The following is a 111,837-nucleotide window of genomic DNA, read 5'->3' on the forward strand; positions in this document are numbered from 1 at the left end:
AAGGAGTTGAGGCAGTTGAGGAGTTGAGGCAGTTGAGGCAGTTGAGGCAGTTGAGGCAGTTGAGGCAGTTGAGGCAGTTGAGGCAGTTGAGGCAGTTGAGGCAGGATCAGAATGGATTAAAAGAAAAGCCGGGACAAGCCCGGCTTTTTCTTTATCACTCAGCAGCTGCTTCAGCAGCGGCCGGGCGGTCTACCAGCTCAATATAAGCCATAGGGGCGTTGTCGCCTGCACGGAAACCGCATTTCAGAATGCGAGTATAACCGCCGGCGCGCTCCAGGTAGCGCGGGCCCAGTTCATTGAACAGCTTAGCCACGATCGCGTTATCGCGAGTACGGGCAAATGCCAGGCGACGATTAGCAACGCTATCAGTCTTGGCAAGGGTGATCAGCGGTTCAACTACACGACGCAGCTCTTTTGCCTTAGGCAGAGTCGTCTTGATGATCTCATGACGAACCAGGGAGCTGGCCATGTTGCGGAACATTGCCTGACGATGGCTGCTGTTCCGGTTCAGTTGACGACCACTCAAACGATGGCGCATGACCTTATCCTTCTAACTAAATCTGTGAAACCCGTAATCTGGATTACTCGTCAGCGATGCTGGCGGGCGGCCAGTTCTCAAGGCGCATGCCAAGAGACAGACCACGGGAGGCCAACACGTCCTTGATCTCAGTCAGGGACTTCTTACCGAGGTTAGGAGTCTTAAGCAACTCAACTTCGGTACGCTGTACCAGATCACCAATATAGTGGATAGCTTCTGCCTTCAGACAGTTCGCAGAACGAACTGTCAGCTCCAAATCATCGACAGGACGTAGCAGAATCGGATCAAACTCGGGTTTCTCTTCTTTCTTCTCGGGCACGCTGACATCGCGCAGATCCACGAATGCTTCCAGTTGCTCGGCCAAAATAGTGGCAGAACGACGGATGGCTTCTTCAGGATCCAGGGTACCATTGGTCTCCATGTCGATGACCAGCTTGTCCAAGTCGGTACGCTGTTCCACACGTGCTGCCTCAACATTGTAGGCAATACGAACGATGGGGCTGAACGCGGAGTCCAGCAGCAGGCGACCAATAGGACGCTCTTCGTCATCGTTGTGAACACGAGCAGAAGCAGGCACATAACCACGACCGCGCTGAACTTTCAAGCGCATGCTGATTTCAGCATTGGCACCAGTCAGGTGGCAGATTACGTGCTCCGGGTTTACGATCTCGACTTCATCACCGTGAGTGATATCACCAGCGGTAACGGGGCCTGTTCCAGACTTGGTCAGGGACAGAGTTACCTCGTCCTTGCCTTCCAGCTTCACAGCGATACCTTTCAGGTTGAGCAGGATTTCAAGAATGTCTTCCTGTACACCTTCTTTGCTGCTGTACTCATGCAGTACCCCGTCAATTTCGACTTCAGTAACTGCACAACCGGGCATAGATGACAGCAAAATACGACGCAGGGCGTTGCCCAGCGTGTGACCAAAGCCACGCTCGAGTGGCTCAAGAGTCACTTTCGCATGAGTCGGGCTAACTTGCTCGATGTCAACTAGCCGCGGTTTAAGAAAATCTGTTACAGAACCCAGCATTGTGTCCTCTCTTTAGAAGCTAGCTTTACTTGGAGTAAAGCTCGACGATCAGCTGTTCGTTAATGTCGGCAGACAGGTCGGAACGCTCTGGCAGACGCTTGAAAGCACCTTCCATTTTAGCGGCGTCAACCTCTACCCAAGTCGGCTTCTCGCGCTGACCAGCAACTTCCAGGGAAGCTTTGATACGCGCTTGCTTCTTAGCCTTCTCACGAACGCAGATCACGTCCTCAGGGGAAACCTGGAAAGAAGGAATGTTCACAACGCGACCGTTTACCATGATGGCCTTGTGGCTCACCAGCTGACGAGATTCAGCACGGGTAGCGCCGAAGCCCATACGGTAAACAACGTTGTCCAAACGACCTTCCAGCAGCTGCAACAGGTTTTCACCGGTATTACCCTTTTGACGGGCAGCGTCGCGGTAGTAGTTGCGGAACTGTTTTTCCAATACGCCGTAGATACGACGAACTTTTTGTTTCTCGCGCAGCTGAACACCGTAGTCGGACAGACGCGCTTTACGCGCACCGTGCTGACCAGGGGCGGTGTCAATCTTGCACTTAGAATCAATCGCACGAACACCTGACTTCAGGAAGAGGTCGGTGCCCTCACGACGGCTAAGCTTAAGCTTAGGACCGATATATCTTGCCATCTTCTTTCTCCAACAATCCTAGACCAAGTAGCTACAGCGTTATACGCGGCGCTTCTTGGGAGGACGACAACCGTTGTGCGGGATCGGAGTCACATCAGTAATGTTAGTGATGCGGAAACCAGCCGCGTTCAGGGCGCGGATGGAAGACTCACGACCGGGACCCGGACCTTTGACCATGACTTCCAGGTTCTTGACGCCATATTCTTTGGCCATCTCACCAGCGCGCTCGGCAGCTACCTGAGCAGCGAACGGGGTGGACTTACGAGAACCACGGAAACCGGAACCACCAGAAGTAGCCCAAGACAGAGCATTGCCCTGACGGTCAGTAATGGTCACGATTGTGTTGTTGAAAGATGCATGAACGTGCGCAATACCGTCGCTCACTTGCTTTTTAACGCGCTTGCGAGCACGAGTCGGAGTTTTAGCCATTTTCTACCTTCCCGTTACTTCTTGATAGCCTTGCGCGGACCCTTACGGGTACGAGCGTTGGTCTTGGTACGTTGACCACGAACAGGCAGGCTACGACGGTGACGCAAACCACGGTAGCAACCCAGATCCATCAATCGCTTGATGTTCATGGAAATCTGACGACGCAGGTCACCTTCAACGGTGAATTTACCTACTTGTTCACGCAGACTCTCGATCTGAGCTTCGTCCAGGTCTTTAATTTTCACATTCTCAGCGATACCGGCTGCGGCACAGATGGCCTTGGAGCGGGTACGACCGACGCCATAAATCGCAGTCAAAGCGATGACTGCATGCTTATGGTCAGGAATGTTAATGCCAGCGATACGGGCCACTATTCACTCCTACATATAGTAGATTACGACCACCACAAAGCCCGTGAGCGGATACGTGGCGGTCAACCAATACACAACAAAAGTTGGCTGGCTATATTAGCCAGCACAACTATTTGTTGCAAGTACTAACCGTAAAAAATTAGCCTTGGCGCTGTTTATGCTTTGGCTCGCTGCAAATCACACGCACCACACCGTGACGCTTGATGATTTTGCAGTTACGGCAGATTGCCTTAACGGAAGCACGAACTTTCATTGCTTAACTCCGTAACTACGCCGACCTTTAGCGGCCGTAGCCCTTCAGGTTGGCCTTCCTCAGGACGTCGCCATATTGATGAGACATCATATGGGTTTGTACCTGAGCCATGAAGTCCATGATAACTACCACGATAATCAGCAGCGAAGTGCCACCGAAGTAGAACTGTACGTTCCAGGCAGTCATCAAGAACTGGGGTACCAGACAGATAAAGGTTATATAGAGCGCACCTGCCAATGTCAGGCGAGTCATAACCTTATCGATGTAACGTGCTGTCTGCTCGCCCGGGCGAATCCCCGGGATAAAGGCTCCACTCTTCTTCAGATTATCTGCTGTCTCGCGGGGGTTGAACACCAGCGCGGTATAGAAGAAGCAGAAGAAGATAATGGCTGCTGCATACAGCATCTCGTAAAGCGGTTGACCTGGCTGCAGGATCATTGAGACCTGTTGCAGGATATCAGCTACTTTACCCTCGCCCTGACCAAACCAAGAGGTAATGGTCCCCGGGAAGAGGATGATACTGGATGCGAAAATCGCAGGAATCACACCAGCCATATTCACTTTCAACGGCAGGTGTGTGCTTTGCGCGGCAAATACCTGGCGGCCTTGTTGACGCTTGGCATAGTTAACGACGATACGACGCTGACCACGCTCCACGAACACCACAAAGTAAGTCACTGCGAAAACAATCAAGCCCAGCAACAACAACAGCAGGATGTGCAATTCCCCTTGACGTGCCTGTTCGGCCGTAGCGCCAATGGCATGCGGCAGACCAGCAACGATACCTGTGAAAATAATCAACGAGATACCATTACCAATCCCACGCTCGGTAATCTGTTCACCCAACCACATCAAAAACATGGTACCGGTGACCAGACTCACAACCGCTGTGAAATAGAAGCCCAAACCCGGATTAGTCACGAGTCCATGCATCATATTCGGCAGACCGGTTGCAATACCAATGGCCTGGAAAGTTCCCAAAACCAGCGTGCCCCAACGGGTATATTGGCTAATCTTGCGACGGCCGGATTCACCTTCTTTCTTGAGTTCAGCAAGAGCGGGGTGAACCACTGTCAGCAGCTGGATAATGATCGACGCCGAAATGTACGGCATGATCCCCAACGCAAGAATAGAAGCACGCGAGAGTGCACCACCACTGAACATGTTGAACATCTCAATGATGGTGCCCTTCTGTTGCTGGAACAACTCGGCCAGTACGGCGGCGTCAATACCAGGAATCGGCACATAAGAGCCTGCACGGAAAACGATAATCGCCCCGAGAACGAAGAGCAGACGGCTCTTCAGTTCACTCAGACCACCCTGTGCTTTAACATCCAATCCTGGTTTCTTAGCCATTGTACTGATTATTCCTCGATTTTACCGCCAGCGGCCTCGATGGCTGCACGTGCACCTTTGGTGACGGACAGACCACGAACGGTCACAGCACGGTCAATGTTGCCAGACAGAACAACTTTAGCGAATACGATGTTCTTAGTAACAACACCGGCTTGCTTCAGAGTGCTCAGATCGACCACATCACCTTCCACCATGGCGATTTCGTTCAGACGCACTTCGGCAGAAACCAAAGATTTGCGAGAGAAGAAACCGAACTTCGGCAGACGGATTTTCAAAGGCATCTGGCCGCCTTCGAAACCGTTGCGGACTTTGCCGCCACCGGAACGAGAGGTTTGGCCTTTAACACCACGACCACCAGTCTTGCCCAGGCCGGAGCCGATACCACGACCACGACGTTGTTTTTCAGGCTTGGAACCAGCGGCCGGAGACAGAGTGTTCAGACGCATGCTTAGCCCTCCACCTTAACCATGTAATAAACCTGGTTGATCATGCCGCGTACGCAAGGAGTATCTTCCAGCTCAACGGTGTGACCAATGCGACGCAGACCCAGACCACGCAGAGTCGCCTTGTGCTTTGGCAGACGGCCGATAGAGCTGCGAGTTTGAGTTACTTTTACAGTGTTAGCCATGTCGCATTACCCCAGAATTTCTTCAACGCGCAGACCACGCTTGGCAGCGATCTGTTCCGGTGATTGACCGTGAACCAGAGCGTCTACAGTAGCGCGAACAACGTTGATTGGGTTGGTGGAACCGTAGGTCTTGGCCAGCACGTTGTGGATACCGGCAACTTCCAGAACAGCACGCATAGCGCCGCCTGCAATGATACCAGTACCTTGGGAGGCCGGCTTCATGAACACGGTGGAGCCAGAGTGAACACCACGCACCGGGTGGTGCAGAGTGCCGTTGTTCAGCTCAACCTTGTTCAGGTTACGCTTAGCCTGTTCCATTGCTTTTTGAATAGCAGCCGGAACTTCACGGGCTTTACCGTAACCGTAACCTACACGGCCGTTACCATCACCCACCACGGTCAACGCGGTGAAGGACATGATACGACCACCTTTAACAGTTTTCGAAACACGGTTTACTGCAATGAGCTTTTCTTGCAGTTCGCCGGCTTGAGATTCGACTTTAGCCATCTTCGACTCCTAGCTTAGAACTGAAGACCAGCGTCACGTGCGGCAGCTGCCAGGGCAGCGATGCGACCGTGATACTTGAAACCGGAACGATCGAAAGATACGTTCTGAACGCCTTTGGCAATAGCACGCTCAGCGATAGCCTTACCTACAGCGGTAGCAGCATCTGCGTTACCGGTGTATTTCAGAGCTTCACTGATGGCTTTCTCTACTGTGGAAGCAGAGGCCAGAACTTCGGAACCGTTGGCTGCAATAACCTGCGCATAGATATGACGCGGGGTACGGTGAACAACCAGACGGGTAGCTCCCAGTTCCTGCATCTTTTTCCGAGCACGAGTAGCACGACGGAGACGAGCTGCTTTCTTGTCCATAGTGTTACCTTACTTCTTCTTAGCTTCTTTAGTACGCACTTGCTCGTTGGCATAGCGTACACCCTTGCCCTTGTAGGGCTCCGGAGCGCGGTAAGCACGGATATCGGCGGCGACTTGGCCAACCAGCTGCTTGTCGACGCCACGCAGAACGATTTCTGTAGCAGTCGGGCACTCAGCGGTCACACCAGCCGGCAGCGCATGCTCTACCGGGTGAGAGAAGCCCAGAGCCAGCGCAACAGCATTGCCCTTGATGGAGGCTTTATAACCTACACCAACCAGCTGCAGCTTGCGCTCGAAGCCTTGGGTAACACCGATTACCATGTTGTTGACCAATGCACGGGCAGTACCGGCCTGAGCGTCAGCACCAGCGATGCTGCCGCGCGGGGCGAACTTCAGTACATTGTCTTCTTTGGTCACTTCTACACCGGCGTGAATAGAGCGAACCAGAGAACCTTTACCACCTTTGATGGTCAGTTCCTGGCCGTTCAGAGTCACCTCTACGCCAGCAGGAATAGTGACGGGTGCCTTAGCAACACGAGACATTTCCTACCTCCTATTAAGCGACGTAGCAGATGATCTCACCGCCCATGCTTGCTTTGCGAGCAGCACGGTCAGTCATCACACCTTTAGACGTGGACACGATAGCAACACCGAGACCGCCCATAACTTTCGGCAGATCAGTAGTGCGCTTGTAAATACGCAGGCCTGGACGGCTTACGCGTTGGATCAGTTCTACAACTGGCTTGCCCTGGAAATATTTCAGTTCAATTTCCAGTTCCGGCTTCACGTCACCAGCTACGGAGTAGCCAGCGATGTAACCTTCTTCTTTCAGCACTTTGGCGATAGCCACTTTCAGCTTGGAAGAAGGCATGGAAACCGCAACTTTGCTCGCCGCCTGACCGTTACGGATGCGGGTCAGCATATCCGCGATCGGATCTTGCATGCTCATAAGTCTAACTCCCGAGATTCGTTACCAAGAAGCCTTCTTCAGGCCCGGAATTTCGCCCTTCATGGCATGCTCACGCACCTTGATGCGAGACAGGCCAAACTTGCGCAGGAAACCGTGCGGACGACCAGTAATATTGCAACGGTTACGCTGGCGGGACGGACTGGAATCACGGGGCAGCTGTTGCAGTTGCAGTACAGCATCCCAACGCGCTTCTTCAGAAGCGTTCATGTCAACGATGATAGCTTTCAGCTCGGCACGCTTGGTCGCGTACTTGGCTACCAGCTTGGCACGCTTTGCTTCGCGCGCTTTCATGGATGTTTTAGCCATAACCCTAACCTTACTTGCGGAATGGGAAGTTAAAGGCAGCCAGCAGAGCACGGCCTTCTTCATCGGTATTCGCGGAAGTGGTGATGGTGATATCCAGACCACGGACGCGATCGACTTTGTCATAGTCGATTTCCGGGAAGATGATCTGCTCACGCACGCCCATGGAGTAGTTACCACGACCATCGAACGCTTTAGCGTTCAGGCCACGGAAGTCACGGATACGCGGTACGGAGATGCAGATCAGCCGTTCCAGGAACTCCCACATACGCTCGCCACGCAGGGTTACTTTACAACCTATCGGGTAGCCTTCACGAATCTTGAAGCCCGCAACAGATTTGCGAGCTTTGGTGATCAGCGGCTTCTGACCGGAAATGGCAGCCATATCGGCAGCAGCATTTTCCAGCAATTTCTTGTCAGAGATCGCTTCACCAACACCCATGTTCAGGGTGATTTTCTCGATCCGAGGGACTTGCATGATAGTCTTGTAACCGAACTGCTTGGACAGTTCATTTACTACATCGGATTTGTAGTAATCATGCAGTTTCGCCATCGTTAAACTCCAATTACTTCACAAGTTCGCCGGTGGATTTGAAGAAACGGACTTTTTTGCCGTCTTCAATCCGGAAACCAACGCGGTCAGCTTTGCCAGTGGCAGAGTTGAACAGCGCTACGTTTGATACATCGATGGGGGCTTCTTTGGTGACGATACCGCCAGCCTGACCCAGTGCGGGTACCGGCTTCTGGTGTTTCTTCACCTGGTTGATGCCTTCCACGATTACCTTACCTTTTGCAATCAGGACTTGAGTGACTTTGCCACGCTTGCCCTTGTCTTTGCCGGTAAGAACAATCACTTCGTCTTCGCGACGGATTTTAGCTGCCATCGTTCGACTCCTTACAGTACTTCGGGTGCCAGGGACACAATCTTCATGAACTTCTCATTACGCAGTTCACGGGTCACCGGGCCAAAAATACGAGTACCGATTGGCTGTTGGTTGTTGTTAAGCAACACAGCCGCATTGTTGTCGAAACGGATGACAGAGCCGTCCGGACGACGAACGCCTTTACGGGTGCGTACGACCACCGCGTTATACACATCACCTTTCTTCACTTTACCGCGAGGAATGGCTTCCTTGATGGAAACCTTGATGATGTCGCCGATGCCGGCGTAACGGCGGTGCGAGCCACCCAGAACCTTAATACACATTACACTGCGAGCGCCGGAGTTGTCGGCAACACCCAGCATACTTTGCATCTGGATCATCTTAGTGCTCCGCTTTGTTTACTTCTTATCCCTAATGGGATCTGGCTGCCTTCAAAAGGCGCGAAACTATAACACAGGATTTTCAGAAAAGGTAGCCTAAAAAACAAACGGCCCCTGAAAGGGGCCGCTTGGACTACAAAGTACCGATTAGGCCTTTTCTACAACGGCAACCAGGGTCCAGGACTTGGTCTTGGACAGCGGGCGGCATTCGCGGATTTCCACGAGGTCGCCAGCTTTGCACTCGTTGTTTTCGTCATGTACGTGCAGCTTGGTAGTGCGCTTGATGATCTTACCGTAGATCGGGTGCTTTACCTTGCGCTCGATAGCAACAGTGATGGACTTGTCCATCTTGTCGCTGATTACACGACCTTGCAGAGTACGGATCTTGTCAGTCATTACGCACCTGCCTTCTCAGTCAGTACAGTCTTGATACGTGCGACGTCACGACGCACTTGTTTCAGAGTGTGAGTCTGAGCCAGCTGGCCGGTGGACGCTTGCATGCGCATGTTGAATTGCTCACGCAGCAGGCCCAGCAGCTCCTGGTTCAGTTCTTCGACGCTCTTTTGACGCAGATCTTGGGCTTTCATCACATCACCGTCTTAATTACGAAAGTGGTCTGAACAGACAGCTTAGCTGCGGCCAGGGCAAACGCTTCACGCGCCAGAGCCTCAGGTACACCGTCCATCTCGTACAGAACCTTGCCAGGCTGGATCGGGCAAACCCAGTATTCCACGTTACCCTTACCTTTACCCATACGAACTTCGAGGGGCTTTTCGGTGATGGGCTTGTCCGGGAACACACGGATCCAGATCTTACCTTGACGCTTAACGTGACGGGTCATGGCACGACGGGCTGCTTCGATTTGACGAGCAGTCAGTTGACCACGGGATGTCGCCTTCAGGCCAAAGGTACCGAAGGATACTTCGTTACCAGAGGTGGCCAGACCGCGGTTACGACCCTTGTGGGTCTTGCGGAATTTAGTACGCTTAGGTTGCAACATTTACCGAATCTCCTTACTTAGCAGCGCGGCGCTTGTTGTCACGCTTGGGCTTTGCAGGAGCTTGCTCTTGAGCAGCGGCAGCGTTAACAGCAGCCAGACCGCCCAGAACTTCGCCCTTGAAGATCCAAACTTTAACGCCGATCACACCGTAAGTGGTGTGGGCTTCAGAAGTTGCGTAGTCGATGTCGGCACGCAGGGTGTGCAACGGCACACGACCTTCACGGTACCATTCGGTACGCGCGATTTCAGCGCCGCCCAGACGACCGGAAACTTCCACTTTGATGCCCTTGGCACCCAGGCGCATTGCGTTCTGTACGGCGCGCTTCATAGCACGACGGAACATTACACGACGCTCCAGCTGGGAAGTGATGCTGTCGGCAACGAGTTTGCCATCCAGCTCCGGCTTGCGGACTTCGGAAATGTTGATCTGAGCAGGCACGCCAGCAATAGTGGCTACAGCTTTGCGCAGCTTCTCAACGTCTTCGCCTTTCTTACCGATTACAACACCCGGACGAGCAGTGTGAATGGTCACACGGATGCTCTTAGCCGGACGCTCAATGGTGATCTTGGACAAGGACGCGTTTTTCAGTTCCTTGGTCAGGAACTGGCGTACTTGAAAATCGCTGTACAGGTTGTCAGCGAAGTCTTTGGTGTTCGCGAACCAGGTAGAATTCCAAGGCTTGGTAATACCCAGGCGAATGCCATTAGGATGTACTTTCTGACCCATTGCTTATCTCCCAGCCTTAGCGTCGGATACCACTACAGTGATGTGAGCGGTACGCTTGAGGATACGATCCGCACGACCTTTGGCACGCGGACGGATGCGCTTCATGGAGGGACCTTCGTCGACCATGATAGTAGCAACACGCAGCGCGTCGATATCGGCGCCTTCGTTGTGCTCAGCGTTTGCAATGGCAGATTCCAGCACTTTCTTAACCAGCACTGCAGCCTTTTTCGGGCTGAAGGTCAGGATATTCAGAGCCTTGTCTACGGACAGACCACGTACTTGATCGGCTACCAGACGAGCTTTCTGGGCAGAAGTACGGGCATAACGGTGTTTAGCGATAGCTTCCATCATTTATCCCTTAGCGCTTCTTAGCCTTCTTATCAGCAGCATGGCCGCGATAAGTACGAGTCGGTGCGAATTCACCCAGTTTGTGACCGATCATTTCTTCGGTAACGAAAACCGGAACGTGCTGACGACCATTATGGACAGCGATGGTCAAACCGATCATGTTCGGGATGATCATTGAACGACGGGACCAGGTTTTAACCGGCTTTTTATCCCCGCTTTCCACCGCTTTCTCTACCTTCTTCAGCAAGTGCAGGTCAATAAATGGACCCTTCTTGAGAGAACGTGGCATGGTGATTCCTCTATGTTAACAATTACTTGTTACGACGACGTACGATGTACTTGTCGGTACGCTTGTTCTTACGGGTCTTGAAGCCTTTAGCCTTCTGGCCCCATGGGGACACAGGCTGCATGCCCTTGTTACGACCCTCACCACCACCGTGCGGGTGGTCAACCGGGTTCATCGCCATACCGCGAACGGTCGGACGAATACCACGCCAGCGGTTTGCACCGGCTTTACCCAGTTGACGCAACATGTGCTCGGAGTTACCGACTTCACCGATGGTAGCGCGGCACTCGGCCAGAACTTTACGTACTTCGCCGGAACGCAGACGCAGAGTTACATAGTTACCTTCACGAGCCAGGATCTGGATGAAAGTACCAGCGGAACGAGCCAGCTGTGCACCTTTACCAGGCTTCATCTCTACAGCGTGAACGGTAGAACCAACCGGGATGTTGCGCATCGGCAGGGCGTTACCTACCTTGATGGCTGCATCAGCACCAGAAGCGATCGCGTCACCAGCTTTCAGGCCTTTCGGAGCCAGGATGTAACGACGCTCACCGTCTGCATACAACACCAGAGCGATGTTAGCGGTACGGTTCGGATCGTATTCCAGGCGCTCTACTTTAGCCGGGATACCGTCTTTGTCGCGCTTGAAGTCGACGATACGGTAGTGCTGCTTGTGACCACCACCGATATGACGGGTAGTGATACGGCCGTTGTTGTTACGACCACCGGACTTGCTTTTGCTGTCCAGCAGAGCGGCGAAGGGCTTGCCCTTGTACAGCTCTTGATTGACGATCTTGACGACGTGGCGGCGGCCCGGAGAAGTAGGCTTGCACTTAACGATTGCCATTTTTGAGAACTCCTCTTACTCGGCTGCGCCCATGAAGTCGATGTCCTGACCAGCTTTCAGGGTCACATAAGCCTTTTTCCAATCGGAACGACGGCCTACGCGTGCACCTGCGCGCTTGGTCTTACCCTTCATGTTCAGGGTACGGACGGTCTCAACTTCGACCTCGAACAGTTTCGCAACTGCAGCTTTGACTTCCGCCTTAGTAGCATCAACAGCAACTTTGAACACGATAGTGTTCTGCTTTTCTGCAACCATGGTGCTCTTTTCAGAGATGTGCGGAGCCTTCAGAACTTTCAGCAGACGCTCTTCACGGATCATGCCAGCATCTCCTCGATTTGCTTAACTGCGTCAGCAGTCATCAGAACCTTGTCGAAAGCGATCAGGCTGACCGGGTCGATACCGGCAACGTCACGCACGTCAACTTTGTACAGGTTGCGAGCAGCCAGGAACAGGTTCTCATCGACTTCAGCAGTCACGATCAGAACGTCAGTCAGTTCCATTTCTTTCAGCTTGGCGATCAGTTCTTTGGTCTTCGGAGCTTCGATGCCGAACTTCTCAACAACGATCAGGCGCTCTTGACGTACCAGCTCGGACAGAATGCTACGGATAGCGCCGCGGTACATCTTCTTGTTTACTTTCTGGCTGTGATCTTGCGGCTTAGCAGCAAAAGTCACACCACCGGAACGCCAGATGGGCGAACGGATGGAGCCAGCACGGGCACGACCAGTACCCTTCTGACGCCACGGCTTTTTGCCGCCACCAGACACTTCAGAGCGAGTCAGCTGCGCACGAGTACCCTGACGGGCACCAGCGGCATATGCAACGACGACCTGGTGAACCAGAGCTTCGTTGAATTCGCGCCCGAAGGTAGTCTCGGAAACTTCAAGAGCGCTCTTGGCGTCTTTCATTACCAATTCCATTACTATCTCCTCAGACGTTACGCTTTGACGGCAGGTTTGACGATCACGTTGCCGTTGGTTGCACCCGGTACTGCACCTTTGATGAGCAGCAGGTTGCGTTCAGCGTCAACACGAACCAGTTCCAGGTTCTGAGTCGTTACACGCTCAGCACCCATGTGACCAGCCATCTTTTTGCCCTTGAATACACGACCCGGAGTCTGGTTCTGACCGATAGAACCCGGAACGCGGTGAGACAAGGAGTTACCGTGGGTCATATCCTGGGTGCGGAAGTTGTGGCGCTTAACAGTACCAGCAAAGCCCTTACCTTTGGATGTGCCGGTAACGTCTACCAGCTTAACGTCAGCGAGAAGATCTACTTTCAGCTCGCTACCAACAGTGAAAGTTTCACCGTTGTTCAGGCGGAATTCCCACAGACCGCGACCGGCTTCTACACCAGCTTTGGCGAAGTGGCCAGCTTCCGGCTTGGTCACACGGCTGGCTTTTTTGGCGCCAGTGGTAACCTGAATAGCGTTGTAGCCGTCGGTTTCTACAGATTTGACCTGAGTTACACGGTTAGCTTCAACTTCGATAACAGTCACCGGGATAGAAACGCCATCTTCAGTGAAGATGCGAGTCATACCCACTTTGCGACCTACAAGACCGATTGTCATTGTTATCAACCTCTTTCCGTAATTAACCCAGGCTGATCTGGACGTCTACACCAGCTGCCAGATCCAGACGCATCAGGGCGTCTACGGTCTTGTCAGTCGGCTCAACGATGTCTACCAGACGCTTGTGAGTGCGGATCTCGTACTGATCACGCGCATCTTTGTTGACGTGCGGGGAGATCAGGACGGTGAAGCGCTCTTTGCGAGTCGGCAGCGGAATAGGACCGCGAACCTGCGCGCCAGTGCGCTTAGCAGTTTCAACGATTTCCGCAGTGGATTGATCAATCAGGCGATGATCAAAAGCCTTCAGGCGGATACGGATTCTTTGGTTCTGCATTGACAGAGCTCCAATAGATAAAAGAACATAAATCAACACCGCCCGACCGAGATTTCTCCCGCCAGAGGTGTGATTTTTCACGTTTCCCCCCATATCGGGAGGACTGTATGGCTGGCTCCTGTAAACAGGAAACTCAGCAGCAGACATATCGTCTGGCTTACCTCATGGGTAAGCGGAGGGGATTATACGGATTTTTCAAATTTGCGCAAGGGAGAGCGAACAGATTATGCGCAGTTTTATGTGACAGATGGATCTGGCCTGGGGCAATGCACTCTGCTACCAACACCCAGGTAACGACAATGTTACAAGCCGACTGGTAGACTGTGCGCTTGCCTCTGTCAGTGGAACGACATCCCATGCTCAAAGATCAAAAGAAAGCCTATCAGTATGGCCTTTGCGCCGTTGCCCTCTGGTCGACGGTCGCCACAGCCTTCAAGATCTCCCTCGCCTATTTCGAACCTGTGCAACTGTTGCTTGTGGCCGCCTTCACCTCGACTCTCACGCTGACAGCCGTCGTCGCCAAACAGGGCAAACTGCCGCTGCTGGGAAGCTACATCAAGGCCCGCCCTTTCTACTACCTGACTCTGGGCGTGCTGAATCCCTTTCTCTATTACCTGTTGCTGTTCAAAGCCTATGATCTGCTGCCTGCCCAGCAGGCACAGACCCTCAACTACACCTGGGCCATTACCCTCAGTCTGCTGGCCGTCCCCTTCCTCGGCCAGAAGCTGCGTCGGCGTGATGGCGTCGCTATCGTGCTGGGGTATTTTGGCGCGCTGGTGATCGCCACCAGAGGGGATGTATTCGGCCTGCAGTTCGACAGCCCCCTCGGCGTGACGCTGGCGCTGGTCTCGACCCTCATCTGGGCCAGCTACTGGATCCTCAACACCCGCAATCAGGGAGATCCCATTGTCAGCCTGTTGCTCGGCTTTATGATCAGCCTGCCTTTTATCGTCGTGGCGACCTGGTTGCTCTCCGATTTTGCCATGACCGCCTGGCAGGGATGGGCTGGAGCCATCTATGTGGGACTGTTCGAAATGGGTTTCGGTTTCGTGCTCTGGCTGATGGCGCTGCGCCATGCCACCAACACGGCCCCCATCAGCAACCTCATCTTTATCTCGCCGTTTGCCTCACTGGTGCAGCTCAATCTGCTGATCGGCGAAACCATCCATCCGGCCACCCCCATCGGGTTGGCGCTCATCGTTGCCGCCCTGCTGATCCAGCAGCTCAAGTACGGCAAACGCTATCGAGCATCAGTCGAAACCAAGAGCTGACCATGCAGAAGGGCGTATCCACAGATACGCCCTTCTCTCAATCCATCCACTCCTGTGGCTGATGTTTCGGCAGCCGCATCTCGACCAACAAGCCGCCGAGATCCGAGCTTCCCAACCGGATAGTGCCGTGGTGCTGGGCGACTATCTTGGCCACGATGGCCAACCCCAAGCCACTACCGCCGACGGTCCGCGCCACATTCCCCTGAGTAAACGGTTTGAGCACCCGGGAATAGTCCTGCTCCGGAATGCCGGGGCCATCATCGGAGAGGCGCAAGCGCACCCAGTGCCCATCGTCCTTCAGCTCGGCATGCAAACGGCTCGCCCCATAACGCTGCGAGTTGCTTGAGAGGTTGTTCAACACCCGCCGGATGCTGACCGGATTGCAGGCCACCCGCACCGCCTCTTGCGGCAGCGCCAGATCAACTTCCAGTCCCTGCTCCGAGTAGATCAGCAAGGTATCATGCACCAGCTGGGTCAGGTCGATAGGCTCCAAATCCTGCCCCTCGTCCGGACGGATGTAATCGATGAACTGATCGATGATGGCATTGGACTCATCGATATCGGCATTGATGCTCTCCTTGAGGTACTCGTCACCGGAGGACATCATCTCGGTGGCCAGCCGGATGCGGGTCAGCGGGGTACGCAGATCGTGGGAAACCCCCGCCATCATCAGGTTACGCTCTTCGATTAGGCTCTTGATGGAGTGCGACATATGGTTGAAGGTGCGGGTCAGTCGCCTTACTTCCCGTGAACCCAGCTCCCCCAGCGCCTCGGGGAAATGCCCTCTGGCCACCGCAACAGCGCCAGCTTCGAGATCCTCGAGCGGGCGCACCAGCTGCCGGGCAAAGCGCCAGGCCGCAAACAGAGTGATCACCAGCAGCACGCTCAGATAGATGATGAGGGGTTCGATATCGTCATCTTCAATCTCGGTCAGCGGAATCCGCACCCAGATTTTGCTGGCCTGCGGCGGCTGGATCCAGATGATGTAGTGATCCTGGATCTCGACCCGCACCTTGGCTGGGCCACCCAGTTCGCGGCTGATGTTCTCCTCCAGATAGGGGTACGGCTTGGCCTCGTTGAAGCCATGCTGCACCGCCTCGCTCTGGGTATAGATATCGGTACCGGTCGTCACATAGACCAGCGCCTCGGCATCTTCGCTCAGCGCCAGTTGTTCAGTGTTGACCGGAAAGATCAGCTTGACCTGATTGGCCAGCAAGTGACTGATCTGCTTGACGGTTGGCGCCAGCAGATAGTTGTAGAAGGTGACGTAGGAGACCGCTTGATAGACCACCAGGACGGCGGCCAGAAACCAGAGCATGCGCGAGAACATGCTGCCGACCTTTTTCATGCACCGTCACCATCTGGCACGAACACATACCCCAGACCCCAGACGGTCTGCAGGTAGCGGGGCTGGGCCGGATCCTGCTCCAGCAGGCGGCGCAGGCGAGAGACCTGCACGTCGATGCTGCGCTCGGTGGCGGTGTATTCACGGCCACGGGCCAGATTCATCAGCTTGTCGCGGGAGAGCGGCTCGCGCGGATGGCTGACCAGCACCTTGAGCACCGCAAATTCACCGCTGGTGAGCGCCATCGGCTCGCCATCCCGACTCAGCTCGCGGGTCGCGAGATTGAGTTGAAAAGCGCCGAAGTTGACCACCTTTTCTGCAGCAGAGGGAGCCCCCGGCAGCTCGACGGTATGGCGGCGCAGCACGGCACGGATCCGCGCCAGCAGTTCGCGGGGGTTAAACGGCTTGGGCAGATAGTCATCGGCCCCCATCTCGAGCCCGACTATGCGATCCACTTCATCCCCCTTGGCGGTGAGCATCAGCACCGGGATCTGGTTGCCCGCTTCCCGCAGACGGCGGCAGATGGAGAGCCCATCCTCCCCCGGCAACATCAGATCGAGCACCATCAGGCTGAAGTTTTCACGAGTCAGCAGGCGATCGGCCTGTTCGCCATTAGCCACGCCGCGCACCACGAATCCCTGCTCGGTGAGATAGCGTTCCAACAGGGAACGTAATTTCAGGTCATCGTCCACGACCAGGACCTTGTATTGCTGCTGACTCATTGCTTTGCCTCTTCATTCTTTAGCTGCCCCCAATACTAGGGGGGGATATAGCGGGAGCAAAGCACAAATATGTTACCGGTTATTACCCGTCCCGAGAGCGTGACGGCCATCAAGTCACTGCGCTGGCCATCCACATCCTGAATTGCTCCCGCCAAGCTGGCGCAATTTCTCTCGACAGCCAGAGGACAAAAGCTAATATTCCCGAGCAGTTAGCGATGAATACCCCTCTTTGACCAGGTCCGCATCACCATGAAGACAAAGCTGATCACCCGCGAAGGCTACAACAAGCTGAAAGAAGAGCTCGATTTCCTCTGGCGTCAGGAGCGCCCCGAGGTCACCAGGAAGGTGGCATGGGCCGCCAGCCTGGGGGATCGCAGCGAAAATGCCGACTACCAGTACAACAAGAAGCGGCTGCGGGAGATCGACCGACGGGTGCGTTACCTGCGCAAATGTCTCGAAGAGCTGGGGATCGTCGACTATGCCCCCGCGCAGGAGGGCAAGGTCTTCTTCGGCGCCTGGGTCGAGGTGGAAAACGAAGAGGGCGAGACCAAGCGCTTTCGCATCGTCGGCTATGACGAGATCTTCGAGCGCAAGGATTACATCTCCATCGACTCCCCCATGGCCCGCGCCCTGCTCAAGAAAGAGGTCGGCGATGAGGCCATCGTCCGTACGCCAGTTGGTGACGTCTGCTGGTATATCAACGAGATCTGCTACCCCAAATAGCCGGACTGCTTGCCACAGGCACATCCTGAGTCACAGGTGCAATGGCAAGATAAACGCCCTCCCCTGCGACTTTATCAGTCTGACTGGTGCAGACCCCGGCGCAGGGTGGCATCCCGCAACACGACCCCATATAGTGCTCACACTTGGCGCCTGATGGCGCGGACTCGACCACAGAGGCCCTCAACAACATCATGATGCAAACCATAGAGAGACAGATTGCCGGTGAGCTCAATGCTCGCCCGGAGCAGGTGCAGGCCGCAGTGCGCCTGCTGGATGAAGGCTCGACCGTGCCCTTTATTGCCCGTTACCGTAAAGAGGTGACCGGCGGTCTGGACGACAGCCAGCTGCGCACCCTGGAGAGCCGCCTCGGCTACCTGCGCGAACTGGCAGATCGCCGCCAGGTGATCCTGCGCTCCATCGAGGAGCAGGGCAAACTGACCCCAGAGCTGGCCCGCGAGCTGAACGAAGCCGACAGCAAGACCCGGCTGGAAGACCTCTATCTCCCCTACAAACCCAAGCGTCGTACCAAGGGGCAGATGGCCATCGAGGCGGGGCTGGAACCGCTGGCCGACCTGCTGCTGAGCGACCCGATGAAAGAGCCCGAACAGGAGGCGGTTCGCTTCCTCAACGCCGAGCAGGGGATCACCGACAGCAAAACGGCTCTCGATGGCGCCCGCTACATCCTGATGGAGCGCTTTGCCGAGCAGGCCGACCTGCTGGAGAAGCTGCGCGACTACCTTTGGCAAAACGCTACCCTGCGCGCTCGCATGGTGGCTGGCAAGGAGCAGGAAGGGGCCAAGTTCAAGGACTACTTCGAGCACGACGAACCGCTGCACAAGGCCCCCTCCCACCGGGTGCTGGCCATGCTGCGCGGCCGCAATGAAGGGATCCTCAATCTGGCGCTGGTCACCAGTGACGACGAGAGTGCCAGCCCCTGCGAAGGGATCATTGCCCACCACCTCAAGCTCAATCTGCAGAACCGCCCGGCCGACAAATGGCTGCAGGGGGTGGTGAGCTGGACCTGGAAGATCAAGTTGTCGCTTCAGATGGAGACCGAGCTGATCGGCCGTATCCGCGAATCGGCAGAGGAGGAGGCGATCAAGGTGTTCGCCATGAACCTCAAGGATCTGCTGATGGCGGCCCCGGCCGGCATGCGCTGCACCATGGGGCTGGATCCGGGCATCCGCACCGGGGTCAAGGTTGCCGTGGTGGATGCCACCGGCAAGCTGGTCGATCACGCCACCATCTATCCGTTCGAACCAAAACGCCAGATTGATCAGAGCCTCAAGACCCTGAGCGAGCTGTGCCAGAAACACAAGGTCGAGCTCATCAGCATCGGCAACGGCACCGCCTCGCGGGAAACCGACCGCCTGGTCAGCGATCTGTTCGAGCGCTACCCCGCCGCCAAGGCGCAGAAGATAGTAGTCAGCGAAGCGGGGGCCTCGGTCTACTCCGCCTCCGAGCTCGCCTCCCAGGAATTCCCGGATCTCGATGTCTCGATCCGTGGCGCCGTCTCCATCGCCCGCCGCCTGCAAGACCCGCTGGCCGAGTTGGTCAAGATCGACCCCAAGAGTATCGGGGTGGGCCAGTATCAGCACGATGTTGGCCAGAGCCAGCTGGCCCGCCGGCTGGATGCCGTGGTCGAGGATTGCGTGAACGCAGTTGGTGTGGATGTGAATACTGCCTCGGTCGCCCTGCTCAACCGGGTTTCCGGCCTCTCCCAGACGCTGGCCCAGAACATCGTCGCCTACCGGGATGAGCACGGCGCCTTCAAGAGCCGTCAGCAGTTGCTGAAAGTGAGCCGACTCGGCCCCAAAGCCTTCGAACAGTGTGCCGGCTTCCTGCGCATTCGCGGCGGCAGCAATCCCCTCGACAGCTCAGCGGTACACCCGGAGTCCTATCCGGTGGTGGAGCGGATCCTCGCCAAGCTGGAGCAGACCGTGGAGAGCCTGCTTGGCAACAGCAGCCTGCTGCGCAGCCTGAAACCGGCCGACTATACCGATGAGCAATTCGGCGTACCTACCGTCACCGACATCATCGGCGAGCTGGACAAGCCGGGCCGCGACCCGCGCCCCGAGTTCAAAACCGCGACCTTCAAGGAAGGTGTGGAGCAGATCAGCGACCTGGTGCCAGAGATGGTACTGGAAGGGGTGGTCACCAACGTCACCAACTTCGGCGCCTTCGTCGATATCGGTGTTCATCAGGACGGTCTGGTGCACATCTCCTCCCTGACCGACCGTTTCGTCAAGGATCCCCGTGAGGTGGTCAAGGCGGGCGACATTGTGCGGGTCAAGGTGCTGGAAGTGGACGCCCCGCGCAAGCGAATCAGTCTGACCATGCGTCTCGACGAAAAGGCAGGGCAACCCGCCCGCAAGCCGGCTGAAGCGCGCAACAGCAGTGCTGGCAACGCTAAGCCAAGAAATGAGCCGCACCAAAGCCCCCCTATGGGTGGTGTCATGGGCAACGCCTTCGCGGCGGCGCTCTCCAAAGCGAAAAAGTAACGACACCTTCCAGAACACCTCTGAATGCAAAAAGCCCCGCAAGGGGCTTTTTTACACGCGAAGCTCAGGATCACTGCGTCAGGGCAGCAAGAATACTCTCGGGCTCTCCATGCTGGGCCAGCACCTCCCGCAGTCGGTTGAATGCCTTGCAGGCCTCTTGTGGATACTTGCCGTAAGAGACGACGCCGGTGTGGCTCCAGCCAGCCGCCAGCATCACTTTCTTCTTGAAACTGGTTCCTTCAGTTCCCCCTCCCCCGAGCTGCATCAGAAACTGCTCCATCTGCAGGTGGGGAGGCGGTACACGGGAGAAGGTGGTGAAATCTTCCGCTTTGACTTCATCGAAATGCATGACAGCTCCTGTGAAATTGGAATGGGCCTGATCTTCAGGTTAGTTGCAAAACAGGCAAAGCAGCTGAAAGTTTGGCGAGGGTGACTCAGATATGCAGACTGAGGGACTGGGTCGAGGCCGGGCTGACAGCCTGTCGATAGTGGCCCGCGATGACGCTGTTGCGCTTGTCCATATAGGCGCTCAGCACACCGCCCGATTTCGCGCTCTGCTCGGCCATCAGCTCTTTGCGCGCCTTGGCTTCACTCGCGGCGGCGCTGCGCGCGACGGCCAGATCCTGCGCGGAAGGCTCGGCAGGCGCCAGCGCTGCAGCGCGGATCTGCTGCATCTTGGCGATGGTAGCCGCAGGGTCACCGGGTACGACACTGGTATCGATCTGGACTTCGCCACCCGTAGCATAACGCTTGCCATCCGGCCCTTGCGTAAACTGATAGGTGGGCGAGCTGGCGTACTCTCCACCCGCAGACTGGTGCGCCTGCTCGTGAGTCCGCACCTCCTTGTCACGCTCGACAAGATCCTGAACCTGCTGCTCTTGCCGCTGTTGCTGCTCCTGCTGTTTGGGATCTTGCTGCTTGCGCTGCCCATCCTCACCGGTGGCCTCGACAAAGCGATTATCTGGCAGTGTCGTCGGGGCTAATTGCCCGGTTTCACGGCTGTTCTGGGAGGTCTGATTGCTGGAGGCCTGAGCGGCTTTGGATTTCTCTTTCTGGGAGCCGACTTCAGATTCGGCAACGGAAGCTTGGCCCGCTCGGGCCTGAGGGATCAGTTCTGCCCGGCGATTATCCGTCCTCGCCGCTTCCACCTGAGGTTGCAGCTGTGTCGGGATAAGGGGAGGCAGACTGACATTGATGTTCATCTCACACCCGGATGTCGATCAGGGTTCCCATCATATCGCTGGCAGTCTGCACTACCTTGGCGGAAGCGCCAGCCTGTTGCTCGGCCACCTTGAGATTGACAAGCTCATCGGTCACTTGCACCTGATCCCCGCTGGGGGTGTTGAGGCGGGCGATCTGATTGGATGCCTTGTCGGCAATCTGCTCGGCTCGCTGAAATCCCTGTACCCCGCTGTTGAAAGCAGAATCAATACGCATGGTGTTACTCCTCTGGTCACAGCTTAATTATCCGCCAGACCAGAGGATTAATGAAGCTTGCAGGCTGTTTTTTAGCCAACAAAATCTCGAACGATTTCAATGAATTCGTCAGGGTGGGAGATAAAAGGCGCGTGTGAGGCCTTATTGAGGGTCACGCTGCGGCTGGCAGGGTAGAGATCATCCAACAGGGGAATAGCCGCCTTGGGTACCAATGAATCCAGTCGGCCATAGATCCGCAACCAGGGCAGATCCAGCTCCTGCAGCGGTTCGCGCAGGTCAATCTCGGCCAACAACGTCAGTCCGGCCTCGAGTGCGGCAAACTGGGGTGTCGGGCGCTCGGCCAGCCAGTGGCGCAACTGGCGGATATCGTCCCGGGCATGTTCGCTGCCCATGGCCTGGATCGCCAGAAAGCGCTCTATGGTCTGGCGAAAATCCCCCGCCAGCATCTTGTTGAAGCCGGTCAGAACCTTGGGGGCGATCCCCGGCCACTCGTCACGGGCCATAAAACAGGGGGAGCTGGCTACCGTGATCAGGGAGTGCAACCGATCGGGATGCGTCAGCGCCAACTGGCTTGCCACCAGACCGCCGAGCGACCAGCCAAGCAGATGGCACTTCTGCGGCAAGATGGCGGCCACCTGCTCGGCAAGCCAGGGCAGGCTGTAATCCACCTCGTCTGCCAGCAGGCTGTTGCCAAAACCGGGCAAATCCACCAGATGAACCCGATAGTGGGGCGCCAACTGTTGGGCAATACCATGCCAGACCGCACCGTTCATCCCCCACCCGTGCAACAGCACCAGATCGGGCCCCTGGCCAAACTGCTCTACCGATATGCTCATCTAGACTCAAGATCCCTGTTCATGCTCTTGGGGTCAGCATGTTAAAGCGACTGCTCGCTAAAGCAAGCCCGCTGCTCGGCAGCCACGGTGACTGGCAAGGGAGTTGCCTGCTCTGCCATCAGCCTTGCGACAACGAGCCCCTGCTCTGCAGCTGGTGTCGGCAGGCGCTGCACCAGTCACAACCGAGATGCCGCCTCTGCGCCGCACCGCTGGCTGACTATATAGAAGAGAGCATACCGGTCTGTGGTCGCTGCCAGCGCAGACCTCCCCCCTGGGAGCGGTTGCAGGTGATCGGCGACTACCGGGCCCCCTACCCCATGCTGATCCCCCGGCTCAAATATTCCGGCCAGATCCTGCTGGCGCCGCTACTGGCACGCCTCTTGGCCGATCATCTGGATAGCAGCAATCCGCCAGAAGCGATCATTCCGGTTCCCCTGCACTGGTGGCGGCAGTGGCGGCGAGGGTTCAATCAGGCGGAGGAGATCGCGCAAGCCCTTGGCGAGTTCACCGACATTCCCTGCGACAACACTTTGTTGCAGCGCATCAAGGCGACCCCGCAACAAACAACCCTGAGCGCCGGGCAACGGCGGCGCAATCTGCGCGGGGCATTCCGGATCAGCCCCCACCACTATCGCCATGTCGCCCTGCTCGATGACGTCGTGACCACAGGCGCCACCGCTGGGCAGCTCAGCCGTTTGCTCCATGAGAGCGGCATCACAAACGTAGAAGTGTGGGCGATCTGTCGTACCCTGCGGCACAGCAAGTAGCCATCGGCATGCTACCCAAGCATTAATAACCGCGTTATCATGAATACCCTAGTCGTACACTCAGGTTTATGAGGATAGTGATGATCAGCATTTCCGACGCCGCCCAGGCCCATTTCCGTAAACTGCTGGAAAAACAGCCTGATGGCACCAATATCCGGGTGTTTGTGGTCAATCCGGGAACCCAGAATGCCGAGTGTGGCGTATCGTATTGCCCGCCCGATGCCGTGGACCCGGAAGATCAACACCTGCCCTTCAGCGGCTTCGACTGCATGGTCGATCCCCTGAGCGCCCCCTTCCTGGTGGATGCCACCATCGACTTCGTGACCGATCAGATGGGCTCCCAGCTCACCCTGAAAGCACCGAACGCCAAGATGCGTAAAGTGGCCGACGACGCGCCGCTAATCGAGCGCATCGAGTACGTGTTGATGTCCGAAGTGAACCCCATGCTGGCCGGTCACGGTGGCAAGGTCACCTTGGTCGAGCTGACTGAAGACAAACTGGCTATTCTGCAGTTTGGCGGCGGTTGCAACGGTTGCTCCATGGTCGATTACACCCTGAAAGAGGGGATCGAAAAGCAGCTGCTGGAGAAGTTCCCGGGCGAGCTCAACGGCGTAAAAGACGCCACCGAGCACCAGCGCGGCGACCACTCCTACTACTGATTTGAGGCCCTTGCGGCTGCAAAGAAAAGGCCCCGCCATCTGGCAGGGCCTTTTGCATGGGCAATCGGCAGATTACTCGTCCTTCTTGTCTCGCGACAGCAGGGCGATGGCCGCCTCTTTCGGGTTCTTACCCTCGTAGAGCACCTTGAAGATCTGCTCGCAGATGGGCATCTCGACGCCGCAGCGGGCCGCCAGCAGATGCACCTCTTTGGTGTTGCGATACCCCTCCACCACCTGACCGATCTCGGTCATGGCGGTGTTCACATCCTTGCCAGCCCCGAGGGCCAGCCCGAAGCGACGGTTGCGCGACTGGTTGTCGGTACAGGTGAGCACCAGATCCCCGAGCCCCGCCATCCCCATAAAGGTTTTGGCATCGGCACCCAGCGCAGCCCCCAGACGCTGCATCTCCACCAGACCCCGGGTGATGAGCGCGGTTCTGGCATTGGCGCCAAACCCGAGCCCATCGGAGAGGCCGGCACCGATGGCGATGACGTTCTTCACCGCCCCACCCAGCTGCAGACCGACGAAATCCGGATTGGTATAGACCCGGAACGAGCGGCCACAGTGCAGCAGGTGGGAGAGATCGTCGGCGAACTCGTCGTGAGTCGAGGCGACCGAGATGGCGGTCGGCAGACCGGCAGCCAGCTCCTTGGCGAAGGTGGGGCCGGAGATCACCGCCAGCGGTATCTCGTCACCCAGCACTTCACGGGCCACATCCTGCAGCAGACGGCCACTGTCCGGCTCCAGACCCTTGGTGGCCCAGGCGATACGGGTATCGGGGCGCAGGAAGGGTTTGATCCGGGTCAGTACATCACCAAATACATGGCTCGGCACGACCAGCAGCAGCACGGGGGCAGCCTGTACCGCACGTTGCAGATCCGCAGTCAGCTGCAGATCGGCGGGAAAAGGGACATCAGGCAAAAATGCCTTGTTGCAGCGGTCTTGTTCCAGCTCGGCGACATGAACGGGGTCGTGACCCCACAGCAGGGTCGGATGACCATTGCGCGCCAGAGAAATGGCAAGGGCGGAGCCATAAGACCCCGCCCCCAAGACCGAGATAGCGATCTGGTCAGCCATTATCAGGCTTCCGCAGTCGCCTGCTGGGCCTGTGCTTGCGCCATGTGCTGGGCAAACAGGGCATCGAAGTTGACCGGTGCCAGGTTCAGCTGCGGGAAGGAACCCTTGCTCACCATGTTGGCCACGGCTTCGCGGGCATACGGGAACAGGATGTTCGGGCAGAAGGCAGCCAGGCAGTGAGCCAGTTGCGGCTCCGGCAGGTTACCGATGGTGAAGATACCGGCTTGCTGTACTTCGCACAGGAAGGCGGTTTCGGTTTCCAGTTTGCAAGTCACGGTCAGGGTCAGGACAACCTCATACACGTTCTCAGCCAGGATGTTGGTCTTTGTATCCATATCCAGCTTGACGTCCGGCTGCCACTCTTTCTGGAAGATGTGCGGGGTGTTCGGCGCTTCGAAAGAGACATCCTTGGTGTAAACACGCTGGATGTGGAATTCCGGTTGTACTTCCTGGTTGTTGATCTCGTCAGCCATTTCGTTTGATTCCTTGTTATATGGATAAGTGGGCTCAGGCCCTGCTTAAATCAGCGTTTCTTGGTTACCGGCAGATTCTCTGCACGCCATTGGGCCATGCCACCGCCGAGCACATAAACCTGCTTGAAGCCAGCTTTGCTCAGCTGACGGCCCGCGCGGCCCGCAGTCATTCCCGACTCGCACACCACTATGATGGGGGCATCTTTATGCTTTTCAACCGGGCCCAGATTATTGCTCTGGATCTGGGTCAGCGGCAGGTGCTGGGCACCGGCCAGATGGCCCTTGGCATACTCTTCCTGACTGCGAATATCCACCACGGTGGCATTCTCGCGGTTGATCAGCAGGGTCGCGGTGTGGTTGTTGACGGTTTTTACCGGGGACAAACGGGCACGCACAGTGGTGTAAACCAGGGTGCCAGCCAGACCCAACCAGGCTGCGGTCAGCAGCGGGTTACGGGCCGCAAAATCCAAATACTCTTGCATCTTCTACTATCCAGGGACCAAGACAAGGGCCCGAGTATACATGGGGGTATTGATAAGATCAGCCATCTTGGCGGCAAAGCGCGAGCAGGCTCCCATCATCATTGGGCTGCGAGCATGGCAGGAAGAGCGTGGCTTGCGGGGCCACGGGAGCGCCCCTTGGCTATCAGGTGACTATTTCGGCAGATGTAGTAATATTACGCTAGTTTCATTTCCCGCATTTTTTCCAATCCGAGAGGACATAGTCTTATGTCAACAGCTAAGAAACCTTTGGTTCTGGTCATCATGGACGGTTGGGGCTACAGCACCAAGCAAGAGCACAACGCCGTCGCTGCCGCCAAGACTCCCAACCTCGATCGTCTGGCCCGTGACTACACCAGCACCCTGATCTCCGGCTCCGGTCTGGATGTCGGTCTGCCGGATGGCCAGATGGGCAACTCCGAAGTGGGCCACGTCAACATCGGTGCCGGTCGCATCGTCTATCAGGAGCTGACCCGCATCTCCAAAGACATCCAGGACGGCGAATTCTTCCAGAACGTCGAGCTGGCCAAGGCTGTTGACGCTGCCGTGACCAACGGCAAAGCCGTTCACATCATGGGCCTGATGTCCCCAGGTGGCGTACACAGCCACGAAGAGCACATCATGGGCATGATCGAAATGGCTGCCAAGCGTGGCGCCGAGAAGATCTATCTGCACGCCTTCCTGGATGGCCGCGACGTTCCGCCGCGCTCCGCCCAGTCCTCCATCGAGCTGTTCGATGCCCTCTTCGCCAAGCTGGGCAAGGGTCGTTTCGCCTCCATGATCGGTCGTTACTTCGCCATGGACCGTGACAACCGCTGGGATCGCGTACAGCAAGCCTATGACCTGATGACCCAGGGCAAGGGCGAGTTCACCGCCGAGAGCGCCACCGAAGCGCTGGCTGCCGCCTATGCCCGCGACGAGAACGACGAGTTCGTCAAAGCCACCCGCATCGGTGAAGCTGCACCGATGGAAGATGGTGATGCGCTGATTTTCATGAACTTCCGTGCCGACCGTGCCCGTGAAATCACCCGCGCCTTCGTTGACACCGACTTCACCGGCTTCGCCCGTGCAGTCGAGCCGAAACTGAACTTCGTGATGCTGACCGAATACGCGGCCGACATCAAAACTGCCTGTGCCTACCCGCCGACCGCTCTGGTCAACACCCTGGGTGAGTGGCTGGCCAAGCAGGGCAAGACCCAGCTGCGCATCTCCGAAACCGAGAAGTATGCTCACGTCACCTTCTTCTTCAACGGTGGTGAAGAGTCCTGCTTCACCGGCGAAGATCGCGAGATCGTGGCCAGCCCGAAAGTGGCGACCTATGACCTGCAGCCGGAGATGAGCTCCGAAGAGCTGACCGACAAGCTGGTTGCGGCCATCAAGAGCGGCAAGTACGACGTCATCATCTGTAACTACCCGAATGGCGACATGGTTGGTCACACCGGTGTGTTCGATGCCGCCGTCAAAGCGTGTGAAGCCGTTGACCACTGCATCGGTCGCGTCACCGACGCCCTGGCCGAAGTGGGTGGCGAGTGCCTGATCACTGCCGACCACGGTAACGCCGAGAAGATGCTGGACGAAGAGACTGGTCAGGCCCACACCGCCCACACCAATCTGCCGGTTCCGCTCATCTATTTCGGTCGCAAAGCCGAGGTGGTTGAAGGTGGCAAACTGTCCGATCTGGCCCCCACCATGCTGACCCTGATGGGTCTGCCTGTGCCGCCGGAAATGACTGGCAAGCCCCTGATGATTCTGAAATAATCCTTCCCCATGCGGGGATGCGAAGTTATTTCACAGAAAACCAGTCGCGTCGGCCTGTTGGCCGGCGCGCTGTTTTTTTGCCTGTCGTTTGGTGCCAGCAAACCGGCTTTGGCCGCCAATCAGCAACTGGGCACCATGCAGTCCCAGATCAAAGAGCAACAGAAGACCATCAAGCTCAGCAAGCAGGAGCTTGCCAAGCTCAATACCCAGCTCAAGGCCGACGAGCAAGCCATCTCGGCCGCCGCCGCCAAACTCAACCAGACCAGGCAGCAGTTGAAGCAGAACCAGCAGACGCTGGCGACCCTGCAAAAAGACAAGCTGGCGCTGGAAGTTCAAGCCAAACATCAGAAGCAGTTGCTGGCCAAGCAGGCGGAAAGCGCCTTTCAAGCGGGCAACCACGACTACCTCAAACTGCTGCTCAATCAGCAGGATCCGGCCAAACTGAGCCGCTCCCTCGACTACTACGACTACCTAAACAAGGCCCGTATCGAGGCCATCGACGCCCTGCGCGCCACCCGCGACAAGCTGGCGAAAAACCAGCAGGCCACCAAAGAGACCGAGACCAGACTGCAGACCCTGCTTGCCGAACAGCAGGAGCATCACCAGACCCTGCTGGCCAGCCAGCAGAGCCGGGCCAAGGTGCGCAACCAGTTGCAGCAGTCGGTACAAGATGACGAGCAGAAGCTCACCAAGCTGGTCAAGGCGGAGAAAGCGCTGAAAGCTCGGCTGGAAGAGTTGCGTCGCAAGCGTGAAGAGCAGGAGCGCCGTGAACGGGCCGAACGGGAGCGGCTGGCCAAGCTGAAAGCGGAGCAGGAGCGTCAGCGCAAGCTGGCCGAACAGCGCCGCGCCGAGCAGCAACGACTCGCCGCTCAGCAGAACAAAACCGTCAAACCGGCAGAACCGGCCAAAGAGGTAGCCAGCAGCAAACCGGAGCGCGGCTCGGGCATCAGCAGTGCCGGTCACTACAGCGGTCTCAAGACCAATGGCAGCCTGCGCTGGCCGGTACAGGGGCCGATCCTCATCTCCTACGGTTCACCGCGCACCGCCCAGCTCAAGTGGAAAGGCACCCTGATCGGCGCCAGCGAAGGAACCCAGGTCAAGGCGGTCGCACCGGGACAGGTGGTTTACGCCGACTGGCTCGATGGCTTCGGTATGCTGCTGGTGATCGACCACGGCAAAGGCTATATGAGCCTCTACGGTCACAATCAGTCGCTGCTGCGTCAGGTTGGCCAGAATGTGGAACAGGGTGAACCGGTGGCACTGGTCGGTGACAGTGGCGGTCAGGACAGACCGGGCCTCTACTTCGAAATTCGCTATCAGGGCGAGGCGATCAACCCAACCAAATGGCTGGCCAAGGGTTGAGTTAACCCGGCCGACAAACGCGTCACACGCTCACTAGCAAAAGCCTGCCTCACGCAGGCTTTTGTCATTTCAGGAGCATAGCCCCCCACAGTCGGTCCCATTTGATGAAAAATTACCTATTTTTTCGCTCGGCTCAGGGGAAGACAACCAGACCGATCTGCTCCAGCAATGTCTGCTGCTGATCCTCGTTGATCTGTACTCCCTGCAGATCGACCCGGCGCAGATCCAGCCCCGGCAGATCGCACTGGCGCAGATCGCAGCCCTGCAGCTTGAAGCTGGTCCAGTCAATCTGGCCAAACTCGGAGCCGCTAAGATCGGAACCCGCCAACGAGGCACCAAACAGGTTGGCCCCCTGCCAACGGTTGCCGGTCAGCTCGCACTTCTCCAGCAGGCAGCCCTCGAAGCTGGCGTAGCTGAAGTTGTTGCCGGTCAGATGGGCCTCGCAGAAGTAGCTTTTCGCGGTGATCTGGTTGGCAAAGCTGGCATCGCTGAAGTTGATACCGACCGCCTGACAGTCGCGCATCTCCAGCCCCAGACACTGGCTGCGGCTGCAATCGGCCATGGTGAGATCGCTGCGCAGGAAGCTGGCCTCGCGCAGATCGCAACCCTGCAACAGGCAGCCCCGTTCGCTCTCCCGATCGTAGAAGCTGCAGTCGATGAAGCGGCTATCGCTCAAATCCAGCCAGGAGAAATTGCAGCCGATAAAGCGGCACTCCGAGAACTGCTCCCCCTCCACATCCTGTTGTTCGAACTGGACATCCACGAACTGCTTGCCTCTGATCATCGGAAAACCCCTGCAAAAACGGCTTCATATGCTGACTTTATCCACCAAAAACGGTAATGTTACATGTAACATCCACGTTGGACACCCCTATGAGCCCCACCCGCAAGCGCCGCCCCACCCTGCAAGATATCGCCGACCAGACCGGCGTGACCAAGATGACTGTCAGCCGCTATCTGCGCGACCCGCAGACCGTGGCGGAGGGGACCCGCGAGCGGATCGCGGCTGTGGTGGAAGAGCTGGGTTATATCCCCAACCGGGCGCCGGACATTCTCTCCAACGCGACCAGCAAGGCGATCGGCATCCTGATCCCCTCCCTCTCCAACCAGGTTTTCTCGGCGGTGATTCACGGCATCGAGTCGGTGACCCGACCGGCCGGTTACCAGACCCTGCTGGCCCACTACGGCTACAGTCCGGAGCGGGAGGAGGAGCAGGTCGCGTCCCTGCTCTCCTATCACGTGGATGGGCTGATCCTCTCCGATAGCCAGCACACTGAACGCACCCGCAAGATGATCGCCACCGCTGGCATTCCGGTGGTGGAGACCATGGATCTGCCGCAAACCCCCATCGACATGGTGGTCGGTATGGACCATAGAACCGCGGCCCGGGCCATGGTAACAGAGATGCTGCACCGGGGCCGACGCAAGGTGGTCTATCTGGGAGCGCGGCTCGACGTGCGCACCCAGCTGCGGATGGAGGGGTACTATCAGGCGATGACTGATTTCGGCCTCACCGGCCAGCATCTGCTGACCGAACAATCCTCCAGCTTCACTCTGGGGGGCGAGCTGCTGGATCAGGCGCTGGTGCGCTATCCCGACCTCGACGGCCTGTTCTGCACCAACGATGACCTGGCGGTGGGCGCCCTGCTGCAGTGTCAGGCCAAGTGGATCCCGGTGCCCCAGCAGATCGCCATCGCCGGTTGCAACGCCCTCGACATCGGCCACGCCATGACCCCCAAGCTGGCCAGTATCGCCACCCCGCGGGAAGCGATCGGTCGGGAGGCGGCCACCATGCTGCTGGCGCGTCTCAGCGGCCAATCCCAACCCGACACCCGCAAGGATATCGGCTTCTCCCTCTATGTCGGGGAGAGTCTGGGGTAATCCCTTCCCTCACCCACTTAAGTCACGCCGATAACAAACAGGCCACCCGAGGGTGGCCTGTTCGATTTATCTACACGACTTGCGCTTAGCGTTTAACCAATTCAACCGCTTCGCGGGAGAGGCGGGTCACCTCTTCCCAGTTGCCGCTCTTGACCGCATCGGCCGGCAGCATCCAGGAGCCGCCGACGGTGGCCACGCATTTGAGTGCCAGATAGTCGGCCACGTTTTTCGGGCCGATACCGCCGGTCGGGCAGAACTTCACCTGGGGCAACGGCGCGGCAATGGCGGAGAGCGCCTTGGTTCCGCCGTTCGCTTCGGCCGGGAAGAACTTCAGGTGGTCGTAGCCTGCTTCCAGCGCCTGCATCACTTCAGACGGAGTCGCCACGCCCGGGATCAGCGGCGCGGTGCTCTTGGCCGCGTGGGCCAGCAGGGCCGGGGTCATCCCCGGGGAGATGACGAAGCGGGCACCGGCAGCAACGGCTGCGTCAAACTGCTCGCAGTTGAGCACGGTACCGGCACCGACCATGGCATCCGGCATCGCCTTGGCAATGAGGGCGATAGCATCGAGCGCCACCGGGGTGCGCAGGGTGATTTCGAAGACAGAGATGCCGCCGTCGAGCAGCGCCTTGGCCATCGGCAGGGCCTGCTCCAGCTCGTTGATAACCATCACGGGTACAAGCGGGGAGGCGGCAAACACCTCGGCCGGGGTCACTTTCCAGTTCTGCATAGCTCTTCCTTAGTCAAAGATGGTAGCGCCACACTCGGCGCTCGATACCGCGCGACGCATCACGCTGAACAGTTCACGGCCCCACCCCTCTTGTTCCAGAGTGAGGTCAATCTCGGCCTGGGTACGGCCACTCAAATCGGTCAGGCAATCGAGGCTGCCGTTTACCGCATCAACCCGCAGCAGGTCGCCGTCGGCCAGCAGGCCAATGGCCCCGCCGTGCAGCGCTTCCGGGGTGACGTGGATGGCGGCCGGGATCTTGCCGGAGGCACCGGAGAGACGACCATCGGTGACCAGCGCCACCTTGAAACCCGCCTTCTGCAGGTTGCCGAGCACCGGCATCAGCTTGTGCAGCTCCGGCATGCCGTTGGCGGCCGGGCCATTGTGGCGCACCACGATCACAGCGTCCTGATTGAGATCGCCCGCCTTGTAGGCTGCTTCCACCGCATGCTGGGAGGAGAAGACCCGCGCCGGTGCTTCAATCACCCGATACTCGGGAGCCACGGCGGAGACCTTGACCACGGCGCGGCCCAGATTACCCGCCAGCAGCTTGGTGCCGCCGGTGGCCTGGAACACGCTGCCGGAAGGCGACAACACGCTGGCATCGCCGCTCTCGCCGACCGGCTGCCACACCAGCTGGCCATCGATCAGTGCCGGACGGCTGAGGTAATCCTGCATCTCGCCAAAGACCGGAGTGGCATCCATGTGGATCAGTCCCTCTTGCGCCAGACGGCGCATCAGGCCGGGCACGCCGCCTGCTTGTTCGAAGGCGTTGACGTCGGCCGGGCCGTTCGGATACATGCGAACCAGCAGCGGCACCACGTCGGAGAGATCGCTGATGTCATCCCAGGTCAGCACCAGACCGGCGGCGCGGGCCAGCGCCACCATGTGGATGCTGTGGTTGGTACTGCCGCCGGAGGCGAGCAGGGCCACCAGACCGTTGACCAGCGAGCGCTCATCCAGCACCTCGCTCAACGGGCGATAGGCCGGGGAACCCGGGATCATGGCGCTGATACGGCGGGCCGCTTCGGCGGTCAGGGCGCGGCGCAGCTCGCTATGCGGGTGCACAAAGGCGGAGCCCGGCAGCATCAGGCCCATGGCCTCGAACACCAGCTGGTTGGTGTTAGCGGTGCCGTAGAAGGTGCAGGTGCCTGCCGCGTGGTAGGCGCCGCACTCCATCTCCAGCAGGGCATCGCGACCCACTTCACCGGCGGCGTACTTCTGACGCACCTTCACCTTCTCGTCATTGCTGATGCCGCTCGCCATCGGGCCAGCAGGAACAAATGCCGTCGGCAGGTGAGCGTGGGAGAGGGCCCCCATGATCTGACCCGGAGCGATCTTGTCGCAGATACCGAGCAGCAGGGTGGCATCAAAGGTGTTGTGAGAGAGCGACAGCGCGGTCGCCTGGGCGATCAGGTCGCGGGAGAAGAGGGACATGTCCATCCCCGGCTGACCCTGAGTCACGCCGTCGCACATGGCGGGCACGCCGCCAGCAACCTGGGCGCTGTGGCCCAGCTCGGCCAGCACTGCCTTGATCTGATCCGGATAGCCCTGATAGGGCTGATGGGCGCTCAGCATGTCGTTGTAGGCGGTGACGATGCCGACGTTGGCGCGGGTCATATCGAGAATGCGACCCTTCTCGTCACTGCTGCAGGCGGCCACGGCGTGGGCCAGGTTGCCGCAGGCCAGCGCGGCGCGGGTCTTGCCCTGCTCTGCCTGACGCAGGATGCGAGCCAGAAATGCCTGACGACGGGCGACACTGCGCTCGCGGATGCGGGCGGTGACGTCGGAAATTACCTGATGAATCATTGGGCTTGCTCCAATGCTGTGACGGCGCGGTCAACCACCTGTTCGAAGGTGCCGTCTATATCAATGTGGAATACACCGGCTTCGCCATCCGGGCGTTCCAGAGTATCGAACTGACTTTGTACCATGCTTTCGCGCATGAAATGGCCCTTGCGGGCACGCATCCGCTCGAGGATCAGCGGCTGGCTGCCATCGAGGAAGATGAAGCTGACCGACTCGTTGCCTTCGCGGATCTGGTCGCGGTACTTCTTTTTGAGGGCGGAACAGACAATGATGCCGGTCTCGTTCTTCTGCTCGAGACTGTAGGCGGCGTCGCGGATCCGCTCCAGCCAAGGGGCACGATCCTCATCGTTGAGGGGGTTGCCGCCAGCCATCTTCTGGATGTTGGCCTTGGGGTGCAGGTCATCACCATCGATGAACTTGGCGCCCAGCGCTTCGGCCACTTTCAGACCCACACTGGATTTGCCGCTACCACACACACCCATCACGATAATGCACTTACCCGCCATAATTTGACCTCTGTCCCACTTTTCAAAAAACCAGCTGTTGATGGGTTCTAATCTAACACGTTACCGGTAACATGTTACCGGTAACGATTGAAAATGTGAAGTCTGCCACAGACTGAGCAAACCCATAGTCACCTGGGCATATGATGTTGAGCCCTTGCCATAAATCTAAATAAATCATAAAGATATGGTTTGCCGACGGATCGGCAAGGTGTCACGACTGAACTTGGAAAAAGGAACGCATAACAATGTCTGACCTCTCCCTGATCATGACAGCCGCCGGCTCGATTGTGCTGCTGCTCTTCCTGGTGATGAAGGCCCGGCTCCACGCCGTGGTAGCCCTGATCCTGGTCTCCATGGTGGCGGGTCTCGCCGCTGGCATGAACCCGGCCGACATCGCCAACACCATCCAGAAAGGGATGGGTGGCACCCTCGATTTCGTCGCGGTAGTGGTGGCGCTGGGCGCCATGTTCGGCAAGGTGATGGAAGTGACCGGCGCCCTCGACCGGGTAGCCCACACCCTGCTCGGCAAGTTCGGCGTCAAGCGCGCCAACTGGGCCATGGCCCTGACCGGCTTTGTCTGCGCCCTGCCGCTCTTCTTTGACGTGGCCGTGGTGCTGCTGATCGGCGTCGCCTTCGCCATCGTCCGTCGTGGCGGCGGCAGTGTGGTGAAGATCGGTATCGCCCTGCTGGCGGGTATCGCCACCTGTCAGGCCTTCCTTATTCCGGCGCCGGGCCCGATTCTGGTGGCTTCCCAGCTGGGTGCCGACTTCGGCTACATGATCCTGTTCGGCCTGATCGCCGCCGTGCCGGCGCTGATCCTGGCGGGCCCGCTGTTCGGTGACTTCATCAGCAAGATCGTCGATGTGCCGCTGCCTGCCGATGCCCAGAACAGCGTTCACGATGACAGCAAATCCCTGCCCTCTTTCGGGCTGGCCATGGGCCTCATCGGTCTGCCGCTGCTGCTGATCGGCCTCAAGACCATCGTCGGTCGCTTCGTCGAGGCGGGCTCCACCCTGCACAACTGGCTGGAGTTCATCGGTCACCCCTTCACTGCCATCATGGTCGCCTGTCTGGCCGCCTTCTATCTGCTGGGTATTCGCCGTGGCATGTCCCGTGACGAGGTGATGAGCGTCTGCAACAGCGCCATCCAGCCGGCCGGTGTCATCATTCTGGTTACCGGTGCCGGTGGCGTGTTCAAGCAGGTGCTGGTTGATTCCGGTGTGGGTGCCGCCCTTGGCAACATGCTGGCCGACTCCGGTCTGCCCATCGTCGCGCTGGCCTTCATTCTGGCCGCTGCGGTACGGGTGATTCAGGGCTCTGCCACCGTCGCCATGCTGACTGCCTGCGGTCTGGTGCTGCCGATGCTGGAGCCGCTCGGCCTGAACGGTGCCCAGCTGGCTGCCGTCACCATCGCCATCGGCGGCGGTGCCATCGTGCTCTCCCACGTCAACGACTCCGGTTTCTGGCTGGCCAACCGCTACCTCGGCCTGACCGAGAAGCAGACCCTGCAGACCTGGACCGTGATGGAAACCATCATCGGCACCACTGGCGGCGTGATGGCGATGATCATCTACAGCTTCCTCTGACAGGGGCGAAATGCTGACAAAAAGGCCTCACTCGTGAGGCCTTTTTCATCTTTCTGATGATTCTTTCTTTGGCTGAGAGGGCGAGATTGCTAGAATCGCCTATTCATCGCTCCGAGTGGAACGCTTAACCCCGTGATTTCAGGTTTATCTATGCATTCATCGGCCCATTATCGACAACTGCTGGCGCGCCTGCCCCAGATCGCCGTCGCAGCGGATCAGTTTGAAGTGCTCTACAGCGCCCAGGATTTCAAACGCCGCATTCTTGCGCTTATCGCCAGTGCCACCCGGCGCATCTATCTGGTCGCGCTCTATCTGCAGGATGACGAAGCAGGTCGGGAGATCCTCGCCGCCCTCTACGCCGCCAAGCAGCGCAATCCGGCCCTCGACATCAAGCTGTTCGTCGACTTCCACCGTGCCCAGCGCGGCCTGATCGGCAAAGGCAAGCAGGGCGGCAACCACCTGATGTATCAGGCCATGGCTGCCGAACACGAGCACCAGATCGAAATCTACGGCGTGCCGGTCAAAGGGCGCGAGCTGCTCGGCGTGCTCCACCTCAAGGGCTTCATCTTCGATGATGTGGTGCTCTACTCCGGCGCCAGCCTCAACGACATCTACCTGCACCAGCAGGATCGCTACCGCTTCGATCGCTATCACCAGATCACCAGCCCGGAGCTGGCCCGCAGCATGGTCAACTACGTGGATGATCTGTTCGTGAAGAGCGACGCGGTGCAGCGGCTGGATCACAGCGATATCCCCAGCGCCAAGCAGCTGAAGGGGCCGATCCGCCGCTTCAAGCAGAGCCTGCGCCAGAGCCAGTACCGTTTCAGCACCATGCCGGTCAACACCCAGGAGGTGGCCGTCACCCCCATGGTGGGTCTGGGCAAGCGCAACAATCAGCTCAACCTGATGATCCGCAATCTGGTGCGTGCCACCGAGCGGGAGATCTTCATCTGCACCCCTTACTTCAACCCGCCCAAGGAGTTGAGCAAGGATATCGAGGATCTGCTGCAGCGCGGTTGCAAAGTCACCATCGTAGTGGGCGACAAGACCGCCAACGACTTCTTCATTCCGCCGGAAGAGAAGTTCTCCACTATCGGTGGCCTGCCCTATCTCTACGAAACCAACCTGCGCAAGTTTGCCGAGCGCAACCAGCGCCACATCGACGACGGTCGCCTCAACCTGATGCTCTGGTGTTGCGAGCGCAACTCCTACCATCTCAAGGGGATCTTCGTGGATGACGAGTGGGCCCTGCTCACCGGCAACAACCTCAACCCCCGCGCCTGGGCGCTGGATCTGGAGAATGGCCTGCTGGTACACGATCGTCGCCACCTGCTGCGTCCCCAGTTCAACGCGGAGCGGGAGAACATCCTGACCAACACCAAGCGGATCAGTCACTTCGATCAGGTGGAGCAAATCCAGGACTACCCGGAACAGGTGCGCAAGCTGCTGGGACGGATCCACAGGGTCAAGGCCCATTTGCTGCTTAAACGCATCATCTGACCTTGGGCGCCATGCGCCCGCACCTTGCCTGTTGGCAGCCGCACAAAGGCCTCCCGTTTTCGGCAGGCCTTTGTTATATCCGCCGTTTCCCCCGCCTTGGCGGCCCTGCCAGCAGCAACTCGGCTTGCATCGGCCCCTCAACAACCCCTATCATCTGGACATATTTACAGTGTTTTCGGGCATCTAATTGATGAAATTGGATAAAATTCCTCTCGATAGCCTCAAGGGTGTCGGCAGCAAGATGCTGGAGAAGCTCGAGCGGCTGGGGCTGGCCACGGTACAGGATCTGCTGTTCCACCTTCCCCTGCGCTACGAGGACCGCACCCAGGTGTGGCCCATCGGCGATCTGCCGCCCGGCCTGCACGGCGCCGTCGAGGGCGAAATCCAGGACACTCAGCTGGTGATGGGACGCCGCCGTATGATGGTCTGTCGCATCAGCGATGGCACCGGCACCCTCACCCTGCGCTTCTTCAACTTCACCGCCGCCCAGAAAAACAGTCTGGCGGCGGGCCGCCTGATCCGCTGTTTTGGCGAGGTTCGCCCCGGCAAATACGGGCTGGAGATGGCCCACCCCGAGTACAAACTGCTCGGCGAGGAGCAGGCAGGCCAGACCGAAGAGGCGCTCACCCCCGTCTACCCGACTACCGAAGGGCTGCGCCAACTCACCCTGCGCAACCTCACCGATCAGGCGCTGGCCCAGCTCGACCTCTATGGCGTGGAGGAGCTGCTGCCCGCCGGCCTCTATCCCCACCAGATTGAGCTGGCCGCAGCTCTGAAATTGCTGCACCGCCCGCCCCCCTCGGTGGCGCTGCCGCTGCTGGAAAGCGGCCAACATCCGGCCCAGCAGCGACTGGTACTGGAGGAGCTGCTGGCGCACAACCTCTCGGTACTCAAGGTGCGCGCTCAGGCGCAAACCCAGCTGGCCCGCGCCCTCAAACCGGCGCCCGCGCTGGTTGAACAACTGCTCGGCGCCCTGCCGTTCAAGCCCACCGGCGCCCAGAGCCGGGTAGTGGCCGAGATAAGTAAGGATCTGCAACAGAGCCACCCCATGATGCGGCTGGTGCAGGGCGACGTGGGCTCCGGCAAGACCCTGGTCGCAGCGCTGGCCGCCCTGCAAGCCATCGGCAACGGCTGTCAGGTGGGCTTGATGGCGCCGACTGAACTGCTGGCGGAACAGCACGCCATCAACTTCGCCAAGTGGCTGGAGCCGCTCGGCATCGGAGTCGGCTGGCTGGCGGGCAAGCAAAAGGGCAAGGCACGGGAGGAGGCGCTGGCTGCCATCGCCGATGGCAGCGTCAAGATGGTAGTGGGCACCCACGCCATCTTTCAGGAGCAGGTGGTGTTCCAGCGCCTGGCGCTGGTCATCATCGATGAACAGCACAGATTCGGGGTGCATCAGCGCCTCGCCCTGCGCGAGAAAGGGGAGCGGGAAGGGGTGCATCCCCATCAGCTCATCATGACCGCCACCCCGATCCCCCGTACTCTGGCAATGACCGCCTATGCCGACCTCGATACCTCGGTCATCGACGAACTGCCGCCGGGCCGTACCCCCATCACCACGGTGGCGCTGCCCGACAGCCGGCGTGGCGATGTGATCGAGCGAGTCAAACTCGCCTGCACCGAGGGCAAGCAGGCCTACTGGGTCTGCACCCTGATCGAGGAGTCGGAGGTGCTGGAGTGTCAGGCCGCCGAGGATACCGCCGCCGAGCTGCAGAACCTGCTGCCCGGCCTGCACATCGGGCTGGTGCACGGTCGGATGCGGCCGGTGGAGAAACAGCGGGTGATGGAGGAGTTCAAGGCGGGCATACTGCAACTGCTGGTCGCCACCACCGTCATCGAGGTGGGGGTGGATGTGCCCAACGCCAGCCTGATGATCATCGAGAACCCGGAACGGCTCGGGCTGGCGCAGCTGCACCAGCTGCGCGGGCGGGTTGGCCGGGGTGCGGTAGCCTCACACTGCGTGCTGCTCTATCATGCCCCCTTGTCCAAGACGGCCCAGAGCCGGCTCGGGGTACTGCGAGAAACCAACGACGGCTTCCTCATCGCCCAGCGCGATCTGGAACTGCGCGGCCCGGGGGAACTGCTCGGCACCCGCCAGACAGGTCTGGCCGATCTCAAGATCGCCGATCTGGTGCGGGATCAGCCGCTTATTCCGCAGGTGCAAAAGATGGCACGCTTCCTCATGGATAGGCACCCAAGCCATGTCGAACCCTTGATTCGCCGTTGGCTCGGCTTACGGGATCACTATTCCAATGCCTGATCGAGGTAGATGCAGAAGATGGGCACATGTCCTTATGGATAGGCATCCGAGTCATGTCGAACCCTTGATTCGCCGTTGGCTCGGTCTGCGAGACCACTACTCAAACGCCTGACAACCAATCCCGAAACAGGAGGAAAGCAACCATGAATTCCTGGCTACGCGGCCTGCTCTACACCTTCGCCTTCCTGCTGCTGTTTGTCTGGGTTGCCCTCGGCCTGTTCGACGCCGAGCGCGCCAAAGGCCCCATCGCCAGCTGGATCAGCCAGCAGACCGGCGTGCCGGTCACCATAGGGCGACTGGTGTTCAACCCGCTGCACCCCTACACCCTGCTGGCTGAGCAGGTGCGTTACGGCGATGCAGTCTCCCTCGACAAGATCTATCTGGAGATCGAGAGCATCGACTGGCTGAGCCGCGACGTGCGGATCGCCCACCTCGATCTGATCCGTCCCGCCATCAAGCTGCCGCTGCCCAACCAGCTACCGAGCCTGCCGGTGCACTCCCTCACCATCAGTGACAGCACCATCGACAGGCTCAGTCTGGAAAGCCCCGAGCTGACCCTGCGCGGCCTCAATGCCACCCTGAGCGACTGGGAGCTGATCGATCCGAAACGCCAGCCACAGGCCAACCTGAGCCTCAATATCGGCCAGCTGGAGACTCCGCAGTTCACCTTCGCCCGTCTCAACCTGCAAGGGCGGCTGGAAGGAGAAGTGCTGCGCACCGACAAGTTGGTGACCAACCTGTTCGACGGTCTGCTGGAGACCGGCATGGTGCTGGACTGGCCCGCTCGAACCCTGCAACTGCACGATCTCAAGGCACGCGGCATGCGGATAGAGCTGGGTGATCTGACACAGCAAGGCTTCCCGCTGCGCTTCCCGTTGCAAAGCGTGTCGCTGGATCGCGGCCAGCTGGACGGCGTCAGCCTCAACGACATCAATCAGGAGCTCTCCTTCAACAACTTCAGCGGCCAGCTCACCGCCTTCAACTGGCAGGCGGGCAACCAGCCCACCGGCTATCTGAGCGGCACCCTGGGGGACATGGGGCGTGGCCTGTTCCAGCTGGAGGAGATCAAGGGCAAGCTCGCCTTCTCGCCCCAACAGATCGACGGCGAACTGCAGGGCAAGGCCTATGAAGGGGAGTTCAATGTCGAGCTCTCCCTCGATACCCAGCAGCAGAAGCTGACCCTGAAAGACGTGGCGCTGAGCGGCATGGATATCAGCCTGCCGCAAGGGTGGTGGCAGGATTGGCAGAGCTGGCGCCCGCAGCAGGTCGATATCCGCAAGCTGGCGTTCGACAAGCTCAAGGTGCTCTCCTTCGACGATACCCTGCCCCTGTCGCTGACCGGCTGGCAGCTCTATCTGAGTGATCTCGCCCTGCGCGATAACCAACCCGGCCCGCTGCTCGGCCGCGCCCGTATCGAGAGCAAGTGGTTCGAGCTGGTGTGGGATGGCCTCAGCGCCCGCAACGGCGAGCTGGATGGGGAACTGACCCCCAGCTCCTGGCAACTGGGAAAACTCACCAGCTCGCTGCCGGATGAGGGTACCTTCAACCTGAGTGGCCAGTGGGGCCGCGAACCGGGCCAGAGCAGTCGCCTCCAACTGCAGGCGACCAAGCTGGATCTGCAGCAGTGGGGCAAGATATTCCACTCCCCTGTCTCGTTCGCTGGCAAGGCGGACGTGAGCGCCGATCTGCAAGCCGAACATGGCAAAACGGCAGGCGAGTGGCGCCAGACCCTGCTGGGCAGCTTTGCCCTCGATGCCGACGAGCCGTTCTGGGACAAGGTGAAGATAGATCCGCTGCTGGATGAGTGGTTCAAGGGAGCGACCCCGCCCACCCTGACGCCGGATCAGCTGTGGCAGGCGATGCAGGAGGGTGACACCCCCTTCTACCGCATCAAGCTGCAGGGCAAGATCGACAAGGGGCAACTACAAGTCGAGCAGGCTGGCGCCTCCACCATCACCCATCTGCTGGCGCTGCAAGGGGGGATCGATCTGGTCAACGAGCAGTGGCAGCTGGATCTGGGGATCCTCAACGGCAACCGCTGCGCCGAGCTGCTCGCCCAGTGGCGCGGGCCGTTGACGGAACCCACGCTGGCTTGGAGCTTCCCTCAGAAGCAGGACGCCTGCGGCTGGGAAGTGGGAGTACGCTATCCGCCGCAAGGCAACAGCGCCCCACTCTGGCGACCGGCTCCCGCACCGAAAGCCCAAAACCAGGCCCAAGTGCAGACCCAAGCCGGGCAGACAAGCGACAGCCAGCAAGGGTAAAAACAGACAAGGCCTCATGATGAGGCCTTGTTGTTTGATGGGGAAACGGCGCGGTTACTGGCCCGGACGGCGGGGCGGCTGCACCACGTAGTGACCGCAGAACTCCGCCGCCAGCTTGCTGCCGCTGAACAGCTGGATCTTGAGGCTGAAGGTGGCAGGCTCCCCCCGCTTGAGCGGCTGCAGCACGGCGGGCATCCCCTCGCGGGCCACTCGCGCCTCGGGCTCCTCATCGACCGGGCCATGATATTTGATGGAGCTCTCGGCCAGCACCGGCTCGCCCACCAGCCCCTCCTCTTTAAGCTGCAGCCAGATCAGCCCCCAGCCCGCCAGCACGCACTGGCTGTAGACACTGCCGGCAAACATGCTGCCATGCACGTTGAAATTGGCCGCCAGATTGGCCTTGAGATGGAAGGTCTGGCCGTCGTAGTGGCTGATGTGCATCCCCATCTTCTCGCTGATGGGCACCCCGCGTGACCAGCGGGTGGTGAGATCCTGACACCACTCCGGCCGGTACTGGATAGTCTGCAACGGGCTCAGGGATTTGATCATCTGGCGATGGGGAATGCGACCAAAGGAGACAGGGCCGCCCCCCACTTCGAGAAAGCCGCACTTGCGATAGAACTCCACCGCCTCCTGACGGGCGTTCATCACCAGCCGTTTCACCTTCTCGCTGCGGGCCAGCTGCTCGAGATCCTCCACCATTCGGGCGCCCAGCCCCTGGCCGCGGTATTCGGGACGCAGCGCCATAAAGCGGATCTGCGCCTCGTCACCGCCGATAAAGAGGCGGCCCACCGCGATGGGGGTACCATCGGGGGCCAACATCAGCCGGTGAATGGCGACCGTGTCGTATTCGTCCCGCTCGGAACCGACGGGCAGATTGAAGGGTTTACGCAGAAGTTCCCAGCGCAACTGGTAGTAGGCATCCAGCTCGGCGACTGTCTGAGGGGTGACTACCCGGTACATAGTTTCATCCTTGAGTTACACTGGTCGGAAACCATCTTGCCGTGCAAATTCATGGACTTCAATCTGCAAGCGTACCAAGCCGATCACTTGTTGCACCTCAGCGTCAAACCCCAGCGCCGCCTCACGGTACAGGAAAATGACCAGCACCGCTGGCTGGAGATAGACGGCGTGGTGCAATCCGCCATGTCGCTCGCCGACCCCGCGACCCTCTGTCTGCCCCATCAACGGGTCATCGCCTGCCTGCTGCCCGAGCAGGCCACACAGATACTCGAACTGGGGCTGGGGGGCGGCGATCTCACTCGCCATCTCTGCCAACGCTGGCCCGATGCCCGCCATGAGTGCGTCGACCTCGACGAAGAGGTGCTGACCGTTTATCAGCAGTTTTTCCAGCATCAGGAGAGCGATGAACGCGCTGCTCCGGCACTCCATCAGGCCGATGCCCTCGCCTTTTTGGAGCAGAGCGAACTGCAGTACGATCTCATCCTGCTCGATCTATTCAGTCAGGATGGCAACCCGCTGCTGCTGTTTCAGGAGCGGCTCTACCGGGCGCTGGCTCCCCGCCTCTGCGGCACCCTGGTGATCAACCTGCTGCCGCGCACCGCACTGGAGCTAACCCACGCCCTGACACTGATAGAACAGTGGATTGGCCCCGCTACCCCCTATCCGGTTGCGGGGCTTATCAACGTGATCGTCCACGTCATACCGCGGGATCAAGCATCCTCAGACCTGTAGCCAGAAGGTCGTCGGCCCCTCGTTGACCAGCGCCACCTTCATGTCGGCGGCAAAACGGCCGGTTTCGGTCGGAATGCCGCTGGCTGAAGCCTTGGCCACGAAGTAGTCATAGAGCCGCTCGGCCTCGCTCGGGTGAGCACCGCAGGAGAAGCTGGGACGCATCCCTCGCTTGGTATCCGCCGCCAGCGTGAATTGGGAGACAACCAGCAGACTGCCGCCGATCTGGCTGACATTCAGGTTCATCTTGCCCTCCTTATCCGGAAAGATGCGATAACCACTGACCCGATGCAGCAACTTGTCGGCCTTGGCCTCGTCATCCCCCTGCTCAACCCCGAGCAGTACCAGTAATCCCTGACCGATGGCGCCGGTCACCTCCCCCTCGACAGTCACGCTGGCCTCGCTGACCCGCTGAATCAATGCAATCACATCCCTCTCCTTTGAAAACAGAACGACCGCCCCCTCGCAGGGGCGGTCGTCGATGCTACCAATAAACCGGTGGGCAAGGCGATGGCTTAGCCGAGCTCCTCACTCGCCGGTTTCTCATATTCACCGAGGCAGGCCGTGGTTTCAGCCCCCAGCAGCACCACCAGCCAGCTGAGATAGACCCAGACAAACAGGATCGGGATGGTAGCCAGCGCGCCGTAGATGGCCTGATAGGAGGGGAAGTTGGTGATGTAGATGGCAAAGCCGCGCTTGGCCAGCTCGAACAGGGTCGCCGCTACCAGCGCACCGATAAAGGCGTGGATCAGCCGCACCTTGCAGTTCGGCACCACGGTATAGACCAGCAGGAAGGTGAGCACCGAGAAGAGGAATGGCAAACCCCGCAGCAGCAGATAACCGATACCGAACAGGCTCTCGGCGCCAAACAGCCGCAGCGAGAAGATGTAGGAGGAGATGGCGATACTGGCCCCGATAAGCACGGGTCCCAAGGTGAGGATCATCCAGTACATGGCAAACGCCTGCGCCAGCGGGCGGCCCTGGGTCGAGCGCCAGATGTAGTTGAGGTTCTTGTCGATGGCGGAGATCAGCATCAGCGCCACCACCACCAGCGCCCCAATCCCCACAGCCGTGGTGTTGGTGGCATTGGCGACGAAGCCGTCGATGTACTCCTTGAGCATATCGCCCGCAGTCGGCACAAAGTTGTGGTAGACGAACTGCTCCATCGCCTGCTTGAGGCTCTGGAACACCGGGAAGGCGGACATCATGCCAAAGACCACGGCGATCATCGGCACCAGCGAAAGCAGGGTGACATAGGCCAGATAACCGGCGGTAACCGTCAATCTGTCCTGCTGGAAACGGCCCCAGACAAACTGGGCAAAGTGGCGACCATCATGGCGCAAGAAGGAGAGGGCGTGGGCCAAACGGCCGCTGACAGGCTGCTGCATCTTGATTCTCGTTAGCGTCATAGTGGCAATATTGTGTCAGAGGAGAGCGCTGTTTGACCACCTTTGCACCCGATTTGCCTCCATCTGCCCCAACCTATCACCCAGTAGGCGTCTCTGGCTGTCGTCAGAAGCAGAAATCAAAACGGCCCCGCAATGGGGCCGTTTGCAACGCCGGATTACAGCATGTAGTCCGCGGGCAGCTCGATGCGGGCAACGCCGGAGGCCACCGCTGCCAGCGCCACGGCGCGGGCTACGCGCGGCAGCAGACGGGCATCCATCGGCTTGGGAATGACGTAATCCTTGCCGAAGGCGAGCTCGCTGACCCCGGCGGCGGTCAGCACCTCGGCTGGCACCGGCTCCTTGGCCAGAGCACGGATCGCCTCGACCGCAGCAATCTTCATGGCATCGTTGATGCGGCTGGCGCGGGCGTCTAGGGCACCGCGGAAGATGAAGGGGAAACAGAGCACGTTGTTGATCTGGTTCGGGTAGTCGGAGCGGCCGGTACCCATGATAAGGTCACTGCGTACCGCGTGGGCCAGCGCCGGTTTGATCTCCGGATCCGGGTTGGAGCAGGCGAAGATCACCGGATTGGGCGCCATCAGGGCGACCGCTTCGGCGGGCAACACATCGGGGCCGGAGACACCAACAAACACATCCGCTCCTTCGATGACATCCATCAGGGTGCGCAGCGGGGTCTCGTTGGCGAAACGCTGCTTGTACTTGTTGAGATCGCTGCGGCCGGTGTGAATCACCCCCTGACGATCCAGCATGAAGATGTTGTACGCCCTGGCGCCACACTTGATCAGCAGATCCATACAGGCGGTGGCGGCAGCCCCCGCCCCCATGCAAACGATGCGGCTGTCGCTGATCTGCTTGCCCTGCACTTCCAGCGCATTGAGCAGCCCGGCGGCGGTGACGATGGCGGTACCGTGCTGGTCATCATGGAACACCGGAATATCGCAGCGCGCGATCAGCGCCTCTTCAATCTCGAAGCACTCAGGTGCCTTGATATCTTCCAGATTGATGCCACCGAAGGTATCGGCGATAGCCGCCACCGTGTCGATAAACTGCTGGCTGGTCTCGTGCTTCACCTCGATGTCGATGGCGTCGATACCGGCGAAGCGCTTGAACAACAGGGCCTTGCCCTCCATCACCGGCTTGGAGGCCAGCGGCCCCAGATTACCCAGCCCCAGAATGGCGGTGCCGTTGGAGATGACGGCCACCAGATTGCCCTTGCCGGTATAGCGGTAGGCGTCGGCCGGGTTGGCAGCGATCTCGCGCACTGGCTCGGCAACACCCGGGCTGTAGGCCAACGCCAGATCGCGGGCGGTTTCGGCAGGCTTGGTCAGGGCGATGGCAATTTTGCCCGGTACGGGCTGGGCGTGGTAATCGAGTGCTTCTTGACGCAGATCGGACATGGGGGACCCCGATGTGGTTGGTGCAAATGAGGTGCCGACAGGGGGCACGCAGAAGGGCGGGGATCATAAAAGAAAGCAGGGGTCATTCCCAGCAGATCATGCTACCGCCAGCCAGATCAGACCAGTTATTTCAGCACCTTACCCCACCCATGCCTACCACTTTAGTTATAGATCCTGCTGCATGGGGTAAAAATGGCGCAAAAAGGGCGGCAAGTTGGCCTTGCCGCCCTTTCTGTCAGTGCTGTAGACCTGACTCAGTTGCCCAGATAGACCGGCAACAGATTTGCCATCGACAGGAAGTGGAACAGCGCGGTCGCCAATCCGAACAGGATCAGCAGCCAGGCCATCAGCTTGCCGCCAGGGGTGACGAAGCGGGACGTCACTTCGCCCCGCTCGGCCCGCGCCCGGGTGCGCAGCACCAGCAGTGCCGGGATGATGCAGGTCCAGATGGTGGCGGCGGCACCGGCATAGCCGATGGCCAGCAGGAAGCCGAACGGGAAGAGCAGGGAGAGCACCAGCGGCGGCAGGAAGGTGACCGCCCAGGTCTTGCAGCGACCGGCGCGGCTGTTGTCGAACTTGAACAGATCAGCCAGATAGTCGAACACCCCGAGCCCCACTCCGATAAAGGAGGAGAGGATCGCCGCCATGGAGAAGCCGTTGATTGCGCTGGCCACCTTCTCCGATTCGATCACCCCTGAAAGCGCGGAGAGCAGCACACTCACATCCCCTCCCTTGGCAATCACGGGAGCAAAATCCTGACGGGGCAGGTTGCCGAAGATCCCCAGCAGCCAGAGCACGTAGAGCGCCAGCGCGATCAGGGTTCCCCCCAGAATGGCCCATCTGGCCTGCTGCTCGTTCTGGTAGTAGGCACGCAGGGAGGCCACCGAGTGGTGATAGCCGAACGAGGTGAGCGCCACTGGCAGCATCGCCATGGCATAGGGGGCGTAGCGACTCTCGCTGCCCGCCAGATCGAGCAGGGTCGGCAGCTTGATACTGCCGAGCAGCCCGGCCACACCGAGGGCGAAGCTGAGGATCATAAAGGCGATCAGTACCACCGAAATACGGTCAACGGCGCGAGTCGAGTGCCACACCACCGCAGAGAAGAGCGCCACGAACAGCACGGACGCGAGCTTGCTGTCGATCCCCAGGATGCCCTGCAGGATGGCACCGGAGGAGGTGATATAGGCGTAAAGCAGAATGCCGCCAACAAAGTAGACCGAGAGGTTGTTGAGGAGATTGAGCTTCTCCCCCAGCAGCTCGCGAGTCACAGTATTGAAGGAGACCCGCATATCGTGGTGCTGGAAGGATTCCAGCAACATCCAGCCGGAGAGGGTCATCATCACCATGGTGACGGTCAGCGCCAGCACCGACCAGAGGGTCCAGGCCCCCGCCCCCGAACTCGGCAGACCGAGCATGCCAGCCCCCACGCAGACGCTGGCAATGATGCAGGCGCCCCCCAAAATTGATGGTTTTTTCTTCATAATCCCTTCTTTTTCTGACTGGTTATCTATCCGCGGTAAACAAGACCGCGGCATGATGCCAGCCTTTGCCCGGGGAAGCACCTCAATATGGGCCAAAGGGGGGCTGACGGCGCCTGACTGGCCACAGCCAGCGCCATCAGCGCGAAGCCAAGAGGCTCAATCCATTACGGGGATCCCGGCTTTTGCCTCCGCCTCTCTGGCGATAGCCTCGGTCATCCCCTGAAAGATGAATAGGTGGAACGGCAGCATGGCGAGCCAGTAAGCCAGCCCCCAGGCGCCCTGCGGATGCCAGTGGGCGGTGACCCGGATGCGGGTCAACCCGGACTCCTCCGGCAGGATGTTGAACTCCAGCCGGCCGACGCCCGGGGCCTTCATGTTGAACAGCAGATCGAGCCTGCGCCCCTCATCCACCCCGAGGATCTGCCAGGAGTCGAGCATGTCACCCTTCACGAAGCGATCGGGATTGCTGCGACCACGGGTGCGGGCCGGACCGCCGATCAGGTGATCCATCCATTCGCGCACCACCCACAGCTGGTTCATGTAGAAGTAGCGCTTCTCGCCACCCAACTGTTGCAACACCTGCCACACCACCTCGGGGGAGGCGAGACAGATGGCATCGCCGCTGGCGGTACGGTCATAGAAGCCATATTCGGGATGACGCCAGCGCAGGCCGAGCGGCGTCTCCTGTCCCTGCTGCTCGGCCCCCAGCTTCTGCTCCAGCGCCAGACTCTCCGCCAGCGCTTCGTCAAAACTGAGCAGGGTCTGCGGCAGCAGTGCACGCAGCGGGCCATCGTCGGCCGGAATATCATGCTTGAGGCCACCCACCAATGCCTTGGCCACCGGCTGCGGCACCGAAGTGACAAACTGCAGCCACCAGGCGGAGAGACGCGGACTCAAAAACGGGATGGGAATGATGGGACAGCGCTTGCCGATATGGGCGGCGAACTTCTGCAACTGCTGTTGATAGCTAAGCAGTTCTGGGCCGACTGCATTGAAGATGCGGCCATCCACCTCGTCGGCTTCCACCAGCCCACCCAGATAGTGCAGCAGGTTGGACAGCGCAATCGGCGGCGTGCGCGAGCGCACCCACTTCGGCGTCACCATCATCGGCAGGTTGAACACCAGATCCCGCATCACCTCGAACGCCGCCGAGCCCGGGCCGATGATAATGCCTGCGCGCAGCTCCACCGTCGGTACGCCGGATTCACGAAACAGCTCGCCACAGTGGCGGCGGGAGTTGAGATGGCGACTGTTGCACTGCTCGGGCTGGATTGCCCCGAGATATATGATACGGCGCACCCCGGCGGCGCGGGCGGCGGCAGCAAAGTTCTTCACCCCCTGCTGCTCCAGCCGGTGAAAATCGGCCCCCGCCCCCATGGCATGCACCAGATAAAAAACGGTATCGATGCCCGCCAGCGCAGGCAGCAGGGTGATGGGCTTGAGGCTGTCGGCGAGGCGAAACTCGACCCCCTCAGGCAATCGGCAGGGACGGCGCGCCCCGGCAATCACCCTGTAGCCCAGGGTTTGCAGGTGAGGCACCAGATAGGAACCTATATACCCCGCCGCCCCCATCACCAAACAATTTCTCATGTAATTCTCCCTATCCTCACCGATGCCGCTTGTCAGCCAGAGTGCGCAGCGCTACCTGAAAATGTTCAACTAGAGCGCCACTATCCAGTCTCTTGCCATCCTGCCACGCCACCACCTTGCAACCTAGTACTAACCACCTCCCTGATTAGTCCGATTTGGTGTTAAGCCCTGCTTATTCGCTGGTCGATAAATAACCAGATGTATAGCGCCGAGGACGAACGTATGCGCATCGATCACTACGACCTCCAGGGGGAGGTGCAATACCGGCAACAACAGGCCCAGAGCCGCAAGGTGCGCAATCTTGGGCCAGTGCCACCCGCCGTCAATCCACCGGAAGGCAACAACACGGCAGTGGCCGGCGAACGCAGTAGCACCCTGACTCTCACCAGCGCCCTGATGCTGCAAACCTCGAGGCAATCCGCCGCCAGCCAGCAAGCGACAACACCTCCCGCCCCGCCCGCAGCGGACGTCGGCAAAGAGCAAGATGGTATTCCCGATGATGGGCTGGATAACCGCCAGCGACTGATCAAGCTGATGATTGAGGCGATGCTGGGCCACGAAATCGAGCTGCCCAAGCCGGTCAAACCCTCCGAAGAGGGAGGCGATGGAGTGACCCAAGGAGACGCCGCGGCTCAAGCCGCCGAGCCGGATCAACTGGTGGAGGTGACTGACACCCTGCTGCAACAGGAGCAGCTCAACGTGGTAGCATCGGCCAGCGTAGCGACTCGGGATGGTCAGACTATTCAGCTCGATCTCGGCTTTGTGCTCGACTGGCGCCAGCTGGAGGTGAGCCAGCGGCGCACCACCCTCAATGCCCTCAAGGATCCTCTGGTGCTCAGTCTGGATGGCAAGATTGCCGATCTGACCGAGACTAGAGTCACTTTCGATATTGATCAGGATGGCAAAGAGGATAGCCTGCCGGGCTTGAGTGAAGGGAGCGGCTTTGTAGCGCTGGATCGCAACGGCAACGGCACCATTGACGATGGCGGCGAGCTGTTCGGGGCCCGCTCCGGCAATGGCTTCGGCGAGTTGGCCACCATGGATGAGGATGGCAACGGGGTGCTGGATGAGGGGGATAGCCAGTTTTCAGCCCTGCAGTTCTGGCATCCCGAGCACGCACCTATAGCTCTGGTCGAACTGGGGATCGGCGCCATCCTGCTCCATCCCCTCGACACCCCCTTCAACCATCTTGGGGAGAGCGGCAATCAGGGGGTGCTGCGCCAATCCGGCCTCTATCTCACCGAACAGGGTAAAGGAGGCTGGGTGCAGCAGATCGATCTGCGGGTCTGAGCCTTGAAATAAAATCACCCATCGGTCGCTGACGATAACTGTCAGCGACCGGCTCCGGTGCCACCATCAACTCAGCTCGGTGGGGTCGATATCCAGACTCCAGCGCACCTTTTTGGTCTCGGGCCACCCCTCCAGCTCCTTCACCGCCCAATCCAGCAACTGGGCCAGTGGCGCCCGGTTCGGCCCCTGCACCAGCAACTGCATGCGGAACTTGCCCGCCTTGCGCTCCATAAAGCCGCTGATGGGCCCCAGCACCTGAACGTGGGGATAACGGGCGCTGCGCAGGGTATCGGCGAGTCGGGCGAGGAACAGCTGCACCTCGTCACGACCGTTGGCCTCGGCGCGGAACAGCCCCTGATAGCTGAAGGGCGGCAACCCCAGCAGGCGGCGCTCTTTCAACGCCGTATCGGCGAAGTGGCCGTAACCGTTCTGGGTCAGATCCTGCAGCAGGGCATGTTCCGGATGGTGGCTCTGCAGCACTACCAACCCGGGTTTGCTGGCGCGCCCGGCACGACCCGCCACCTGGGTGTAGAGCTGGGCCAGTTTCTCGGCGGCGCGAAAATCGGCGCTGAACAGAGCGCCATCCACATCCAGCAGACCCACTAGCGTCACATCCGGGAAGTGGTGGCCCTTGGCCAGCATCTGGGTGCCGATCAGGATCTTGTACTTGCCCGCCTTGATGTCGCCGAGATGGGTCTCCAGCTCCCCCTTGCGGCGGGTGTTGTCCCGATCGATGCGCACCACCGGATATTGCGGGAAAACCGTGGTGAGCAGCTGTTCCAGCTGCTCGGTGCCCACTCCCGATCCGATCAGTTCGTTGCTGCCACACTCGGGGCAGTGGTGGGGCAAGGGGCGCACGCTGTCGCAATGATGGCAGTGCAGCCGTCGCCCGGCCTGATGCCAGGTGTACCAGGCATCGCAACGCTCACAAGCGGCGCTCCAGCCACACTGGTGACAGATCAGAGCCGGGGCATAGCCACGGCGGTTGAGAAACAGCATCACCTGATTGCCCGCCGCCAGATGTTCTGCCATCAGCTGCTCCAGCTGGGGAGAGAGCCCGGCCTGCAGCCGCACGTTCTTGATATCCAGGATCACCTGACGGGCGGTCTGGGCGTTACCGGCACGACGAGTCAGGGTGAGATGGTGATACTTGCCGGTGCGGGCGTTGTACAGCGTCTCCAACGACGGGGTGGCCGAGCCAAGCAGGATGGGGATACCGGCACGATGAGCCCGCATCACCGCCAGATCCCGCGCTTGGTAGCGAAAACCGTCCTGCTGCTTGAAGGAGCCGTCGTGCTCTTCGTCGATGATGATAATGCCGAGGTTGTGAAACGGGGTGAACACCGCAGAGCGGGTGCCGATCAGGATGGCAGCGCCGCCGTCGCGGCAGGCGAGCCAGGCGTCGAGCCGCTCCCGATCGTTCATGGCCGAGTTCATCGCCACCACCGGCACGTTGAAGCGGCGCCGGAAGCGGTTGATGGTCTGTGGAGTGAGGCCGATCTCCGGTACCATCACCAGCGCCTGCTTGCCCGCCTTGAGCAACGGCTCGAGGATGCTTAAATACACCTCGGTCTTGCCGGAACCTGTGATGCCATCCAGCAGGAAGGCTCCGAACTTGTCGCTCTGGCTGGTAACGGCAGAGACGGCCAGCGCCTGCTCGCCGTTGAGACGCAGCCCCTCCCCCGGCTCGAAACGGGCAGCCCAATCGCCGTCGTGACTCGGCTCCAGCGAGCGCTTTTCCAGCAGCCCCTTCTTCTCCAGCGCGGTGAGTGCGGCGCACTGGATCTCCTCCTGCTTGAGGGCAGAGGGGGTCTGCGGCCCCTTGCGCAGCAGGGCGAGCGCTTGCTGCTGCTTGGCCGCCCGCTTGAGCTCGTTAAGGTCGATGGCCATGCCGGCCTCGGTAGCAAACCAGAACTCCAGCTCCCGATAGGCGGCTGGCTCCCCCTTGCGCACCAGCACTGGCAGGGCGTGAGGCAACACCTCACCCAGCGGATGCTGGTAGTAGCTGGCGCTCCAGTTCATCAGCGCCAGAATATCCGGCCCCAGCACCGGTGCCGTGTCCAATGCCCGTTTGATGGGCTTGAGCTTGTTGCGGGGCACCTGGCTGTCGGCCGGATGATCCACCACCAGCCCGACCAGGGTCTGGGGACCGAAAGGGATCTCGACCCGGCAACCGGGGGCAGGTAACGGCAGGGGAGAGAGATAGTCGAAGTGACGGCGTAACGGTACCGGGACAGCGACACGAACCAGATCCAGCGTTTGGGAAGAATTCACCAGGGGTTGCCTATTTTTTCTGCGAAGCCACTTGCCTGATCTCAGGCATTTCCTATATTATTCGCAGCCTTTGAAACTGTGTTCAACAATCGTGTGGTGTCCGACAAGAGATCGGATGGCGACACGGCCTATTAATTGAGGTTGTCCATGAAAGCTGGTATCCATCCTGACTACGTAGCCATCACCGCCAAGTGCTCTTGCGGTAACGTCATCAACACTTTCTCTACCATCGGTAAAGATCTGAACCTGGACGTGTGCTCCGAGTGCCACCCGTTCTACACCGGCAAGCAGAAAGAAGTTTCTAGCGGCGGCCGCGTAGACAAGTTCAACAAGCGTTTCGGTGCGATGACCACCAAGAAGTAATTTTACTTCTGAAGAATTCTGAAAAAGGCGCCCAATGGGCGCCTTTTTTACGATCCCTGTTTTTCATCCTTCATGTTCCCGCAGCCAGACGCACTCTCCCCTACTGGCCAAATCCTTTGGAACGACGCAAATAGACATACCCCTCACCCGGGCTACCCCAGCGCGGGCTCCCTGCGTTGTCATAGGCGCGATCCAGCAATCTGACGCTATCGGGGCCAATCCAGATATGCTGCACCAGCGTAGTGGCTCCACCAAAATCGGTGGAGCAGTGGCCCACCCGGGTGTGGCCGGCATATTCGCCGGAGGGAGTGCGTGTCAGCCAGATCTCGCATCCGTGGCGCAAGGAGAGCTGCTGCGGGGTCAGACTGTCGAGCAGGGCGGGATCATGCCAGGCACCGGCAAAATCGGTGGCTCGGGGCATGGTCAGCTCTGCCATCAGGATCCGCCCGTCAGGGGCGGGTGAGAAGCGATAGATGCGCTGGCGGAAAGGACGAACGGAGCGCAGACTCAGGTACTGCTCGGCATAGACCCAGCGATAGCCCTGATAGCCGGGCCAGATCTCCATCAGGCGTAGCTCGGCACTGGTAAAGCGGCTGTCGTAACTGGCCTGCTCCCGGCTCGTAAAGGCCCCGTTGAACCAGCTGAGTAGCGGCTCCATACCGGGCTTGAGTGGGGTAGCCTGAGGCGCCGAACCTGCCAACACCAGACAGGAACAGAGCAGCCCGAATACGGCCACCAGCAACTTTGCCATCGAATCCTTCCGAATCATCATAGTGGCGGCGATTATATGAGCGAATTTCCCCAATAACAGCCATTACGATCAAATCATTGCCACTCTGGTGCAAAAACCTCACAAGGATGCCAGTCCGCTCACTAAACCCGATATTTTGCCACCGCCTTGTTGAGCAGCTGGGCCTGCTCGTTGAGACCCTCGCTGGATCTCGCATTTTCCTCCGCCATGATGCTCGACTCCTGAGCGATGTCACGGATGTTGTTGACGTTGCGGTTCACCTCGTTGGCCACCAGACTCTGCTGTTCGATGGCTGCCGCAATCTGGGTGCTCATGTCCATGATGTGGGTAACATCCTGAGTGATCTGCCCCAGCAACTCCCCTGCGGTACTGGCCTGATCCGAGCTGCGGTTGCCCTGCTCGCGGCAGGTCGCCATTACCTCGACGATGCTGCCGGTCTGTTTCTGCAGCGAGCTGATGATGCCGGCAATCTCTTGGGTCGATTTCTGGGTACGGATGGCCAGATTGCGCACCTCATCGGCCACTACCGCAAAGCCGCGCCCCTGATCCCCTGCCCTAGCTGCTTCGATGGCTGCGTTGAGGGCCAGCAGGTTGGTCTGCTCGGCAATGCCGCGGATCACATCGAGCACGGAGCCGATGGTCTCGCTCTCTTTTTGCAGCTGGCTCACCTCGCGGGATGAACTCTCCAGATTGCCCGCCAGCGAGCGGATCTGCTCGACAGTATTCTCGACCGCAGTCCGCCCCTCCATCGCCTTGTTGTTGGTCGTCTGCGCATTGTTGGCCGCCTGCTCGGTGTTGCGGGCGATCTCTTCGATGGTGGATCCCATCTCGGTGGACGCGGTCGCCACCATATCAGTCTCCTGCAGCTGGCGCGCCGCCCCTTCACTGGTGCGCTTGACGTTGGCCGAGAGGTGATCCGCCGCTTCAGTCAGGGTGTGCACGCTCTGCTTCACATCGCCGATCAGATCGCGAAACCCACCCAGCATCACGTCGAGATTGCCTGCCAGCTGGGCCATTTCATCTGCCCCGCGCAACTCTATCTTCAGGCGCAGGTCATTATCCTGACGAATGCGGTTGACGGTATCATTCACCTGAGTAATGGGACGGTCGATGCTGCGCCCCAGCAACACGCTCATGATGCCGATCAGCACCACAATCACCCCGCCACAGACCAGCATCAGGCTGTTGAGGCGAGCGCTCTGCCGCTCAAGCTCAGCGACAATGTGCTGATCGACGGCGGCAAACCCCTGTTCGGTCTGATGCACCAGATCCCGCATCTGGTTGCGCAGCCCCTCATCCTCTTTCAGCCCCAGTACCTGCATCCCCTGCACCAACGCCACAAAGTCCTGCCGGTACTGCTTGCTGGCCTGCTCCAACCTGCCGCGATCCCCCTCCGGCAAAGTGGCAAGACTATCCTGAAAACTCTTGTGCAAGGTCTCGAAACGCTCCAGATACTGGATATCAGAGCGAAGCATGAAGTCTTTCTCCGCCCGTCTCAGCTGCAACATGGTGATGAGCAGCCCCTGCTGATCCAGCTGCTTGAGCCCATTCTCCACCTCATGCACCGCCGCCCGCAGCTTGCCATAGAGCCCCTCCTCCGGCCCCAGACCAATCTTCTGCTGCTGAGCCACCAGATCGTTGAAGGCTTTGCCATAGCCGCTGATCTGCTGATCCAGCCTGGTCAGCTCCCCCTCGACGGCCGCCAGATTGTCATCGGTCACCAGCTCCCGATTGTGCTGGTGAAAATCCGAGAGCCCCTGATTGAAGCGCTCGGCGAAGGCCATATCCTTGCGGATCAGAAAATCCTTCTCGGCCCGCCGCAGGTTGAGCATGGCGATCTCCAGCTGGTCGATATTACGCTGGGCTTCGGTCAGATGGCGGTGCACCTGGCTGGAGTAGATAAACAGGCCGCTCAGTACCAGCATGGCAACGGCAACCAGCACGGTATTCAGGATCAACTTATGACGGATAAGCACGATGGACCTCTCGCAAACTGGCAGTGAACTGCATTGAGCTTATGCAGAAAAGCGGCGACAGGTGATCTGTGCAAGGAATATTCATTGAAATGCCACACCCACTCCTTATACTGGTTGCACCTGTTTCCAGCCGTGGATTTGACACTATGGAATACAATACTTCTGAACTGTGCGACATCTATCAGGACATGGTGGATGTGCTTGAACCCATGCTCTGCTCCTTCGGCGGCCGCGCCTCTTTCGGCGGCGTCATCACCACCGTCAAATGCTTCGAATCGAATGGCCTGATCCGTGAACTCGTCAAAGAGAACGGACTGGGACGCGTCTTGCTGATCGATGGCGGTGGCTCCATGCGCCGAGCTCTGATCGACAGCGATATCGCCACCACGGCGGCCGAGAACGATTGGGAAGGGATTGTCTGCTACGGCTGCGTCCGCGAAGTCGATATTCTGGAAGATCTGGATATCGGTATTCAGGCACTGGCAGCCATTCCGGTCGGTGCCGACAGCAAGGATGTAGGGGAGACCGATCTGCCGGTCAACTTCGGTGGCGTGACCTTCCTGCCCGACGACCACCTCTACGCCGATACCACAGGGGTGATCCTCTCCCCCGAGGCACTCGATATCGAGTAAGCCACAGACAGCGTGACGACGGGAGCCTTGGCTCCCGTTTTTTATGTCTGCAACTTGCTGAAAAATGACCAAAAAAGAGGGCCAGATAAACTGGCCCTTAACTGGAAGCAATGTGAGCAATGTCGTGCCTTCACAAGAAGTCCATCACGTTGGAACGAATGAAGTCTTTCCCGGAAAACAAGTTAACAATAATCATTCTCATTTAACTAGGCAAGCGCTATTTGCAGAAAGTGCAAAAAAATTGACCACCGCGAAGGGTGGTCAATCTGGTCAGGCTTGCCGGGTGGCCGTTTGCAGGCTGGATAATCCGGCCTCGCCCACCAGCTTGCGGCTGAGGTAGCGCAACAAGACACCGTAGAGCGGCACGAACAAACCAAGGCTTATCAGCAACTTGAATACGTAATCGACGGTTGCGATCTCGACCCAGTGCTCTGCCATGAAAGGATCTGTGGTGCGCCAGAAGGCCACACTGAAGAAAGCGATGGTATCAACCAGATTACCGAACAGGGTGGAGGCCGCAGGTGCAATCCACCACTGCTTGAGCAGACGCAGGCGGTTGAACACCACCACATCCATGAACTGCCCTACCAGATAGGCCATAAAGCTGGCCAGCGCGATACGCGCTACGAACAGGTTGAACTCGGCCAGATGACCAACGCCCTGGAAACTCCCTTCGAAGAAGAGCACGGAGAGCACATAGGAGACCGCCAGCGCAGGAAGCATCACGGTCTGGATAATCTTGCGTGCCAGACCGGCACCGAAGATCCGCACCGTCAGGTCAGTGGCGAGGAAGATAAACGGGAAGCTGAACGCACCCCAAGTGGTGTGGAAGCCAAACACAGTGATCGGCAGCTGCACCAGATAGTTGCTGCTGGCAATGATCAGGATGTGGAACAACGACAGGCGAACGAGCGCCGTTTGGTACTGCGCAGGGGTCAGATTCATCTTGTGACCTTTTTGGTTAATGGGGTTAGGGAACCCATATCGCCACCATTGGCGATAATCGAGGGGCGAGATTATACGCCCCCAAACCGATAGTTCAATCTTTATGCGATTACGCTTGTCCAGGTTGGCCTGCGGCAGAGCAGGCCTTGTGGGCGATAGTCACACCTTGTGCTGTCTGGCGAGCCAGAGCAGCGCCTCCCGATCCGCCGGGCGCACCGCCTCCAGCCAGCAGCCGCTGTAGTGTTCGTACTCCAGCCGAAACTGGCTCCCTTCAAACTCCAGCAACCAACTATGGCGGTCGGCCCCCATATCCTGCTCGAGCGGCTGCAGCTCCCACTCTCGCAGCAAGACCTGCGCCAACAGAGGGAACGTGTCCCAGTTGAGTGCCGGACAATCCAGCGTCACCACGCCAGCTTCGCTATCTACCTGTTTGATTTGCCAACTCATTCCCTGTCTCTCAGCTACTGCAGGAGAGCTCACCACCGCAATACCATGCCGGAGTCGGGGTGGCGAGATCCTCATATTCGGGTTGTTCATCATAGGGGTGCTGCAAGGCGGCGAACAGCCGCTCGAACGGCTGCATATCCCCTGCGTCGGCGGCGTCGATCACCTGCTGGGCCAGCGCATTGCGCAGCACATACTTGGGGTTGATGGCATCCATCTGCCCCTTACGCACGGCATCCTCGCTGCCTTCGCGCATTAGCCGTGCCCGATAGCGTTCCAGCCACTCCTGCCAAACACCAGGTTCAGACAACAGGGCCAGCAGAGACGCAGGCCACGCCCCCTCTTGCGTTACCTCACCGAGACGACGAAGGAACAGGTGGTAATCCACCTTGTGGGCCGCCAGCAACCGGAACAGCTCGCGGAACAGAGCTGGGTCACCCTCCTCCCACACTGCCAGTCCGAGCTTGGCCCGCATCAGCTCGGAGTAGTGCAGCATCAGCTGCTGCTCGTACTGGGCCAACGCTGCAGCCAGCGCATCACCGTCTACATGGCCAGCCAACGCCTGCGCCAGCTTTTGCAGATTCCAGTAACCGACCGCGGGCTGCTGATCCAGCGCGTAGCGGCCCGCAGGGTCCGAGTGGTTGCAGACAAAATCGGGCACATAGGCATCGATAAAGCCGTATGGCCCGTAATCCAGCGTCAAGCCGAGCAGCGACATGTTGTCGGTATTCATTACCCCGTGACAGAAGCCCGCCGACTGCCATTTGGCAATCAACCGCGCTGTGCGGCGCACCACTTCGGCAAACAGTTCGGCGCCACTCTCCAGCTCGGGGAAGTGGTGGCGCAGCAGATAGTCGATGAGTGGCGGGATCTTCTCCCCCTGCCCGCTCCAGGCGAAATACTCGATATGGCCGAAGCGCAGATGGCTGGGGGCGGTGCGCAGCACGGTCGCTCCGGTCTCCACCAGCTCGCGGTAAACGGGCTCCTGACTCCCCACCAATACCAGCGCCCGCGTGGTCGGGATGCCGAGGGCATGGAGCGCCTCGGAGGCGAGATACTCGCGAATGCTGGAGCGCAGCACGGCGCGGCCGTCACCAAAACGGGAAAACGGCGTCTTTCCTGCCCCCTTCAGGTGGAGATCCCAGCGCTGACCATCCGGCGCCTGCTGCTCACCCAACAGCAGCGCGCGACCATCCCCAAGCCGGGGGCTATAACCCCCGAACTGATGGCCCGCATAGACCTGAGCTACCGGCTGCATACCGGGCAGTACTTTTCCCTCGCCACAACAGGCGATCCAGTCAGCCTCGCTGACGCCTCCCAATTCCAGCTCATCCAGCAAAGTCCGGTTGAGATGAAGCAACCGGGGTTGCTGCAGCGGCTGGGGGGCCACGGGTTCACAGGCCCAGGGCAACTCGGTCGCAAAAGTGTTGATCAACTTCATGGTTGTGCCATTCGTCCCTGCGTATGCTCGTGTCACTCTTTATACTGCCGTCAGCCATGCTTGTGCTCACTGGCAACCATCATTTTTCAATTCAAGGAGAAGAAGATGCAAAAATGGGTATATGCCCTGCCCTTGCTGGCACTGGCGTGGGGTCATCAGGCCAAGGCTGCCGATATTGAAGCCGGCAAAGCCAAGGCGGCGGTCTGTGCCGCCTGTCACGGCGTGGAAGGCAAGGCGATGATCCCCAACTATCCCCATCTGGCGGGTCAGAATGCCGCCTATCTGGTGAAACAGTTGAAAGCGTTCAAGGATGGCACTCGCAAAGAGCCCTTGATGGACCCCTTCATGGCGCCGCTGACCGATGCGGATATCGACAATCTGGCGGCCTTCTACGCCAGCCTGAAATAACCTCGCGTCTAACCCTTGGTTCTTCCGAGCCGCGCTTACCGTGGTCGATTAGGCTGCCTAATCGACCCTACCGCCGGCAGTAGTCGATGATCAGATCCATAAAGGCTTCGCCGAAGCGCTCCAACTTGCGGTGACCGACGCCGTTGATGGCCAGCATCTCGTCTTCGGTCATCGGCATCAGCTGAGCCATCTCCACCAGGGTCGCATCGTTGAACACCACGTAGGGCGGCACCTCTTCGTCCTCGGCAATCTGCTTGCGCAGGCCGCGCAGCTCCTTGAACAACCGTTTGTCGTAGTTGGCGTTGTCGAGCAGGCCATTGCGCTTCTCCTTGCGGCTGGAGATGGGCTGCAAGCGGGGCACCGCCAGCTCCAGCTTCACCTCGCCACGCAGCACGGGGCGGGCCGCCTCGGTCAGCTGCAGCACCAGATTGCGGGTGATGTTCTGGGTCAGCAGCCCCTTGTGGATCAGCTGGCGGATCACGCTCATCCAGTATTCGTGGCTCTGATCCTTGCCGATGCCGTAGGTCGACAGCTTGTCGTGGCCGTGATCCTTGATGCGCTGGTTGAGGGAACCGCGCAGCACCTCCACTACATAACCCACCCCGAAATTCTGCCCCACCCGCCAGACGCAGGAGAGCGCCTTCTGGGCATCTTCGGTGCCGTCATAACTTTTGGGCGGATCGAGACAGATATCGCAGTTGCCGCACGGCTTGTCGTTGTACTCGCCGAAGTAGTTGAGCAGCACCTGACGGCGGCAGGTTTGCGCCTCGGCAAACGCCGCCATCACGTTGAGCTTGTATTGCTCCACCTGCAACTGCTGGGGATTCTCGATGTTGTCGAGCAGGCGGCGCACCCGGCCGATATCGGCGGGATCGTAGAGCAGCAGCGCCTCGGCGGGGGTGCCATCGCGCCCGGCGCGGCCGGTCTCCTGATAGTAGGATTCGATGTTCTTCGGGATGTCGTAGTGCACCACGAAGCGCACATTGGGCTTGTCGATGCCCATACCGAACGCCACCGTCGCCACCACTATCTCGATGTCATCCTTGAGGAAGGCATCCTGGGTCTGCTGGCGCTGCTCGAGCGGCAGCCCCGCATGATAGGGCGCCACCTTGCAGCCGTGGCGGGATAGCCGCTCGGCCACCTCCTCCACCCGGTTGCGGCTGGAGCAGTAGACGATGCCGCAGTTGCCCTTCTGGCTCTGCACGTAGCGCAGCAGCTGCTCAGCCGCCTTGAACTTCTCCACCAGGCTGTAGCGGATATTGGGACGATCGAAGCTGGCGGTGTGGATGAAGGGATCGTTCAGCTCTAGGCGGTGCAGCATGTCGCTGCGGGTCGCCTCGTCGGCGGTGGCGGTCAGCGCCACCACAGGCACCTGCGGGAACCACTGTTTGAGCCGCCCCAGCGCCGCATACTCAGGCCGGAAATCGTGGCCCCACTGGGAGACACAGTGCGCCTCATCGATGGCGAACAGCCCGAGCGGCAGCTCGGCCAGCCGATCCATAAACTCGTGCTGCAACAGTCGCTCGGGGGAGACATAGACCAGCTTGATCTCGCCGCGGCGCATGGCGGCAAAGTTCTGGATCATCTCCTCCCGGCTCAGGGCCGAGTTGATGTAGACCGCCGCCACACCGTTGGCGCGCAGGCTGTCGACCTGATCCTTCATCAGCGAAATAAGGGGAGAAACCACCACCCCGAGCCCGGGCCGCAGCAGTGCCGGGATCTGGTAGCAGAGCGACTTGCCACCACCGGTGGGCTTGAGCACCAGCGCATCGCGCCCCGCCACGATCTGCTCGATGATTTCGAGCTGACCCGGCCGAAACTGCTGATAGCCGAAGACCGCCTGCAGCAGGGCAAGCGGACTCTCTGGCTGAGGATCTGGCAGGGTTTCGGCAATCGCGGTCATGGGCTCTCCTTTGGGGTCGCCATTCTAAAGCAGCCGCCGCCCACAATAAACCTGCCATTGCGACTGTTAAGGAACTGTTGCAGACTGGCTGGAGTTTTTACTCGGCTTTGATGACAAGGATTGGGATCAGAGAATGAAACAGATGCTCAAGAAGATGGCGCTCAGTGGCATTGCCAACCTGTTTGCCGAGAAGATGCCCTTCAACAAGCTGATCGGCATGCAGGTGACCCACTACGACTTCGACAAGGTGGAACTGCGCATCAAGATGGACGACAAACTAATCGGCAACCCTTTCCACAACATCCTGCACGGCGGCGTCACCGCCACGCTGCTCGATGTGGCGGGTGGCATGATCGTCGCTGCTTCCTGCATCGACGAGCTGGAGGAGTTCTCCCCCAGCTATCTCAAGGAGCGCTTCGCCCGCCTAGGCACCATAGATCTGCGGGTGGATTACCTGCGCCCGGGACGCGGCAACGAGTTTATCGCCACCGCCCACATCATCCGGGCTGGCAGCAAGGTGGCCGTCGCCCGGATGGAGCTGCACAACGAAGAAGGCACCCACATCGCCTTCGGTACCGGAACCTATCTGGTGGGTTGAACCAAGTTAGTGCATAAAAACCACGCGGCTAATCCACTTTTAATCATTAGATTCCTTACCCCCTCTGGCCGAACAAGGTCCATACTGATAGTCGGGATTGTGTGCAGAGGGAGGATTGCAGGCGATGAGTGCGAAACTGGCCATCAAACCATCCAGAGCCTTGTTGACACAACTCGAGTCCATGCTCGACGAGGTGCAGACACCCGAGTGTCGCCACTGGTTGGAACAGGAGCTTGAGGGGTATTCTCTCTCCTCACCCTTGCCTTGGTATCGCATCGTTCCCTGTCGGCAACGCGGTCACTTTCTGGATCTGAAGACGGGAAAATATTTGACCTGTCATATCAACAGTCAAACGCTATGCCAACGCGATCTGGCCCAAATTCAGTTCATTTATGCCCGTGAACCCGCCGCCCACTATTTGCTGCAACGCAATTCCGGTATTGAACCCTGGCCAGAACAGCTGCTGGAAGATTATCAGGAGCAGTTGATCCCCGGCCATCTATGCCTGCAAGCTTGGCATGAGCCCGTGATTTCATTACGTGCACAACTGATGGAGGGAATAGAACATTTCATTAGTGAGTACCCCAAGCACGCGGCCTTGCTGCCTCAACACAGTTTCAAGGCTTTGCGGCATCAGCACTGGCATATCTGAGTAAGCGCCTGGCGCGCAAGGAGGGCACCATAGACAAGACCCATAGCGAGATTGCCACAATCTAGAGTGCCGGAGTCAGGATCAGACTCCACCGATGGGCCACCGAGCGGTGGCCCTTTTAATGTCTGTGGTCTTGCTTCGCCCCTGAATACAGCAGGTCAGGTCACTTGGCCAGGTAACAGGTCAGCAGCCAAAGAAAATCGGGAAAACAGGAAGGATAAATGCAAAAAGGCCGCTCTATTGAGCGGCCTTTTCAAATTTGGTCGGTGTGAGAGGATTCGAACCTCCGACCCCTTCGTCCCGAACGAAGTGCGCTACCAAGCTGCGCTACACACCGATGTCTGCGGGACGGGAATTTACCGAAAGCCCAGACCCGACACAAGCCTTTTTTGCATTTGGCAGGAAAAAAAGTGCCGTTCGCTCAACTATTCAGCACTCTTTTCATCCGTTTACCGGGCTGCAGCCAGCTGGTGACATTCCGGCAACCGGCCGTCAGGCCAGGCGCAGGGATGCCGGCCCCAACAGACGGCGCTGCCAGTCAGCCACAGTGCCATGCTCCAGCCAGTCGGCTGCATGCTGGCGCCAGTTGGGGGAGATAGCAGGATTCTCCAGCAGCATCACCAGATCCGCTTCATTGCGCACCTGATTGAACAGGATATCCGCCGTGCGCTTCACCGTCAGTTCGGGATAGGGTCTGTCTACCAGCTCCATGGCCGTGTCAGGCGCGATCATGCCCTCCTCCAGCACCCGCAGCAGCCAGCCACAACGGCCATTTAGCTGCATCACCTGGGACATCTGGCCATAGCCAAAGCGCTGGTTGAGCTTGAAACAGGGGGATCTCGGCTGGCTGATCTGGATCAGCGCCTCGCCGAGTCGATAGACATCGCCAATGCAGGCTTGCACCTCGGTCAGCCCGATACCGGAGAGGTTCTCGCCAAAGGCGGCAGGTTGCCAGGGTGTACGTGGCGCAGGCAAGCCCAGCGCGGTTTGCCAGGTCTGCCACCAGCCATAGTGCTCGGCAGGATAGTAGTGGAGCGCCCGATCCGGGCCACCGTGGTGGCGCAGGTCACACTGCTCATCCCCTTCCAGACCGGCAAAGGTACAGCGAACTGGTGCAGAGATCGGTTGCTTGTGAATGGCGCTGGTGAGGCCGGGCACCAGCTCGGTGCCACGACCGCTAAAAAGGGAGATCCGCATACTCATCCTCCAGGTTGACGAGAGTAGGCGGATCTTATCATGGCGTCAGACGACGGCCTGCATCTGGGTGGTCATGGCGATCTCGGCACGACGGCGCTTCTCCGCCCTGGCCATCAGATACCAGCTGCCGAAGGTAAAGAGCGATACCGACAGCAGGATCAGGCTGGCCACCGCGTTGATCTCGGGTTTCACCCCGAGCCGCACTGCCGAGAAGACCTCCATCGGCAAGGTGGTCGAGCCCGGGCCGGAGACGAAGCTCGCCAGCACCAGATCATCCAGCGACAGGGCGAACGACATCATGCCGCCTGCCGCCAGCGAGGGGGCGATCATCGGGATGGTGATCAGGAAGAACACCTTCCACGGCTTGGCGCCAAGATCCATCGCCGCCTCCTCGATGGAGAGATCCAGCTCCCGCAACCGCGCCGACACCACGATCGCCACATAGGCGGTACAGAAGGTGGTGTGGGCGATCCAGATGGTCAGCATGCCCCGCTCGGCGGGCCAGCCCACCAGCTGGGCCATCGCCACAAACAGCAGCAACAGCGACAAACCGGTGATCACCTCTGGCATCACCAGCGGCGCCGTCACCATGCCGCCGAACAGGGTGCGACCACGGAAGTGGGGAATTCGGGTCAGCACAAAGGCCGCTACCGTCCCCAGCGCCACTGCGGCGATCGCGGTGTAGAAGGCGATCTCCAGCGAGCGGAACACAGACCCGATCAGCTGCTTGTTGTCGAGCAGGCCGAAGTACCACTTGAGCGACCAACCACCCCACACCGTCACCAGCTTGGAGGCGTTGAAGGAGTAGATCACCATGATGATCATGGGCAGGTAGATAAACAGCAGCCCCAGCCATAGCATCAGTTTGGCAAAACCGAAACGCTTCATCATGCCTTGCCCTCCAGCTCTTTGGCCTGGTTACGGTTGAAGAGGATGATCGGAATGATCAGCACCGCCAGCATCACCACCGCCAGTGCAGAGGCTACCGGCCAGTCGCGGTTGTTGAAGAACTCCTGCCACAACACCTTGCCGATCATCAGGGTCTCTGGGCCGCCCAGCATTTCCGGGATGACGAACTCTCCCACTACCGGAATAAACACCAGCATGCAGCCGGCGATGATGCCGTTTTTGGAGAGCGGCACCGTGATCTGCCAGAAGCGGGTCAGGTTGCGCGCCCCCAGGTCGGAGGCCGCCTCCAGCAGGCTCTGGTCATGCTTGACCAGATTGGCGTAGAGCGGCAGCACCATGAAGGGCAGGTAGGAGTAAACGATGCCGATATAGACCGCCAGGTTGGTGTTGAGGATCTGCAGCGGCTCGTCGATCACCCCGATCCCCAGCAAGACGCTGTTGAGCAGGCCGTTGTTACTGAGAATCCCCATCCACGCATAGACCCGGATCAGGATGGCGGTCCAGGTCGGCATCATGATCAGCAGCAGCAGAACGGTCTGGGTCTCCTTGTTGGCCCGGGCGATGGAGTAGGCCATCGGATAGCCAATCAGCAGGCAGAGCAAAGTACTGACAAAGGCCATCTTGAGGGAGCCGAGATAGGCCGCGATATAGAGCTCATCCTCCTGCAGCAGCAGGTAGTTGCCCATGTTGAGCAGGATGGTGAGCTGATTGTCGGCCCAGCTCACCACGTCGGTGTAGGGCGGGATCGCCACATCCGCTTCCGCAAAACTGATCTTCACCACGATGACAAAGGGCAGCAGGAAGAAGAGGAACAGCCAGAAGAAGGGGATGCCGATCACCAGGCGGCGCCCCCCGACCCGCTTCAGTCGTTGCAATAACTTCATGATTGCAGCACCACGCCGCTGTCATCTTCCCAGTAGAGGAACACCTGGTCATCCCAGGTTGGCCGCTTGCCGTGGCGTTCGGCATTGGCGATGAAAGCCTGAACGATTTTGCCCGAGGGCAGCTGGATGTGATAAACCGAGTGACCGCCCAGATAAGCGATGTCATAGACCTCACCCTTGGTCCAGTTGAAGTCCGGGTGCTCGATCTCCTCCGGCTTTTGCAGACTCATCAGCAGTTTTTCCGGCCGCAGGGCGTAGGTCACCTTCTTGTTCTCGGCGCGGGAGCTGATGCCGTGGCCCACATAGATGGGCTGCTCCAGATCGGCGCAGGCGATGGTGGCGTGGTCCTGCTCATCCTCCACCAGCAGGCCGTCGAACAGGTTGACGTTGCCGATAAACTCGCACACCAGCCGACTGGCTGGGGTCTCGTAGATATCCATCGGGCTGCCGATCTGCTCGATGCAGCCGAGGTGCATGATGGCGATCCGCTCCGCCATGGTCATTGCCTCTTCCTGATCGTGGGTCACCATGACGCAGGTCACCCCGACCCGCTCGATGATCTCCACCAGCTCCAGTTGCATCTTGGAACGCAGCTTCTTGTCGAGCGCCCCCATGGGTTCATCCAGCAGCAGCAACTTGGGACGCTTGGCTAGCGAGCGAGCCAACGCCACCCGCTGGCGCTGGCCACCGGAGAGCTGATGCGGTTTGCGGCGGGCATACTGGGTCATCTGCACCAGCTTGAGCATCTCCTCCACGCGGGCATCGATCTCGGCCTTGGGCAGGCCATCCTGCTTGAGGCCAAAGGCGATGTTCTGGGCCACCGTCATATGGGGGAACAGGGCGTAGGACTGGAACATCATGTTGATGGGGCGTTCATAGGGGGGCATGTCGGTGATGTCGACCCCGTCGAGGAACAGTCGTCCCTCGGTCGGGCGTTCGAAACCGGCCAGCATCCGCAGCAGGGTCGATTTGCCGGAACCGGACCCGCCGAGCAGGGCGAAAATCTCCCCCTTGTGAATATTGAGAGATACGTTATCGACCGCCAGCGTTTCGTCGAACTGCTTGCTTACCCGATCAATTTTCACCAGCACTTCTTTGCGCTGCTGACTGCCCTCGAGGGCTTTCTTGTAGGCACTGGAGGCTATCGCCATTACCAAACTCCCCAACGTGATACCAGCCTTGCGGCCGATCCATAAAAGCGATTTGGCGCCCCCGAACGGGCACCAAGGTTAGGTACCGGACTTGATCTTGGTCCAACTCCGGGTGATTAGACGCTGTACCGAGCGGGGATGTGCTTCCTGCACATAGAGTCGCTCCAGCACGGCCTGAGGGGGATAAACCTCCTCATTGTTGCGCACCGCCTCATCCATAAACTCGCCCGCCCTTGAGTTGGGATTCGCGTAACCCACATAGTCGCTGACCTTGGCGATCACTTCGGGTTGCAGGACGTAGTTGATGAGGGCGTGCGCCTCTTTGACATTGGTGGCATCGGACGGGATCGCCATCATGTCGAACCAGAGATTGCCCCCCTCTTTCGGAATGCTGTAGGCAATTTTCACCCCCTTGCCAGCTTCATCGGCACGGGCAGCGGCTTGCAGGATGTCGCCGGAAAAACCGGCTGCCACGCAGATGTCGCCATTGGCGAGATCGCCGATGTATTTGGAGGAGTGGAAGTAGGCCACATAGGGCCGTACCTTGAGCAGCAGCGCCTCGGCCTGCTTGATATCCCCCGTCGCATGACTGTTGGGATCGAGTCCGAGGTAGTTGAGGGCAGCAGGGATCATCTCGTCGGCGGAGTCGAGGAAGGCGACGCCGCAGCGAGAGAGTTTCGCCATGTTTTCCGGTTCGAAGATGGTGGCCCAAGAGTCAATCTTGTCGACCCCCAGCACCGCCTTGATTTTGTCGACGTTGTAGCCGATGCCGTTGGTCCCCCACAGATAGGGCACCGCGTACTGATGACCCGGATCCACCTTGTCGAGCTGCTTGAGCAGCACGGGATCCAGGTTGGCCAGATTGGGCAGCAGGGATTTATCCAGTTTCTGGAAGGCTCCCGCCTTGATCTGCTTGGCCAGGAAATTATTGGAGGGCACCACCAAATCGTAACCGGTCCGCCCCGTCAGTAACTTGCCTTCCAGGGTCTCGTTGGAGTCAAACACGTCATAGACGGTCTTGATCCCGGTCGCCTGCTGGAAATCGCTGAGGGTGGTCTCGCCGATATAGTCAGACCAGTTGTAGAAGTGCAGCACAGGGGCAGCCTGGGCCACATTCGCCAATCCCATGGTCAGCGCTATGGTTAGCAATCTGGTTGTATTCACGGTGTCAGTTCTCCAGTTCAGTGGTTGACCGTCTGCGCATCCATTCGCGCGGCCCATCCGGATGGATGGCATCACTACCCTCCCGGCCGAACTGCGGACCGGGAGGGGCATTCATTACTTACTTGCCGGACTTGATCTTGGTCCAGCTGCGGGTCATCAGACGCTGCACCTTGGCCGGCAGATCCGGGAAGGTGTAGATCTTCTGCAGGGTTGCCGCATCAGGGTAGATACCCGGATCGGTGCGGATCGCCTCATCCACCAGCGGGGTCGCCGCCTTGTTGCCGTTCGGGAACTGCACCACGTTGGTGATATTGGCGATCACCTCGGGCTTCATCAGGTAGTTGATGAAGGTGTGGGCCGCCTCGACGTTCTTGGCATCCGCCGGAATGGCGATCATGTCAAAGAAGCTGCCTGCCCCCTCTTTCGGAATGGTGTAGGTGAGCGCGACGCCATTCTTGGCCTCGGCTGCCCGCGCCTTGGACTGCTGCAAGTCACCGGAGTAACCGACCGCGACGCAGAGGTTGCCGTTGGCCAGATCCGAGATGTACTTGGAGGAGTGGAAATAGGCGGTATAGGGACGGATGGAGAGGAACAGCTCCTCAGCCTTCTTCAGCTCGGCCGGTTTCTGGCTATCCGGTTTGAAGCCCAGGTATTGCAAGGCGGCCGGCAGCATTTCGGTCGGTGAATCGAGGAAGGAGACGCCACACTCTTTCAGCTTGGCCATGTTCTCCGGCTTGAACACCAGATCCCAGGAGTTGACCGGGGCATCGGCCCCCAGCACGGCTTTCACCTTCTCGGCGTTGTAGGCATAGCCGATGGTGCCCCACAGATAGGGGATGGAGTACTGGTTGCCCGGATCGCTCGGCTCGAGCGCCTTGAGCAGGTCGACATCCATGTTTTGCCAGTTGGAGAGCTTGGACTTGTCCAGTTTCTGGAACACGCCCGCCTTGATCTGCTTGGCCAGGAAGGGGTTGGATGGCACCACGATGTCGTAGCCCGAACTACCCGCCAGCAACTTGGCTTCCAGTACCTCGTTACTGTCGAACACGTCATAGACCACCTTGATCCCCGTCTCCTTCTGGAAGTTATCCAGGGTATCCGGCGCTATGTAGTCGCTCCAGTTGTAGACGTGCAGCACCTTCTCTTCAGCCATTGCTCCGGCACTTGCCATGACCAGAGCCACAGAGGCAGCGATCACTCCTGTTTTGAAAGACATCATCCTTGTCTCCTAAGCAAATTGTATGCGCATGCCAACCTGCCCGACCTGCCTCAACCCTTCAGCTTTGCGGCTGTAAGATCCAGACTGCGCCTGGCCAGATCGACCAATTCATCAACCTGTTCCTCGGTGATGACCAAGGGGGGCGATATGATCATGGTATCGCCTACCGCCCTCATCACCAAGCCATTGTTAAAACAGAACTCCCGGCAAGTCATCCCCGCATTTGCCTGAGCCGGAAAACGCCGGTTGGTCTGCTTGTCCTCAACGATTTCCAGCGCGGCGACCAATCCTTTGCCTCGGGTTTCTCCCACCAGCGGATGATCGGCCAGCTCCGCCCAGCGGCGCTGCAAATAGGGGCCGATAGTATCATGCACTCGCTTAACTATGCTCTCTTTCTGCATAAGCTGGATATTGGCCACCGCCACGGCGCAAGAGACCGGATGACCCGAGTAGGTGAAGCCGTGGTTGAACTCGCCCCCCTCCTCCACCAGCCCCTTGGCAACCCGGTCGCTCACCATTACGGCGCCGAGCGGCAGATAACCGGAGGTGATCCCTTTGGCCAGACACATCAGGTCCGGCTTGATGCCAAACCCTTCGCTGGCAAACCAGTGGCCGGTACGGCCAAAGCCGCAGATCACCTCGTCGGCGATCAGCAGGATGCCGTAGTGATCGCAGATACGCTGGATCTCCGGCCAGTAGCTGTCAGGCGGAATGATGACGCCGCCCGCCCCCTGGATCGGCTCGCCGATAAAGGCGGCAACCTTGTCCACCCCCAACTCCAGAATCTTTTGCTCCAGCTGACGGGCCCGCTCCAGCCCGAACTCGTGGGCGCTCATCCCCTGCCCCTCACCGAAGTGGTAGGGCTGATCGATGTGCACTATGCCGGGAATGGGCAGGCCGCCTTGGGCATGCATCCCTTTCATGCCGCCCAGACTCGCCCCCGCCACGGTGGAGCCGTGATAGGCGTTATGGCGACTGATGATCACCTGTTTGTCAGGCAGCCCCTTGCTGGCCCAGTAGTGGCGCACCATCCGCAGCACGGTGTCGTTGCACTCGGAGCCGGAGCCGGTGAAGAAGACGTGGTTGAGATGGGCGGGTGTCACCTCGGCCAGCAGGGTCGCCAGCTCGATCACCGGCGGGTGAGCAGTCTGGAAGAAGAGGTTGTAGTAGGGCAACTGCTGCATCTGACGGGTGGCGGCATCCACCAGCTCCTGGCGGCCATAGCCCATATTGACACACCACAGGCCCGCCATGCCGTCGAGAATGCGTTTGCCCTCGGAGTCTTCCAGATAGACGCCGCTGGCTTTGGTAATGATGCGCGAACCCTTCTTGTTCAGGGCCTGAAAGTCGGTAAAGGGGTGCAGGTGGTGGCTGGCATCCAGCTGTTGCCACTCACGGGTTGTCTGCTGCATTTGTTGCTCCTCGGTTCCTTCGATTTGGCAAGATTCAGTCGTCAAACAGTTAGATGGGTAGTCAGGCGGGCTTGCATGCTCGCAGCCACAACCACTCACAGGTGGCAGCCGCCACCTGACTCGCGTTCCGGTCTCTTCGATACAGGGACCGGGGAGGCAGACTCATGCCTCCCCGTTACAGGGGGATCAGACGTTCAGCAGCAGGAACTCCCGCTCCCAACGACTGATCACCCCGAAGTAGGTCTCGTACTCTTTGCGTTTGACCGCGACGAAGGCGCGGGTGAAGCGCTCCCCCAGCATCTCCTTGATGGGCTCGCACTGTTCGAGATGGCTGAGCGCCTCCTCCAGCGAGCGGGGCAGGCTGTAGGGCAGGTCATAGGCGCTCGACTTCATCTCCGGCAGCGGCTCCAGCTTCTCCATCATGCCGAGATAGCCACAAGCCAGAGTGGCGGCCAGCGCCAGATAGGGGTTGGCATCGGCACCGGCGAAGCGGTTCTCCACCCGCCGAGCGCTCGGGTCGGAGAAGGGCACCCGCAGGCCGCAGGTGCGGTTCTCGACACCCCACTGGACGTTGCGTGGCGCGCTCTCGCCAAAAGTGAGGCGGCGGTAGGAGTTGACGTTGGGGGCCAGCAGGGCTGTCACCGCCGGGGTGTATTTCTGCAAACCGGCGATGAAGTGCATGAACTGTTCGCTGTTGCCGCCATTCGGGGTACCGAACAGGTTGTGGCCGTTCACATCTTCCAGACTCTGGTGGATGTGCATGGCCGACCCCGGTTCGTCGCTCATCGGTTTGGCCATGAAGGTGGCATAGATGCCGTGGCGGTGAGCGGCCTCACGCATTGTGCGCTTGAACAGGAACACCTGATCCGCCAGATCGATGGCATCACCATGCAGGAAGTTGATCTCCATCTGGGCGGCGCCCGACTCGTGGATCAGGGTGTCCACCTCCAGCTCCTGCGCCTCGCAGTAGTCATACATGTCTTCAAAAATGGGGTCGAACTCGTTGACCGCATCGATACTGAACGACTGGCGGGCGGTCTCAGGGCGGCCGTTGCGACCGACCGGCGGCACCAGCGGATAGTCGGGGTCCTCGTTGCGGGTGACCAGATAGAATTCCAGCTCGGGCGCCACCACCGGCTTCCAGCCCTGCTTCTCGTAAAATGACAGAACCCGACGCAGCACGGAGCGCGGCGCGATGTCGATCAGCTTGCCGTTGACGTCGAAACAGTCGTGGATCACCTGGGCAGTCGGCTCCAGCGCCCAGGGGACAAAACGGATGGTGTTGGGGTCGGGATAGAGCTGCATGTCCCGCTCCAGCGGGTCGATCATGCTGTCGTCATCCGGATATTCGCCGGTCACCGTCTGGGTGAAAATCACCTCGGGCAGACGCATGCCCCCTTCACGCAAAAACTTGTTGGCTGGGATGATCTTGCCCCGGGCGTTGCCGGTGAAATCCGGGAACAGGCACTCCACCTCCGTGATGCGATTGCTCTCCATCCAGCCTTTGATACTGTCCATGTTAAACCCCGACTTTACGGTTGCCATTGGCAAGGGTGTCTAATATATGGAACACCCTTGTTATAAAATTGTAATCAACATCACCATAAAAGCCCGCCATCAAGGGCAATGTCAAGCGGGCGTGTTTAAAAAACTATAAATAACGGCGCATATAATGACCAAGGCGGCACCAAATACTAAACACTCAAATCCGTACGAAGCCCACCCTTCTCATCGTTGCAAAGGCGATGCCAACAGAGGGTGAAGCGGGCGCCAGATCCCGACCAATCCCCCGCAGGAACGGACCATTTTTTTGCAAGGGCGCACAATCCTTATCCTATTTGCTTTGCTTGGCTGCATTTTTTTGGTACAAGGCCCGCCCTGATTTGCACTCTCTTGCATGAAACAGGTGCAAATCGGGATACAAGGGCTTGGTCTGTAGGCAGACAGCCCCCATAAACAGGGATAATTGGGTTAGTAAACTGACTGGTAGTTAATCGTATGTGTGATTTCATGACTGAAGACCAACTGGCCTTTTACAAGGGGCAGATCGAGCGACAGATCGTCGAGCTCGAAGAGCGCCTGAACTCCCAGGCCAGCCAGGCCATCGCCACCGACACCAACGAGATGGCTGATGAAATTGACCGTGCCAGTATCGAGGAAGCCCGCCGTCTGGAGCTGAACCGCATCGAGCACGACAAGCTGCACCTGCGCAAGCTGCGGGGCGCATTGAAGCGCATCAGCGAAGGGGATTTTGGTTACTGCGAATCTTGCGGTGACGAGATCTCCCTCAAGCGGCTGCATGCCCGTCCGGAATCCCGTTTCTGCGTCGAATGCCAGAGCACCAAGGAATTTAACGATACCCACGTGTTCCGTCGCGTCGCCTGATTCTTCGAAGAACCGTCACCATTCTGGTGCAACAGACGCCAGCAAGGCAGGGCCCCGCGCTCAAACCTTGCACAACGCCTCGCAGCAAGATGGTGATAAGTTCTGTTAGACTCCGGACACCTTCCGGAATCTACAGGAGAACAGAGAGTGAAATGGCTCATCAAGCTGTGTTTGTGCCTGCCACTGCTGGCACAAGCACAGGTTCTGACGGTCAAGGTCCCCAGCCGTCCCGTCAACAATCTTGACCAGGAGTACCAGTACAAGCTGCTGGAACTGGCCCTGACTCGCTCCGGGCAACCCTTTCGCATCCAGCCTGTCGAACTCGACCTCAACCAGTTCACCCTCCAGCAGCAGCTGAGCAAGGGCAAGACCATCAACGTCTTCTGGATGGGCACCTCCAGCGAGCTCGAATCCTCCCTGATTGCCGTCCCCATTCCGCTGTTTCGCGGGCTGGAAGGATTGCGGCTGTCCTTCATCCACGCGGATGCTCAGGAGAAGTTCAACCAGATCAATACCCTGGCCGACCTCAAACAGCTGAAGGCGGCGCAAGGGGTCGGTTGGGCCGATAACAAAATTCTGGAAAATGCGGGCATCCCGACCTTCTCCGGCCGATACAGCAGCCTGTTTCGCCTTATCAACGACGGCGACAAGATCGACTTCTTCCCGCGCGCCCTGGTGGAGATCTTCGCCGAGCGCAGCGAGCTGGTGGCGCAGTATCCCAACCTCGCCATCGAGCAGCATCTGCTGATCCGCTACCCCTTCGCCCAGTTCTTCTTCGTCAGCCCCGAATACCCCAAGCTGGCCAAGGCGATTCAGACCGGGCTGGAGCGGGCCTATGCCGATGGCAGCTTTATGAAGTTCTTCAATGACAACCCCAAGATCCGCGAAGCGCTCGCCAGCGCCAACCTCGATCAGCGGGTCACCATCGCCCTGCCCAATCCGGATATGACCCCGTTGCTAAAATCCATTCCGGCCCAATATTGGGAGTATCCACCGCAGGGATAAGCATCCCGAGCGCCTGACCACGAAGGTCAGGCAGCGAGAACACTGTGCGCCAGGGAGGTGCCATGAAGGGAATCCAGGAGTGGTTTGAGGAGTACGGCCAGAGCCATCGCCATCCGGTCAACGTCGCCATCCACAAACTGGCGGTGCCGGGAATCTATCTCTGCTCGCTGGCGCTGCTCTGGTGTCTGCCACACGGGCCCTTGCCAGAGCCCCTCAACTGGGCGGCAGCGGCAGCCATTCCGGTGCTGCTGTTCTATTTGCAGCTGTCGTTTTCGCTGTTCGCGGGGATGGCGGGGCTGACCGCGCTGGGACTGTGGATCTGCCACCAGTGGCAGGGGCCGCTGTTGTGGCCAGCCGTGGCAGCGTTCGTGTTGCTCTGGATAGCCCAGTTTGTCGGCCACAAGATCGAGGGCAAACGCCCCTCCTTCCTCGCCGACCTGCAATTTCTGCTGATAGGCCCCGCCTGGGTGCTTGCCAGCCTCTATCGTCGCCTGGGCATTCCCTATTGAGGAATGCCGGGCCAACAGGAGAGACCATGACACATAACCACACGCGACATAACGCCCTTCGCCGCGCCCTGCCCCTGCTGCTGGGGGCCCTGTTTGCCGGCCCGGCACTGGCCGACAAGGCCGACCCGGTCGGTGAAGTGAGCACCGCCTTCAAGCTGTTTGGCCCCAACCACAAGATCCTGGTGGAGGCGTTCGACGACCCGCGCATCGACGGCGTCGCCTGCTATCTGGCGCGCCCCAAGACAGGTGGCGTCAAAGGCGGGCTGGGCCTGGCGGAAGATCCCTCCCACGCCTCCCTGTCGTGCCACCAGATCGGCCCCATCACCCTGCCCGAAAAGCTGAAGGCGGGGGAGGAAGTGTTCGATGTCAGCACCTCGCTGGTGTTCAAGGAGCAGAAAGTGGTGCGTTTTTACGACAAAAAACGCAATGCACTGGTTTACCTGACCTACAGCACCAAACTGGTGGATGGTTCGTACAAGAGTGCAGTCAGCGCCGTTCCCATTATGCCGTGGGGACAATAACCAGCCAGTTTGTCCGGTGATAGCTGACCCATTTTGTTGTAATTTGACGACACACACGCTGCGGAGCACATACCATGAAAGTCGCCGTATTCAGTACCAAGAGCTATGACAAAGAGCATTTCAACCAGGCCAACAGCCAGTACGGCTTCGACCTGGAGTTTTTCGATGTGCGGCTGGAGGCCAAAACGGCCCGACTGGCTCACGGCTTCCCGGTGGTGTGTCTGTTCGTCAATGACGATGCCGACCGCGAGGTATTGACCGAACTGGCTGCCAACGGCACCCAGGTGATTGCCCTGCGCTGCGCCGGTTACAACAACGTGGATCTGGCCGCCGCCAAAGAGCTGGGGCTGAAAGTGGTGCGGGTGCCCGCCTACTCCCCCGAGGCGACCGCAGAACACGCCGTTGGCATGATGATGTGCCTCAACCGCCGCATCCACAAAGCCTATCAGCGCACCCGCGACGCCAACTTCTCGCTGGAAGGGCTGGTCGGCTTCAACATGCATGGCAAGACCGTTGGCGTCATCGGTACCGGCAAGATCGGTCTGGCCGCCCTGCGCATCCTCAAGGGCTTCGGGGTTCGCCTGCTGGTGAACGATCCTTACCAGAATCCGGCAGCCATCGAGCTGGGGGCCGAGTACGTGGATCTCGATACCCTGTTCCGCCAATCCGATATCATCAGCCTGCACTGCCCGCTGTTCAAAGAGAACTACCACCTGTTGAACAAGGAGGCATTTGCCAAGATGAAGGACGGGGTGATGATCATCAACACCAGTCGTGGCGGCCTGCTCGACTCCAACGCCGCCATCGAGGCACTCAAGACCTCCCGTATCGGCGCACTGGGGCTGGATGTCTACGAAGAGGAAGAGGATCTCTTCTTCTCCGACAAGTCCAACGAGGTGATCACCGATGACGTGTTCCGCCGCCTGTCTGCCTGCCACAACGTGCTGTTCACCGGCCATCAGGCATTCCTGACCCGCGAGGCACTGCACGCCATCGCCGATACCACCCTCGGCAATATCCGCGCTATCGAGAGCCAGGGCCGCTGCGACAACGAAGTGGAATAATCCTCTCGCACCCGTAGCCATGAACGACAGAGGGAGCCATTCCCTCTGTTTTCCACACCGACATGCTCCCCCCCTGTGTATTTTCCCCTGCGCCCTCAATATCCGGGGAGCCGGGTTGTGAGACCCGACGTCATCGGGTAGGCTACCTGCCCTTTTTTATTCAGGAGTCTGGCGCCCATGTTTATCGGATTTGATTACGGCACCTCCAACTGTGCCGTGGCCGTGATGGAACAAGGTAGCCCCAGGCTGCTGAATCTTGGCGCATCCCGCTATCTCCCCTCCACCCTGCATGCCCCCCACCGGGATGCCATCGCCGGTCTGTTGGCCGAAGGGCTGGCCCCCGCCCAGCAGGCGGAGTACCTCAAGCTGCGTGGCCCCGTGGTCACCCGTGCCCAGATGGTTCGCCGCCAGATGCGCGAAGAGGGACTGATCGACGAGCTGAGCTTTGGCGGTGCCGCGCTGGAGCGCTATCTGGAAGAGCCGGACGACGGCTACTACATCAAGTCACCGAAATCCTTCCTCGGCGCCTATGGCCTCAAAGCCCCCCAGATCGCCCTGTTTGAAGACATCGTCTGCGCCATGATGCTCCATGTCCGTCAGCAGGCGGAGCAGCAGCTCGGCGCCCCGATCCGCCAGGCTGTGATCGGTCGCCCGGTCAACTTCCAGGGGCTGGCGGGGGAAGAGAGCAACCAGCAAGCTATCGCCATTCTGACCGAGGCGGCCCGTCTGGCCGGTTTCGAGCAGGTGGAGTTCCTCTATGAACCGGTGGCCGCCGGGTTTGAATTCGAGGCGCGCCTCACCGAAGACGCCGTGGTGCTGGTGGTGGATATCGGCGGCGGTACCACCGACTGCTCCATGCTGCGGATGGGCCCCAGCTACCGCGATCAGCTGGATCGCAGCGGCGATCTGCTCGGCCACAGCGGCCAGCGGATCGGCGGCAACGACTTCGATATCCGCCTGACGGTGGAGGGGATGATGCCGCTGCTCGGCATGCACGAGACCCTCAAGACCGGCAAGCCGCTGCCCCACCCGCTGTTCTGGGATGCGGCCGCCATCAACGACGTCAGCGCCCAGAGCCGCTTCTACAGCCTCGACACCGCCCGCCAGCTGCAGGATCTGCAGCTCGACAGCCAGCCCGGCAGCAAGCTGGGGCGTCTGGCCAGCCTGCGAGCCCACAAGCTGAGCCACCAGCTGGTGTGGCGTGCCGAGCAGGGCAAGATCGCCCTCTCGGAGCAGGAACTCAATCGCCAGTCGCTGGCCGAGCTGGAAAAAGGGCTGGAAGCGGAGCTGACCCGCGAACAGCTGGCCAACGCCTCGGCCCTGCTGCTGGAAAAAATTGGCGAGCTGATGGACGAAGCGATTGCCGCCGCCGGTGTGCAGCCGGATCGCATCTTCGTCACCGGCGGTAGCGCCCGCTCGCCGCTGATCGCCAGCTTTATCCGCCAGAAGCTGCCGACCATCCCGCTTGAGGGTGGCGATGACTTCGGCTCGGTAGCCGCCGGTCTCGCCCGTTATGCCGAGCGGCTGTTCGCCAACTGAGCCCTGAGATAGCGTAAATCGATGGCAACATCACCCGTGTGTTGCCATTAAGCGACAGTCGTGCGGGACAAGGGGCGACAGAAGCGGTCGGTCGTCCCCTCTCCCGCCCTGCTCCCGACTGCCCAAAAAGGGTATTCTTGACGCTCCCCCAACCGGAGCCCCCTCATGCCCAGATTGCCCTTTTTGCTGATCCCCCTGTTACTGCTCGCTGGCTGCAGCTCGACCGCCTTTGTTCAGCAAGATCTGCAACACCACCACTGGGTACTGAGCAAACTGGATGGCCAGCCGATCAAGGCCCCCCGCGACAATCCCCCCGATTTCGAGATCGGCGAACACTTCACCGTCAACGGCCTCGCCGGTTGCAACCGCTACTTCGGACAAGGCCACCTGGAAGATGACAAACTGTGGGTCACCAGTCTGGGCAGCACCGAAATGGCCTGTATGCCGCCGCTCGACACTATCGAACAGGCCGTACTGACCACCCTTACCGAGGGGGCGACCTTGAGCGGCACCTGTCAGAACCTGATCCTGCAGGGCAAACAGCACCGTTTGGAATACACCTTGCGCGACTGGGTGTTCTAGCGCTCACAAAGCCGCATCACAAACAGGAACATGTTGTCCGGCTGTGGCACAATATGAGGCAGAGTTCGCAATGGAGGCTGCCTCAGCCATGTCGATGGATCGTCTGTTTGACAAGATCAAACAACTCCCCACTATTCCCAAGCTGCTGCACGAGTTGATGCAGAGCTTCAACGACGAGAATGCCCGCATCGACGAGATTGCGGCCAAGATCGCCATGGATCAGGTGATCAGCGTCAAGGTGCTGCGGATGGCCAACTCGGCCGCCCTGCGCCGGGGCAACGAAGTGACTTCTATTGAACAGGCGGTGATCCGGCTCGGCTTCAACCGGCTGCGCTCCGTGGTGGTCGCCTCCGGCATCATCGGCACCTTCAAGGCCCCGCCCAGCTTCGACAAGAACAAGTTCTGGACCGAGACCTTCCAGGTCGCCACCATCGCCAAAACCCTGGCGCAAGAGGCCAAGGTGATGGATCCCGAGACCGCCTTCACCTGCGCTCTGATCCACAACATCGGCGAACTGCTTATCCAGAGCACCTTGCCGGAGGAGGCCGAGCTCATCAACATGGCGATCCAGAACGGCAGCAGCCGAGTCGAGGCCCAGCGGGAGATGCTGGGCTACGACTATGCCCAGCTCGGTGCCGAGCTGGCGCGGCGCTGGAACCTCTCCGAGGCCTTCGTCGATGCCATCTCCCAACAGCTTGACCCGCTCTCCCACGATCCGGTCAGCAAGGAGGCGGTGCTGATCCGCCTCGCCGTGTTTATCTCCTTCGCCTGGAACGCTGGCGTGCCTGCCCAAGCCATCATCGCCCGCTTTCCCAAACCGCTCGCCGATCAGCTGGGACTGGATCCCAAGTCGCTGGCAGGCCAGCTCGAAACACTGCATGAACAGGGTAATGCCCTCGCCGATCTTCTGACTCAATAAGCATCATGACCCATCCGTTTCTGTTTCATCCCCAGGTGGCGCCCTGGTTCAAAGAGAGCGCCGACGCACTGCAATTGACCCTTTTTAGCGAGCTGAATGCGCCGATCCGCGAGGTGTGGCTACGCCACGAGCCGGATAACGAGGAGTACCTGATCCCGATGACGGCGGTCTCCACCCGCGATCGGCTGCAGGTGTGGCAGGCGACCCTGCCGCTCATCAAGGGACAGGATATCCACCTCTACAGCTTCAAGTGCCTCACCGACGAGGAGCAGTGGTGGCTGCACGGGGCGGGCGTCAGCGCGTCCATGCCGCCACGGGAGCAACATTTTCGCTTCAACAGCCTGCACCAACCACCGGCCTGGGTGCAGGATCAGGTGTTCTACCAGATCTTCCCCGACCGCTTCTGCAACGGCGATCCGTCGCTGAGCGTCAAGCATCACGAGTATGAATACCGTGGCAAGGCGGTGATCAGCAAGGCGTGGGGCGAGCCGGTCAGTCGCCACGAAGAGGGCCACGGCGCCTGCGAATTTTACGGCGGCGATCTGGCGGGCATCGATGCCAAGCTGCACTACCTGCAATCTCTCGGGGTGACGGCGCTCTACCTCAACCCCATCTTCGATTCGCCGAGCAACCACAAGTACGACACCCAGGACTACTTCAAGGTGGATGCCCACCTCGGCAGCAACGAGCAGTTCGCCGAGCTGACCCGCAACCTGCACCAGCGCGGCATGAAGATCATTCTGGATGCAGTGGTCAACCACACCTCTACCGAGCACCCCTGGTTCTGCCCGCCACTGGGGGCCCAGAGCAACCCGGACTCCCCGTGGCGCAGCTTCTACACCTTTGACAAAGAAGGGGATTACGTCAGCTGGAAGGGCATTCGCAGCCTGCCCAAGCTCGACTTCTCCTGCGAGAAGGTGCAAGACGCCGTCTATCGCGCTGACGACGCCATCCTGCGCTACTGGATGCGCGCCCCCTACCAGATCGATGGCTGGCGCTTCGACGTCATCCACATGCTGGGTGAGCGCGGCACCGCCGAGGGCAACAGCGGCCACGTGCGCGCCATTCGCGGGGCGGTGAAGCAGGAGAACCCGGACGCCTACGTGCTGGGCGAACACTTCTTCGAGGCGAGCCAGTGGCTGCAGGGGGATCAAGAGGACGGCGCCATGAACTACTACGGCTTCGCCCATCCGATCCGCGCCTTCCTGGCTGGCAAGGATATCGCCTACCACCCCATCAAGATCAGCGCCGAAGAGCTGGATCGCTGGCTCAAGCTGGCGCGGGCCCATATCCCGTTCAAGAACCAGCTGGCCCAGTTCAACCTGCTGGACAGCCACGATACCGCCCGTTTCCTCCATCTGCTGGGCGAGGACAAACAGCGGATGCAGCTGGCCGCCACCCTGCTGCTCACCTATATCGGTGTGCCGTCTATCTACTACGGCGATGAAGTGGGACTCTCCGGCGGCAACGACCCGGACTGCCGCCGCTGCTTCCCGTGGGATACCACAGACTGGGATCACGTGCTGCACGACCACTATCGTCGGCTGATCCAGATCCGCCGCCAGCGCCCCTCGCTGCGCCGTGGCGATATCCAGACCCTCTACGCCGGGCCCCACAGCTATGTGTTCGCCCGTACCCTGCAAAGCGATCAGGTGGTGGTGGCCTGCAACCGCCATCCTAGTGAGCCGCGCACCATCAGCCTGCCCCTGTGGCAGACCGCCAGCCCCGCCAGCCGTTTCACCGACGCCTTCAACGGCGAGAAGTTTGAAGTGGTGCAGGGGGAGCTGCAGCTGACCATTCCGGCCAACTCGGCCCGGGTGCTGATCTCCAGCTGAGCGAGCAACTTACGCGCTGAAAAACAAAACCGGAGCCCAAGGCTCCGGTTTTTTATTCCGTTCAATCCACCATGACGTCTGGCCCCTAACCAGCCGCCATCAGTAGTTGATGCTGACGTAGGGCACTTCCGGCACCTGCCAGCGCTGCTTGAGGTAGACGGTGAGCACGAAGAAGAAGTTGGCCAGCAGGTTGGCGAAGCGATAGAGAATGGGATCGAAGGCCACCTCGCTCTCTTCCAGCCTGACCAGCAGCCGCACCACCTTCTTGCTGCCACAGCGGCACAGATGGAGGGTGGGGATGGGCTGTGGCCCCTGTGGCAGCACAAAACCGGTGACGCTGCCGCGACTCGCCTCGTTGTAGTGGTCGTAACGGGCCTTGAGCCACTCAAGATCTGCATCGAAGATCCCCAGCTTGCCGCGTACCGAGCCGTTGAGGTTGTAGATAAGCCGCTGCAACGCAACGAGATCCGCCAACATGGGCTCGGTATCGGCATCCGGCGCAAGGTGTGACAGCACGGCCCCGACCTGACAGCAGAGCTCGTCGGTGGCGATTTCAAAATCACATTTGAGCGAGGTTTCGAAGATAAAGGGGTAGCAGAGCTCGCGCTTGTCTCTTGGCTTCTTGGGGTTCATGGGGCAACCGGATTGGAGAAAAGGCCAGTTTGCCAGCCCCGGGAGGGGCTGGCAAACGGCAGGTTATGGCTTGGGTTGCGTGCTGGCGGCTCAGACGCTCTTGCCAGCGGGCTCGGTAGACGGCTGGAACTGGTTGATCATCCGCAGCGCCTCCAGCATCCGCTGGTTGAAGCTGGTGAAGCGATCGACCTGCAGCGGGTCCTCTTCCCCTCTCGCGGCCAGAACGGCCGGAGTCAGTGCCTGTTGCTGGGATGGTGGCAGCAGGGTATCCGCCTGTTTCTGCACCTGATCCAGCTTGGGCAGGTAGTCTGCAAACGGCTTGATCAGATCCTGCAGGGAGTGCGCCCCCTGATAGGTCTGGCTCAGCTTGACGCTCTGCTTGAGCTTGAGGGAGTAGGAAGCCAGCTGGCTGTCATCCAGTTTCAGCTCGCCCGCCTTGTCCAGCAGATCCTCGAAGTTGCCGGAGAAGAAGCTCCCCGCCAACTCGTCGATCCCCTTGACCAGCTTGCCGATGGACTCCATCTCCTCACTGCTGAGATCCCCCTCCAGCGAGAAACTGAAGCTCTGGCTCGATTTGAGGCTGAACTGACTACCGCTCTCATCCTTCTGGGACTTGGTCTGCCAGCTGTCGTTGAAACGCAGCACCACCTTGTCGCCATCCTTGGTCTGGATCTCCAGATAGCCCTGCTGGCGGCTGGCCATCTCGGCCGCCCCCATGTCGGTCGGGGAGACCTTGCCGAAGAACTCCTTCTCGAACTCCTCGAGCCCCTTCTGGATCAGCTTGTAGCTCTGATCGATACCGGTTTTGATATCCTCGTTGTCAGTCGCCCACTTACCGAGCTGCTTCTTCGCCTCGTCAAAACCCTTGTCGACCCCCTTGCGGGCCTGCTCCATCATCCCGGTCAGATCGTCATCGGATTTGCCATCGGCCCGCGCGGCACCAAGCCGCCCGGTCACAAACTGCAGCACGTTGTCCGCCACCGACTGGAAGTCGAACAGGGTCTCCGGCGTGATCTCCTCGGGCTCTTTCACCTTTGGCGCCTGATAGCCCTGGCCGTTGATCTCCAGCGAGAACTGCAGCGCCTGCTGGATCAGCACCTGCGCCCACTTGGGCGGCTTGTGCAAGGAGACCTCTTCCTCGCTCTTGACCTGTTTCGGCTCCGCCTGTTGGGGCGATTTGGGAGAAACACCCACTCCCTTGGGTTGGGCTGCGCCCACGCCTTCGATCTGCATAATGTGTCCTCCCACCATGCCTGTAGATCAGCTATCGGCCTGACTGAACACTTCTTGACCACAAAATACTGGACAATCTGCCGCTGGCTTTTAAAATCGGGCCCCTTTGGGTGGCCTGTTGCCTTCCCCCGATTTCGACCCGGCCCGGCCGGTGTGCATGTGAGGTATTTATGACCCAGTCCCAACAGCCTTCCGCGAACGCTCCGGCGCCTAGAACCGCGGCCGACTATCAGGCCCAACTCGACGAAAAGCGGGCTCGCCTCACCGAGCTGTTTGCCGGCTTCACCCTCCCGGCGCTGGAAGTGCACAGCTCGCCGGCGGAGTACTACCGGATGCGCGCCGAATTTCGCATCTGGCACGAAGGGGATGACCTCTTCCACTGCATGTATGCCCCGGCGACCAAAGAGATCATCAAGATAGACCACTTCCCTACCGCCAGCCGCCTCATCAACCAGTTGATGCCGTTGCTGCTGGAGGGGCTGCGCCCACACCCGGTGCTGCGCCGCAAGCTGTTCCAGATTGACTACCTCTCCACCCAGTCCGGCCAGATCATTGTCAGCCTGCTCTATCACCGCAAGCTGGAGGCCGAATGGCTGCAGGCCGCCGAAGCGCTGCAGGCCGATCTGCGCGCCAAGGGGTTCGAGCTGCAGCTGATTGGCCGCGCCCACAAGCAGAAGATCTGTCTGGGGGATGACTTCGTCATCGAACAGCTCAACGTGGCGGGTCGCCAGCTCACCTACAAACAGGTGGAGAACAGCTTCACCCAGCCCAATGCCGCCATCAACGAGCAGATGCTGGCCTGGGCGCTGGATGTGACCAAGGGGAGCGAAGGGGACCTGCTGGAGCTCTATTGCGGCAACGGCAACTTCTCCATCGCGCTGGCGCAGAACTTCCGCAAGGTGCTGGCCACCGAGATCGCCAAGCCGAGCGTCGACTCCGCCCAGTTCAACATCGCCGCCAACGGCGTCGACAACCTGATCATCCTGCGCATGTCAGCCGAGGAGTTCACCATGGCGATGCGTGGCGAGCGGGAGTTCAACCGCCTCAAGGGGGTCGACCTCAAGAGCTACCAGTGCAACACCATCTTCGTCGACCCGCCCCGCGCCGGTCTCGACGATGCCACCGTCAAGCTGGTGCAGGAGTACGACAACATCCTCTACATCTCCTGCAACCCAGAGACACTGCAGGCCAACATGGCCGTGCTGGGCGAAACCCACGAAATCGCCCGTTTCGCCCTGTTCGACCAGTTCCCCTGGACCCATCACATGGAAGCCGGGGTCTATCTGCGCCGCAAGGCCGGTTGATTCAGGCAGACGGGAAAACAAAAACAGGGCCGGATGGCCCTGTTTTGTTATTGACTGAACACCGGCCTCACTCCAGCCGGAAGTGGCCCACGATCTCCCGCAGCCGGTCGTAGGTCTGCTGCATCGCCGCGGAGCTGGCGACCGTCGCTTCGCCATTGTGGGTCAGCTGGCGGATCACTTCGGCGATGGCGCTCATGTTGCGGTTGATCTCTTCGGCCACCGCGCTCTGCTGCTCCGCCGCCGTGGCGATATGGCTGATGAGATCGTTGATCTCCACTACTTCTCCGGCCATCAGATCCAGCGACTCGTTGACCCTGGTGGTGTTCTCGGCCGCCCCCTGACAGCTCTGCTTGGTATTGCCCATGGCATCCACCACAGTTCGGGTGCCCCGCTGCAGACTGGCCAGCATGGTCTGGATCTCGGCTGTGCTCTGCTGGGTGCGGGCCGCGAGGGAACGCACTTCGTCTGCCACCACCGCAAAGCCACGACCCTGTTCACCGGCGCGGGCCGCCTCGATGGCGGCATTGAGGGCCAGCAGGTTGGTCTGTTCGGCAATGCTGCCGATCACCCCGAGCACTGAGCCAATCTGCTGCACATCCTGCTGCATCGCTTCGATGGAGCGGGCAGTGGCTTCCACTTCGTCCACCAGCGCCATCACGCTGGCCATCGCCTGATCCACCACCTGACGGGACTGGCTCGCCAGCTGCTGGCTCTGGCCGGTGAGCTGGGCGGTGCTGGCCGCACTCTCGGAGACGGAGACCGCGGTGCGGCTCATCTCGTTGATGGCGGTCACCACCTGCTCGGTCTCGCGCACGTGGTCCGCCAGCAGGGACTGGGCGGCGCCGGTCTGGTTGGCCAACCCCTCGATGCCGCTGTTGAGCTGGCCGCTCGCCTGCCGCACCTCCCTCATCATCTCCTGCAACCGCTCGATAAAGCGGTTGATACCGGCCGAGATCTGGCCAAGGTCATCCTTGCTGGTCACCGCCAGTCGGCGGGTGAGATCGCCGCTGCCGCGAGAGAGCTCCAGCACCAGATCCCGCAACGAGAGAATGGGGCGATAGGCCACGTTGAGCGCCAGCATCGCCAGCACCATCACCACGATCGCCACGCCGCACAGCGCCATGATGATCTGGCCGTTGAGGGCCCGGGTCATGGCCCGGATGTAATCGAGGTCGATGTAGCTGGTCAGGGTCCAGCTGCTGCCACGAATATCCAGCTGGTTGGGGCGCGCTTCACTCTCCCCTTGCGGCTTGCTGTCATAGAGGCTGCTGCCCTGACTGTCGGCCAACGAGAAGTAGCGGCCATCGCCACTCATCTTCTCCAGCAGGCTTTTGAACTCGCTCATGTCGAGGTAGTAGAGATAGGCGGAATCGGCACCGCGCGGCACCAGAATGGTGATGACCGGCTTGCCATCCACCTGTTGCAGCGGGCTGACAGTGATCTGGTTATTGGCGGCGGGGATCAGCTTGCGCAGGGCATCGACCTTGGCGTTGTCGTTGATGACCCCGCTCACGTCGAAGGCCATGTCGCCGATCACCTTGACGATGTTGTGAAAGCCGGTCTCTTGCAGGGTCTTCTTGACGTTGGTCACCCCGAAGTTGAGGTTGGCGGCCAACAGGATTTTCTGATTGATGTCGCTGGCCAGCTTCTCTTTGACCAGGGTGATCTGTTCGTTGATGTTGTGGGTGGCCTGAGTGCGAATGTAGCCACTGATGAAGTGGTTGACGCTGAGCCCGGCAGTGCCGATGGTGACCAGAATGGCCAGTAGCAGCAAGAGGTAAATCTTGACCTTGAATGGCATGGGTTCCCTCCAGAAGAGAGGGCTGACAACGCCAACCCTCTCTGCCAATCGTTATTTCTTCTTGGCGTACTTCATGGAATCCAATGCCACCGCCAGAATGATGATGCCGCCCTTGATGATGAACTGCCAGTAAGGGCTGACGCCGATATAGGTCAAGCCATAGTTGATCAGGGTGAAGATAAGTACACCGGTAATCACACCCGCGACCGTTCCCACCCCGCCGGCAAACGACACCCCGCCCACCACGCAGGCGGCGATGGCATCCAGCTCGTACATGAAGCCGAGGTTGTTGGTGGCGCTACCGATACGGCCCGCTTCCAGCATGCCGCCGAAGGCGTAGAAGACCCCTGCCAACGCGTAGATCATCACCAGATTGACCGCCACGTTGACGCCGGAGACCTTGGCCGCCTCGGGGTTGCCACCGATGGCGAAGATGTTTTTGCCAAAGCGGGTCTTGTTCCACAGCACCCAGACAAAGACGCTGGCGATGGCCGCGTAGAAGGTAAGATAGGAGAGCTTGAATCCTCCTATCCGGATAAAGCCCTGCGCGAAGCTGGAGAAGCGAGGGTCAAACCCGGCCACCGGCGAGGCCCCTACCGAGTCAAAGTAGAGGGAGTTGATACCGTAGACGATGATCATGGTGCCCAGGGTGGTAATGAACGGGGTAACGTTCAGGTAGGCCACAATGAGACCGTTGACCAGACCAATCAGCGCCCCCACCACACACACCAGCAGGATCACCGCCGGAATGGGCACCTCGCCCAGCGTCGGGAACACCTTGTTGACGTTGGTCAGCGCCTGCAACATGGTTGCTGCTATGAGTGCCGCCAGACCGACCTGACGACCGGCCGAGAGATCCGTCCCCTGGGTGATGATGATGCCCGCCACCCCCAGCGCGATGATGACCCGCACCGAGGACTGGGTCAGGATGTTGCTGAAGTTGGTGAGGCTCAGGAAGGAGGGCTCCTGGATCACGATGACCATGAGCAGCACCAGCAGCACCAGATAGATGGCGTTTTCCTTGAGCGCCTGCATCAGATTGAAATTTTTAGCCGACTCCATAAATGTCTTCCTGTCTCTAGAGGTACAGAGATGCCAGGCGCAGTATCTCGCTCTGGTCAGTTTCTTTGGTATTGACGATCCCGGCGACCCGGCCATTGCTCATCACCATGATGCGGTCGGTGATCCCCAGCAATTCCGGCATCTCTGACGAGATGATGATGATCCCCTTGTCCTTCTTCGCCAGCTCCAGGATGAGCTGGTAGATCTCGAACTTGGCCCCGACGTCGATGCCGCGGGTGGGCTCGTCGAGCATCAGGATCTCCGGCTGGGTCAGCAGCCAGCGACCGATGATCACCTTCTGCTGGTTGCCCCCGGAGAGGGAACCGATCTGGGTCTGCTGGGTCGGCGTCTTGACCCGCATGGAGTCAATCACCCACTGGGTATCGCTCTTCATCTTGTTGTCGCTAAGCAGCCCCATGGAGCCCTTGTAGCTGTCCATGTTGGCGATCAGGGAGTTGAAGGCGATATCGAGCCGGGAGTAGATACCGGTGGAGCGGCGCTCTTCCGTCACCAGCGCAAAGCCGTTGCGGATCGCTTCGTGGGCGTTGTGGTTGGCCACCTCTTTGCCGTGCAGCTTGATGCTGCCCTGGCTGCGATCGCGAATACCGAACAGGGTCTCGACGATATCGGTGCGCTTGGCCCCCACCAGTCCGGCGATGCCGAGGATCTCCCCCTTGTGCAGGTTGAAGGTCACATCCTGAATGGAGGGCTGGTTCTTCGCCGTCAGGTGTTCGATCTCGAGGATCACCTCTTTCGGCTGGTTGGTTTTTTCCGGGAAACGCTGGGTCAGTTCACGGCCGACCATCATGCCGATGATCTGATCCATGGTCATGCCCTTGAGCGGCTGGGTTGCCACCCACTGGCCATCCCGCAATATGGTGATCTCGTCACAGAGCTGGAAGATCTCCTCCATCTTGTGAGAGATGTAGACGATGCCGCACCCCTTCTCCTTCAACTTGTTGATGATCTTGAAGAGGTGGTTCACCTCTTTCTCGGTCAGGGAGGAGGTGGGTTCGTCCATGATGACGATCTTGGCGTCGTAGGAGAACGCCTTGGCGATCTCGATCATCTGCATCTGGGAGACCGACAGGGTCGCGACCTTCACCTTGGGGTCGATGTCGATATCCAGCTCATCGAAGATGCGCTTGGTGTCGTCATACATCTTGCCGTGGTCGATAAACCACCCCTTGGTGGGGTAGCGGCCGAGCCACATGTTGTCCATCACGGTACGCTGCAGCACCAGGTTGAGCTCCTGATGCACCATGGAGACGCCATTTTCCAGCGCCTCTTTGGAGGAGGTGAAGTTGATCTCCTGCCCCTTGAAGAAGATCTTGCCCTGATCCTTCTCGTAAATGCCGAACAGGCACTTGAGCAGCGTGGATTTTCCCGCTCCGTTCTCGCCCATCAACGCATGCACAGAATGAGGACGGACCCGTAAATTGACATTATCGAGTGCCTTGACGCCGGGAAAGCTCTTACTGACGTCAATCATCTCCAACAGCCATTCTGATTGTTGCTGTGTTGTCATATCAGCCATCACATCTGGTTGAAAAAAGGGCAAGGGGATCTCCCTTGCCCTGGAGGAGGGAATTACTCGAATTGGGACAGGTTGTCTTTATCCACACCGACGTAGGCAACACGTACTACCTTGTCGACGATATTCCACTTGGTGCCTTCACCGGCCGGTTTGCCTTCAGCCAGGTTCTTGGTCAGCTCGAAGGTGGCTTTGGCCTGGTTGGCCGCATCGTTCAGCACGGTACCTGCCATGGCACCGCTCTTGACCATGGCCAGCGCTTCCGGCAGCGCATCGACGCCGAATACCGGAATGGCAGTCTTGCCCTGGGCTTTCAGTGACTCGACTGCACCCATTGCCATGCCGTCGTTGTTGGCGATGACCACTTCGATCTTGTTGGCGTTGGGGCCGGAGATCCAGGCATCCATCTTGTCTTTCGCCATGGCGGTATCCCACATACCGGTATCCATGTGCAGTTGTTCAGTCTTGACGCCGCCATCGTTCAGGGTCTTGACCACGTAGGAGGTGCGCGCTTCAGCATCCGGGTGGCCCGGCTCCCCTTTCAGCAGCACGAACTGGATCACGCCATCCTTGTTCAGATCCCACTCCGGATGGGCTTTCCAGTGTTTGGCAATCAGCTGACCCTGGATGATCCCTGACTCCTTGGAGTCGGTGCCCACGTAGTAGGCCTTGTCGTAGCTGGCCAGATCGGTAGCGCTCGGCTCCTTGTTGTAGAAGACCACCGGGATATCTTCGCCACGGGCTTTCTCAATCACCACCGGGGCCGCAGCGGGGTCAACCAGGTTGATGGCCAGCGCCTTCACCCCTTTGGCCAGCAGCACGTCGATCTGGTCGTTCTGCTTGGACTGGTCGTTCTGGGAGTCGTTCATCAGCAGCTCCACCCCCGGAGTGGCTGCCGCCTCCTTCTCGATGGCCTTGCGCACGACCGCCATGAAGTTGTCGTCGTACTTGTAGACGGTTACCCCGATACGGGTGTCAGCCTGGGCATTGGCTCCAGCCATCATGCCCATCAGCAGGGCGGCAACTGTGGTCAGTTTTTTCATTATGTGTGCTCCGATGTGTCTATCTGTGTTGTAGGGTGGCGAGCAATTGAGCAAGCGCCAATCAATGTAATCAGTTTGTTGTCATTTCTTCTGTGATCATGACGACAAAATGAAAACGATTACACTCTGTTACATTGAAACTTTGTTTTTATTTTTCAAATACATATAAATTAAAATCAGACTTGAGACTCAATCTTTCCCACAGCATTGAGGCTAGTCGTTACTGGTCTGTTGTCAAAATGGCGCACTGGCTCGACAGTCGCCTCCATAGCTGGCTTAACGGAGAGTGCAGCCCCAACGGTAACGACGCTCGAGCAGTTGATACTCGGGACGCACGCTCTGGCTCCAGGAGTCATCCCCGCCCACCCCCATATGGGCGCCATCGAGGCAAACCCACAGCCCCTCTTCGGCCACCAGATCGCTCTGGTGACGAGCAGCGGCGAGCTGTTGCTGACTGAAGCGGCTGGCACTGAAATGGAAGCAGCCGTTTACTGTCGTGCTACCCAGCTGCAACTGGCGGGTATCACAGCGCAAGCCGTTGTCACTCGGGAAAATGTAAGGGGTGTGCATGGCCTCCAGCGGCAAACTCCAGCGCCCCAGATCGGCGCCCAGCAGGCGATCCGGATAGTTCTCGTGCGGGCCACGACCCAGCCATTCGGCTCGCGCCGGTACCTCGGCCAGATGGAGCAGCAGACCGATCCGTGGCAGCGAAGGCAACGCCTGCGCCAGCTCGGTCTCAATCTCCAGATTCATGGCGCCGTCGTCGGTAAAATAGTGATGCCAGTGACTCACCAGCAGCAGCTCATCGTGGTGGAAGTAACCGTGGCTGACCCGGATATCCGCTCCGGCGACAGTGATCCCCAAACAGCGGTGTTGCCACTGACCGAGACCACAGCCCTGCCAGCGGGCAATCCAGGAGCCAGGGTCGGAGTGATCCGCTTCGCTGGTGCCGATGTCGTTGTCCAGCGGCGCGCGGTAGAAGTGATCCATGATCGGTGCCAGCAGCTGCTCCTGCCCCGATTTTTGCCAACTGGTGATGCGACCGCTCTGCTTGTCGAGCCACCACTGGCTGTTGGCGGCAGTGATCCGCCAGCCATCCGGCTGCTCCCTCAGGGTGGCGGCAGCGGCAGGAGCAGGCAGGTCAAGGGGGGTCGGCAGGGTGAACTGCTGACGGGCGACCTTGTGATCCGCCTGCGACCAGGTGGTGGCCTGCGGCTGCACTATGGCCAGATCGAGCCAGGCCAGTGAGCCTGCCGCAAAGGCGGGCAGCGTCTCGCTCAGGGTCAACTCGACCACCCCTTGCGGCGCCAGCTCAAGGAAGATCTCCCCCTGCTGCTGCACATGGCCGTTCTCGCACAGCTGCCAGCACAGCCGCTCGTTATCGGTTTCCCGGAACAGGTATTCGCTCTCGATCCGCACCCGCAGCGGGATGTGCTCAAGCAGGGTGAAGCGGAACGGCTGCTGGGCACGCTTCGCCTCGCACAGGGCTGGATGGGGCGTGCGATCCGGGAACAGCAGACCGTTGCAGCAGAACTGGCGGTCATTTTGCAGATCGCCAAAATCGCCGCCATAGCCCCAGTAGTGGCGGCCATCGGCGGTGTATTTGTCGAGCCCCTGATCGACCCAATCCCAGACAAAGCCGCCTTGCAGACGTGGATGATCGCGAAACGCCTGCCAGTAGTGGGCATAGCCCCCCAGACTGTTGCCCATGGCATGGGCATATTCGCAGAGGATCAGCGGCCGGTGCTCGCCGGGCAGGCCGATCCACTTGGCCAGCGCCCACTTGGGCACCGCCGGGAAGGGTTGATCCTGATGGGTTCTGGCATACATGGGGCAGATGATGTCGGTCGCCGGGGTATCGGCCCCGCCCCCCTCGTACTGCACCGGACGGCTCGGGTCGCTGCGCTTGATCCAGCCATACATGGCATCGTGGGCCGGGCCGTAACCCGACTCGTTGCCCAGCGACCAGATGATGATGGAGGGGTGGTTGAAATCCCGCGCCACCATGCGGGTCGCCCGCTCCAGAAAGGCGTTGCTCCAGGCGGGATCCCGCGCCAGCCGCCCCATGGGGGTCATGCCGTGGGTCTCCAGATTCGCCTCGTCCACCACATAGAGGCCGAACCGATCGCACAGACGATAAAAATCGGGGTGGTTGGGATAGTGGGAGCAACGCACCGCATTGAAATTGTGCCGCTTCATCAGCAGCAGATCCCGCTCCATGGTGGCGCGATCGATGGCATAACCCTTGGCGGGATGGTGTTCATGACGGTTGGCACCGCGAATAAGCAGCGGCTGACCGTTGACCCGCAGCAGGCCGCCACGGATCTCCACCACCCGAAAGCCCACATCGCATGCTTCGCTCTCGATGGCCTGGCCCTGCTCGTCCAGCAAGGTCAGGGTCAGACGATAGAGATGGGGCGTCTCGGCACTCCACTTGCGCGGCGCAGCCACATCGAGCCACAGCTCGGCGCGATCGTCGTAAGCCCCTTTTTCGTCAATAGGTTGGGTGCCGATCGGCTGACGCAGGGTCGCAACCCGCTCAACGCCGTCATAGAGATTGGCCTCTACCGACAGACCTGCCCCATTGGCCACCTGCAGTGCAATCTTGAGACGGCCATCCCGATAGCAGGCGTCCAGCTCGGGGGTGACCCGGATATCCATCAGATGGCGGGACGGTTTGTGCAGCAGGTTGACGGAGCGGAAGATCCCCGACAGCCACCACATATCCTGATCTTCCAGATAGGAGCCGTCGGACCAGCGCAGCACCAGCACCGCCAGCCGGTTGCGACCGCTCTGCAGATATGGGGTCAGATCGAATTCGGCGGGCAGGCGGCTGTCCTGGGAGTAACCGACCCAGCGGCCGTTGCAGAACAGGTGGAAGGCACTGCTCACCCCGTCGAAGATTATCCGGCTCTGTCCGCTGGCCAGCCAGTCGGCGGGCAGCTCGAACTCGCGGGAGTAGCAGCCAGTAGGATTGTCTGCCGGCACTCGCGGTGGATCGCAAGGAAAGGGGTACTTGATATTGGTATAGATGGGGCCATCGCTGGGCGGCCGCGCGGCCGGATAGGCGGCATCCAGCTGCCAGTTGCCCGGCACTGTAATGGGGCAAGCATCCACCAGATCCTGCGCCAGCCAGCTCTCGGGCACCAATTCGGGAGCGGTAAAGAAGGAGAAGCGCCACTCGCCATCGAGCAAGAGACGGGAGGAAGAGGCCAGATCACCCCTGGCATCCGCTTCGCTGCGCCAGCTGAACATGGGGGTATGGGCTGCCAGCCGGTTTACCGACGTAATAGCCTGAGTCTGCCAATCCTGACGCGCCACTATCTCCCTGAGCATTCACTCTCTCCCTGCTGATTGGAAAACGTATTCAGTCTAGAGAAGTATGACGCAGGGAACGGCGATCTCGCTCACACAGATGTAAACGATTACACTAATTTTGTTAAGTAAAGCGAAGTAAAAATGATTAAAAATAGGTAAAACAATAACTGTGCAAGAAATGGCCCCGAACAGGGCCGAAAAAGGGGGCTATCCGGCCCGAACCGGTGCCACCGAGTGGCGATTGATCAGGGTGGGGGTATAGATCCTGCTCTGGGTCGCGTCACTCTCCCCCGCCGCCAGCTGAATGGCCAGCTTGGCCGCCTGGGCCGCCATCAACTCGATGGGATAGCGCATGGTGGAGAGCTTGGGGCGCAAATATCTGGCATAGATGATGTCATCGAAGCCCACCACCGAAACCTCCTCCGGCACTCGCAGGCCGTTGTCCGCCAGCACTGAGATGGCGCCCGCCGCCATGGCATCGTTATAGGCCACCACGGCGGTCACCTTGAGCCCCTTGGCCAGCAGGTTGAGCATGGCACGCTCCCCCCCCTCCTCGTTCGGCGTGCCGCTCTCGATAAGCTCGGGATCGGCTGCCAGACCGGCTTCCATCAGTCCATCCTGATACCCCTGCAGACGCAAGGTGGCATCCTCGATGGCGTGATCCGAGCTGATAAAGGCGATGTGGCGGTGACCCAGCTCGATCAGATGACGGGTTGCCGTGGCGGCCCCCAGCCGGTTGTTGAGGGCGATGCAGCGCCCCTTGATGGCAGGAATATCGCGATTGATAAGCACCATGCCGGGCACCCGCATGGCGTAGTCGCAGAGCTCCTCGTCGCTGAGCGCCTTGCTGTGCACCACCAGCGCCTCGCAGCGCTTGCCGATCAGCAGCTCGATCGCCTCGCGCTCCTGGCGCGCCTTGTGAAAACCGTTACCCATCAACAGGTGGAGATTCTGCTCGACGGCCACGCCGGAGACCCCCTTCACCAGAGCCCCGAAGAAGGGATCTGCCACGTCACCCACCACGACGCCCATGGTATCGCAGGTCTGGCTGACCAGCGCCCGCGCGTTGGCGTTAGGGGTATAGCCCAGCTCCGCCATCGCCTTCTGGACGGCAGCGCGGGAGGCGGCACTGGCCTTGGGCGAGTTGTTCATCACTCGTGAAACCGTTGCCACCGATACATTGGCCAAACGGGCGACATCCTTGATGGTACTCATGCTGTTTTCACTTATTTCACTCTGCGACAGATGGACCATTATACCGACCAACCCCATTGAAAACAGGGGATAACGCACGATCTGCCAGAGAAGCGATCACAAAAACAGTGTAATCGTTTACACTGTTTTGCAAGCAAGTTCACAGTTTGCAAGCCAACCCCTCGGCTAGACTGCTTGCAGCGTCATTTTCAGTGGAGAGCAAGATGAAGGTTCTGGTCACCGGCGGCTGCGGATATATCGGCAGCCACACCTCTCTGGCCCTGCAAGCCGCAGGCATGACCCCGGTCGTGGTGGACAACCTCTGCAACAGCAAGCGCAGCGTGTTGACTCGAGTCGCAGCTATCAGCGGCCAGCAACCCGTGTTCTATCAAGGGGATATTCGCGATGCCGCCCTGCTGGACCGGATCTTCGCCGAACAGCAGATCGATGCTGTGATCCACTTTGCCGCCCTCAAGGCGGTCGGCGAGTCGACCCGCATCCCACTGGATTACTACAAGAACAACCTGAGTGGCACCCTCACCTTGCTGCAGGCGATGAAACGGGCCGGGGTGCACAATCTGGTGTTCAGCTCCTCGGCGACCGTCTACGGCGATCCCGCCAGTCTGCCGATCCGCGAGGATTTCCCCCGCAGCGCCACCAACCCCTACGGGCGCTCCAAGCTGATCATCGAGGAGATCCTCGAGGACCTGCAGCTGGCCGAGCCGCACTGGAGCATGGCCCTGCTGCGCTACTTCAATCCGGTCGGCGCCCACGAGTCGGGCACCATGGGGGAAGATCCCCAAGGCATTCCAAACAATCTGATGCCCTATATCACTCAGGTCGCCATCGGCCGTCGCGACTGCCTGTCGGTCTTTGGAAACGATTACCCAACTGTTGATGGCACCGGCGTACGCGACTACATCCACGTGATGGATCTCGCCGAGGGGCACGTCAAGGCGTTGCAACACTGCGCTGGCAAGGGCGGTGTGCACACCTACAACCTGGGTACCGGTCAGGGCCAGAGCGTGTTGCAGCTGGTCGCCGCTTTCTCTGCCGCCTGTGGCAAGCCGCTGCCATTTCGCATCGAACCGCGCCGCCCGGGCGACATCGCCGCCTGCTGGGCCGATCCGGCCAAGGCGCAGCGCGAGCTGGGATGGCAGGCGACCCGCAACATCGACGCCATGTGCGCCGACAGCTGGCGCTGGCAATCCGCCAATCCGAACGGTTACGAGGAGTAGGTCTGCCTGCTCCCTGTGAATAGACGACCCTATTTTTCAATACCTTATTCAGGAGAGATGATGTTCAACCCCGTCGATCATCCCCATCGCCGCTTCAACCCGCTGACCGGCCAGTATGTGCTGGTCTCCCCCCACCGGGCCAAACGCCCCTGGCAGGGACAGGTGGAGAAGGTGAGTCAGGCCCCCAAACAGACCCACGATCCCGACTGCTTCCTCTGCGCGGGCAACACCCGGGTCACCGGTGACATCAACCCCGACTACAAGGGCACCTTCGTTTTTACCAACGACTTCGCCGCCCTGATGCAGGATACCCCGGCCGCCGATAACGCCAGCGATCCCCTGCTGAAGCTGGAGGCCGCCCGCGGCACCAGCCGGGTCATCTGCTTCTCGCCGGATCACGGCAAGACCCTGCCCGAGCTGCCGCTGCCCGCCATCGAAGGGGTGATCACCACCTGGATGGATCAGGTCGCCGAGCTGTCGGCCCAGTGGCAGTGGGTGCAGGTCTTTGAAAACAAAGGGGCAGTCATGGGCTGCTCCAACCCGCATCCCCACGGCCAGATCTGGGGCAGCGACTTCCTGCCCAACGAGATCGCCCGCGAAGAGCAGCACCAGCGCGACTGGCTGGCAGAGCATGGCCGCCCCATGCTGCTGGAGTATGTGGAGCGGGAGCTGGCGGATCGCTCTCGCATCGTGGTAGAGACCGAGCACTGGCTTGCCGTCGTCCCCTTCTGGGCCGCCTGGCCGTTCGAAACCCTGCTGCTGCCCAAGGCGCACGTCCCCTCCATGCTCAATCTGACCCAGGCCCAGCAACAGGATCTGGCGGTGGCGCTCAAGGAGCTCACCAGCCGCTACGACAACCTGTTCGAGTGCAGCTTCCCCTACTCCATGGGCTGGCACTTTGCGCCGCCCAAATCGGAGTGCCCCGAGGCGTGGCAACTGCATGCCCACTTCTATCCGCCACTGCTGCGTTCCGCCACCGTGCGCAAATTTATGGTGGGCTTCGAGATGCTGGCCGAAACCCAGCGCGACCTTACCCCCGAGCAGGCCGCCGAACGGCTGCGTGCCCTGAGCCCCGTTCACTACACCCAGACCAGCCACACCAATGAGGAGGCCCTATGACCCCCAGCCAACGCGTCAGCACCGTTTTTGCCGAGCAATTTGCCAAAGCGCCCGATCTGCTGGTGCGCGCCCCCGGCCGCGTCAACCTCATCGGTGAACATACCGACTACAACGACGGCTTCGTGCTGCCCTGCGCCATCGACTACGAGACCTGCGTTGCCATCGGCCTGCGCGATGACCGACAAGTGCAGGTGATCGCCGCCGACTACGACAACCAGCGCGACCAGTTCGACCTCGACCAGCCCATCGAGCACCACCCCAGCCAACGCTGGAGCGACTACATCCGCGGCGTGGTGAAATATCTGCAAGAGCGCGGTTATGCCCTGCGCGGCCTCGATCTGGTGGTATCCGGCAATGTGCCGCAGGGGGCGGGGCTCTCCTCCTCCGCCTCGCTGGAAGTAGCCATCGGTCAGGCATTCAAAGAAGCGCTGGGGCTCGATATCAGCCAGGCCGAGATCGCCCTCAACGGCCAGCAGGCGGAGAACAAGTTCGTCGGCTGCAACTGCGGCATCATGGATCAGATGATCTCCGCCAGCGGCAAAACTGACCACGCCCTGCTGCTCGACTGCCGCTCGCTGGAGACCCGCCTCATCCCCATGCCGGCGGATCTGGCTGTGCTGATCGTCAACTCCAATGTGCGTCGCGGTCTGGTGGACAGCGAGTACAACACCCGCCGTCAGCAGTGCGAAGCGGCCGCCCGTCACTACAGGGCCAAGGCGCTGCGCGACCTCGATCTGGCCGGACTGGAAGCGGGCAGAGCCGGGCTGGATGATGCTTGTTATCGTCGTGCCCGCCACATCGTAGGAGAAAACGCCCGCACCCTGGCGGCGGCCGATGCACTGGCCAGCCACGACCTGACCCGACTCGGCGAGCTGATGGCCGAATCACACGCCGCCATGCGCGATGATTTCGAGATCACAGTGCCCGCCATCGACGGTCTGGTGGAGATCATCAAGGCCAGGATCGGCACCGATGGCGGCGTGCGGATGACTGGCGGCGGCTTCGGCGGCTGCGTGGTCGCCCTGCTGCGCCCGGAGAAGGTGGCCGAGGTGATCGCTGCCGTCGAGGCAGAGTATCCGGCCATCTCGGGCCTCAAGGCCGACTGCTACGTCTGCCGCGCCAGCGCCGGTGCAGGCAAGCTATGAGCAGCGCCATGACCCCGTTCGAGCTGGAAAATGAAGAGGGGCTGCGCCTGCGCGGCCTCGACTTCGGCGCCACCCTCACCTCCCTCACCCTGCCGGTAGCGGGAAAACGGCGTGAAGTGCTGCTGGGCTGTGCCGACGACGTCTATCCCACCCAGCAGGTGTGGCTGGGTGCGGTGGCCGGGCGTTTTGCCAACCGCATCGGTGGTGCCGAGCTGGTGCGTGATGGCCAGCGTTGGCCGCTGAATGCCAATCAGGCACCCAACTGTCTGCACGGCGGGCAGGCTGGCTTTCATCGCCAGCAGTGGCAGATCAAGGAACTGGAAGCAGATCGGGTCAAGCTGGCGCTGCTCTCCCGGACAGGGGATCAGGGCTTTCCCGGCAATCTGCGGGTCACCCTGGAGTACCGGCTTGAGCAGAGCGATCTGGTGGTGGATTTCATCGCCAGCACGGATGCCGCTACGCCGGTCAGCCTCACCAGCCACGCCTACTTCAATCTCGATGGGCAAACCGATGGCGGAGATGTCCGTGACCACCTCATCAGCATCAATGCCGACCACTTCCTGCCGACCGACCCGATCGGTTTGCCGATCGCCATCACTCCGGTGGAGGGGCCATTCGATCTGCGCCGCGAGCACCTGATTGGCCAGGATTGGCTGAGCCATCCCCAGCAGCAACAGGCCAAGGGATACGACCACGCCTTTGTGCTCAACGGCCCGGCGCAAGAGTGGGCTGCTCGCGTGGTATCGGGTGACAAGCAGCTGGCGATGGAGGTCTACACCAACCAGCCCTCGCTGCAGTTTTACACCGGCAACTGGCTGGCCAATACCCCGAACCGCAGCGGCCTGTCGCACCGGGATCACGACGGCTTCTGTCTTGAGGCGCAACAGCTACCGGACAGCCCCAATCACCCCGAGCTGGGCAACCCCTGGCTGTTGCCGGGCGAGCGTTATCACCACCAGACCCGCTACCGCTTCATCCGCGACTAACTTAAAGAATTCATGATTTTTACATAGCCTCAGCAGTCACAATCGAGCAAGATATGCCGCCCCGAGACCCTTTCGGGGCGTTTTTACATCAACGAAGTTAAGGATTGTTTGTTCGATGACTGACACTTATAGCCTGCTGGTCGCCTTTATTCTGGGCGTCGTCGAGGGGCTGACCGAGTTCCTCCCCGTCTCCTCCACCGGCCACATGATTATCGTCGGCCATCTGCTGGGCTTTGAAGGACCCAAGGCTGCCACCTTCGAAGTGGTGATCCAGCTGGGCTCCATCCTCGCGGTAGTCGCCGTCTTCTGGCGCCGCCTGTTTGGTCTGATTGGCATCCACTTTGGCCAGAAGCCCTCTCAGGATCATGCCACCCTGTCGCTGATCCACGTCATCCTCGGCATGCTGCCCGCCATCGTGGTCGGTCTGGCCATCCACAGCTGGATCAAGGCCAACCTGTTTGGTCCACAGACCGTCATGTACGCACTGGTCGCGGGGGGCATCCTGCTGATCATCGCCGAGAAGTTCCGCCCGGCCGTCACAGCCGAGACCCTGGATGACATCAGCTACAAGCAGGCGTTCGGTATCGGCCTGTTCCAGTGTCTGGCCCTGTGGCCCGGCTTCTCCCGCTCCGGCGCCACCATCAGTGGTGGCATGCTGATGGGGATCAGCCGTCACGCCGCCGCCGAGTTCTCCTTCATCATGGCGGTGCCCATGATGGTGGCGGCCAGCGGGCTTGATCTCTACAAGAGCCGCGATTTTCTCTCGATGGCCGACTTCCCGATGTTTGCAGTGGGCTTTATCACCGCCTTCGTGGTGGCCATGTTTGCGATCAAGACCTTCCTGAAATTGATCCGCCGCATCGACTTTATCCCGTTCGCCATCTACCGCTTTATCGTGGCATTCGCCGTCTATCTGGTGTTTGTCGCCTGACCGGTAGCCTGCAATGAAATGACAAAAGGGACCAACTTGGTCCCTTTTTCTATGGCGTCATGGTGCTCAGTAGAGGTGCTGGCTGATGCCATTCAGCAGCCGCGACAACCCCTTGGTGAACTGCACCGGCGCATCCTGCACCGTGTAGCAGAGGCAACCGTCCGGCGTATGCGGACTGTGGGAGTGGCTGGCATCGCGCCAGATGAAATCTCCCGCCTTGTAAAGGGTATCGCCATCCTGAATATTGCCAGCCAGCAGCAGGGTCAGCTCATAGCCCTGATGGGTGTGCTCGGGGATGCGACCGCCTGCTTCGATATGGAGCAGGCTGGCGCGCGCCCCCATCTCGTCCAGCGGCAGACTCTGCTGACGAATGGCCCCGATATGGCGCCACTTGGGCGAACGATAGCGGGCCAGCACCCGTGGCAAACGGTAGGCGTGACCGGCTACCTCCAGCTCGCCGGGCTGGGCTCGGGGCTGGTCATGTGTTGGCTCGGAGAGGGGCTCTGCCAGCGGCTGGGCCAGAATATCCGCCAGCATGGCGTCAAACCCGGCCTCCATCGCCACGTCATCGCGGGGAGCCAGCTCGGGCTCTGCTGGCGAGGCAAGATATTGCTGCGCCAGCTCCTCTTCGAATGTCTTCAGTCGGGCAGCACAATCGGGGCAGAGTTCACAGTGAGCGGAGAGCCCCACCGCCAGCGGCAGAGGGAGCTCGTCGGCGGCGAAGGCGCGCAGCATAGGGTCGGTCGGATGGGCTTTAATCATGGCCTTGCTCCACTTGCTCTTTCAGTTTCTGTAACGCCAGTCTGAGGCGGGACTTGATGGTACCGAGCGGCACGCCGAGTCGCTCCGCCAGCTCCTGCTGGGAGAACTCCTGCAGATAGATGCCACGCACCACCTGCTGTTGCGGCTCCGGCAGGGTGCCCAGATAGTGGGCCATCTGACGGGTCAGCACCGCATCCTCACCGCCGCTCAGATGCTCCTCTTCGGCCTGAAACTCCAGCACCGGCCACAGCTCCTCGGCACAGAGATCCTCCTTGCTGGCGCGACGACGGCGCAGCATGTCGAAGCACTGGTTGCGCATCACGGTATAGATCCAGGTGGTCGGCGCCCCCTTCTCGGGGTGGTAGAGACGCGCCTTCTGCCACACCAGCAGCATGGTCTCCTGCACCAGCTCCATGGCGTTGGCTTCGCTGCCGAGGTGGCGCAGGCCGTAGCTGCGAATGCGCGGCGCAAAGTGTTGGAACAGGCGGGCAAAAGCGGCCTTGTCGGCCTGCTCTGCCACCCTGATCAGCATAGATTTGAGGTCGCCATCCGGGTTATCCATCACGGGCGAGGTCCTGCGTATGGTCGAGTGTGGTTGGCCAGTATATGCCATTGCGCCATCCCTTTGGTGTGCTGTCGAACATGCTGTGGTGATGACTTGTACGGCGCTGTGGCAGTGGCGGATCAGCGGGTCAGAAAAAATCAGTGGCTGGCCACCAGCACCCCCTTGAGCAGTGCAATGGCAGGCTGATTGTCGGCAGCGGCCAGCAGCAGCTGCTTCTGCTCGGGGGGGATCGGCAGCACCTCCAGCCAGCGCTGGGCCACCCAGTTGCCATCGTCCCAGCGGGGGGCGGGATAGAGGGCGGCATAGTCGGGATAGTCTGCAAACACCTCCCGCAGCGCATCAGCCAGTGGCAGCTGATCGGGATGGAGCCGCCGGGGTGGCCATGCCGGCAGCGAGGTTACCTCACCGATGCGCAGGCCATCCTGCTCCTGCCACAGATCCTCTATCTGCACCCGCTCCACCCCCTGCACCGTGATCCCCAGCATGCCGTCCGGCAGCCGGTCGAAGTCGATGACCTTGACCCGGGTGGCGATGGGCAGCATGTTGCGCAGGGCGTCGGGCTGGCGCGGATCCACCATGCAGAGGGCAAAGCCCGCCTCCCCCGCTTCGGCCACCATCCGCAGGTATCTGGGCTCGAAGATCCGCAACGGCATGATGCCGCCGGGCAACAGGTGGGCTAATAGGGGAAACAGTGCCAGTCGCATCACAAACTCCTTGCCGGGTTACGACTCTAGGTACGTGCAACAGCCAGCGGGAGATCAGTGTCGGGAAAAACCCTTAACAATCAGGGGAAATAGCCTGGACAAGGCGCTTCGATATGCAGTAGAAATGGATAAGCACCGTAATTTCCGTCCAATATTCTGGAATATGGCGCCAAACGCAGTGAAATATCCGCCCGACAGCGAGCGGCGGGTCATCCCTATAGTTTTCTCGAGCCGATGCGGGTAAAATTCACGCCCTTATATATCAGTCATTTTTCGACGCGCAACCTTGGTGGTCAGTTATGAAAGAGCATATTCATCATCTACTTGAACAAACGGTAGCCAATCTCAAGTCAGCAGGCGTCCTGCCGGCGGACCTGGAAGCCCGCGTGCAAGTAGACCGATGCAAGGAAAAAGCTCACGGTGACCTGGCCACCAACCTGGCCATGCTGCTGGCCAAGCCGGCCCGCAAGAATCCCCGTGAGCTGGCGGCTGCCATCATCGAGCACCTGCCTGCCTCCGACCTGATCGCCAAGGTCGAGATCGCCGGTCCCGGCTTCATCAACTTCTTCTTCGACCAGCGCTGGCTGGCCGGTCAGGTTGAGGCCATGGTGACCTCTGCCAACGCCAACGTACGGTTGCCCGCGCCACAAACCGTGGTGGTGGACTACTCCGCCCCCAACGTGGCCAAAGAGATGGCGGTGCACCACATCCGCTCCACCGTACTCGGTGACGTGGCTGCCCGTGCGCTGGAGTTCCTCGGCCACAAGGTGGTGCGTGCCAACCACATCGGTGACTGGGGTACCCAGTTCGGCATGCTGATCGCCTATCTGGAGAAGATGTCCAACGAGCATGCCAGCGACATGGCACTCAAGGATCTGGAAGCCTTCTACACCCAGGCCAAGCGTTGCTACGACGAAGACGAAGCCTTCGCCGAGCGCGCCCGTAACTACGTGGTCAAGCTGCAGGGCGGCGACGAGTACTGCCGTACCATGTGGAAGAAGCTGGTCGACATGACCATGGAACAGAACCAGATCAACTACGACCGCCTGAATGTCTCCCTGACCAACAAGGACATCATGGGCGAGTCCATGTACAACGACATGCTGCCGGAGATCGTGGCCGACCTGAAAGCCAAGGGGCTGGCGGTCGAGAGCGAAGGCGCCACCGTGGTCTTCCTGGACGAGTTCAAGAACAAGGATGGCGAGGCCATGGGCGTCATCATCCAGAAGAGCGATGGCGGTTTCCTCTACACCACCACAGATATCGCCTGTGCCAAATACCGTTATGAAACCCTGGGTGCCGATCGTGTCATGTACTTCATCGACTCCCGTCAGCACCAGCACCTGATGCAGGCCTGGACCATCACCCGCAAGGCGGGTTATGTGCCGGAATCCGTGCCGCTCGAGCACCACGCCTTCGGCATGATGCTGGGCAAGGATGGTCGTCCCTACAAGACCCGTTCCGGTGGCACCGTCAAGCTGGTTGACCTGCTGAACGAAGCGGAAGAGCGCGCCGCCGCCCTGCTGGAGAGCCGCAACAGCGACCTCTCTGCCGAAGAGAAGGCCAACGTGGTCAACGCCATCGCCATGGGTGCGGTCAAGTATGCGGATCTCTCCAAGAACCGTACTACCGACTACATCTTCGACTGGGATCTGATGCTGTCGTTTGAAGGCAACACTGCCCCTTACCTGCAGTACGCCTACACCCGTATCCAGTCCATCTTCCGCAAGGCCAACATCGATGCCGAGACGCTGACCGGCAACGTGACCCTGAACGAAGAGGCCGAAGAGGTGCTGGCCCAGAAGCTGATCCAGTTCTCCGACGCGGTCAACGGCGTGGCCGACAAAGGCATGCCGCACCTGCTCTGTACCTACCTGTACGAGTTGTCCGGCAACTTCATGACCTTCTATGAAGCCTGCCCGATCAACAAGGATGGCGTGGACGAGGCAACCCGTCAGAGCCGTCTGCTGCTGTGCGCCGCCACCGCCAAGGTGCTGAAACTGGGCCTCGGCGTACTGGGCATCCATACCCTGGAGCGCATGTAATAGATGGCAACCCGGGATTATGTCGGCAGCCGCCCGCGACGTCGGGCGGGTGGCCGCAATACCAAGAAAGCGGCCCCTCGCCGCTTTCCTGTTATTCCAGTGCTGCTGGTCGTGGCACTGCTGGCAGGCTTTGGTGGCTTCCTTTACATGATCAATGGCAAGGGCAACGACGCCCCCACCATTGAGGAGCAGGTAAAGGCCAACAAGCCAAAAGCGCAGAATAACGGGCTGCCTCAGGAGAAGTGGAGCTACATCGAACGGCTTGAGAACAAGCAGGTCGATATCATAGAGCCGCCGACCCAGCCGGGTGTGCTGCCGCCACCGCCGGCAGATACCATGACCCTGCAGCCGGAAAAACTGCCGCAGCCGGTGCCGACCGACATTCCCCAACCGGGAACGCCCATCGGCCAGCCCAAGCCCTATCAGCCCAATCCGGCGACCACCCCTTCCACCTCCGGTGCACCGGTTGCCAGCGCGCAAGAGCAGGTGATCGACCGCAAGGCCGAACGGGAGCGGATGGAGCGGGAGATCCGTGCCGAGCTGGAGCGGGAGCGGGCCGAAGCGGCCAAGGCCAAAGCGGCCACCCCGCCAGCCCAGGCCGCCGACAGCGGTCGCTATATGATGCAGTGCGCCGCCCTGCGCTCGCAGGATTCCGCAGAGTCGCTCAAGGCACGTATCGCCTTCACCGCCGGCCTCTCTTCCAGCCTGCAGGTGATCAATGGCGCCAACGGCACCGTCTACAAGGTGATGGTCGGCCCCTTCAACGGCAAGGCGGCCGCCGACGCGGCCAACAGCAAGCTGCAGAGCTCCGGCATCAGCGGCTGCATTCCCAAGAAGGGTTAGCATACTGTCACCAGCAGGAGAACCAGAGCATGACAAATTCGAAACAGCCACCAAATGGCCTTCCGGTTTACCGCTTAATTACTGGGCCTGATGACGCGACATTTTGTTTTCGTGTCAGCGAGGCACTAGCTCAAGGCTACACGCTGTATGGTTCTCCCTCGGCGACGTTCAATGGCCAAACTGTGATCGTGTGCCAAGCGGTAGTCTGGTCTGAAACAAAATAATGCGGATAGTTTGCAGCAGGGCCGGGTGGCAACACCCGGCCCTGTTCTTTTGGTGTCACTCGCACCCACGCTGTTTGCTACCCCGTTTATCCCGACCAAAGGCAGGGTTGAAAAGCCCGTTTGCCATCCCCATCTTTCTTGCCATGCACAGTCAGGCCGTTATTCGGCTCAAGCGAGGTAAGTAAAGTGACTACCATAGTTTCAGTTCGCCGCAACGGTCAGGTCGTCATCGGTGGCGATGGCCAGGTTTCTCTTGGCAACACCGTCATGAAGGGCAACGCCCGCAAGGTTCATCGCCTCTACAACGGCAAGGTGCTGGCAGGTTTTGCCGGTGGCACAGCCGACGCCTTCACCCTGCTCGAGCGTTTCGAAGCAAAACTGCAGGCCCATCAGGGTAATCTGGAGCGCGCCGCCGTGGCGCTGGCCAAAGATTGGCGCACCGATCGCGCCCTGCGCCGCCTCGAAGCACTGCTGGCCGTCGCCGACGAGCAAAAATCTTTCATCATCACCGGCAACGGTGACGTGGTGCAGCCGGAGCACGATCTCATCGCCATCGGCAGCGGCGGCAACTTCGCCCAGTCCGCGGCCATCGCCCTGCTGGAAAACACCGATCTGGATGCCAAGAGCATCGTCGAGAAGGCGCTCAAGATCGCTGGCGACATCTGCGTCTTCACCAACCAGCACCACACCGTCGAAGTGCTGGACTATTCGGCCAAATAAGCTGGCTACATAGCAACCAATTCTCCAAGGGGTGGGCACTGCCCGCCCCTGATACAGGAACTCCATCATGTCCGAGATGACCCCGAGAGAAATCGTCCACGAACTGGATCGTCACATCATTGGTCAGGCCGATGCCAAGCGCGCGGTGGCCGTCGCCCTGCGCAACCGCTGGCGCCGGATGCAGCTCAACGAAGAGATGCGCCATGAAGTGACCCCGAAGAACATCCTGATGATCGGCCCGACCGGTGTCGGCAAAACCGAGATCGCCCGTCGTCTGGCCAAACTGGCCAACGCCCCCTTCATCAAGGTGGAAGCGACCAAGTTCACCGAAGTGGGCTATGTCGGCAAGGAAGTGGACAGCATCATTCGCGATCTGACCGATGTCGCCATCAAGCTGGTGCGCGAGACCGAGATGGAGAAGATGAAATACCGCGCCGAGGAAGCCGCCGAAGAGCGCATTCTCGATGCGCTGCTGCCCAACCCGCGCAACACCTGGGGTGAGGAAGAGAAAGCCGACAACTCCAACACCCGCCAGATCTTCCGCAAGAAACTGCGGGAAGGTCAGCTGGATGACAAGGAGATCGAGCTGGAACTCTCCGCCTCCCCGATGGGCGTCGAAATCATGACCCCGCCGGGCATGGAAGAGATGGCCAACCAGCTGCAGGGGCTGTTCCAGAACCTGGGCCAGAACCAGAAGAAGAAGCGCAAGATCAAGGTCAAAGAGGCCATGAAGGCGCTGATCGAAGAGGAAGCGGCCCGTCTGGTCAATCCGGAAGAGCTGAAGCAGAAAGCGATCGCAGCTGTCGAGAACAACGGCATCGTCTTCCTCGACGAGATCGACAAGATCTGCAAGCGCGGCGAGAGCTCCGGCCCCGATGTCTCCCGTGAAGGGGTTCAGCGCGACCTGCTGCCGCTGGTCGAGGGCTGCACCGTCAACACCAAGCACGGCATGGTCAAGACCGACCACATCCTGTTTGTCGCCTCCGGCGCCTTCCAGATCGCCAAGCCGTCCGACCTCATCCCCGAGCTGCAGGGCCGTCTGCCGATCCGGGTCGAGCTGACCGCGCTGACCACCGATGACTTCGAGCGCATCCTGACCGAACCGAACGCCTCCCTGACCGATCAGTACAAGGCGCTGATGGCCACCGAAGGGGTCAATATCGAGTTCACCAAGGATGGCATCCGCCGTCTGGCCGAAGCGGCGTGGCAGGTCAACGAGCGTACCGAGAACATAGGTGCCCGCCGTCTGCACACCGTGATGGAACGCCTGATGGAAGATATCTCCTACGACGCCTCCGAGAAATCCGGCGAGACCTTCGTCATCAACACCGACTACGTCAACGCCCACCTCGGCAAGCTGATTGAAGACGAGGATCTGAGCCGCTTTATTCTGTAAGCGCGCCCCTCCCGATAAAACGCCTCCCTTCGCGGAGGCGTTTTTATTTCTCCATCACCTCCGTCATCTGCCCGGATTCTGGCCCACACCTGCGGCAACCCGTTCAATCCCAAGCCGTTTCCAAATTTCCCCTTGCCAACGCCCGCCGTTTTTTCATCCCCGCTGAAATCTGCTCAAAAAAAGATCTTTCCTATTCTCGGCGGCCTATTTATACATACGTATAAATCAGATCAAAATCTGTGCAGCAGGAACCAGAAAGATGAATCCAACCCGGCAGAAACTGCTCGATACCGGCCTCGCCATCGCAACCGAGAAGGGGCTACGCGGCCTGACGGTGCGCGAGCTGGCGGCGGCGGCCGAGGTGAACCTCGGCTCCTTCGTCTACCACTTCGGCAACCGCGATGCCTTTATCGACGAGCTGGTCGAGCTCTGGTATGCCCCCCTCTATGACGAGCTCAAGGCGGTGGCAGCCAAAGGCTCCTACCCCTCTGCCATCGCCATGTTCGAGGCCACCATGGAGGCGCTGATCGGGCTGGTGGCGCGCCAGCGCGGCTTTATCAACCACCTGTTTGGCGATGCGCTGGCAGGTGAAGGGGCGGCCCAGCGCTTTCTGCTCAGCCTGCCGCGCCGTCATCCCCTGTTGCTGATCGAGCAGGTACGGATGGCGCAGGCGGAAGGGTCGCTGGTCGCGGGTCACCCGCTCCAGCTGATGATCTTCATCATGGGCTCGGTCGGCCTGCCGCTGGTGATCGCCGGCAGCGGTCGTCAGCTCGGCTGGCTGCCCGAACAGGCAGCCCCCTTTCTCAGCCAGATAGACAACCCCGAGGCCGCCAGACAGCGGCTGGTATGGGCCCTGCGCGGCCTGCGCCCCACCGACATGAAAGAAGGAGAAGCAGCATGAAACAACGCATCGCGATGGCAGCTCTGCTGCTGACCGCTCTCAGTGGTTACCTCTGGTTGCAGAGCCATCCTCAAGGAGAAGCGCTATGAAGCAACGCATTGCAATCGTAGCCCTGCTGCTAACCGTTATCGGTGGCTACCTCTGGTGGCAGGGGCGCCCCGCCGACGGCTCCATCCTTTACGGCAATGTCGATATTCGCGACGTCAATCTGGCCTTTCGAGTCGGCGGTCGCATCGATCAGGTGCTGGTCGATGAGGGGGATAGGGTAAAAGCCGGTCAACTGCTGGCCCGCCTCGATCCGGTTCCCCTCACCCACAGCCGCGACAGCGCCCGCGCCAATCTGGCTGCGCTCACTGCCGCCAACGCCTTGATCCACAAAGGCTATCGCAGCGAAGAGACCGACCGCGCCCGGGCCGCACTGGCCGCCGCCGAGGCCGCTGCGCTGGAAGCCGACCAGCAGTGGCGCCGCCAGAGCACATTGGCAGCCACCGGCGCCATCTCCCGCGGTCAGCTCGATACCGCCCGCTCCCAGCGGGATCAGACCCGGGCGCAGGTACGCTCCGCCCGCGAACAGCTCGCCCAGCTCGAAAGCGGCTACCGCCCGGAAGAGATTGCCCAGTCCGATGCCCAACTGGAAGGGGCCAAAGCGGCGCTCGCCAGTGCCGAACTGGCGCTGGCTGATGCCAACCTGACCGCCCCCAGCGATGGCATCATCATCAGTCGCGCCATCGAGAACGGCAGCATGGTGCAGAGCGGAGCGACCGTCTTCAACCTCTCCCTGACCGCGCCAGTCTGGGTGCGCGCCTATGTGGAGGAGCCCTGGCTCGGCCACTTCCCGAGCGGCGCCAAAGTGACCCTCACCACCGACTCGCGGCCTGATCAGCCCTATCACGGGGTGGTGGGCTTTGTCTCGCCGACCGCCGAGTTCACCCCGAAATCGGTGGAGACGCCGGACCTGCGCACTCACCTCGTCTACCGGCTGCGCATCGTGGTGCAGGATCCCGACCCGGCCCTGCGCCAGGGGATGCCGGTCACCGTCAGGCTGGCGCCATGAGCTGCGCCATCTCCCTTGAGGGGCTCACCAAACGCTTTGGCGAGCGGGTCGCCCTCAACGCCATCTCGGCCACCATTCCGACCGGTGGCATCACCGGGCTGGTCGGCCCCGACGGCGCGGGCAAGAGCACTTTGCTACGCCTGCTGGCCGGTCTGCTGATCCCGGAAGCGGGCACCATCCGGGTGCTGGGGCTGGATCCGGTGAGCGAGGGGGATCTGCTGCGTCAGCGCCTCGGCTACATGCCCCAGCAGTTCGGCCTCTACGAGGATCTCAGCGTGCTGGAGAACCTCACCCTCTACGCCGACTTGCGCGGCGTACTGGAGCCCGAACGCACGCCCACCTTTGCGCGGCTGCTCGCCTTCACCGATCTTGCCCGCTTCACCGCAAGGCCGGCAGGCAAGCTCTCTGGCGGGATGAAGCAGAAGCTCGGGCTGGCCTGCGCCCTGCTCGGCACCCCGGATGTGCTGCTGCTGGACGAGCCGGGGGTCGGGGTCGATCCCATCTCCCGCCGCGCCCTCTGGCAGATGGTACGCGAGCTGGCCAAGGGGGGGATGACGGTGCTCTGGAGTACCGCCTATCTCGACGAGGCGGAGCTGTGCGACCACGTGCTGCTGATGGCGGATGGCGAGGTGCGCACCAGTGGCACCCCGGCCGATCTGATGGGAGCCATGGCCAGCCGCTGCTGGCTGCTGGAGGCGGGGCAACTGGATGGGCGCGAGCGGCGCGCCCTGCTGCGCCGGGCGCTGGCGCACCCCGCAGTGATGGATGGCGTGGTGGCGGGGGAGCGGGTTCGCCTGCTGCTGCACCCGGGCATGACGCCCCCACCGCTGGCGGAGCTGCATCTCGCCAACGGCGCCTTTCAACCGGCCCAGCCCCGGCTGGAGGATGCCTTTATTGACCTGCTCGGCGGCGGCCCCGGCGGAGAGTCGAGTCTGGCAGCCGGGATGCGGGAAGCCGAACTGCCGCAGGGGGTCTCCCCCGAGGCGGTGATCGAGGCGCGCCACCTCACCAAGCGGTTCGGCGATTTTGCCGCCACCGATGACGTCAGCTTTGCAGTGCGCCGCGGCGAGATCTTCGGCCTGCTCGGCCCCAACGGGGCGGGCAAGTCCACCACCTTCAAGATGGAGTGCGGCCTGCTGCGCCCGAGCGAGGGACAGGCGCTGGTGACCGGCATCGATCTGGCCCACAGCCCCTCGGCGGCGCGCCAGCGCCTCGGCTACATGGCGCAGAAGTTCTCCCTCTACAAGCAGCTTACCGTGGCGCAGAACCTCTCCTTTTTCGCCGGTATCTACGGCCTGTTCGGCCGCCACCAGCAGACGCGGATCGACGCCATGGTGACTGCCTTTGCCCTCGCCCCCTGGCTCGATCAGAAGGCGGAATCCCTGCCGCTCGGCCTGCGCCAGCGCTTATCGCTGGCCTGCGCCCTGCTGCACGAGCCGCCGCTGCTGTTCCTCGACGAGCCCACCTCCGGGGTCGATCCGGTGACCCGGCGCGAGTTCTGGTCGCACATCAACGCGCTGGCCGACCACGGCGTCACCGTGTTGGTCACCACCCACTTTATGGACGAGGCGGAGTATTGCGATCGCATCGCCCTCATCTATCGCGGCAAGCTGCTGGCGCTCGGTACCCCGGACGATCTCAAGGGGCTGGCCGCCAAAGAGGCGGCAACTTCTCTGCCAACCGGCTCCTTGCCGACCTGTTCTTTGCCAACAATGGAAGAGGCCTTTATCACCCTGGTCGAGCGGGCCAGCGAGGAGGACGCATGAGCATCAACCGTCGGCGACTGCTGGCCCTCTGCCGCAAGGAGACGCTGCAAATCGTCCGTGACCCGAGCAGCATCCTCATCGCCTTCATCATGCCGGTGGTGCTGCTGGTGGTGATGGGTTACGCCATCAATCTCGATGTGGACCATCTGCGCCTCGGCATCTGGCGAGCCGACAGCGGCGCCCCGGCGGTGCGGCTGGAGCAGGCCCTGCGCGGCTCAACCGCGCTGGAGATCCACAGCGGCCCGAGCAAGGAGTCCCTGCTCGCCAGTCTGGCCCGCGGCGAGATCCGCGGCCTGCTGGTGATCGATGACGGCTTCTCCCGCGCGCTGGCCGGTCAGGGCAATGGCGCGCCGCAGGCGCTGCTGCTGACCGACGGCTCCGAGCCCAACACCGCCAACTTCGTTACCAACTATGTGCAGGGGATCTGGCAGGGGTGGCTCGCGGGCGAAGGGGTCGCCATGCCGGTGTCGATAGAGAGCCGCGCCTGGTTCAATCCGGCGCTGGTGAGCCGCAACTTTCTGGTACCGGGCTCCATTGCGGTGGTGATGACCATCATAGGTGCCCTGCTCACCTCGCTGGTGGTGGCGCGGGAGTGGGAGCGCGGCACCATGGAGGCGCTGCTCGCCACCCCGGTCACCAAGGGGGAGCTGCTGCTCTCCAAGCTGCTGCCCTACTACGGCCTCGGCATCATCGCCATGCTGCTCTGCCTGCTCTTCTCGGTGGCGGTGATGGCGGTGCCGTGGCGCGGCTCCCTGCTGCTGCTCTTTCTGGTCACCAGCGTCTTTCTCGGCAGCGCCCTCGGGCTCGGGCTGTTTCTCTCCACCGTGATGCGCAGCCAGTTCAATGCCGCGCAGGCGGCGCTGATCGCCGCCTTTCTGCCCGCCGTGATGCTGTCGGGCTTCGTGTTCGAGATCGCCAGCATGCCACCGCTGCTGCGGGCCATCACCCACCTCATTCCGGCCCGTTACTTCGCGAGCTTCCTGCAGACCCTCTATCAGGCGGGCAGCGTCTTCTCGATCCTGCTGGTCAACGGTTTCTG

The 111,837-nt window shown here is 60.1% G+C and carries 116 protein-coding genes and 1 tRNA gene (1 of these 117 only partly in view); 43 read left to right on the top strand and 74 right to left on the bottom strand.

Going from position 1 to position 111,837, the window contains the following annotated elements; genetic code table 11:
* Positions 1-154: 154 nt before the first annotated feature.
* The 28 genes from rplQ to rpsJ form a co-directional block, all read right to left on the bottom strand.
* Entirely contained in the window at positions 155-538 is a 384-nt protein-coding gene (gene rplQ / locus A9G06_RS12685; RefSeq protein WP_005307999.1) for a 50S ribosomal protein L17, read from the bottom strand.
* Positions 539-581: 43 nt separating this feature from the next.
* Positions 582-1,571 carry a DNA-directed RNA polymerase subunit alpha gene (rpoA, locus tag A9G06_RS12690; protein ID WP_005307997.1) on the bottom strand — a complete coding sequence of 330 codons (990 nt, stop codon included), beginning with the start codon at positions 1,569-1,571 and terminating at the stop codon, positions 582-584.
* A gap of 25 nt (positions 1,572-1,596) precedes the next feature.
* Entirely contained in the window at positions 1,597-2,217 is a 621-nt protein-coding gene (rpsD, locus tag A9G06_RS12695; protein WP_005340600.1) for a 30S ribosomal protein S4, read from the bottom strand.
* A gap of 39 nt (positions 2,218-2,256) precedes the next feature.
* Positions 2,257-2,646, bottom strand: a complete 390-nt coding sequence (gene rpsK / locus A9G06_RS12700; protein WP_005307993.1) for a 30S ribosomal protein S11 — start codon at positions 2,644-2,646, stop codon at positions 2,257-2,259.
* 14 nt (positions 2,647-2,660) lie between these two features.
* On the bottom strand, positions 2,661-3,017 hold the full coding sequence (rpsM, locus tag A9G06_RS12705; protein ID WP_005307991.1) for a 30S ribosomal protein S13: 357 nt from the start codon (positions 3,015-3,017) through the stop codon (positions 2,661-2,663).
* A gap of 139 nt (positions 3,018-3,156) precedes the next feature.
* Positions 3,157-3,270 (bottom strand): 50S ribosomal protein L36, encoded by a 114-nt coding sequence (rpmJ, locus tag A9G06_RS21545; protein ID WP_005319705.1) that lies wholly within the window; start codon positions 3,268-3,270, stop codon positions 3,157-3,159.
* A 27-nt stretch (positions 3,271-3,297) separates the two neighbouring features.
* A complete protein-coding gene (secY, locus tag A9G06_RS12710) occupies positions 3,298-4,626 on the bottom strand; it encodes a preprotein translocase subunit SecY (protein WP_069555483.1) in 1,329 nt (442 codons plus the stop codon).
* Positions 4,627-4,634: 8 nt separating this feature from the next.
* On the bottom strand, positions 4,635-5,072 hold the full coding sequence (rplO, locus tag A9G06_RS12715) for a 50S ribosomal protein L15 (protein WP_033138839.1): 438 nt from the start codon (positions 5,070-5,072) through the stop codon (positions 4,635-4,637).
* Between the two features lie 2 nt (positions 5,073-5,074).
* Entirely contained in the window at positions 5,075-5,254 is a 180-nt protein-coding gene (rpmD, locus tag A9G06_RS12720; protein ID WP_005307985.1) for a 50S ribosomal protein L30, read from the bottom strand.
* Positions 5,255-5,260: 6 nt separating this feature from the next.
* On the bottom strand, positions 5,261-5,761 hold the full coding sequence (gene rpsE / locus A9G06_RS12725; RefSeq protein ID WP_005340605.1) for a 30S ribosomal protein S5: 501 nt from the start codon (positions 5,759-5,761) through the stop codon (positions 5,261-5,263).
* Between the two features lie 14 nt (positions 5,762-5,775).
* Entirely contained in the window at positions 5,776-6,129 is a 354-nt protein-coding gene (rplR, locus tag A9G06_RS12730) for a 50S ribosomal protein L18 (RefSeq protein WP_005340606.1), read from the bottom strand.
* A gap of 9 nt (positions 6,130-6,138) precedes the next feature.
* Positions 6,139-6,672: a 50S ribosomal protein L6 gene (gene rplF, locus A9G06_RS12735; protein WP_005340607.1), complete on the bottom strand. Its 534-nt coding sequence runs from the start codon at positions 6,670-6,672 to the stop codon at positions 6,139-6,141.
* Between the two features lie 13 nt (positions 6,673-6,685).
* Positions 6,686-7,078 (bottom strand): 30S ribosomal protein S8, encoded by a 393-nt coding sequence (gene rpsH, locus A9G06_RS12740; RefSeq protein WP_005307980.1) that lies wholly within the window; start codon positions 7,076-7,078, stop codon positions 6,686-6,688.
* A 21-nt stretch (positions 7,079-7,099) separates the two neighbouring features.
* Complete coding sequence (gene rpsN, locus A9G06_RS12745) at positions 7,100-7,405, bottom strand: 30S ribosomal protein S14 (protein ID WP_005340609.1); 306 nt, start codon at positions 7,403-7,405, stop codon at positions 7,100-7,102.
* Between the two features lie 10 nt (positions 7,406-7,415).
* Complete coding sequence (rplE, locus tag A9G06_RS12750) at positions 7,416-7,955, bottom strand: 50S ribosomal protein L5 (RefSeq protein ID WP_005331162.1); 540 nt, start codon at positions 7,953-7,955, stop codon at positions 7,416-7,418.
* Positions 7,956-7,968: 13 nt separating this feature from the next.
* Positions 7,969-8,286, bottom strand: a complete 318-nt coding sequence (gene rplX, locus A9G06_RS12755) for a 50S ribosomal protein L24 (protein WP_005307977.1) — start codon at positions 8,284-8,286, stop codon at positions 7,969-7,971.
* A gap of 11 nt (positions 8,287-8,297) precedes the next feature.
* Positions 8,298-8,666: a 50S ribosomal protein L14 gene (gene rplN, locus A9G06_RS12760; protein ID WP_005307975.1), complete on the bottom strand. Its 369-nt coding sequence runs from the start codon at positions 8,664-8,666 to the stop codon at positions 8,298-8,300.
* Between the two features lie 147 nt (positions 8,667-8,813).
* The gene (gene rpsQ, locus A9G06_RS12765) at positions 8,814-9,062 is read right to left on the bottom strand and encodes a 30S ribosomal protein S17 (protein ID WP_005307966.1); all 249 of its coding nucleotides are present in this window, start codon (positions 9,060-9,062) and stop codon (positions 8,814-8,816) included.
* Positions 9,062-9,253: a 50S ribosomal protein L29 gene (gene rpmC / locus A9G06_RS12770; protein WP_005307965.1), complete on the bottom strand. Its 192-nt coding sequence runs from the start codon at positions 9,251-9,253 to the stop codon at positions 9,062-9,064. Before rpmC ends, rpsQ begins: the two co-directional genes overlap by 1 nt.
* Positions 9,253-9,666 (bottom strand): 50S ribosomal protein L16, encoded by a 414-nt coding sequence (gene rplP, locus A9G06_RS12775; protein ID WP_005340612.1) that lies wholly within the window; start codon positions 9,664-9,666, stop codon positions 9,253-9,255. The genes rpmC and rplP overlap by 1 nt, the downstream gene beginning before the upstream one ends.
* 13 nt (positions 9,667-9,679) lie before the next feature.
* Positions 9,680-10,393, bottom strand: coding sequence for a 30S ribosomal protein S3 (gene rpsC, locus A9G06_RS12780; protein ID WP_005307962.1), 714 nt, complete (start codon positions 10,391-10,393; stop codon positions 9,680-9,682).
* A gap of 3 nt (positions 10,394-10,396) precedes the next feature.
* Positions 10,397-10,741 carry a 50S ribosomal protein L22 gene (rplV, locus tag A9G06_RS12785; protein WP_005319741.1) on the bottom strand — a complete coding sequence of 115 codons (345 nt, stop codon included), beginning with the start codon at positions 10,739-10,741 and terminating at the stop codon, positions 10,397-10,399.
* A gap of 10 nt (positions 10,742-10,751) precedes the next feature.
* Entirely contained in the window at positions 10,752-11,030 is a 279-nt protein-coding gene (gene rpsS / locus A9G06_RS12790) for a 30S ribosomal protein S19 (RefSeq protein ID WP_005307960.1), read from the bottom strand.
* 22 nt (positions 11,031-11,052) lie between these two features.
* On the bottom strand, positions 11,053-11,874 hold the full coding sequence (gene rplB / locus A9G06_RS12795) for a 50S ribosomal protein L2 (protein WP_005340614.1): 822 nt from the start codon (positions 11,872-11,874) through the stop codon (positions 11,053-11,055).
* A gap of 15 nt (positions 11,875-11,889) precedes the next feature.
* Positions 11,890-12,189, bottom strand: a complete 300-nt coding sequence (rplW, locus tag A9G06_RS12800) for a 50S ribosomal protein L23 (RefSeq protein ID WP_342690021.1) — start codon at positions 12,187-12,189, stop codon at positions 11,890-11,892.
* Positions 12,189-12,794 (bottom strand): 50S ribosomal protein L4, encoded by a 606-nt coding sequence (gene rplD, locus A9G06_RS12805; RefSeq protein ID WP_005340616.1) that lies wholly within the window; start codon positions 12,792-12,794, stop codon positions 12,189-12,191. The genes rplW and rplD overlap by 1 nt, the downstream gene beginning before the upstream one ends.
* Positions 12,795-12,811: 17 nt before the next feature.
* Complete coding sequence (rplC, locus tag A9G06_RS12810; RefSeq protein WP_005340620.1) at positions 12,812-13,444, bottom strand: 50S ribosomal protein L3; 633 nt, start codon at positions 13,442-13,444, stop codon at positions 12,812-12,814.
* Positions 13,445-13,466: 22 nt separating this feature from the next.
* On the bottom strand, positions 13,467-13,778 hold the full coding sequence (gene rpsJ / locus A9G06_RS12815; RefSeq protein WP_005307944.1) for a 30S ribosomal protein S10: 312 nt from the start codon (positions 13,776-13,778) through the stop codon (positions 13,467-13,469).
* Positions 13,779-14,134: 356 nt separating this feature from the next.
* Between rpsJ and A9G06_RS12820 the strand changes: the two genes are divergently transcribed.
* On the top strand, positions 14,135-15,049 hold the full coding sequence (locus A9G06_RS12820) for a DMT family transporter (RefSeq protein WP_069555484.1): 915 nt from the start codon (positions 14,135-14,137) through the stop codon (positions 15,047-15,049).
* A gap of 37 nt (positions 15,050-15,086) precedes the next feature.
* Here A9G06_RS12820 and envZ read toward each other — a convergent pair whose 3' ends face one another.
* Together envZ and ompR are read right to left on the bottom strand one after the other, a co-directional pair.
* Positions 15,087-16,397, bottom strand: coding sequence for a two-component system sensor histidine kinase EnvZ (gene envZ, locus A9G06_RS12825; RefSeq protein ID WP_021230784.1), 1,311 nt, complete (start codon positions 16,395-16,397; stop codon positions 15,087-15,089).
* Entirely contained in the window at positions 16,394-17,116 is a 723-nt protein-coding gene (gene ompR / locus A9G06_RS12830) for a two-component system response regulator OmpR (protein ID WP_005340625.1), read from the bottom strand. Before ompR ends, envZ begins: the two co-directional genes overlap by 4 nt.
* A 249-nt stretch (positions 17,117-17,365) precedes the next feature.
* Here ompR and greB point away from each other — a divergent pair, with 249 nt between their 5' ends.
* Positions 17,366-17,839: a transcription elongation factor GreB gene (gene greB, locus A9G06_RS12835; protein ID WP_040069641.1), complete on the top strand. Its 474-nt coding sequence runs from the start codon at positions 17,366-17,368 to the stop codon at positions 17,837-17,839.
* 191 nt (positions 17,840-18,030) lie between these two features.
* A complete protein-coding gene (locus tag A9G06_RS12840) occupies positions 18,031-20,340 on the top strand; it encodes a Tex family protein (protein ID WP_069555543.1) in 2,310 nt (769 codons plus the stop codon).
* A gap of 70 nt (positions 20,341-20,410) precedes the next feature.
* Here A9G06_RS12840 and A9G06_RS12845 read toward each other — a convergent pair whose 3' ends face one another.
* From A9G06_RS12845 to bioH, 4 genes are all read right to left on the bottom strand, one after another.
* Positions 20,411-20,689, bottom strand: coding sequence for a hypothetical protein (locus A9G06_RS12845; protein WP_005355353.1), 279 nt, complete (start codon positions 20,687-20,689; stop codon positions 20,411-20,413).
* Between the two features lie 85 nt (positions 20,690-20,774).
* A complete protein-coding gene (locus A9G06_RS12850) occupies positions 20,775-21,542 on the bottom strand; it encodes a putative metalloprotease CJM1_0395 family protein (RefSeq protein ID WP_069555485.1) in 768 nt (255 codons plus the stop codon).
* Position 21,543: 1 nt separating this feature from the next.
* Entirely contained in the window at positions 21,544-21,777 is a 234-nt protein-coding gene (locus tag A9G06_RS12855) for a flagellar basal body rod C-terminal domain-containing protein (protein WP_005340632.1), read from the bottom strand.
* A 71-nt stretch (positions 21,778-21,848) separates the two neighbouring features.
* A complete protein-coding gene (gene bioH / locus A9G06_RS12860) occupies positions 21,849-22,613 on the bottom strand; it encodes a pimeloyl-ACP methyl ester esterase BioH (protein WP_069555486.1) in 765 nt (254 codons plus the stop codon).
* A gap of 38 nt (positions 22,614-22,651) precedes the next feature.
* Here bioH and A9G06_RS12865 point away from each other — a divergent pair, with 38 nt between their 5' ends.
* Both A9G06_RS12865 and nfuA read left to right on the top strand, forming a co-directional pair.
* On the top strand, positions 22,652-23,380 hold the full coding sequence (locus A9G06_RS12865) for a ComF family protein (protein WP_069555487.1): 729 nt from the start codon (positions 22,652-22,654) through the stop codon (positions 23,378-23,380).
* Between the two features lie 80 nt (positions 23,381-23,460).
* A complete protein-coding gene (gene nfuA, locus A9G06_RS12870) occupies positions 23,461-24,039 on the top strand; it encodes a Fe-S biogenesis protein NfuA (RefSeq protein WP_005340636.1) in 579 nt (192 codons plus the stop codon).
* 72 nt (positions 24,040-24,111) lie between these two features.
* Here the strand turns inward: nfuA and gpsA are convergent, their stop codons facing one another.
* From gpsA to A9G06_RS12885, 3 genes are read right to left on the bottom strand one after another with little or no spacing between them, the layout of a single operon-like run.
* Positions 24,112-25,116, bottom strand: a complete 1,005-nt coding sequence (gene gpsA / locus A9G06_RS12875; RefSeq protein WP_005355367.1) for an NAD(P)H-dependent glycerol-3-phosphate dehydrogenase — start codon at positions 25,114-25,116, stop codon at positions 24,112-24,114.
* 2 nt (positions 25,117-25,118) lie between these two features.
* Positions 25,119-25,589 carry a protein-export chaperone SecB gene (gene secB / locus A9G06_RS12880; RefSeq protein WP_005340639.1) on the bottom strand — a complete coding sequence of 157 codons (471 nt, stop codon included), beginning with the start codon at positions 25,587-25,589 and terminating at the stop codon, positions 25,119-25,121.
* Positions 25,590-25,639: 50 nt separating this feature from the next.
* A complete protein-coding gene (locus tag A9G06_RS12885; protein ID WP_069555488.1) occupies positions 25,640-26,071 on the bottom strand; it encodes a rhodanese-like domain-containing protein in 432 nt (143 codons plus the stop codon).
* Between the two features lie 246 nt (positions 26,072-26,317).
* On the opposite strand from A9G06_RS12885, the gene gpmM reads away from it, so the two are divergent.
* Complete coding sequence (gene gpmM / locus A9G06_RS12890) at positions 26,318-27,847, top strand: 2,3-bisphosphoglycerate-independent phosphoglycerate mutase (RefSeq protein ID WP_005356867.1); 1,530 nt, start codon at positions 26,318-26,320, stop codon at positions 27,845-27,847.
* 9 nt (positions 27,848-27,856) lie between these two features.
* Positions 27,857-29,209: a murein hydrolase activator EnvC gene (gene envC, locus A9G06_RS12895; RefSeq protein WP_069555489.1), complete on the top strand. Its 1,353-nt coding sequence runs from the start codon at positions 27,857-27,859 to the stop codon at positions 29,207-29,209.
* A gap of 133 nt (positions 29,210-29,342) precedes the next feature.
* On the opposite strand, the gene A9G06_RS12900 is transcribed toward envC, so the two are convergent.
* A complete protein-coding gene (locus A9G06_RS12900) occupies positions 29,343-29,993 on the bottom strand; it encodes a Qnr family pentapeptide repeat protein (protein WP_069555490.1) in 651 nt (216 codons plus the stop codon).
* An 89-nt stretch (positions 29,994-30,082) separates the two neighbouring features.
* Here A9G06_RS12900 and A9G06_RS12905 point away from each other — a divergent pair, with 89 nt between their 5' ends.
* Positions 30,083-31,090, top strand: a complete 1,008-nt coding sequence (locus A9G06_RS12905) for a substrate-binding domain-containing protein (RefSeq protein WP_069555491.1) — start codon at positions 30,083-30,085, stop codon at positions 31,088-31,090.
* A gap of 85 nt (positions 31,091-31,175) precedes the next feature.
* On the opposite strand, the gene A9G06_RS12910 is transcribed toward A9G06_RS12905, so the two are convergent.
* Genes A9G06_RS12910 through A9G06_RS12920 form a run of 3 tightly spaced genes read right to left on the bottom strand, consistent with a single transcriptional unit; the run spans position 31,176 to position 34,129 of the window.
* Positions 31,176-31,817, bottom strand: coding sequence for a bifunctional 4-hydroxy-2-oxoglutarate aldolase/2-dehydro-3-deoxy-phosphogluconate aldolase (locus A9G06_RS12910; RefSeq protein WP_069555492.1), 642 nt, complete (start codon positions 31,815-31,817; stop codon positions 31,176-31,178).
* A 9-nt stretch (positions 31,818-31,826) separates the two neighbouring features.
* Entirely contained in the window at positions 31,827-33,623 is a 1,797-nt protein-coding gene (gene edd, locus A9G06_RS12915) for a phosphogluconate dehydratase (protein WP_069555493.1), read from the bottom strand.
* Positions 33,620-34,129, bottom strand: a complete 510-nt coding sequence (locus A9G06_RS12920; protein ID WP_005340649.1) for a gluconokinase — start codon at positions 34,127-34,129, stop codon at positions 33,620-33,622. The genes edd and A9G06_RS12920 overlap by 4 nt, the downstream gene beginning before the upstream one ends.
* A gap of 245 nt (positions 34,130-34,374) precedes the next feature.
* Between A9G06_RS12920 and gntU the strand changes: the two genes are divergently transcribed.
* The 4 genes from gntU to A9G06_RS12940 all read left to right on the top strand — a co-directional run bounded on the left by gntU (position 34,375) and on the right by A9G06_RS12940 (position 41,736).
* Positions 34,375-35,715 carry a gluconate transporter gene (gene gntU, locus A9G06_RS12925; protein ID WP_069555494.1) on the top strand — a complete coding sequence of 447 codons (1,341 nt, stop codon included), beginning with the start codon at positions 34,375-34,377 and terminating at the stop codon, positions 35,713-35,715.
* Positions 35,716-35,865: 150 nt separating this feature from the next.
* Positions 35,866-37,215 (top strand): CDP-diacylglycerol--serine O-phosphatidyltransferase, encoded by a 1,350-nt coding sequence (gene pssA / locus A9G06_RS12930; RefSeq protein ID WP_069555495.1) that lies wholly within the window; start codon positions 35,866-35,868, stop codon positions 37,213-37,215.
* Between the two features lie 190 nt (positions 37,216-37,405).
* On the top strand, positions 37,406-39,475 hold the full coding sequence (recG, locus tag A9G06_RS12935) for an ATP-dependent DNA helicase RecG (RefSeq protein WP_069555496.1): 2,070 nt from the start codon (positions 37,406-37,408) through the stop codon (positions 39,473-39,475).
* Positions 39,476-39,618: 143 nt separating this feature from the next.
* Positions 39,619-41,736: an AsmA family protein gene (locus A9G06_RS12940; RefSeq protein ID WP_069555497.1), complete on the top strand. Its 2,118-nt coding sequence runs from the start codon at positions 39,619-39,621 to the stop codon at positions 41,734-41,736.
* Positions 41,737-41,790: 54 nt separating this feature from the next.
* Here A9G06_RS12940 and A9G06_RS12945 read toward each other — a convergent pair whose 3' ends face one another.
* Positions 41,791-42,699 (bottom strand): bifunctional GNAT family N-acetyltransferase/hotdog fold thioesterase, encoded by a 909-nt coding sequence (locus A9G06_RS12945; RefSeq protein WP_069555498.1) that lies wholly within the window; start codon positions 42,697-42,699, stop codon positions 41,791-41,793.
* Between the two features lie 51 nt (positions 42,700-42,750).
* Between A9G06_RS12945 and A9G06_RS12950 the strand changes: the two genes are divergently transcribed.
* A complete protein-coding gene (locus A9G06_RS12950) occupies positions 42,751-43,431 on the top strand; it encodes a methyltransferase domain-containing protein (RefSeq protein ID WP_069555499.1) in 681 nt (226 codons plus the stop codon).
* Here A9G06_RS12950 and dtd read toward each other — a convergent pair.
* The 5 genes from dtd to A9G06_RS12975 form a co-directional block, all read right to left on the bottom strand.
* Complete coding sequence (gene dtd, locus A9G06_RS12955; RefSeq protein WP_069555500.1) at positions 43,420-43,857, bottom strand: D-aminoacyl-tRNA deacylase; 438 nt, start codon at positions 43,855-43,857, stop codon at positions 43,420-43,422. The genes A9G06_RS12950 and dtd overlap by 12 nt on opposite strands.
* An 86-nt stretch (positions 43,858-43,943) precedes the next feature.
* Entirely contained in the window at positions 43,944-44,816 is an 873-nt protein-coding gene (locus A9G06_RS12960) for a virulence factor BrkB family protein (protein WP_005340664.1), read from the bottom strand.
* 176 nt (positions 44,817-44,992) lie between these two features.
* Entirely contained in the window at positions 44,993-46,234 is a 1,242-nt protein-coding gene (locus tag A9G06_RS12965; RefSeq protein WP_069555501.1) for a malic enzyme-like NAD(P)-binding protein, read from the bottom strand.
* A gap of 254 nt (positions 46,235-46,488) precedes the next feature.
* Positions 46,489-47,715 carry an aromatic amino acid transporter gene (locus A9G06_RS12970; protein ID WP_069555502.1) on the bottom strand — a complete coding sequence of 409 codons (1,227 nt, stop codon included), beginning with the start codon at positions 47,713-47,715 and terminating at the stop codon, positions 46,489-46,491.
* A 156-nt stretch (positions 47,716-47,871) separates the two neighbouring features.
* Positions 47,872-49,305, bottom strand: a complete 1,434-nt coding sequence (locus A9G06_RS12975; RefSeq protein ID WP_069555503.1) for a DUF2867 domain-containing protein — start codon at positions 49,303-49,305, stop codon at positions 47,872-47,874.
* Between the two features lie 198 nt (positions 49,306-49,503).
* Between A9G06_RS12975 and A9G06_RS12980 the strand changes: the two genes are divergently transcribed.
* Positions 49,504-50,595, top strand: coding sequence for a hypothetical protein (locus A9G06_RS12980; protein ID WP_069555504.1), 1,092 nt, complete (start codon positions 49,504-49,506; stop codon positions 50,593-50,595).
* Positions 50,596-50,661: 66 nt separating this feature from the next.
* Here the strand turns inward: A9G06_RS12980 and priA are convergent, their stop codons facing one another.
* Positions 50,662-52,869: a primosomal protein N' gene (gene priA / locus A9G06_RS12985; RefSeq protein ID WP_069555505.1), complete on the bottom strand. Its 2,208-nt coding sequence runs from the start codon at positions 52,867-52,869 to the stop codon at positions 50,662-50,664.
* 147 nt (positions 52,870-53,016) lie between these two features.
* Between priA and rpmE the strand changes: the two genes are divergently transcribed.
* Complete coding sequence (rpmE, locus tag A9G06_RS12990; RefSeq protein ID WP_005340673.1) at positions 53,017-53,232, top strand: 50S ribosomal protein L31; 216 nt, start codon at positions 53,017-53,019, stop codon at positions 53,230-53,232.
* A gap of 100 nt (positions 53,233-53,332) precedes the next feature.
* Here the strand turns inward: rpmE and A9G06_RS12995 are convergent, their stop codons facing one another.
* Both A9G06_RS12995 and A9G06_RS13000 read right to left on the bottom strand, forming a co-directional pair.
* Positions 53,333-53,983, bottom strand: a complete 651-nt coding sequence (locus A9G06_RS12995; protein ID WP_005340675.1) for a chromophore lyase CpcT/CpeT — start codon at positions 53,981-53,983, stop codon at positions 53,333-53,335.
* A gap of 122 nt (positions 53,984-54,105) precedes the next feature.
* The gene (locus tag A9G06_RS13000) at positions 54,106-55,959 is read right to left on the bottom strand and encodes a methyl-accepting chemotaxis protein (RefSeq protein ID WP_069555506.1); all 1,854 of its coding nucleotides are present in this window, start codon (positions 55,957-55,959) and stop codon (positions 54,106-54,108) included.
* A gap of 146 nt (positions 55,960-56,105) precedes the next feature.
* Here A9G06_RS13000 and rraA point away from each other — a divergent pair, with 146 nt between their 5' ends.
* Positions 56,106-56,591 (top strand): ribonuclease E activity regulator RraA, encoded by a 486-nt coding sequence (rraA, locus tag A9G06_RS13005; RefSeq protein ID WP_005340678.1) that lies wholly within the window; start codon positions 56,106-56,108, stop codon positions 56,589-56,591.
* A gap of 270 nt (positions 56,592-56,861) precedes the next feature.
* Here rraA and A9G06_RS13010 read toward each other — a convergent pair whose 3' ends face one another.
* From A9G06_RS13010 to A9G06_RS13020, 3 genes are all read right to left on the bottom strand, one after another.
* Positions 56,862-57,536, bottom strand: a complete 675-nt coding sequence (locus tag A9G06_RS13010; RefSeq protein WP_069555507.1) for a 7-cyano-7-deazaguanine/7-aminomethyl-7-deazaguanine transporter — start codon at positions 57,534-57,536, stop codon at positions 56,862-56,864.
* A 159-nt stretch (positions 57,537-57,695) separates the two neighbouring features.
* Positions 57,696-57,983: a DUF3630 family protein gene (locus A9G06_RS13015; RefSeq protein WP_069555508.1), complete on the bottom strand. Its 288-nt coding sequence runs from the start codon at positions 57,981-57,983 to the stop codon at positions 57,696-57,698.
* A 10-nt stretch (positions 57,984-57,993) separates the two neighbouring features.
* Positions 57,994-59,421, bottom strand: a complete 1,428-nt coding sequence (locus A9G06_RS13020; RefSeq protein ID WP_069555509.1) for a YdiU family protein — start codon at positions 59,419-59,421, stop codon at positions 57,994-57,996.
* A gap of 105 nt (positions 59,422-59,526) precedes the next feature.
* Between A9G06_RS13020 and A9G06_RS13025 the strand changes: the two genes are divergently transcribed.
* Positions 59,527-59,829 (top strand): cytochrome c, encoded by a 303-nt coding sequence (locus tag A9G06_RS13025; RefSeq protein ID WP_005340687.1) that lies wholly within the window; start codon positions 59,527-59,529, stop codon positions 59,827-59,829.
* A 67-nt stretch (positions 59,830-59,896) separates the two neighbouring features.
* On the opposite strand, the gene recQ is transcribed toward A9G06_RS13025, so the two are convergent.
* Positions 59,897-61,732 (bottom strand): ATP-dependent DNA helicase RecQ, encoded by a 1,836-nt coding sequence (gene recQ, locus A9G06_RS13030; protein WP_069555510.1) that lies wholly within the window; start codon positions 61,730-61,732, stop codon positions 59,897-59,899.
* A 133-nt stretch (positions 61,733-61,865) separates the two neighbouring features.
* Here recQ and A9G06_RS13035 point away from each other — a divergent pair, with 133 nt between their 5' ends.
* Entirely contained in the window at positions 61,866-62,330 is a 465-nt protein-coding gene (locus A9G06_RS13035; RefSeq protein ID WP_042054246.1) for a thioesterase family protein, read from the top strand.
* A gap of 124 nt (positions 62,331-62,454) precedes the next feature.
* Positions 62,455-62,982: a hypothetical protein gene (locus A9G06_RS13040; RefSeq protein WP_005356927.1), complete on the top strand. Its 528-nt coding sequence runs from the start codon at positions 62,455-62,457 to the stop codon at positions 62,980-62,982.
* A gap of 260 nt (positions 62,983-63,242) precedes the next feature.
* On the opposite strand, the gene A9G06_RS13045 is transcribed toward A9G06_RS13040, so the two are convergent.
* The 9 genes from A9G06_RS13045 to A9G06_RS13085 form a co-directional block, all read right to left on the bottom strand.
* A tRNA-Pro gene (locus A9G06_RS13045) sits at positions 63,243-63,319 on the bottom strand.
* A gap of 155 nt (positions 63,320-63,474) precedes the next feature.
* Complete coding sequence (locus A9G06_RS13050) at positions 63,475-64,179, bottom strand: MOSC domain-containing protein (protein ID WP_069555511.1); 705 nt, start codon at positions 64,177-64,179, stop codon at positions 63,475-63,477.
* A 45-nt stretch (positions 64,180-64,224) separates the two neighbouring features.
* Complete coding sequence (locus A9G06_RS13055; protein ID WP_041202837.1) at positions 64,225-65,067, bottom strand: ABC transporter permease subunit; 843 nt, start codon at positions 65,065-65,067, stop codon at positions 64,225-64,227.
* Entirely contained in the window at positions 65,067-65,972 is a 906-nt protein-coding gene (locus A9G06_RS13060; protein ID WP_069555512.1) for an ABC transporter permease subunit, read from the bottom strand. The genes A9G06_RS13055 and A9G06_RS13060 overlap by 1 nt, the downstream gene beginning before the upstream one ends.
* Entirely contained in the window at positions 65,969-67,123 is a 1,155-nt protein-coding gene (gene potA / locus A9G06_RS13065; protein ID WP_005340704.1) for a polyamine ABC transporter ATP-binding protein, read from the bottom strand. The genes A9G06_RS13060 and potA overlap by 4 nt, the downstream gene beginning before the upstream one ends.
* Before the next feature lie 78 nt (positions 67,124-67,201).
* Entirely contained in the window at positions 67,202-68,287 is a 1,086-nt protein-coding gene (locus A9G06_RS13070) for a polyamine ABC transporter substrate-binding protein (protein ID WP_005355476.1), read from the bottom strand.
* Positions 68,288-68,405: 118 nt separating this feature from the next.
* Positions 68,406-69,503: an extracellular solute-binding protein gene (locus A9G06_RS13075; protein ID WP_005340709.1), complete on the bottom strand. Its 1,098-nt coding sequence runs from the start codon at positions 69,501-69,503 to the stop codon at positions 68,406-68,408.
* Positions 69,504-69,556: 53 nt separating this feature from the next.
* Positions 69,557-70,918: an aspartate aminotransferase family protein gene (locus tag A9G06_RS13080; RefSeq protein WP_005355478.1), complete on the bottom strand. Its 1,362-nt coding sequence runs from the start codon at positions 70,916-70,918 to the stop codon at positions 69,557-69,559.
* A 186-nt stretch (positions 70,919-71,104) separates the two neighbouring features.
* Positions 71,105-72,436: a glutamine synthetase family protein gene (locus tag A9G06_RS13085; protein ID WP_013723370.1), complete on the bottom strand. Its 1,332-nt coding sequence runs from the start codon at positions 72,434-72,436 to the stop codon at positions 71,105-71,107.
* Between the two features lie 480 nt (positions 72,437-72,916).
* Between A9G06_RS13085 and A9G06_RS13090 the strand changes: the two genes are divergently transcribed.
* From A9G06_RS13090 to malZ, 9 genes are all read left to right on the top strand, one after another.
* The gene (locus A9G06_RS13090; protein WP_005356952.1) at positions 72,917-73,303 is read left to right on the top strand and encodes a TraR/DksA C4-type zinc finger protein; all 387 of its coding nucleotides are present in this window, start codon (positions 72,917-72,919) and stop codon (positions 73,301-73,303) included.
* Between the two features lie 147 nt (positions 73,304-73,450).
* On the top strand, positions 73,451-74,308 hold the full coding sequence (locus tag A9G06_RS13095) for a hypothetical protein (protein WP_069555513.1): 858 nt from the start codon (positions 73,451-73,453) through the stop codon (positions 74,306-74,308).
* A gap of 62 nt (positions 74,309-74,370) precedes the next feature.
* Positions 74,371-74,817 (top strand): DUF962 domain-containing protein, encoded by a 447-nt coding sequence (locus A9G06_RS13100; protein ID WP_069555514.1) that lies wholly within the window; start codon positions 74,371-74,373, stop codon positions 74,815-74,817.
* Between the two features lie 26 nt (positions 74,818-74,843).
* On the top strand, positions 74,844-75,338 hold the full coding sequence (locus tag A9G06_RS13105) for a CreA family protein (RefSeq protein WP_005355485.1): 495 nt from the start codon (positions 74,844-74,846) through the stop codon (positions 75,336-75,338).
* Positions 75,339-75,412: 74 nt separating this feature from the next.
* Entirely contained in the window at positions 75,413-76,402 is a 990-nt protein-coding gene (locus A9G06_RS13110; protein WP_005340720.1) for a 2-hydroxyacid dehydrogenase, read from the top strand.
* 177 nt (positions 76,403-76,579) lie between these two features.
* Positions 76,580-77,941, top strand: a complete 1,362-nt coding sequence (yegD, locus tag A9G06_RS13115; RefSeq protein WP_069555515.1) for a molecular chaperone — start codon at positions 76,580-76,582, stop codon at positions 77,939-77,941.
* Positions 77,942-78,106: 165 nt separating this feature from the next.
* Complete coding sequence (locus A9G06_RS13120; protein ID WP_069555516.1) at positions 78,107-78,523, top strand: META domain-containing protein; 417 nt, start codon at positions 78,107-78,109, stop codon at positions 78,521-78,523.
* A 70-nt stretch (positions 78,524-78,593) separates the two neighbouring features.
* The gene (locus tag A9G06_RS13125) at positions 78,594-79,442 is read left to right on the top strand and encodes an HDOD domain-containing protein (RefSeq protein ID WP_064341032.1); all 849 of its coding nucleotides are present in this window, start codon (positions 78,594-78,596) and stop codon (positions 79,440-79,442) included.
* Positions 79,443-79,447: 5 nt separating this feature from the next.
* On the top strand, positions 79,448-81,277 hold the full coding sequence (malZ, locus tag A9G06_RS13130; protein ID WP_069555517.1) for a maltodextrin glucosidase: 1,830 nt from the start codon (positions 79,448-79,450) through the stop codon (positions 81,275-81,277).
* Between the two features lie 99 nt (positions 81,278-81,376).
* Here the strand turns inward: malZ and A9G06_RS13135 are convergent, their stop codons facing one another.
* Together A9G06_RS13135 and A9G06_RS13140 are read right to left on the bottom strand one after the other, a co-directional pair.
* The gene (locus tag A9G06_RS13135) at positions 81,377-81,910 is read right to left on the bottom strand and encodes an ATP--cob(I)alamin adenosyltransferase (RefSeq protein WP_069555518.1); all 534 of its coding nucleotides are present in this window, start codon (positions 81,908-81,910) and stop codon (positions 81,377-81,379) included.
* A 90-nt stretch (positions 81,911-82,000) separates the two neighbouring features.
* Positions 82,001-83,143: a DUF5610 domain-containing protein gene (locus A9G06_RS13140; protein ID WP_069555519.1), complete on the bottom strand. Its 1,143-nt coding sequence runs from the start codon at positions 83,141-83,143 to the stop codon at positions 82,001-82,003.
* A gap of 170 nt (positions 83,144-83,313) precedes the next feature.
* Between A9G06_RS13140 and trmA the strand changes: the two genes are divergently transcribed.
* Complete coding sequence (gene trmA / locus A9G06_RS13145) at positions 83,314-84,447, top strand: tRNA (uridine(54)-C5)-methyltransferase TrmA (RefSeq protein WP_069555520.1); 1,134 nt, start codon at positions 83,314-83,316, stop codon at positions 84,445-84,447.
* Between the two features lie 67 nt (positions 84,448-84,514).
* Here the strand turns inward: trmA and A9G06_RS13150 are convergent, their stop codons facing one another.
* From A9G06_RS13150 to A9G06_RS13175, 6 genes are all read right to left on the bottom strand, one after another.
* Positions 84,515-86,248: a methyl-accepting chemotaxis protein gene (locus tag A9G06_RS13150; protein WP_069555521.1), complete on the bottom strand. Its 1,734-nt coding sequence runs from the start codon at positions 86,246-86,248 to the stop codon at positions 84,515-84,517.
* A 51-nt stretch (positions 86,249-86,299) separates the two neighbouring features.
* The gene (gene mglC, locus A9G06_RS13155; protein WP_005342585.1) at positions 86,300-87,310 is read right to left on the bottom strand and encodes a galactose/methyl galactoside ABC transporter permease MglC; all 1,011 of its coding nucleotides are present in this window, start codon (positions 87,308-87,310) and stop codon (positions 86,300-86,302) included.
* 16 nt (positions 87,311-87,326) lie between these two features.
* A complete protein-coding gene (gene mglA, locus A9G06_RS13160) occupies positions 87,327-88,847 on the bottom strand; it encodes a galactose/methyl galactoside ABC transporter ATP-binding protein MglA (RefSeq protein ID WP_041234376.1) in 1,521 nt (506 codons plus the stop codon).
* Positions 88,848-88,900: 53 nt separating this feature from the next.
* Positions 88,901-89,887, bottom strand: a complete 987-nt coding sequence (mglB, locus tag A9G06_RS13165; RefSeq protein ID WP_005340747.1) for a galactose/glucose ABC transporter substrate-binding protein MglB — start codon at positions 89,885-89,887, stop codon at positions 88,901-88,903.
* A gap of 276 nt (positions 89,888-90,163) precedes the next feature.
* Complete coding sequence (locus A9G06_RS13170; protein WP_069555522.1) at positions 90,164-93,223, bottom strand: beta-galactosidase; 3,060 nt, start codon at positions 93,221-93,223, stop codon at positions 90,164-90,166.
* A gap of 189 nt (positions 93,224-93,412) precedes the next feature.
* Positions 93,413-94,420 (bottom strand): substrate-binding domain-containing protein, encoded by a 1,008-nt coding sequence (locus tag A9G06_RS13175; protein WP_069555523.1) that lies wholly within the window; start codon positions 94,418-94,420, stop codon positions 93,413-93,415.
* A gap of 203 nt (positions 94,421-94,623) precedes the next feature.
* Here A9G06_RS13175 and galE point away from each other — a divergent pair, with 203 nt between their 5' ends.
* The 5 genes from galE (at position 94,624) to bacA (ending at position 99,818) form a co-directional block, all read left to right on the top strand.
* Complete coding sequence (gene galE, locus A9G06_RS13180; protein WP_069555524.1) at positions 94,624-95,637, top strand: UDP-glucose 4-epimerase GalE; 1,014 nt, start codon at positions 94,624-94,626, stop codon at positions 95,635-95,637.
* A 60-nt stretch (positions 95,638-95,697) separates the two neighbouring features.
* Entirely contained in the window at positions 95,698-96,756 is a 1,059-nt protein-coding gene (locus A9G06_RS13185) for a UDP-glucose--hexose-1-phosphate uridylyltransferase (RefSeq protein WP_069555525.1), read from the top strand.
* Positions 96,753-97,901, top strand: a complete 1,149-nt coding sequence (gene galK / locus A9G06_RS13190; protein WP_069555526.1) for a galactokinase — start codon at positions 96,753-96,755, stop codon at positions 97,899-97,901. The genes A9G06_RS13185 and galK overlap by 4 nt, the downstream gene beginning before the upstream one ends.
* Positions 97,898-98,887 carry a galactose-1-epimerase gene (gene galM, locus A9G06_RS13195; RefSeq protein WP_069555527.1) on the top strand — a complete coding sequence of 330 codons (990 nt, stop codon included), beginning with the start codon at positions 97,898-97,900 and terminating at the stop codon, positions 98,885-98,887. The genes galK and galM overlap by 4 nt, the downstream gene beginning before the upstream one ends.
* Before the next feature lie 115 nt (positions 98,888-99,002).
* Positions 99,003-99,818, top strand: coding sequence for an undecaprenyl-diphosphate phosphatase (gene bacA / locus A9G06_RS13200; RefSeq protein WP_069555528.1), 816 nt, complete (start codon positions 99,003-99,005; stop codon positions 99,816-99,818).
* Between the two features lie 66 nt (positions 99,819-99,884).
* Here bacA and A9G06_RS13205 read toward each other — a convergent pair whose 3' ends face one another.
* The 3 genes from A9G06_RS13205 to A9G06_RS13215 all read right to left on the bottom strand — a co-directional run bounded on the left by A9G06_RS13205 (position 99,885) and on the right by A9G06_RS13215 (position 101,849).
* On the bottom strand, positions 99,885-100,580 hold the full coding sequence (locus tag A9G06_RS13205) for a ChrR family anti-sigma-E factor (protein ID WP_069555529.1): 696 nt from the start codon (positions 100,578-100,580) through the stop codon (positions 99,885-99,887).
* Positions 100,573-101,142 (bottom strand): sigma-70 family RNA polymerase sigma factor, encoded by a 570-nt coding sequence (locus A9G06_RS13210; RefSeq protein ID WP_069555530.1) that lies wholly within the window; start codon positions 101,140-101,142, stop codon positions 100,573-100,575. Before A9G06_RS13210 ends, A9G06_RS13205 begins: the two co-directional genes overlap by 8 nt.
* Before the next feature lie 140 nt (positions 101,143-101,282).
* Positions 101,283-101,849 (bottom strand): LON peptidase substrate-binding domain-containing protein, encoded by a 567-nt coding sequence (locus A9G06_RS13215; RefSeq protein WP_069555531.1) that lies wholly within the window; start codon positions 101,847-101,849, stop codon positions 101,283-101,285.
* Between the two features lie 299 nt (positions 101,850-102,148).
* On the opposite strand from A9G06_RS13215, the gene argS reads away from it, so the two are divergent.
* The 9 genes from argS to A9G06_RS13255 all read left to right on the top strand — a co-directional run.
* The gene (gene argS, locus A9G06_RS13220; RefSeq protein WP_069555532.1) at positions 102,149-103,894 is read left to right on the top strand and encodes an arginine--tRNA ligase; all 1,746 of its coding nucleotides are present in this window, start codon (positions 102,149-102,151) and stop codon (positions 103,892-103,894) included.
* A 3-nt stretch (positions 103,895-103,897) separates the two neighbouring features.
* The gene (locus tag A9G06_RS13225) at positions 103,898-104,737 is read left to right on the top strand and encodes an SPOR domain-containing protein (protein WP_069555533.1); all 840 of its coding nucleotides are present in this window, start codon (positions 103,898-103,900) and stop codon (positions 104,735-104,737) included.
* Between the two features lie 29 nt (positions 104,738-104,766).
* On the top strand, positions 104,767-104,961 hold the full coding sequence (locus tag A9G06_RS22560) for a DUF1737 domain-containing protein (protein WP_083243790.1): 195 nt from the start codon (positions 104,767-104,769) through the stop codon (positions 104,959-104,961).
* A 186-nt stretch (positions 104,962-105,147) separates the two neighbouring features.
* Positions 105,148-105,681: an ATP-dependent protease subunit HslV gene (hslV, locus tag A9G06_RS13230; protein WP_033115661.1), complete on the top strand. Its 534-nt coding sequence runs from the start codon at positions 105,148-105,150 to the stop codon at positions 105,679-105,681.
* A 67-nt stretch (positions 105,682-105,748) separates the two neighbouring features.
* Positions 105,749-107,077: an HslU--HslV peptidase ATPase subunit gene (gene hslU / locus A9G06_RS13235; RefSeq protein WP_069555534.1), complete on the top strand. Its 1,329-nt coding sequence runs from the start codon at positions 105,749-105,751 to the stop codon at positions 107,075-107,077.
* A 259-nt stretch (positions 107,078-107,336) separates the two neighbouring features.
* The gene (locus A9G06_RS13240; protein ID WP_005342550.1) at positions 107,337-107,978 is read left to right on the top strand and encodes a TetR/AcrR family transcriptional regulator; all 642 of its coding nucleotides are present in this window, start codon (positions 107,337-107,339) and stop codon (positions 107,976-107,978) included.
* Between the two features lie 85 nt (positions 107,979-108,063).
* Positions 108,064-109,032 carry a secretion protein HlyD gene (hlyD, locus tag A9G06_RS13245; RefSeq protein ID WP_069555535.1) on the top strand — a complete coding sequence of 323 codons (969 nt, stop codon included), beginning with the start codon at positions 108,064-108,066 and terminating at the stop codon, positions 109,030-109,032.
* On the top strand, positions 109,029-110,798 hold the full coding sequence (locus A9G06_RS13250) for an ATP-binding cassette domain-containing protein (protein ID WP_069555536.1): 1,770 nt from the start codon (positions 109,029-109,031) through the stop codon (positions 110,796-110,798). The genes hlyD and A9G06_RS13250 overlap by 4 nt, the downstream gene beginning before the upstream one ends.
* On the top strand, positions 110,795-111,837 hold the 5' portion of the coding sequence (locus A9G06_RS13255; protein WP_069555537.1) for an ABC transporter permease. The gene runs 67 nt beyond the window's last position; 1,043 of the gene's 1,110 nt are visible here — the first part of the coding sequence; its start codon is at positions 110,795-110,797; its stop codon lies beyond the right edge, outside the window. The genes A9G06_RS13250 and A9G06_RS13255 overlap by 4 nt, the downstream gene beginning before the upstream one ends.

This window comes from Aeromonas sp. DNP9 (genome assembly GCF_001728955.1).
GTDB classification, from domain to species: Bacteria; Pseudomonadota; Gammaproteobacteria; order Enterobacterales; family Aeromonadaceae; genus Aeromonas; species Aeromonas veronii.

What these genes read in the sequence shown, in the direction of transcription:
- rplV (WP_005319741.1), bottom strand. Translation starts at nt 10,741, where the DNA reads ATGGAAGCTATCGCTAAACACCGTTATGCCCGTACTTCTGCCCAGAAA.
- rplC (WP_005340620.1), bottom strand. Translation starts at nt 13,444, where the DNA reads ATGACAATCGGTCTTGTAGGTCGCAAAGTGGGTATGACTCGCATCTTC.
- A9G06_RS12995 (WP_005340675.1), bottom strand. Translation starts at nt 53,983, where the DNA reads ATGGCAAAGTTGCTGGTGGCCGTATTCGGGCTGCTCTGTTCCTGTCTG.
- yegD (WP_069555515.1), top strand. Translation starts at nt 76,580, where the DNA reads ATGTTTATCGGATTTGATTACGGCACCTCCAACTGTGCCGTGGCCGTG.
- rplX (WP_005307977.1), bottom strand. Translation starts at nt 8,286, where the DNA reads ATGGCAGCTAAAATCCGTCGCGAAGACGAAGTGATTGTTCTTACCGGC.
- malZ (WP_069555517.1), top strand. Translation starts at nt 79,448, where the DNA reads ATGACCCATCCGTTTCTGTTTCATCCCCAGGTGGCGCCCTGGTTCAAA.
- galK (WP_069555526.1), top strand. Translation starts at nt 96,753, where the DNA reads ATGACCCCCAGCCAACGCGTCAGCACCGTTTTTGCCGAGCAATTTGCC.
- A9G06_RS13215 (WP_069555531.1), bottom strand. Translation starts at nt 101,849, where the DNA reads ATGCGACTGGCACTGTTTCCCCTATTAGCCCACCTGTTGCCCGGCGGC.
- A9G06_RS13080 (WP_005355478.1), bottom strand. Translation starts at nt 70,918, where the DNA reads ATGCAGCAGACAACCCGTGAGTGGCAACAGCTGGATGCCAGCCACCAC.
- rpsK (WP_005307993.1), bottom strand. Translation starts at nt 2,646, where the DNA reads ATGGCTAAAACTCCGACTCGTGCTCGCAAGCGCGTTAAAAAGCAAGTG.
- A9G06_RS13035 (WP_042054246.1), top strand. Translation starts at nt 61,866, where the DNA reads ATGAAACAGATGCTCAAGAAGATGGCGCTCAGTGGCATTGCCAACCTG.
- rplO (WP_033138839.1), bottom strand. Translation starts at nt 5,072, where the DNA reads ATGCGTCTGAACACTCTGTCTCCGGCCGCTGGTTCCAAGCCTGAAAAA.
- mglC (WP_005342585.1), bottom strand. Translation starts at nt 87,310, where the DNA reads ATGGAGTCGGCTAAAAATTTCAATCTGATGCAGGCGCTCAAGGAAAAC.
- A9G06_RS13090 (WP_005356952.1), top strand. Translation starts at nt 72,917, where the DNA reads ATGTGTGATTTCATGACTGAAGACCAACTGGCCTTTTACAAGGGGCAG.
- rraA (WP_005340678.1), top strand. Translation starts at nt 56,106, where the DNA reads ATGGAATACAATACTTCTGAACTGTGCGACATCTATCAGGACATGGTG.
- A9G06_RS13240 (WP_005342550.1), top strand. Translation starts at nt 107,337, where the DNA reads ATGAATCCAACCCGGCAGAAACTGCTCGATACCGGCCTCGCCATCGCA.
- A9G06_RS12840 (WP_069555543.1), top strand. Translation starts at nt 18,031, where the DNA reads ATGATGCAAACCATAGAGAGACAGATTGCCGGTGAGCTCAATGCTCGC.
- galM (WP_069555527.1), top strand. Translation starts at nt 97,898, where the DNA reads ATGAGCAGCGCCATGACCCCGTTCGAGCTGGAAAATGAAGAGGGGCTG.
- A9G06_RS12850 (WP_069555485.1), bottom strand. Translation starts at nt 21,542, where the DNA reads ATGAACATCAATGTCAGTCTGCCTCCCCTTATCCCGACACAGCTGCAA.
- A9G06_RS13055 (WP_041202837.1), bottom strand. Translation starts at nt 65,067, where the DNA reads ATGAAGCGTTTCGGTTTTGCCAAACTGATGCTATGGCTGGGGCTGCTG.
- envC (WP_069555489.1), top strand. Translation starts at nt 27,857, where the DNA reads ATGCGGGGATGCGAAGTTATTTCACAGAAAACCAGTCGCGTCGGCCTG.
- pssA (WP_069555495.1), top strand. Translation starts at nt 35,866, where the DNA reads ATGCATTCATCGGCCCATTATCGACAACTGCTGGCGCGCCTGCCCCAG.
- A9G06_RS13015 (WP_069555508.1), bottom strand. Translation starts at nt 57,983, where the DNA reads ATGAGTTGGCAAATCAAACAGGTAGATAGCGAAGCTGGCGTGGTGACG.
- A9G06_RS12900 (WP_069555490.1), bottom strand. Translation starts at nt 29,993, where the DNA reads ATGATCAGAGGCAAGCAGTTCGTGGATGTCCAGTTCGAACAACAGGAT.
- A9G06_RS12855 (WP_005340632.1), bottom strand. Translation starts at nt 21,777, where the DNA reads ATGCGTATTGATTCTGCTTTCAACAGCGGGGTACAGGGATTTCAGCGA.
- A9G06_RS12950 (WP_069555499.1), top strand. Translation starts at nt 42,751, where the DNA reads ATGGACTTCAATCTGCAAGCGTACCAAGCCGATCACTTGTTGCACCTC.
- rplF (WP_005340607.1), bottom strand. Translation starts at nt 6,672, where the DNA reads ATGTCTCGTGTTGCTAAGGCACCCGTCACTATTCCTGCTGGCGTAGAG.
- A9G06_RS12960 (WP_005340664.1), bottom strand. Translation starts at nt 44,816, where the DNA reads ATGCAGCAGCCTGTCAGCGGCCGTTTGGCCCACGCCCTCTCCTTCTTG.
- rplP (WP_005340612.1), bottom strand. Translation starts at nt 9,666, where the DNA reads ATGTTGCAACCTAAGCGTACTAAATTCCGCAAGACCCACAAGGGTCGT.
- hlyD (WP_069555535.1), top strand. Translation starts at nt 108,064, where the DNA reads ATGAAGCAACGCATTGCAATCGTAGCCCTGCTGCTAACCGTTATCGGT.
- rpmC (WP_005307965.1), bottom strand. Translation starts at nt 9,253, where the DNA reads ATGAAAGCCCAAGATCTGCGTCAAAAGAGCGTCGAAGAACTGAACCAG.
- A9G06_RS13150 (WP_069555521.1), bottom strand. Translation starts at nt 86,248, where the DNA reads ATGCCATTCAAGGTCAAGATTTACCTCTTGCTGCTACTGGCCATTCTG.
- envZ (WP_021230784.1), bottom strand. Translation starts at nt 16,397, where the DNA reads ATGAAAAAGGTCGGCAGCATGTTCTCGCGCATGCTCTGGTTTCTGGCC.
- rplB (WP_005340614.1), bottom strand. Translation starts at nt 11,874, where the DNA reads ATGGCAATCGTTAAGTGCAAGCCTACTTCTCCGGGCCGCCGCCACGTC.
- rpmD (WP_005307985.1), bottom strand. Translation starts at nt 5,254, where the DNA reads ATGGCTAACACTGTAAAAGTAACTCAAACTCGCAGCTCTATCGGCCGT.
- A9G06_RS12865 (WP_069555487.1), top strand. Translation starts at nt 22,652, where the DNA reads ATGTTAAAGCGACTGCTCGCTAAAGCAAGCCCGCTGCTCGGCAGCCAC.
- A9G06_RS12945 (WP_069555498.1), bottom strand. Translation starts at nt 42,699, where the DNA reads ATGTACCGGGTAGTCACCCCTCAGACAGTCGCCGAGCTGGATGCCTAC.
- A9G06_RS12910 (WP_069555492.1), bottom strand. Translation starts at nt 31,817, where the DNA reads ATGCAGAACTGGAAAGTGACCCCGGCCGAGGTGTTTGCCGCCTCCCCG.
- edd (WP_069555493.1), bottom strand. Translation starts at nt 33,623, where the DNA reads ATGATTCATCAGGTAATTTCCGACGTCACCGCCCGCATCCGCGAGCGC.
- A9G06_RS13250 (WP_069555536.1), top strand. Translation starts at nt 109,029, where the DNA reads ATGAGCTGCGCCATCTCCCTTGAGGGGCTCACCAAACGCTTTGGCGAG.
- A9G06_RS12920 (WP_005340649.1), bottom strand. Translation starts at nt 34,129, where the DNA reads ATGGCGGGTAAGTGCATTATCGTGATGGGTGTGTGTGGTAGCGGCAAA.
- A9G06_RS13210 (WP_069555530.1), bottom strand. Translation starts at nt 101,142, where the DNA reads ATGGATAACCCGGATGGCGACCTCAAATCTATGCTGATCAGGGTGGCA.
- recQ (WP_069555510.1), bottom strand. Translation starts at nt 61,732, where the DNA reads ATGACCGCGATTGCCGAAACCCTGCCAGATCCTCAGCCAGAGAGTCCG.
- A9G06_RS12970 (WP_069555502.1), bottom strand. Translation starts at nt 47,715, where the DNA reads ATGAAGAAAAAACCATCAATTTTGGGGGGCGCCTGCATCATTGCCAGC.
- A9G06_RS13140 (WP_069555519.1), bottom strand. Translation starts at nt 83,143, where the DNA reads ATGCAGATCGAAGGCGTGGGCGCAGCCCAACCCAAGGGAGTGGGTGTT.
- A9G06_RS12905 (WP_069555491.1), top strand. Translation starts at nt 30,083, where the DNA reads ATGAGCCCCACCCGCAAGCGCCGCCCCACCCTGCAAGATATCGCCGAC.
- A9G06_RS13040 (WP_005356927.1), top strand. Translation starts at nt 62,455, where the DNA reads ATGAGTGCGAAACTGGCCATCAAACCATCCAGAGCCTTGTTGACACAA.
- bioH (WP_069555486.1), bottom strand. Translation starts at nt 22,613, where the DNA reads ATGAGCATATCGGTAGAGCAGTTTGGCCAGGGGCCCGATCTGGTGCTG.
- mglA (WP_041234376.1), bottom strand. Translation starts at nt 88,847, where the DNA reads ATGGCTGATATGACAACACAGCAACAATCAGAATGGCTGTTGGAGATG.
- potA (WP_005340704.1), bottom strand. Translation starts at nt 67,123, where the DNA reads ATGGCGATAGCCTCCAGTGCCTACAAGAAAGCCCTCGAGGGCAGTCAG.
- rpsC (WP_005307962.1), bottom strand. Translation starts at nt 10,393, where the DNA reads ATGGGTCAGAAAGTACATCCTAATGGCATTCGCCTGGGTATTACCAAG.
- gpsA (WP_005355367.1), bottom strand. Translation starts at nt 25,116, where the DNA reads ATGGCTGACCAGATCGCTATCTCGGTCTTGGGGGCGGGGTCTTATGGC.
- hslU (WP_069555534.1), top strand. Translation starts at nt 105,749, where the DNA reads ATGTCCGAGATGACCCCGAGAGAAATCGTCCACGAACTGGATCGTCAC.
- A9G06_RS13075 (WP_005340709.1), bottom strand. Translation starts at nt 69,503, where the DNA reads ATGTCTTTCAAAACAGGAGTGATCGCTGCCTCTGTGGCTCTGGTCATG.
- A9G06_RS12885 (WP_069555488.1), bottom strand. Translation starts at nt 26,071, where the DNA reads ATGCAAGAGTATTTGGATTTTGCGGCCCGTAACCCGCTGCTGACCGCA.
- A9G06_RS13225 (WP_069555533.1), top strand. Translation starts at nt 103,898, where the DNA reads ATGGCAACCCGGGATTATGTCGGCAGCCGCCCGCGACGTCGGGCGGGT.
- A9G06_RS13010 (WP_069555507.1), bottom strand. Translation starts at nt 57,536, where the DNA reads ATGAATCTGACCCCTGCGCAGTACCAAACGGCGCTCGTTCGCCTGTCG.
- A9G06_RS13170 (WP_069555522.1), bottom strand. Translation starts at nt 93,223, where the DNA reads ATGCTCAGGGAGATAGTGGCGCGTCAGGATTGGCAGACTCAGGCTATT.
- rpsH (WP_005307980.1), bottom strand. Translation starts at nt 7,078, where the DNA reads ATGAGCATGCAAGATCCGATCGCGGATATGCTGACCCGCATCCGTAAC.
- A9G06_RS13185 (WP_069555525.1), top strand. Translation starts at nt 95,698, where the DNA reads ATGTTCAACCCCGTCGATCATCCCCATCGCCGCTTCAACCCGCTGACC.
- A9G06_RS13100 (WP_069555514.1), top strand. Translation starts at nt 74,371, where the DNA reads ATGAAGGGAATCCAGGAGTGGTTTGAGGAGTACGGCCAGAGCCATCGC.
- rpmE (WP_005340673.1), top strand. Translation starts at nt 53,017, where the DNA reads ATGAAAGCTGGTATCCATCCTGACTACGTAGCCATCACCGCCAAGTGC.
- A9G06_RS13135 (WP_069555518.1), bottom strand. Translation starts at nt 81,910, where the DNA reads ATGAACCCCAAGAAGCCAAGAGACAAGCGCGAGCTCTGCTACCCCTTT.
- rplD (WP_005340616.1), bottom strand. Translation starts at nt 12,794, where the DNA reads ATGGAATTGGTAATGAAAGACGCCAAGAGCGCTCTTGAAGTTTCCGAG.
- rplE (WP_005331162.1), bottom strand. Translation starts at nt 7,955, where the DNA reads ATGGCGAAACTGCATGATTACTACAAATCCGATGTAGTAAATGAACTG.
- A9G06_RS13020 (WP_069555509.1), bottom strand. Translation starts at nt 59,421, where the DNA reads ATGAAGTTGATCAACACTTTTGCGACCGAGTTGCCCTGGGCCTGTGAA.
- trmA (WP_069555520.1), top strand. Translation starts at nt 83,314, where the DNA reads ATGACCCAGTCCCAACAGCCTTCCGCGAACGCTCCGGCGCCTAGAACC.
- rpsJ (WP_005307944.1), bottom strand. Translation starts at nt 13,778, where the DNA reads ATGCAGAACCAAAGAATCCGTATCCGCCTGAAGGCTTTTGATCATCGC.
- A9G06_RS12980 (WP_069555504.1), top strand. Translation starts at nt 49,504, where the DNA reads ATGTATAGCGCCGAGGACGAACGTATGCGCATCGATCACTACGACCTC.
- A9G06_RS12940 (WP_069555497.1), top strand. Translation starts at nt 39,619, where the DNA reads ATGAATTCCTGGCTACGCGGCCTGCTCTACACCTTCGCCTTCCTGCTG.
- A9G06_RS13205 (WP_069555529.1), bottom strand. Translation starts at nt 100,580, where the DNA reads ATGATTAAAGCCCATCCGACCGACCCTATGCTGCGCGCCTTCGCCGCC.
- A9G06_RS12965 (WP_069555501.1), bottom strand. Translation starts at nt 46,234, where the DNA reads ATGTCCGATCTGCGTCAAGAAGCACTCGATTACCACGCCCAGCCCGTA.
- rplN (WP_005307975.1), bottom strand. Translation starts at nt 8,666, where the DNA reads ATGATCCAGATGCAAAGTATGCTGGGTGTTGCCGACAACTCCGGCGCT.
- A9G06_RS13110 (WP_005340720.1), top strand. Translation starts at nt 75,413, where the DNA reads ATGAAAGTCGCCGTATTCAGTACCAAGAGCTATGACAAAGAGCATTTC.
- rpsN (WP_005340609.1), bottom strand. Translation starts at nt 7,405, where the DNA reads ATGGCTAAAACATCCATGAAAGCGCGCGAAGCAAAGCGTGCCAAGCTG.
- nfuA (WP_005340636.1), top strand. Translation starts at nt 23,461, where the DNA reads ATGATCAGCATTTCCGACGCCGCCCAGGCCCATTTCCGTAAACTGCTG.
- galE (WP_069555524.1), top strand. Translation starts at nt 94,624, where the DNA reads ATGAAGGTTCTGGTCACCGGCGGCTGCGGATATATCGGCAGCCACACC.
- A9G06_RS12975 (WP_069555503.1), bottom strand. Translation starts at nt 49,305, where the DNA reads ATGAGAAATTGTTTGGTGATGGGGGCGGCGGGGTATATAGGTTCCTAT.
- argS (WP_069555532.1), top strand. Translation starts at nt 102,149, where the DNA reads ATGAAAGAGCATATTCATCATCTACTTGAACAAACGGTAGCCAATCTC.
- mglB (WP_005340747.1), bottom strand. Translation starts at nt 89,887, where the DNA reads ATGAAAAAACTGACCACAGTTGCCGCCCTGCTGATGGGCATGATGGCT.
- gntU (WP_069555494.1), top strand. Translation starts at nt 34,375, where the DNA reads ATGTCTGACCTCTCCCTGATCATGACAGCCGCCGGCTCGATTGTGCTG.
- A9G06_RS13085 (WP_013723370.1), bottom strand. Translation starts at nt 72,436, where the DNA reads ATGGACAGTATCAAAGGCTGGATGGAGAGCAATCGCATCACGGAGGTG.
- A9G06_RS22560 (WP_083243790.1), top strand. Translation starts at nt 104,767, where the DNA reads ATGACAAATTCGAAACAGCCACCAAATGGCCTTCCGGTTTACCGCTTA.
- A9G06_RS13025 (WP_005340687.1), top strand. Translation starts at nt 59,527, where the DNA reads ATGCAAAAATGGGTATATGCCCTGCCCTTGCTGGCACTGGCGTGGGGT.
- A9G06_RS12845 (WP_005355353.1), bottom strand. Translation starts at nt 20,689, where the DNA reads ATGCATTTCGATGAAGTCAAAGCGGAAGATTTCACCACCTTCTCCCGT.
- rpmJ (WP_005319705.1), bottom strand. Translation starts at nt 3,270, where the DNA reads ATGAAAGTTCGTGCTTCCGTTAAGGCAATCTGCCGTAACTGCAAAATC.
- recG (WP_069555496.1), top strand. Translation starts at nt 37,406, where the DNA reads ATGAAATTGGATAAAATTCCTCTCGATAGCCTCAAGGGTGTCGGCAGC.
- rpoA (WP_005307997.1), bottom strand. Translation starts at nt 1,571, where the DNA reads ATGCTGGGTTCTGTAACAGATTTTCTTAAACCGCGGCTAGTTGACATC.
- rpsS (WP_005307960.1), bottom strand. Translation starts at nt 11,030, where the DNA reads ATGCCACGTTCTCTCAAGAAGGGTCCATTTATTGACCTGCACTTGCTG.
- rpsQ (WP_005307966.1), bottom strand. Translation starts at nt 9,062, where the DNA reads ATGACTGACAAGATCCGTACTCTGCAAGGTCGTGTAATCAGCGACAAG.
- A9G06_RS13060 (WP_069555512.1), bottom strand. Translation starts at nt 65,972, where the DNA reads ATGAAGTTATTGCAACGACTGAAGCGGGTCGGGGGGCGCCGCCTGGTG.
- A9G06_RS13175 (WP_069555523.1), bottom strand. Translation starts at nt 94,420, where the DNA reads ATGAGTACCATCAAGGATGTCGCCCGTTTGGCCAATGTATCGGTGGCA.
- greB (WP_040069641.1), top strand. Translation starts at nt 17,366, where the DNA reads ATGAAGACAAAGCTGATCACCCGCGAAGGCTACAACAAGCTGAAAGAA.
- secY (WP_069555483.1), bottom strand. Translation starts at nt 4,626, where the DNA reads ATGGCTAAGAAACCAGGATTGGATGTTAAAGCACAGGGTGGTCTGAGT.
- gpmM (WP_005356867.1), top strand. Translation starts at nt 26,318, where the DNA reads ATGTCAACAGCTAAGAAACCTTTGGTTCTGGTCATCATGGACGGTTGG.
- rpsE (WP_005340605.1), bottom strand. Translation starts at nt 5,761, where the DNA reads ATGGCTAAAGTCGAATCTCAAGCCGGCGAACTGCAAGAAAAGCTCATT.
- A9G06_RS13120 (WP_069555516.1), top strand. Translation starts at nt 78,107, where the DNA reads ATGCCCAGATTGCCCTTTTTGCTGATCCCCCTGTTACTGCTCGCTGGC.
- rplR (WP_005340606.1), bottom strand. Translation starts at nt 6,129, where the DNA reads ATGGACAAGAAAGCAGCTCGTCTCCGTCGTGCTACTCGTGCTCGGAAA.
- A9G06_RS12820 (WP_069555484.1), top strand. Translation starts at nt 14,135, where the DNA reads ATGCTCAAAGATCAAAAGAAAGCCTATCAGTATGGCCTTTGCGCCGTT.
- A9G06_RS13050 (WP_069555511.1), bottom strand. Translation starts at nt 64,179, where the DNA reads ATGCGGATCTCCCTTTTTAGCGGTCGTGGCACCGAGCTGGTGCCCGGC.
- rplQ (WP_005307999.1), bottom strand. Translation starts at nt 538, where the DNA reads ATGCGCCATCGTTTGAGTGGTCGTCAACTGAACCGGAACAGCAGCCAT.
- A9G06_RS13125 (WP_064341032.1), top strand. Translation starts at nt 78,594, where the DNA reads ATGGAGGCTGCCTCAGCCATGTCGATGGATCGTCTGTTTGACAAGATC.
- rpsD (WP_005340600.1), bottom strand. Translation starts at nt 2,217, where the DNA reads ATGGCAAGATATATCGGTCCTAAGCTTAAGCTTAGCCGTCGTGAGGGC.
- secB (WP_005340639.1), bottom strand. Translation starts at nt 25,589, where the DNA reads ATGGCTGACGAGATCAACAACCAGGAAGTACAACCGGAATTCCACATC.
- ompR (WP_005340625.1), bottom strand. Translation starts at nt 17,116, where the DNA reads ATGAGTCAGCAGCAATACAAGGTCCTGGTCGTGGACGATGACCTGAAA.
- bacA (WP_069555528.1), top strand. Translation starts at nt 99,003, where the DNA reads ATGACTGACACTTATAGCCTGCTGGTCGCCTTTATTCTGGGCGTCGTC.
- A9G06_RS13105 (WP_005355485.1), top strand. Translation starts at nt 74,844, where the DNA reads ATGACACATAACCACACGCGACATAACGCCCTTCGCCGCGCCCTGCCC.